This window comes from Leifsonia sp. P73 (genome assembly GCF_051059105.1).
Taxonomy (GTDB): Bacteria; Actinomycetota; Actinomycetes; order Actinomycetales; family Microbacteriaceae; genus Leifsonia.
In genome coordinates, this window is record NZ_CP194931.1 from 3962529 (window position 1) to 4073484 (window position 110956).

The 110956-nt window shown below is 71.8% G+C and carries 108 protein-coding genes and 7 pseudogenes (2 of these 115 only partly in view); 58 read left to right on the forward strand and 57 right to left on the reverse strand.

All coding sequences use genetic code 11. The features are described 5' to 3' along the window. The 3 genes from infB to ACQ86L_RS20365 all read left to right on the forward strand — a co-directional run. Positions 1-927, forward strand: partial view of a translation initiation factor IF-2 gene (infB, locus tag ACQ86L_RS20355; protein ID WP_434317006.1) — the 3' end only. Its footprint begins 1848 nt before the window's first position; 927 of the gene's 2775 nt are visible here — the last part of the coding sequence; its start codon lies off the left edge, out of view; it ends in the stop codon at positions 925-927. A gap of 74 nt (positions 928-1001) precedes the next feature. Then, on the forward strand, positions 1002-1439 hold the full coding sequence (rbfA, locus tag ACQ86L_RS20360; RefSeq protein WP_434317007.1) for a 30S ribosome-binding factor RbfA: 438 nt from the start codon (positions 1002-1004) through the stop codon (positions 1437-1439). Positions 1440-1449: 10 nt separating this feature from the next. Then, positions 1450-1743 carry a YciI family protein gene (locus ACQ86L_RS20365; protein WP_434317008.1) on the forward strand — a complete coding sequence of 98 codons (294 nt, stop codon included), beginning with the start codon at positions 1450-1452 and terminating at the stop codon, positions 1741-1743. A 13-nt stretch (positions 1744-1756) separates the two neighbouring features. Here the strand turns inward: ACQ86L_RS20365 and ACQ86L_RS20370 are convergent, their stop codons facing one another. Continuing rightward, complete coding sequence (locus ACQ86L_RS20370) at positions 1757-2641, reverse strand: A/G-specific adenine glycosylase (RefSeq protein WP_434317009.1); 885 nt, start codon at positions 2639-2641, stop codon at positions 1757-1759. A gap of 39 nt (positions 2642-2680) precedes the next feature. Here ACQ86L_RS20370 and ACQ86L_RS20375 point away from each other — a divergent pair, with 39 nt between their 5' ends. Further along, entirely contained in the window at positions 2681-3262 is a 582-nt protein-coding gene (locus tag ACQ86L_RS20375) for a hypothetical protein (RefSeq protein ID WP_434317010.1), read from the forward strand. Here the strand turns inward: ACQ86L_RS20375 and ACQ86L_RS20380 are convergent. Both ACQ86L_RS20380 and ACQ86L_RS20385 read right to left on the reverse strand, forming a co-directional pair. Beyond that, complete coding sequence (locus ACQ86L_RS20380) at positions 3259-4266, reverse strand: ketopantoate reductase family protein (RefSeq protein ID WP_434317011.1); 1008 nt, start codon at positions 4264-4266, stop codon at positions 3259-3261. The genes ACQ86L_RS20375 and ACQ86L_RS20380 overlap by 4 nt on opposite strands. Positions 4267-4361: 95 nt before the next feature. Then, positions 4362-5846, reverse strand: a complete 1485-nt coding sequence (locus ACQ86L_RS20385) for a DHA2 family efflux MFS transporter permease subunit (RefSeq protein ID WP_434317012.1) — start codon at positions 5844-5846, stop codon at positions 4362-4364. 72 nt (positions 5847-5918) lie between these two features. Here ACQ86L_RS20385 and ACQ86L_RS20390 point away from each other — a divergent pair, with 72 nt between their 5' ends. From ACQ86L_RS20390 to ACQ86L_RS20410, 5 genes are all read left to right on the forward strand, one after another. After that, entirely contained in the window at positions 5919-6557 is a 639-nt protein-coding gene (locus tag ACQ86L_RS20390) for a TetR/AcrR family transcriptional regulator (RefSeq protein WP_434317013.1), read from the forward strand. Continuing rightward, positions 6554-7477, forward strand: a complete 924-nt coding sequence (gene truB, locus ACQ86L_RS20395) for a tRNA pseudouridine(55) synthase TruB (RefSeq protein ID WP_434317014.1) — start codon at positions 6554-6556, stop codon at positions 7475-7477. The genes ACQ86L_RS20390 and truB overlap by 4 nt, the downstream gene beginning before the upstream one ends. Then, a complete protein-coding gene (locus tag ACQ86L_RS20400; RefSeq protein WP_434317015.1) occupies positions 7474-7842 on the forward strand; it encodes a hypothetical protein in 369 nt (122 codons plus the stop codon). The genes truB and ACQ86L_RS20400 overlap by 4 nt, the downstream gene beginning before the upstream one ends. Positions 7843-8353: 511 nt before the next feature. Then, a complete protein-coding gene (locus ACQ86L_RS20405) occupies positions 8354-9295 on the forward strand; it encodes a bifunctional riboflavin kinase/FAD synthetase (RefSeq protein ID WP_434318935.1) in 942 nt (313 codons plus the stop codon). Further along, positions 9292-10530 (forward strand): MFS transporter, encoded by a 1239-nt coding sequence (locus tag ACQ86L_RS20410; RefSeq protein ID WP_434317016.1) that lies wholly within the window; start codon positions 9292-9294, stop codon positions 10528-10530. The genes ACQ86L_RS20405 and ACQ86L_RS20410 overlap by 4 nt, the downstream gene beginning before the upstream one ends. Here the strand turns inward: ACQ86L_RS20410 and ACQ86L_RS20415 are convergent. Next, on the reverse strand, positions 10527-11486 hold the full coding sequence (locus ACQ86L_RS20415; protein ID WP_434317017.1) for an ROK family protein: 960 nt from the start codon (positions 11484-11486) through the stop codon (positions 10527-10529). The two genes, ACQ86L_RS20410 and ACQ86L_RS20415, sit on opposite strands and share 4 nt — an antisense overlap. Positions 11487-11566: 80 nt before the next feature. Here ACQ86L_RS20415 and ACQ86L_RS20420 point away from each other — a divergent pair, with 80 nt between their 5' ends. The 9 genes and pseudogenes from ACQ86L_RS20420 (at position 11567) to ACQ86L_RS20460 (ending at position 19289) form a co-directional block, all read left to right on the forward strand. Continuing rightward, complete coding sequence (locus ACQ86L_RS20420) at positions 11567-12538, forward strand: sugar-binding transcriptional regulator (protein WP_434317018.1); 972 nt, start codon at positions 11567-11569, stop codon at positions 12536-12538. Next, positions 12535-13574: pseudogene (gene deoC, locus ACQ86L_RS20425) on the forward strand (deoxyribose-phosphate aldolase). The gene ACQ86L_RS20420 and the pseudogene deoC overlap by 4 nt, the downstream one beginning before the upstream one ends. Positions 13575-13591: 17 nt before the next feature. Further along, positions 13592-15123: pseudogene (locus ACQ86L_RS20430) on the forward strand (aldehyde dehydrogenase family protein). Beyond that, a complete protein-coding gene (locus tag ACQ86L_RS20435) occupies positions 15120-15980 on the forward strand; it encodes an aldehyde dehydrogenase family protein (protein WP_434317019.1) in 861 nt (286 codons plus the stop codon). Before ACQ86L_RS20430 ends, ACQ86L_RS20435 begins: the two are co-directional and overlap by 4 nt. Positions 15981-16032: 52 nt before the next feature. Further along, positions 16033-16626: an SGNH/GDSL hydrolase family protein gene (locus tag ACQ86L_RS20440; RefSeq protein WP_434317020.1), complete on the forward strand. Its 594-nt coding sequence runs from the start codon at positions 16033-16035 to the stop codon at positions 16624-16626. A gap of 149 nt (positions 16627-16775) precedes the next feature. Next, positions 16776-17411: a hypothetical protein gene (locus ACQ86L_RS20445; protein WP_434317021.1), complete on the forward strand. Its 636-nt coding sequence runs from the start codon at positions 16776-16778 to the stop codon at positions 17409-17411. Continuing rightward, on the forward strand, positions 17408-17962 hold the full coding sequence (locus ACQ86L_RS20450; protein WP_434317022.1) for a hypothetical protein: 555 nt from the start codon (positions 17408-17410) through the stop codon (positions 17960-17962). The genes ACQ86L_RS20445 and ACQ86L_RS20450 overlap by 4 nt, the downstream gene beginning before the upstream one ends. Then, on the forward strand, positions 17959-18918 hold the full coding sequence (locus tag ACQ86L_RS20455) for a hypothetical protein (protein ID WP_434317023.1): 960 nt from the start codon (positions 17959-17961) through the stop codon (positions 18916-18918). The genes ACQ86L_RS20450 and ACQ86L_RS20455 overlap by 4 nt, the downstream gene beginning before the upstream one ends. Then, complete coding sequence (locus ACQ86L_RS20460) at positions 18915-19289, forward strand: SdpI family protein (RefSeq protein WP_434317024.1); 375 nt, start codon at positions 18915-18917, stop codon at positions 19287-19289. Before ACQ86L_RS20455 ends, ACQ86L_RS20460 begins: the two co-directional genes overlap by 4 nt. A gap of 6 nt (positions 19290-19295) precedes the next feature. Here the strand turns inward: ACQ86L_RS20460 and ACQ86L_RS20465 are convergent, their stop codons facing one another. Genes ACQ86L_RS20465 through ACQ86L_RS20475 form a run of 3 tightly spaced genes read right to left on the reverse strand, consistent with a single transcriptional unit; the run spans position 19296 to position 21461 of the window. Beyond that, the gene (locus tag ACQ86L_RS20465) at positions 19296-20657 is read right to left on the reverse strand and encodes a M20/M25/M40 family metallo-hydrolase (protein WP_434317025.1); all 1362 of its coding nucleotides are present in this window, start codon (positions 20655-20657) and stop codon (positions 19296-19298) included. Next, positions 20654-21181: an O-acetyl-ADP-ribose deacetylase gene (locus tag ACQ86L_RS20470; protein ID WP_434317026.1), complete on the reverse strand. Its 528-nt coding sequence runs from the start codon at positions 21179-21181 to the stop codon at positions 20654-20656. The genes ACQ86L_RS20465 and ACQ86L_RS20470 overlap by 4 nt, the downstream gene beginning before the upstream one ends. A gap of 1 nt (position 21182) precedes the next feature. Next, on the reverse strand, positions 21183-21461 hold the full coding sequence (locus ACQ86L_RS20475) for a metal-sensitive transcriptional regulator (RefSeq protein ID WP_345836414.1): 279 nt from the start codon (positions 21459-21461) through the stop codon (positions 21183-21185). 204 nt (positions 21462-21665) lie between these two features. On the opposite strand from ACQ86L_RS20475, the gene ACQ86L_RS20480 reads away from it, so the two are divergent. The 3 genes and pseudogenes from ACQ86L_RS20480 (at position 21666) to ACQ86L_RS20490 (ending at position 24916) form a co-directional block, all read left to right on the forward strand. Next, positions 21666-22094 (forward strand): RbsD/FucU family protein, encoded by a 429-nt coding sequence (locus tag ACQ86L_RS20480; protein WP_434317027.1) that lies wholly within the window; start codon positions 21666-21668, stop codon positions 22092-22094. Positions 22095-22206: 112 nt separating this feature from the next. Beyond that, complete coding sequence (locus tag ACQ86L_RS20485; protein ID WP_345836412.1) at positions 22207-22542, forward strand: DUF6804 family protein; 336 nt, start codon at positions 22207-22209, stop codon at positions 22540-22542. A gap of 170 nt (positions 22543-22712) precedes the next feature. Then, positions 22713-24916 (forward strand): annotated as a pseudogene (locus ACQ86L_RS20490) (DEAD/DEAH box helicase). 3 nt (positions 24917-24919) lie between these two features. Here the strand turns inward: ACQ86L_RS20490 and ACQ86L_RS20495 are convergent. Both ACQ86L_RS20495 and ACQ86L_RS20500 read right to left on the reverse strand, forming a co-directional pair. Further along, positions 24920-25111: a hypothetical protein gene (locus ACQ86L_RS20495; RefSeq protein WP_345836410.1), complete on the reverse strand. Its 192-nt coding sequence runs from the start codon at positions 25109-25111 to the stop codon at positions 24920-24922. A gap of 57 nt (positions 25112-25168) precedes the next feature. Then, positions 25169-25564 carry a DUF3224 domain-containing protein gene (locus tag ACQ86L_RS20500; protein WP_434317028.1) on the reverse strand — a complete coding sequence of 132 codons (396 nt, stop codon included), beginning with the start codon at positions 25562-25564 and terminating at the stop codon, positions 25169-25171. A gap of 75 nt (positions 25565-25639) precedes the next feature. Between ACQ86L_RS20500 and ACQ86L_RS20505 the strand changes: the two genes are divergently transcribed. The 3 genes from ACQ86L_RS20505 to ACQ86L_RS20515 all read left to right on the forward strand — a co-directional run bounded on the left by ACQ86L_RS20505 (position 25640) and on the right by ACQ86L_RS20515 (position 28423). Then, positions 25640-26260: a CYTH domain-containing protein gene (locus ACQ86L_RS20505; protein WP_434317029.1), complete on the forward strand. Its 621-nt coding sequence runs from the start codon at positions 25640-25642 to the stop codon at positions 26258-26260. Between the two features lie 139 nt (positions 26261-26399). Further along, the gene (locus ACQ86L_RS20510) at positions 26400-27428 is read left to right on the forward strand and encodes a 6-phosphofructokinase (RefSeq protein WP_345836407.1); all 1029 of its coding nucleotides are present in this window, start codon (positions 26400-26402) and stop codon (positions 27426-27428) included. Positions 27429-27496: 68 nt separating this feature from the next. After that, on the forward strand, positions 27497-28423 hold the full coding sequence (locus tag ACQ86L_RS20515) for an NADP-dependent oxidoreductase (protein ID WP_434317030.1): 927 nt from the start codon (positions 27497-27499) through the stop codon (positions 28421-28423). Positions 28424-28431: 8 nt separating this feature from the next. On the opposite strand, the gene ACQ86L_RS20520 is transcribed toward ACQ86L_RS20515, so the two are convergent. Beyond that, on the reverse strand, positions 28432-29724 hold the full coding sequence (locus ACQ86L_RS20520; RefSeq protein WP_434317031.1) for an alpha/beta hydrolase: 1293 nt from the start codon (positions 29722-29724) through the stop codon (positions 28432-28434). A 138-nt stretch (positions 29725-29862) separates the two neighbouring features. On the opposite strand from ACQ86L_RS20520, the gene ACQ86L_RS20525 reads away from it, so the two are divergent. Then, on the forward strand, positions 29863-30270 hold the full coding sequence (locus ACQ86L_RS20525) for a hypothetical protein (RefSeq protein ID WP_434317032.1): 408 nt from the start codon (positions 29863-29865) through the stop codon (positions 30268-30270). Here ACQ86L_RS20525 and ACQ86L_RS20530 read toward each other — a convergent pair. Together ACQ86L_RS20530 and ACQ86L_RS20535 are read right to left on the reverse strand one after the other, a co-directional pair. Beyond that, positions 30267-31574 (reverse strand): alpha-hydroxy-acid oxidizing protein, encoded by a 1308-nt coding sequence (locus tag ACQ86L_RS20530; protein WP_434317033.1) that lies wholly within the window; start codon positions 31572-31574, stop codon positions 30267-30269. The genes ACQ86L_RS20525 and ACQ86L_RS20530 overlap by 4 nt on opposite strands. A gap of 91 nt (positions 31575-31665) precedes the next feature. Next, a pseudogene (locus ACQ86L_RS20535) lies at positions 31666-32354 on the reverse strand (LysR substrate-binding domain-containing protein). 53 nt (positions 32355-32407) lie between these two features. Between ACQ86L_RS20535 and ACQ86L_RS20540 the strand changes: the two are divergent. Then, positions 32408-32794, forward strand: a complete 387-nt coding sequence (locus ACQ86L_RS20540; protein WP_434317034.1) for a DUF5997 family protein — start codon at positions 32408-32410, stop codon at positions 32792-32794. A 3-nt stretch (positions 32795-32797) separates the two neighbouring features. On the opposite strand, the gene ACQ86L_RS20545 is transcribed toward ACQ86L_RS20540, so the two are convergent. From ACQ86L_RS20545 to ACQ86L_RS20570, 6 genes are all read right to left on the reverse strand, one after another. Continuing rightward, positions 32798-33211, reverse strand: a complete 414-nt coding sequence (locus ACQ86L_RS20545; RefSeq protein WP_434317035.1) for a DUF1622 domain-containing protein — start codon at positions 33209-33211, stop codon at positions 32798-32800. Between the two features lie 45 nt (positions 33212-33256). Next, positions 33257-35236: an amino acid transporter gene (locus ACQ86L_RS20550; protein WP_434318936.1), complete on the reverse strand. Its 1980-nt coding sequence runs from the start codon at positions 35234-35236 to the stop codon at positions 33257-33259. A 244-nt stretch (positions 35237-35480) separates the two neighbouring features. Beyond that, positions 35481-36998, reverse strand: a complete 1518-nt coding sequence (locus tag ACQ86L_RS20555; RefSeq protein WP_434318937.1) for an SDR family NAD(P)-dependent oxidoreductase — start codon at positions 36996-36998, stop codon at positions 35481-35483. Between the two features lie 30 nt (positions 36999-37028). Further along, positions 37029-37271, reverse strand: coding sequence for a DUF6510 family protein (locus ACQ86L_RS20560; protein WP_434317036.1), 243 nt, complete (start codon positions 37269-37271; stop codon positions 37029-37031). A gap of 18 nt (positions 37272-37289) precedes the next feature. Then, the gene (locus ACQ86L_RS20565) at positions 37290-38042 is read right to left on the reverse strand and encodes a ferredoxin reductase (RefSeq protein ID WP_434317037.1); all 753 of its coding nucleotides are present in this window, start codon (positions 38040-38042) and stop codon (positions 37290-37292) included. Then, positions 38039-38632: a sulfite oxidase-like oxidoreductase gene (locus tag ACQ86L_RS20570; RefSeq protein ID WP_345836396.1), complete on the reverse strand. Its 594-nt coding sequence runs from the start codon at positions 38630-38632 to the stop codon at positions 38039-38041. The genes ACQ86L_RS20565 and ACQ86L_RS20570 overlap by 4 nt, the downstream gene beginning before the upstream one ends. Positions 38633-38693: 61 nt before the next feature. Here ACQ86L_RS20570 and moaA point away from each other — a divergent pair, with 61 nt between their 5' ends. The 3 genes from moaA to ACQ86L_RS20585 are packed head-to-tail and all read left to right on the forward strand — an operon-like array spanning position 38694 to position 40457. Further along, the gene (gene moaA, locus ACQ86L_RS20575) at positions 38694-39776 is read left to right on the forward strand and encodes a GTP 3',8-cyclase MoaA (protein ID WP_434317038.1); all 1083 of its coding nucleotides are present in this window, start codon (positions 38694-38696) and stop codon (positions 39774-39776) included. Further along, positions 39769-40077, forward strand: a complete 309-nt coding sequence (locus ACQ86L_RS20580) for a MoaD/ThiS family protein (RefSeq protein ID WP_434317039.1) — start codon at positions 39769-39771, stop codon at positions 40075-40077. Before moaA ends, ACQ86L_RS20580 begins: the two co-directional genes overlap by 8 nt. A 44-nt stretch (positions 40078-40121) precedes the next feature. Further along, on the forward strand, positions 40122-40457 hold the full coding sequence (locus tag ACQ86L_RS20585; protein ID WP_434317040.1) for a hypothetical protein: 336 nt from the start codon (positions 40122-40124) through the stop codon (positions 40455-40457). 610 nt (positions 40458-41067) lie between these two features. On the opposite strand, the pseudogene ACQ86L_RS20590 reads toward ACQ86L_RS20585, so the two are convergent. The 9 genes and pseudogenes from ACQ86L_RS20590 to ACQ86L_RS20630 all read right to left on the reverse strand — a co-directional run. Then, positions 41068-41490 (reverse strand): annotated as a pseudogene (locus ACQ86L_RS20590) (ATP-binding cassette domain-containing protein); the annotation flags it as partial. Next, positions 41487-42302, reverse strand: a complete 816-nt coding sequence (locus ACQ86L_RS20595; protein WP_434317041.1) for an ABC transporter permease — start codon at positions 42300-42302, stop codon at positions 41487-41489. The pseudogene ACQ86L_RS20590 and the gene ACQ86L_RS20595, both read right to left, overlap by 4 nt. A 49-nt stretch (positions 42303-42351) precedes the next feature. Then, positions 42352-43092, reverse strand: coding sequence for a molybdate ABC transporter substrate-binding protein (modA, locus tag ACQ86L_RS20600; RefSeq protein ID WP_434317042.1), 741 nt, complete (start codon positions 43090-43092; stop codon positions 42352-42354). Between the two features lie 8 nt (positions 43093-43100). Further along, positions 43101-43505 carry a TOBE domain-containing protein gene (locus ACQ86L_RS20605; RefSeq protein ID WP_434317043.1) on the reverse strand — a complete coding sequence of 135 codons (405 nt, stop codon included), beginning with the start codon at positions 43503-43505 and terminating at the stop codon, positions 43101-43103. A 57-nt stretch (positions 43506-43562) separates the two neighbouring features. After that, complete coding sequence (locus tag ACQ86L_RS20610; RefSeq protein ID WP_434317044.1) at positions 43563-43976, reverse strand: molybdenum cofactor biosynthesis protein MoaE; 414 nt, start codon at positions 43974-43976, stop codon at positions 43563-43565. Continuing rightward, on the reverse strand, positions 43973-44983 hold the full coding sequence (moaCB, locus tag ACQ86L_RS20615) for a bifunctional molybdenum cofactor biosynthesis protein MoaC/MoaB (RefSeq protein WP_434317045.1): 1011 nt from the start codon (positions 44981-44983) through the stop codon (positions 43973-43975). Before moaCB ends, ACQ86L_RS20610 begins: the two co-directional genes overlap by 4 nt. After that, positions 44980-46194: a molybdopterin molybdotransferase MoeA gene (locus tag ACQ86L_RS20620; RefSeq protein WP_434317046.1), complete on the reverse strand. Its 1215-nt coding sequence runs from the start codon at positions 46192-46194 to the stop codon at positions 44980-44982. The genes moaCB and ACQ86L_RS20620 overlap by 4 nt, the downstream gene beginning before the upstream one ends. A 40-nt stretch (positions 46195-46234) precedes the next feature. After that, a complete protein-coding gene (locus ACQ86L_RS20625) occupies positions 46235-47404 on the reverse strand; it encodes a ThiF family adenylyltransferase (RefSeq protein ID WP_434317047.1) in 1170 nt (389 codons plus the stop codon). A gap of 4 nt (positions 47405-47408) precedes the next feature. Next, positions 47409-49034, reverse strand: a complete 1626-nt coding sequence (locus tag ACQ86L_RS20630) for a molybdopterin-dependent oxidoreductase (RefSeq protein WP_434317048.1) — start codon at positions 49032-49034, stop codon at positions 47409-47411. Positions 49035-49102: 68 nt separating this feature from the next. Here ACQ86L_RS20630 and ACQ86L_RS20635 point away from each other — a divergent pair. The 3 genes and pseudogenes from ACQ86L_RS20635 to ACQ86L_RS20645 all read left to right on the forward strand — a co-directional run bounded on the left by ACQ86L_RS20635 (position 49103) and on the right by ACQ86L_RS20645 (position 53335). Next, positions 49103-51659, forward strand: a pseudogene (locus ACQ86L_RS20635) (DEAD/DEAH box helicase). Between the two features lie 132 nt (positions 51660-51791). Beyond that, positions 51792-53006 (forward strand): inorganic phosphate transporter, encoded by a 1215-nt coding sequence (locus tag ACQ86L_RS20640; RefSeq protein ID WP_434317049.1) that lies wholly within the window; start codon positions 51792-51794, stop codon positions 53004-53006. Beyond that, positions 53003-53335: a peptidase gene (locus ACQ86L_RS20645; RefSeq protein WP_434317050.1), complete on the forward strand. Its 333-nt coding sequence runs from the start codon at positions 53003-53005 to the stop codon at positions 53333-53335. Before ACQ86L_RS20640 ends, ACQ86L_RS20645 begins: the two co-directional genes overlap by 4 nt. On the opposite strand, the gene ACQ86L_RS20650 is transcribed toward ACQ86L_RS20645, so the two are convergent. The 12 genes from ACQ86L_RS20650 to ACQ86L_RS20705 form a co-directional block, all read right to left on the reverse strand. Then, positions 53313-53930, reverse strand: a complete 618-nt coding sequence (locus ACQ86L_RS20650) for a hypothetical protein (protein ID WP_434317051.1) — start codon at positions 53928-53930, stop codon at positions 53313-53315. The genes ACQ86L_RS20645 and ACQ86L_RS20650 overlap by 23 nt on opposite strands. A 116-nt stretch (positions 53931-54046) precedes the next feature. Next, the gene (locus ACQ86L_RS20655) at positions 54047-54649 is read right to left on the reverse strand and encodes a hypothetical protein (RefSeq protein WP_434317052.1); all 603 of its coding nucleotides are present in this window, start codon (positions 54647-54649) and stop codon (positions 54047-54049) included. A gap of 83 nt (positions 54650-54732) precedes the next feature. After that, positions 54733-56724 (reverse strand): alpha/beta hydrolase, encoded by a 1992-nt coding sequence (locus ACQ86L_RS20660; protein WP_434317053.1) that lies wholly within the window; start codon positions 56722-56724, stop codon positions 54733-54735. Continuing rightward, entirely contained in the window at positions 56714-57010 is a 297-nt protein-coding gene (locus ACQ86L_RS20665) for a hypothetical protein (protein WP_434317054.1), read from the reverse strand. The genes ACQ86L_RS20660 and ACQ86L_RS20665 overlap by 11 nt, the downstream gene beginning before the upstream one ends. Before the next feature lie 17 nt (positions 57011-57027). Next, a complete protein-coding gene (locus ACQ86L_RS20670) occupies positions 57028-57771 on the reverse strand; it encodes a GolD/DthD family dehydrogenase (protein ID WP_434317055.1) in 744 nt (247 codons plus the stop codon). After that, complete coding sequence (locus tag ACQ86L_RS20675; RefSeq protein ID WP_434317056.1) at positions 57768-58223, reverse strand: ribose-5-phosphate isomerase; 456 nt, start codon at positions 58221-58223, stop codon at positions 57768-57770. The genes ACQ86L_RS20670 and ACQ86L_RS20675 overlap by 4 nt, the downstream gene beginning before the upstream one ends. Next, complete coding sequence (locus tag ACQ86L_RS20680) at positions 58220-59986, reverse strand: dihydroxyacetone kinase family protein (RefSeq protein ID WP_434317057.1); 1767 nt, start codon at positions 59984-59986, stop codon at positions 58220-58222. The genes ACQ86L_RS20675 and ACQ86L_RS20680 overlap by 4 nt, the downstream gene beginning before the upstream one ends. After that, positions 59983-60192, reverse strand: a complete 210-nt coding sequence (locus ACQ86L_RS20685) for a hypothetical protein (protein ID WP_434317058.1) — start codon at positions 60190-60192, stop codon at positions 59983-59985. Before ACQ86L_RS20685 ends, ACQ86L_RS20680 begins: the two co-directional genes overlap by 4 nt. Next, positions 60129-61304, reverse strand: coding sequence for an RbtT/DalT/CsbX family MFS transporter (locus ACQ86L_RS20690; protein ID WP_434317059.1), 1176 nt, complete (start codon positions 61302-61304; stop codon positions 60129-60131). Before ACQ86L_RS20690 ends, ACQ86L_RS20685 begins: the two co-directional genes overlap by 64 nt. Positions 61305-61336: 32 nt before the next feature. Then, positions 61337-62455: a zinc-binding dehydrogenase gene (locus tag ACQ86L_RS20695; RefSeq protein ID WP_434317060.1), complete on the reverse strand. Its 1119-nt coding sequence runs from the start codon at positions 62453-62455 to the stop codon at positions 61337-61339. A gap of 64 nt (positions 62456-62519) precedes the next feature. Next, positions 62520-63932, reverse strand: a complete 1413-nt coding sequence (locus ACQ86L_RS20700) for a mannitol dehydrogenase family protein (protein ID WP_434317061.1) — start codon at positions 63930-63932, stop codon at positions 62520-62522. A gap of 74 nt (positions 63933-64006) precedes the next feature. Further along, complete coding sequence (locus tag ACQ86L_RS20705; RefSeq protein WP_434317062.1) at positions 64007-65284, reverse strand: uracil-xanthine permease family protein; 1278 nt, start codon at positions 65282-65284, stop codon at positions 64007-64009. Positions 65285-65385: 101 nt separating this feature from the next. Between ACQ86L_RS20705 and ACQ86L_RS20710 the strand changes: the two genes are divergently transcribed. The 5 genes from ACQ86L_RS20710 (at position 65386) to ACQ86L_RS20730 (ending at position 71138) form a co-directional block, all read left to right on the forward strand. Next, positions 65386-66834, forward strand: coding sequence for an NCS2 family permease (locus tag ACQ86L_RS20710; RefSeq protein WP_434318938.1), 1449 nt, complete (start codon positions 65386-65388; stop codon positions 66832-66834). A 91-nt stretch (positions 66835-66925) separates the two neighbouring features. Beyond that, the gene (locus ACQ86L_RS20715; protein ID WP_434317063.1) at positions 66926-67234 is read left to right on the forward strand and encodes a hypothetical protein; all 309 of its coding nucleotides are present in this window, start codon (positions 66926-66928) and stop codon (positions 67232-67234) included. A 136-nt stretch (positions 67235-67370) separates the two neighbouring features. Next, a complete protein-coding gene (trmB, locus tag ACQ86L_RS20720) occupies positions 67371-67952 on the forward strand; it encodes a tRNA (guanosine(46)-N7)-methyltransferase TrmB (protein WP_434317064.1) in 582 nt (193 codons plus the stop codon). Between the two features lie 24 nt (positions 67953-67976). Further along, positions 67977-69401, forward strand: a complete 1425-nt coding sequence (locus tag ACQ86L_RS20725) for an aldehyde dehydrogenase family protein (RefSeq protein ID WP_434317065.1) — start codon at positions 67977-67979, stop codon at positions 69399-69401. A 180-nt stretch (positions 69402-69581) separates the two neighbouring features. Further along, entirely contained in the window at positions 69582-71138 is a 1557-nt protein-coding gene (locus tag ACQ86L_RS20730) for an aspartate ammonia-lyase (RefSeq protein WP_434318939.1), read from the forward strand. Positions 71139-71214: 76 nt separating this feature from the next. On the opposite strand, the gene ACQ86L_RS20735 is transcribed toward ACQ86L_RS20730, so the two are convergent. The 4 genes from ACQ86L_RS20735 to ACQ86L_RS20750 form a co-directional block, all read right to left on the reverse strand. Next, positions 71215-72117: an alpha/beta fold hydrolase gene (locus ACQ86L_RS20735; RefSeq protein ID WP_434317066.1), complete on the reverse strand. Its 903-nt coding sequence runs from the start codon at positions 72115-72117 to the stop codon at positions 71215-71217. A gap of 64 nt (positions 72118-72181) precedes the next feature. Further along, positions 72182-73057, reverse strand: a complete 876-nt coding sequence (locus tag ACQ86L_RS20740; RefSeq protein WP_434317067.1) for a fumarylacetoacetate hydrolase family protein — start codon at positions 73055-73057, stop codon at positions 72182-72184. Between the two features lie 96 nt (positions 73058-73153). Further along, positions 73154-73918, reverse strand: coding sequence for a glycosyltransferase (locus ACQ86L_RS20745; RefSeq protein WP_434317068.1), 765 nt, complete (start codon positions 73916-73918; stop codon positions 73154-73156). 73 nt (positions 73919-73991) lie between these two features. Beyond that, the gene (locus ACQ86L_RS20750) at positions 73992-75632 is read right to left on the reverse strand and encodes an AlkA N-terminal domain-containing protein (RefSeq protein WP_434317069.1); all 1641 of its coding nucleotides are present in this window, start codon (positions 75630-75632) and stop codon (positions 73992-73994) included. A gap of 79 nt (positions 75633-75711) precedes the next feature. On the opposite strand from ACQ86L_RS20750, the gene ACQ86L_RS20755 reads away from it, so the two are divergent. Both ACQ86L_RS20755 and ACQ86L_RS20760 read left to right on the forward strand, forming a co-directional pair. Continuing rightward, positions 75712-77097, forward strand: a complete 1386-nt coding sequence (locus ACQ86L_RS20755; RefSeq protein WP_434317070.1) for an FAD-binding oxidoreductase — start codon at positions 75712-75714, stop codon at positions 77095-77097. 182 nt (positions 77098-77279) lie between these two features. Then, complete coding sequence (locus ACQ86L_RS20760; protein ID WP_055919382.1) at positions 77280-77654, forward strand: FKBP-type peptidyl-prolyl cis-trans isomerase; 375 nt, start codon at positions 77280-77282, stop codon at positions 77652-77654. 98 nt (positions 77655-77752) lie between these two features. Here the strand turns inward: ACQ86L_RS20760 and ACQ86L_RS20765 are convergent, their stop codons facing one another. Further along, a complete protein-coding gene (locus ACQ86L_RS20765; RefSeq protein WP_434317071.1) occupies positions 77753-78511 on the reverse strand; it encodes an SDR family NAD(P)-dependent oxidoreductase in 759 nt (252 codons plus the stop codon). Positions 78512-78599: 88 nt separating this feature from the next. On the opposite strand from ACQ86L_RS20765, the gene ACQ86L_RS20770 reads away from it, so the two are divergent. The 3 genes from ACQ86L_RS20770 to rpsO all read left to right on the forward strand — a co-directional run bounded on the left by ACQ86L_RS20770 (position 78600) and on the right by rpsO (position 80406). Then, positions 78600-79208, forward strand: a complete 609-nt coding sequence (locus ACQ86L_RS20770; protein WP_434317072.1) for a TetR family transcriptional regulator — start codon at positions 78600-78602, stop codon at positions 79206-79208. A gap of 26 nt (positions 79209-79234) precedes the next feature. Then, positions 79235-79993, forward strand: a complete 759-nt coding sequence (locus ACQ86L_RS20775; protein WP_434317073.1) for a VOC family protein — start codon at positions 79235-79237, stop codon at positions 79991-79993. A 143-nt stretch (positions 79994-80136) separates the two neighbouring features. Further along, complete coding sequence (gene rpsO, locus ACQ86L_RS20780; protein ID WP_055919394.1) at positions 80137-80406, forward strand: 30S ribosomal protein S15; 270 nt, start codon at positions 80137-80139, stop codon at positions 80404-80406. A 135-nt stretch (positions 80407-80541) separates the two neighbouring features. Here the strand turns inward: rpsO and ACQ86L_RS20785 are convergent, their stop codons facing one another. Further along, positions 80542-81720, reverse strand: coding sequence for a low temperature requirement protein A (locus ACQ86L_RS20785; protein WP_434317074.1), 1179 nt, complete (start codon positions 81718-81720; stop codon positions 80542-80544). Between the two features lie 18 nt (positions 81721-81738). Between ACQ86L_RS20785 and ACQ86L_RS20790 the strand changes: the two genes are divergently transcribed. Continuing rightward, complete coding sequence (locus ACQ86L_RS20790; RefSeq protein WP_434317075.1) at positions 81739-82176, forward strand: VanZ family protein; 438 nt, start codon at positions 81739-81741, stop codon at positions 82174-82176. 7 nt (positions 82177-82183) lie between these two features. On the opposite strand, the gene ACQ86L_RS20795 is transcribed toward ACQ86L_RS20790, so the two are convergent. The 3 genes from ACQ86L_RS20795 to ACQ86L_RS20805 all read right to left on the reverse strand — a co-directional run bounded on the left by ACQ86L_RS20795 (position 82184) and on the right by ACQ86L_RS20805 (position 85472). Continuing rightward, positions 82184-82567, reverse strand: coding sequence for a DUF779 domain-containing protein (locus ACQ86L_RS20795; protein WP_434317076.1), 384 nt, complete (start codon positions 82565-82567; stop codon positions 82184-82186). Between the two features lie 4 nt (positions 82568-82571). After that, positions 82572-84152, reverse strand: a complete 1581-nt coding sequence (gene exaC / locus ACQ86L_RS20800) for an acetaldehyde dehydrogenase ExaC (protein WP_434317077.1) — start codon at positions 84150-84152, stop codon at positions 82572-82574. 87 nt (positions 84153-84239) lie between these two features. Further along, positions 84240-85472, reverse strand: coding sequence for a GAF domain-containing protein (locus ACQ86L_RS20805; RefSeq protein ID WP_434317078.1), 1233 nt, complete (start codon positions 85470-85472; stop codon positions 84240-84242). Between the two features lie 53 nt (positions 85473-85525). Between ACQ86L_RS20805 and ACQ86L_RS20810 the strand changes: the two genes are divergently transcribed. Together ACQ86L_RS20810 and ACQ86L_RS20815 are read left to right on the forward strand one after the other, a co-directional pair. Continuing rightward, positions 85526-86320 (forward strand): fructosamine kinase family protein, encoded by a 795-nt coding sequence (locus ACQ86L_RS20810; RefSeq protein WP_434318940.1) that lies wholly within the window; start codon positions 85526-85528, stop codon positions 86318-86320. A 246-nt stretch (positions 86321-86566) separates the two neighbouring features. Further along, on the forward strand, positions 86567-88882 hold the full coding sequence (locus ACQ86L_RS20815; protein WP_434317079.1) for a polyribonucleotide nucleotidyltransferase: 2316 nt from the start codon (positions 86567-86569) through the stop codon (positions 88880-88882). Positions 88883-89029: 147 nt separating this feature from the next. Here ACQ86L_RS20815 and ACQ86L_RS20820 read toward each other — a convergent pair whose 3' ends face one another. After that, positions 89030-89494: an Lrp/AsnC family transcriptional regulator gene (locus ACQ86L_RS20820; protein ID WP_434317080.1), complete on the reverse strand. Its 465-nt coding sequence runs from the start codon at positions 89492-89494 to the stop codon at positions 89030-89032. Between the two features lie 188 nt (positions 89495-89682). Between ACQ86L_RS20820 and pdhA the strand changes: the two genes are divergently transcribed. Genes pdhA through ACQ86L_RS20835 form a run of 3 tightly spaced genes read left to right on the forward strand, consistent with a single transcriptional unit; the run spans position 89683 to position 93181 of the window. Next, positions 89683-90807 (forward strand): pyruvate dehydrogenase (acetyl-transferring) E1 component subunit alpha, encoded by a 1125-nt coding sequence (gene pdhA / locus ACQ86L_RS20825; protein WP_434318941.1) that lies wholly within the window; start codon positions 89683-89685, stop codon positions 90805-90807. Further along, on the forward strand, positions 90804-91814 hold the full coding sequence (locus tag ACQ86L_RS20830) for an alpha-ketoacid dehydrogenase subunit beta (RefSeq protein ID WP_434317081.1): 1011 nt from the start codon (positions 90804-90806) through the stop codon (positions 91812-91814). Before pdhA ends, ACQ86L_RS20830 begins: the two co-directional genes overlap by 4 nt. Then, entirely contained in the window at positions 91814-93181 is a 1368-nt protein-coding gene (locus ACQ86L_RS20835) for a dihydrolipoamide acetyltransferase family protein (RefSeq protein WP_434317082.1), read from the forward strand. Before ACQ86L_RS20830 ends, ACQ86L_RS20835 begins: the two co-directional genes overlap by 1 nt. Before the next feature lie 76 nt (positions 93182-93257). Here ACQ86L_RS20835 and dapD read toward each other — a convergent pair whose 3' ends face one another. Further along, positions 93258-94235 (reverse strand): 2,3,4,5-tetrahydropyridine-2,6-dicarboxylate N-succinyltransferase, encoded by a 978-nt coding sequence (dapD, locus tag ACQ86L_RS20840; protein ID WP_434317083.1) that lies wholly within the window; start codon positions 94233-94235, stop codon positions 93258-93260. A gap of 17 nt (positions 94236-94252) precedes the next feature. Here dapD and dapE point away from each other — a divergent pair, with 17 nt between their 5' ends. From dapE to ACQ86L_RS20855, 3 genes are all read left to right on the forward strand, one after another. After that, positions 94253-95335, forward strand: a complete 1083-nt coding sequence (dapE, locus tag ACQ86L_RS20845) for a succinyl-diaminopimelate desuccinylase (RefSeq protein WP_434317084.1) — start codon at positions 94253-94255, stop codon at positions 95333-95335. Beyond that, positions 95304-96551: a hypothetical protein gene (locus tag ACQ86L_RS20850; RefSeq protein ID WP_434317085.1), complete on the forward strand. Its 1248-nt coding sequence runs from the start codon at positions 95304-95306 to the stop codon at positions 96549-96551. Before dapE ends, ACQ86L_RS20850 begins: the two co-directional genes overlap by 32 nt. 117 nt (positions 96552-96668) lie before the next feature. Then, positions 96669-96842: a DUF3117 domain-containing protein gene (locus ACQ86L_RS20855; protein ID WP_021764147.1), complete on the forward strand. Its 174-nt coding sequence runs from the start codon at positions 96669-96671 to the stop codon at positions 96840-96842. A 75-nt stretch (positions 96843-96917) separates the two neighbouring features. Here ACQ86L_RS20855 and ACQ86L_RS20860 read toward each other — a convergent pair whose 3' ends face one another. After that, a complete protein-coding gene (locus ACQ86L_RS20860) occupies positions 96918-97550 on the reverse strand; it encodes an O-methyltransferase (RefSeq protein WP_434317086.1) in 633 nt (210 codons plus the stop codon). Between the two features lie 81 nt (positions 97551-97631). Between ACQ86L_RS20860 and ACQ86L_RS20865 the strand changes: the two genes are divergently transcribed. From ACQ86L_RS20865 to ACQ86L_RS20875, 3 genes are all read left to right on the forward strand, one after another. After that, positions 97632-98003, forward strand: coding sequence for a Sec-independent protein translocase TatB (locus tag ACQ86L_RS20865; protein ID WP_434317087.1), 372 nt, complete (start codon positions 97632-97634; stop codon positions 98001-98003). 76 nt (positions 98004-98079) lie between these two features. Beyond that, entirely contained in the window at positions 98080-99459 is a 1380-nt protein-coding gene (locus tag ACQ86L_RS20870) for an MFS transporter (RefSeq protein ID WP_434317088.1), read from the forward strand. Next, entirely contained in the window at positions 99446-100915 is a 1470-nt protein-coding gene (locus ACQ86L_RS20875; protein ID WP_434317089.1) for a pyridoxal phosphate-dependent decarboxylase family protein, read from the forward strand. Before ACQ86L_RS20870 ends, ACQ86L_RS20875 begins: the two co-directional genes overlap by 14 nt. Here the strand turns inward: ACQ86L_RS20875 and ACQ86L_RS20880 are convergent. From ACQ86L_RS20880 to ACQ86L_RS20890, 3 genes are read right to left on the reverse strand one after another with little or no spacing between them, the layout of a single operon-like run. Beyond that, positions 100912-102075, reverse strand: coding sequence for an Mrp/NBP35 family ATP-binding protein (locus tag ACQ86L_RS20880; RefSeq protein WP_434317090.1), 1164 nt, complete (start codon positions 102073-102075; stop codon positions 100912-100914). The genes ACQ86L_RS20875 and ACQ86L_RS20880 overlap by 4 nt on opposite strands. Then, entirely contained in the window at positions 102068-102592 is a 525-nt protein-coding gene (locus ACQ86L_RS20885; protein ID WP_345836341.1) for a DUF1003 domain-containing protein, read from the reverse strand. Before ACQ86L_RS20885 ends, ACQ86L_RS20880 begins: the two co-directional genes overlap by 8 nt. Continuing rightward, entirely contained in the window at positions 102579-103892 is a 1314-nt protein-coding gene (locus tag ACQ86L_RS20890) for a magnesium transporter MgtE N-terminal domain-containing protein (RefSeq protein ID WP_434317091.1), read from the reverse strand. Before ACQ86L_RS20890 ends, ACQ86L_RS20885 begins: the two co-directional genes overlap by 14 nt. Before the next feature lie 57 nt (positions 103893-103949). Between ACQ86L_RS20890 and ACQ86L_RS20895 the strand changes: the two genes are divergently transcribed. Further along, positions 103950-104612 carry a general stress protein gene (locus ACQ86L_RS20895; RefSeq protein ID WP_434317092.1) on the forward strand — a complete coding sequence of 221 codons (663 nt, stop codon included), beginning with the start codon at positions 103950-103952 and terminating at the stop codon, positions 104610-104612. Positions 104613-104645: 33 nt separating this feature from the next. Here ACQ86L_RS20895 and ACQ86L_RS20900 read toward each other — a convergent pair. Next, positions 104646-106195, reverse strand: a pseudogene (locus ACQ86L_RS20900) (aminopeptidase P family protein). Positions 106196-106228: 33 nt separating this feature from the next. On the opposite strand from ACQ86L_RS20900, the gene ACQ86L_RS20905 reads away from it, so the two are divergent. Both ACQ86L_RS20905 and ACQ86L_RS20910 read left to right on the forward strand, forming a co-directional pair. Continuing rightward, complete coding sequence (locus ACQ86L_RS20905) at positions 106229-107095, forward strand: PHP domain-containing protein (protein ID WP_434317093.1); 867 nt, start codon at positions 106229-106231, stop codon at positions 107093-107095. Between the two features lie 83 nt (positions 107096-107178). After that, entirely contained in the window at positions 107179-108333 is a 1155-nt protein-coding gene (locus ACQ86L_RS20910) for a hypothetical protein (protein WP_434317094.1), read from the forward strand. A 69-nt stretch (positions 108334-108402) separates the two neighbouring features. Here ACQ86L_RS20910 and ACQ86L_RS20915 read toward each other — a convergent pair whose 3' ends face one another. Next, positions 108403-109896, reverse strand: a complete 1494-nt coding sequence (locus ACQ86L_RS20915) for a DEAD/DEAH box helicase (RefSeq protein ID WP_434317095.1) — start codon at positions 109894-109896, stop codon at positions 108403-108405. 122 nt (positions 109897-110018) lie between these two features. Here ACQ86L_RS20915 and ACQ86L_RS20920 point away from each other — a divergent pair, with 122 nt between their 5' ends. Beyond that, a complete protein-coding gene (locus tag ACQ86L_RS20920; protein WP_434317096.1) occupies positions 110019-110732 on the forward strand; it encodes a ferritin-like fold-containing protein in 714 nt (237 codons plus the stop codon). 9 nt (positions 110733-110741) lie between these two features. Here the strand turns inward: ACQ86L_RS20920 and ACQ86L_RS20925 are convergent, their stop codons facing one another. Continuing rightward, on the reverse strand, positions 110742-110956 hold the 3' portion of the coding sequence (locus tag ACQ86L_RS20925; RefSeq protein WP_434317097.1) for a hypothetical protein. The gene runs 88 nt beyond the window's last position; only the last 215 of its 303 coding nucleotides appear in the window; its start codon lies beyond the right edge, outside the window; its stop codon occupies positions 110742-110744.

Consider the following 110956-nt stretch of genomic DNA (forward strand, 5'->3'; position numbering starts at 1 on the left):
GTGCTCATCCAGTCCGGAACGCTGCGCGTCGGCGACGCGATCGTCGCGGGCACGGCCTACGGCCGCGTGCGTGCGATGGCCGACGAGAACGGCGACGCCGTCTTCGAGGCTGCGCCCTCCCGCCCGGTCCAGGTGCAGGGTCTCTCCAGCGTCCCGCGCGCCGGTGACACCTTCATCGTCACCGAGGAGGACCGCACCGCCCGGCAGATCGCCGAGAAGCGCGAGGCCGCCGAGCGCAACGCGCAGCTGGCGAAGGCCCGCAAGCGCATCTCGCTCGAGGACTTCACCCGTGCTCTGGAAGAGGGCAAGGTCGAGGCGCTCAACCTCATCATCAAGGGCGACGTGTCCGGTGCCGTGGAGGCGCTGGAGGAGTCGCTCATGAAGATCGAGGTCGACGACTCGGTGTCCTTGCGCATCCTGCACCGCGGCGTCGGCGCCATCACCGAGTCGGACATCGACCTGGCGACCATCGACAACGCGATCGTGATCGGCTTCAACGTCCGCCCGGACGTGAAGGCGCGCGAGCGTGCGGCCCGCGAGGGTGTGGACGTCCGCTTCTACTCGGTCATCTACAACGCCATCGAGGACATCGAGAACTCGCTCAAGGGCATGCTCAAGCCCGAGTTCGAAGAGGTCCAGTCGGGTGTGGCCGAGATCCGCGAGGTGTTCCGCTCCTCCAAGTTCGGCAACATCGCCGGTGTCATCGTCCGGTCCGGAACGATCACGCGCAACGCCAAGGCGCGCGTCATCCGCGACGGCGTCGTGGTGGGGGACAACCTCGCCATCGAGTCGCTGCGCCGGTTCAAGGACGACGTCACGGAGGTCCGTACGGACTTCGAGGCCGGTATCGGTCTCGGCAAGTACAACGACATCCAGATCGGCGACGAGATCGAGACCACCGAGATGCGGGAGAAGCCCCGCGCTTAATCGGTAGCCTGTGAGGCCCGGCGGGAGACCGCCGGGCCTTCGGCTTCCGCTCAGAACATCCCTAGGAGGACCCCATGGCCGACCCGGCACGCGCGCGGAAGCTCGCGGACAGAATCCAGGTCATCATCGCCAAGCGGCTGGATCGCGGCCTGCGCGACCCGCGGCTCGGCTTCGTGACGATCACCGACGTGCAGGTGACGGGCGACCTCCAGCACGCCACCGTGTTCTACACGGTGTACGGCACCGACCAGGAGCGCGCGGACACCGCTGCAGCCCTGCAGGCGGCGACCGGCATGCTCCGCAGCGAGGTGGGCAAGAACATCACGGCACGGCTGACGCCGACGCTGGCGTTCCAGCTCGACGCCATCCCGGAGAACGCCGCGCACATCGAGGACCTGCTGCGCCAGGCCCACGACCACGACACCCAGGTGGCGGGGCTCGCCGCCGGCGCCAGCTACGCCGGCGAGGAGGACCCGTACGTGAAGCCGCGCGAGGACGAGGAGGAGGACTAGGCTCGCCGCCATGTACGCCGTCTCGTTCTACGACCCAGACCCCGACACCACCCCGGAGCGGTTCCAGCGCGTCGTGGAGGCCTACCCGCGCCACAAGGCCTACCTGGACGCGTTCGCCGCGGAGACCGGGGACGTGCTGATGATCGGCACCTTCGGCGACCCCGGCACGCAGGGGTCGATGGCGATCTTCCGGTCGCGGGAGGCCGCGGAGCGGTTCCGCGACGGCGATCCGTTCTTCACCGAGGGGCTGGTGTACCGGTCCCGGATCCTGGACTGGAACCCGGCGGTGTTCGCGGAGTCCTGAGCCGTTCGCGAGCTCAGGGCAGCGTGTAGCCGTCGCCCTCCGCGACCGCGAGACCGTCGGCGACCAGCCCACGGAGGGCGCGGTCGCGCTGCTCGGCGTCGGGCCAGACGTCCTCCAGCTCGGCGGCGGTGACCGGGATGTGCGAGCCGCGCAGCTCGGCGAGGAGGCGGCCGCGCACCTGCCGGTCGCTGCCCTCGTACTTCTTCTGCACCGTCTTGCGCGGGCCTGCGTACGCGGGGTAGCCCGCGGCGCGCCACGCGCAGGTCGCAGCCAGGGGGCAGGCCTCGCAGCGCGGCGAGCGGGCGACGCACACGATCGCGCCGAGCTCCATCATCCCGGCGTTGAAGGCGGCGGCCGCGGGGCGGTCGTCGGGCAGGAGCGCGGTCATGGCCGCGAGGTCGCGCCGGGCGCTCGGCGGGGCGGGCTCGCCCTGGCCGTCGACGGCGCGCGCGATGACGCGACGCACGTTGGTGTCGACGACGGGATGGTGCGCACCGTACGCGAACACCGCGACGGCGCGCGCGGTGTAGTCCCCGATCCCCGGGAGCGCGAGCAACGCCTCCACGTCGTCCGGAACGACGCCGCCGTGGCGCTCGGTGATCGCGACGGCCGCGGCGTGCAGCCAGAGCGCGCGGCGCGGATAGCCGAGCGACTGCCAGGCGCGCACGGCCTCCCCGGGCTGGACGGCGGCCAGATCGGCGGGCGTCGGCCAGCGGGTCAGCCACTCCTCCAGACGCGGGACCACGCGCGCCACCGGGGTCTGCTGGAGCATGAACTCGCTGACCAGAGTGCCCCACGCTGTGAAGCCGTCGCGGCGCCAGGGGAGGTCGCGGCGGTTGGCGTGGTACCAGTCCACCACCGCCGTCGCGAACGCGTCGGGTCTGTCCGCGTCTGGCATGTATCGAGGCTACCCGGTGCTGCGGCTTATGCTCGTCCCATGATGCTGCCTCCGACGCCGCGGGTCCTCCTCCTCCGCGAGATCGTGGCGGAGGTGCGCGCGCTCACGCCGGGCGGCCGGGTGGTGGTCGCCGTGGATGGCGGCGGTGGCACCTCGGGCTTCGCCGACGATCTCGCCGTGGTGTTCCGGGAGTCCGGCGTCGACACGCACCGGGCGTCGGTCGGCGACTTCCACCGGTCACGCGCCGAGCGCACGCTGTTCGGACCGGAGACGCCCGAGCGCTTCTACCGCGACGCGTTCGACTACTCGACGCTGCAGCGGGTGCTGCTCGACCCGTTCCGGATGGCGGGCAGCACCGGGTTCCAGACGCGGGCGTTCGACGAGGTGCGGGACGCGCCGGTCGTCGCCCGGTGGGAGACGGCAGGGCCGGACGCCGTGCTGGTGATCGACGGCGAGTTCCTGCTGAGGCCGGAGCTGCGCCGGGAGTGGAACGCGTCGGTCCTGCTGGTGAACACGCCGCAGCGGGCCGTGTACGAGGAGGATGCGCGGCCGGGCGACTTCGCGACCTTCCTGGTGGACGACTCGGACCCGCAGGCGCCGGTGCGCGTCCCCCGGGCCTAGCGGCCCAGCAGCGGGGCGAGCCGGCGCGCGACGTCGGCGGGCGCGATGAACGCCTTCGTGGCCTCCACCTCGTGCACCAGGCCGGTCAGCGCCGCGTTGACCGGCGCCTCCTGCCCGCACGCGCGCGCCTCGGCGACGACCGCGCCGTTCAGGTAGTCGATCTCGCTGAGCTGGCCGCGCCGGATGCTCTGCAGCGTCGAGCCGGGGTTGGGCGTCGCCCCCATCCTGCGTCGCATCAGTAGCGGGACGACCTGCGCCAGCCAGCGCGGGGACGACGCGACGAAGCGCAGGATCCGGTCGTCCAGGCCCTGGATGCTGCCGAAGCGCACGCCGCGCGCGATACCGACGCGGACGGCCTCCTGGAGGCTCGCGGTGATGATCGGGCGCAGCTCGCGGCTGCCGAGGGTCTCCTGGGCGCTGAGGCCGGTGATGGCGGGCATGGCGTTGACCTGGTTGACCATGAGCTTGGTCCACTGGCAGCCGGTGAAGTTCTCGACCGCGAAGCTGGGCATGGCGGCGTCGAGGATGCGGGCGGCCTCCACCGCGCTCTCCGGGGGCTCGCCCTCGCCCGCGCCGAGGTAGGTGTTCGCGGTCGTGGTGACGGTGACGCGGCCGGGGGAGAGGTAGCTGGCGGCGTAGAGGGCGAGCGCGCCGACGCAGTCGGAGCCGGGGAGCAGCTCGGTCGCGACGCGCAGGCCGGCGAGGCCGTTCTGGACCACTACGACCGTGATGCCGTCGAGGAGGGCGGCGTTGTCGCGGATGGCGGCCTCGGCGTCCTGCGCCTTGGTGCAGACGAACACCAGCTCGGGACGGGTCTGGAGCCGTTCGGCGGCGGCGACCCGCGCGGTGTGGGCGCCCCAGCCGCCGTCGAGCCGGAGGCCGTTCGCGCGGATGGCGGCGAGCTGCTCGCCGCGGGCGGTGACCTCCACGAGATGACCGACGCGATCGAGCAGCGCCGCGATCGTGCCGCCGATGGCCCCTGCTCCGATCACGCCGATACGCACGCCCTCCAGCCTAGGCCGCGCGTCGATCCCGAACGAACTGACAGGACACGCCGCCTCGGCCTCGCGCGAGACGGCATGTCCTGTCAGCTAGTTCGTCAGTCGGCGAGGACGGGGGTGGGTTCGGGGGTTGCGTCGGCGGGGAGGGCGGTCTCGTCGGCCGTGTCGGCGGCGTGTGCGGCCGCCAGCTCCGCGGCGCGACGCCGGCTGGGCAGCGCGAGCGAGATGACCGCGGCCAGCGCCAGTGCTCCGGCGCCGACCCAGACGGCCGGGATGGCCGCGCTCACGTAGCCGGTCGGGGTGAGGGTCCCGCCCGCTCCGGTGAACACCGCGGTCAGCACCGCGACGCCGAGCGCGACGCCGATCTCCCGCAGCGTCGAGTTGGCGCCGGAGGCCTTCGCGTGGTCGGCCGGGCGCATGTTCGCCAGCACCGCGGTGGAGCTCGGCGCGAACACCAGGCCCATGCCGACGCCGGCCAGCAGGAACGGCGGCCACATCTGCGAGTACGGCAGGCTGGCCGACAGCGTCCCGGCGATCCAGGCCATCGCCCCGGCGAGGAACACCAGCCCGACGACGATCGGGAGGCGCGTGCCGGTGCGGCCGGAGACCAGCCCGGTGAGCGGCGCGACGACCATCGGTGCCAGCGTCCACGGCATGGTCATCACGCCGGCCTCCAGCGGGGTGTGACCCTGCACGACCTGGAGGAACTGGATGAGGATGAAGATCGCCCCGAAGATCCCGAAGCTGAAGGTCACGCCGACGAGGTTCGCGACGGTGAAGCTGCGGTCGCGGAACAGCCGCAGCGGCAACAGGGGAGCGGCAGTGCGCGACTCCCAGAACACGAACGCGATCAGCAGCGCGCCGCCGGCGATGAGCGAGAACAGCACCTCCGCGCTGTCCCAGCCCGCGTCGTTCCCGCGGACGATGCCGTAGACGAGCCCGAGCACGCCGGGCGCGGCGAGCAGCAGGCCGACGATGTCCGCGCGCACCCGGTCACCGAAGCTGTTCGGGAGGGCGAGGAGCACGAGCGGGACGGCGATGATGCCGAGCGGCACGTTCAGCCAGAAGATGGCCTGCCAGTTCCAGCCCTGCACGACCGCGCCGCCGATGAGCGGGCCGAGGGCCACGCCGAGGCCGGAGATGCCTCCCCAGATGCCGATGGCGGCCGGGCGCAGCTTCTGGCTGACGCTGCCGGCGAGCAGGGTGAGCGAGAGCGGCAGCAGCGCGGCGGCGCCCGCGCCCTGCACGGCACGCGCGGCGATCAGCATCCACGGCTCGGTCGCGAGCGCGCTGGCCGCGCTGGCGAGGGTGAAGACCACGATGCCGCCGAGGAAAACGGAGCGGCGGCCGAGCCGGTCGCCCATCCCGACGGCCATCAGCATGAGCGTCGCGAAGCTGAGCGTGTAGGCGTTGACCACCCACTGCAGCTGCTCGATGGAGGCGCTGAGGTCGCGGGCGATGACCGGGAGGGCGCTGGTGACGACCAGGTTGTCGAGGGTCGCCATGAACATCGGCAGGGAGGCCGCGACGATCGCCAGCCAGACGGGGATCCGGCGGGCTGCGCCGGGACGGGATGAGGTCATGGTCGCTTCCTGGATTGTTAGTAATCGAATGATTACAACGCACTTTAGTAATCGACTGATAACCTGTCAAGCATGACTTCGGCGATCAGTGAACGGATCCCCTCGGCCGAGCGGCGCGAGCAGATCCTCGGCGCGGCGAGCCTCGTGTTCGGGGAGCGCGGCTACTTCGGCGCGACCACGGACCAGATCGCCAAGGCGGCCGGGATCAGCCAGCCCTACGTCGTCCGGATGTTCGGCAGCAAGGAGAACCTCTTCGTGGAGGTTCTGCAGCGCGCCCTCGACAAGCTGATGGCGAGCTTCCAGTCCACGATCGACGAGTGGCGGGCGGACGGCTCGCCCGTGGGGGAGGACGGCGCGGGCGGCGAGCACCACGAGATCGGCCGCCGCCTCGGGCTGGCGTACGTGAACCTGATCGAGGACCGCGGCATCCTGCTCTCGCTCATGCAGGCGTTCGGGATGGGCAACGACGCTGTCGTCGGCGCGCGCGCCCGCGAGGGCTTCCTCGCCATCTACAAGCTGATCCGGGACGAGGTCGGCTTCTCCCCGGACGAGGCGCGCACGTTCCTCGCGGAGGGCATGCTGCTGAACACGCTGCTCGGGCTCAAGCTGCCCGCCGAGTACGGCAAGGACGTCTGCGCCACCGAGATCATCGAGTCCACCTTCCGCACCAAGCTGCAGCTGGTCCTCGACGTCGCCGGCGAGAGCGCATGACCGGCAGCGGTCTGGTCCTGGTCGACAAGCCGGGAGGCTGGACGAGCCACGACGTCGTCGCGCGCGTGCGGAGGCTGGCCGGCACCCGCAAGGTGGGCCACGCGGGCACGCTCGACCCGATGGCGACGGGGCTGCTCATCCTCGGCCTCAACTCCTCCACGCGGCTGCTGACCTACATCGTCGGCGCCGACAAGGAGTACCTGGCGACCATCCGGCTCGGCGCGACCACGACGACCGACGACGCGGAGGGCGACGTGGTCACGGAGGCCGAGCCGGCGGACGTCGCCGCAGTCTCGGACGACGCGATCGCCCGCGGCATCCTGGCGCTCACCGGCGAGATCGAGCAGGTCCCGAGCTCGGTGAGCGCGATCAAGGTGGACGGCAAGCGCGCCTACGCGCGGGTGCGGGCGGGCGAGGAGGTCGTCCTCCAGCCGCGTGCGGTGACCATCGCGGAGTTCCAGCTGCTGGCGGCCCGGCGGCTGCCCGATCCCGCGGCGCCGGTCGCGATCGAGCTCGACGTGCGCGTGGTGTGCTCCTCCGGCACCTACATCCGGTCGCTCGCCCGCGACCTCGGCGCGGGCCTCGGCGTCGGCGGCCACCTCACCGCGCTGCGCCGCACGCGGGTCGGCCCGTTCGACGTGCGGGAGGCCGGCGAACTCGATACGCTCGATCCCGCGGCGGCCCTCATCCCCGCCGCGCGAGCCGCCTCGGAGCTCTTCGAGACGCTCGAGCTGACCGAGCAGCAGGCGATCGACCTGACGCACGGCCGGCGCATCCACATCGCCGATCGGGAGGGACCGGGAGGCGGACCCGTCGCGGCCATCGCCCCCGGCGGCCACCTCGTGGGGCTCATCGAGTTCCGCGGAAAGGAAGCCAGGACCCTCGTGAACTTCCCGACGGACGAGATCGCCTCCGCATGATCGAATGGTTCGTGGCGCTGCAGGTCGGCGTCGCCGTGATCGCCGGCGTGCTCTGCTTGGTGCTCGGGTTCGCCGGCCGTGTGCCGGGCGACCTCACGATGGGCGCCGTCGCGCTGGTCGAGCTGCTGCTGATCGTGCAGCTCGTGATGGCGATCGTCGCCCCGCTGGTCGGCAACCCGCCCACCGGCAGCCTCGCCGAGTTCTACATCTACCTCATCTCGGCGCTGCTGCTGCCGCTCGCCGGCGGGTTCTGGGCGCTGATCGAGCGCAACCGCTGGAGCACTGTCATCCTGGGCGGCGTCTGCCTCGCCATCGCGGTGATGGTGTACCGGATGGGGCAGATCTGGTTCGTGCAGGGAGCGTAAGCGGCTTCCGCGCGCGCGAATAGAATCGTTAGCGATGTCCCACCACACCATGTCCGCCCGTGAGCAGAGCGGTGACGAGTCGCCGAAGCGCCGCATCACCGGCGTCGGCCGCGTCCTCGTGTTCGTCTACGGCGTGCTGGCGCTGGCCGCGACCGGCCGCAGCGTCTTCCAGATCATCGACCGGTTCCACGAGGCGCCGGTCGCGTTCACGCTCTCCGCGCTGTCGGCCGCCGTCTACATCGTCGCGACCATCGCGCTCGTCGCGCCGGGACGGGTCTGGTACCGGGTGGCGTGGATCACGATCACCTTCGAGCTGGTGGGCGTGCTCGTGATCGGGACGCTCAGCCTGTTCGCGCCGGCGACGCTCGGCCTCCACGACATCGACCCGTTCGGGCGGGACGCGACCGTGTGGTCCGTGTACGGCATGGGGTACCTGTTCATCCCGCTGGCCCTGCCGATCCTCGGCCTGCTCTACCTGTCGAAGCTACAAGCCGCGGGACGGAGCGCGTTCGTGAGGGTGTTCGGCTCCGTCGCGGAGATCCCGGACGGCTTCGGGCCGAGCGCGGTGACGATCGGCAAGTTCGACGGGGTGCACACCGGCCACCGCGCGGTCATCGAGCGGCTGCGCGCGGTCGCCGCCGAGCGCGGGCTGACCGCCGCGGTCATCACGTTCGACCGCAACCCGCTGGAGGTGCTCGCGCCGGAGAAGTGCCCGGCTTCGCTGGTCAGCAACCGACAGAAGCTGGAGCTGCTGGCCGAGACCGGGATCGACGCGACGCTCATGGTCGCGTTCGACCGCGCGCTCGCGGACCTGCCTCCAGAGGAGTTCGTCCGCCACATCCTCGTCGACCGGCTGCACGCCGCAGCGGTGCTGGTCGGCAGCGACTTCCGCTTCGGGGCGCGCGGGGCCGGCGACGTGACGATGCTGCGCGAGCTGGGGGAGCGCTACGGCTTCACGGTCGAGCTGATCGACGACGTGCGGCCCGAGCACGGCCGCCGGGTGTCCTCCACCTGGATCCGGGAGCTGCTGGCCGCAGGCGACGTCGGTCACGCCGCCGAGCTGCTCGGCACTGTGCCGACCGTGCGCGGGATCGTCGTGCACGGCGCCGCGCGCGGACGGGAGCTCGGCTTCCCGACCGCGAACCTGTCGCCGGAGTCGGAGGGTCTCATCCCGGCGGACGGCGTCTACGCGGGCTGGCTGACCGACGACGGCACCCGCTATCCCGCCGCCATCTCGGTCGGCAACAACCCGACCTTCGAGGGCGTGCCGCAGAAGCAGGTGGAGGCCTACGTGCTCGACCGCGAGCTCGACCTCTACGGCCACACGGTCGACGTGGCGTTCTCCGAGCGCATCCGCGGCATGGTCGCGTACGCCGGGATCGAGCCGCTGATCGCGCAGATCGCCGCCGACGTGGAGCAGGCGCGCCGCATTCTGACGGCCGAGCGCGCGTGAGCGAGGCCGCTCCCGAAACCGCCTCGCCGGCCGCGGCGGCGCGCCCGCTCTGGCAGGGCCGGACGGTCGCGTTGCTCGGCATCCTGCTGGTCGCGGCGAACCTGCGCACCGCAGTCGCTGCGCTGTCGCCCATCTTCGCGGAGATCCGGGTCGAGTTCCCGGTGTCGAGCGTCGGGGTCGGGCTGCTCGGGATGCTGCCGCCGGTCTTCTTCGCGCTGTTCGGGCTCCTCGCGCCGACGTTCACCCGGCGGGTGTCGCTGGAGGCGGTGCTGCTGATCGCGCTCGGTGTGATGCTGGCGGGGCACCTCCTGCGCGCGACGGCCGGGTCGTTCGTCATGCTCGCGGTCGGGTCGGCGGTCACCTTCGCCGGGATGGGCGTCGGCAACGTGCTGCTGCCGCCGTTGGTGAAGCGCTACTTCTCCGACCGGATCGGCCTGGTGACGGCGCTCTACGCGACGGTGATGTCGGTCAGCACCCTGCTGCCGCCGCTGGTGGCCGTGCCGGTGGCGGACGCCGCCGGCTGGCACGTGTCGGTCGGGATGTGGGCGCTGGTCAGCGTGCTGGCGATCGTGCCGTGGCTGCGCATCCTGATCACCCACCGGCCGGCGCACCCCGCGCACGACGTGGAGGTCGAGGGGGCCGACCATTCGATGGTCCGCCGGATCTGGCGCTCAGGACTGGCCTGGGCGATGGCGGTGGTGTTCGCGGTGTCGAGCCTCAACGCGTACGCGATGTTCGCGTGGCTGCCGCAGCTCGTGCACGATGTCGCGGGGACGCCGCCGGCGGAGGCGGGCGCGCTGCTGTCGATCTACGCCGGGATGGGCATCCCGGCGGGGCTGCTGGTCCCGCTGCTCGCCGCCCGGATGCGGAACGTCTCGCTGCTGATCTATGCCGGCGTCGCGTTCTTCGTCGCGGGCTACGCCGGGCTGGTGTTCGCCCCGGCGACGGCGACCTGGCTGTGGGTGGCGTTCGCCGGCCTCGGCCCGCTGCTGTTCCCGCTGAGCCTGGTGCTGATCAACGTGCGCACGCGCACGCACGCCGGCTCGGTCGCGCTGAGCGGGTTCACGCAGGGCCTCGGCTACACCCTCGGCGCGCTCGGCCCGCTGATGGTCGGCATCCTCCACCAGGTCACCGGCGGCTGGACCGTGCCGCTCATCGTGCTGACCGCGACCGCGCTGGCTGCCGCCGCGGCCGGCGCCGTCGTCGCGCGCCCGGTGCCGCTCGAAGACCGCTAGTCGCGGGGGTTGCCCGGCAGCATCGCGCTGCGGTGGATGAGCGCGGCCGCCCCGATCAGCGGCCCCTCGGAGGAGAGCGCGCTCGGGACGATGCGGACCTTGCGCACGAACGGGAAGTAGTGCGCCTCGATCACCTCGCGCATGTGCGTGAACAGGTCGGGGGTGGAGTGCGAGAAGCCGCCGCCGATCGCGACCAGCTCCAGGTCGAGCAGCGCCGTCGCGGAGGCGATCGCGTGGCCGACGGCGCGGCCGGTGCGGGTGATCGCGGCGACGGCGACCTCGTCGCCCGCGGCGTACGCTGCGGCCAGCTCCTCGCCCGTCTCACCGGTGAAGCCCTGGCGGCGCGCCCAGGCGACGGTGTGCGGGCCGGAGGCGATGGCCTCCAGCGCGTACGGCGCTCCGAAGGTGTCCTCGCCCCTGGTGTCGCCCACCTCCACGTGCCCGATGTGCCCGGCGTTGCCGGTCGGGCCGGTGATGACCCGGCCGTCGACGATGAGGCCGCCGCCGATCCCGGTCGAGATGACCATCCCCATCACGTTGTCGACGCCCTGCGCCGCGCCCACCCAGTGCTCGGCCATCGTGATCGCGACGCCGTCCATCTCCAGCGTCACCGGCACGGCGAGCCCGGCGGAGGCAGCCACGGACCCGATGAAGTCGCGGAGCGGGTAGTCGCGCCAGTCCGGCACGTTCAGGGGCGAGACGAGGCCGCGCCTGCGGTCGATCGGGCCGGCGCAGCCGATGCCGACGCCGACGACCGTCGCGCCGTCCGGGAGCGCGGCCAGCGTGTCGCGCACGACACCGCCGACCGAGGCCTCCAGGTCGCCGATCGTCGCCGTGCGGCCGGTCGGGAGGCGGTGGCGGGAGCCGGGGAGGAGGACGCCGTCCGCGTCCACGAGGGCGGCTTCGACCTTGGTTCCGCCGAAGTCGACGGCGAGTGCGAGGGGAGTGGCAGACACGACCCAACGATAAACGAAACCGGGCCTGCTCATTTGAGCGGAGAACGCGCAACCGTTGCACACCGACCTATGCTGGACGGGTGGCCCTGAACGATACCGACGAGATCCTCGCCGTCAAAGCCGCAGAGCTGTACTACGAAGCCGGGAAGACCCAGGACGAGATCGGCGTCGCCCTCAACGTCTCCCGCTGGAAGGTCGGCCGGCTCCTGGTGGCGGCGCGCGAGCACGGCTTCGTGCGCATCGAGATCGTCCACCCGAGTGCACGGAAGTTCTCGCTGGAGCGCGAGCTGTGCGGCTTCTACGGGCTGGAGGACGCGGTCGTCGTCCCTGCAGCGGAGTCCGACTCCGACTCCCAGGCCCGCGTCGCACAGGCCGCGGCCGACTACCTCACGACCCTGCGCCCGGTCCCGCGCACCCTCGGGGTGAGCTGGGGCCGCACCCTGCACGCTGTCGCCGCGCGGCTGCGCCCGGGCTGGGCGGTCGGTGTGAACCCCGTCCAGATCAACGGCAGCGTGTCGAGCACCCGGCAGGCCACGGCCGCCGCCGACACCGCCGTCGTGATGGCCCGCAAGGCCCAGGGCACGGCGACGCTGCTGCCGAGCCCGGCGATCTTCGAGCACGCGGCCACCCGCCGCGCGATCGAGGCCGACCGGTCCGTGCAGTCCGTGCTGGAGCTCGCCCGCAGCGCGAACGCGTACCTGTTCAGCGCCGGTGTGGTCGACACCAGCTCGGTCCACGTCGACTCCGGCTACCTCTCCGCCGAGGATGTGCTCGCGCTGGCCGCCAAGGGCGCCGTGGGCGACGTCGTCGGCCGCTTCATCAACGAGGAGGGCCAGGTCGCCGATCCCGAGCTCGACGGCCGCACCCTCGGCCTCAGCCTGGACGAGCTCCGCAACGCGGGCACCTCGATCGCCGTCATCGCGGGGGAGGCCAAGCACGGCATCGCGCACGCGGTCGTCGCCAGCGGGCTGTGCACCACCCTGATCACCGACGAGTCGACCGCCAACGACCTCCTCGGCCGTGTGCCGAACACGAGAAAGCAGACGTCATGACCATCGAAACGACACCGCCCGTGCGCACGCTCGCGCCGGCGGCCCGCGCCGTCGAGGTGCTGGGCGGCGACCTCACCGAGGGCTCGCTCCGGCGCTACCTCGGCGGCATCCCCGGCGTGGACGCCGTCGGCCTGGAGCAGCGCGCGGCCGGTCTCGGCACCCGCTCCATCAAGACCACCAGCAAGGCCTGGGCGCTCGACAAGATCATCGAGCTGATCGACCTGACGACGCTGGAGGGCGCGGACACGCCCGGCAAGGTGCGTTCGCTCGTCGCCAAGGCCCTCACGCCCGACCCGAGCGACCTGACCGCCCCCGGCCCGCCGCGGTGTGCGTGTACGGCGACATGGTCCCGTACGCGGTGGAGGCGCTGGGCGCCTCCCACGCCGGCCGCGTCGCCCGCGAGACCGGGCAGCACGGCGGCATCAACGTCGCGGCCGTCGCCACCGCCTTCCCGAGCGGCCGGGCCTCCCTGCCCGTGAAGCTGGCCGACACCGCCGACGCGGTCGCGGCCGGCGCGGACGAGATCGACATGGTCATCGACCGCGGCGCCTTCCTCTCCGGCCGCTACGGCCTCGTGTTCGACGAGATCGTGGCCGTCAAGGAGGCCTGCCGCCGCGACGACGGCAGCTACGCCCACCTCAAGGTCATCCTGGAGACCGGCGAGCTGAACACCTACGACAACGTGCGCCGCGCGTCCTGGCTGAGCATCCTCGCGGGCGCGGACTTCATCAAGACCTCCACCGGCAAGGTGTCGCCCGCCGCGACCCTCCCGGTGACGCTGCTGATGCTGGAGGTCGTGCGCGACTGGCACCGGCTGACCGGCGAGGAGATCGGCGTGAAGCCGGCGGGCGGCATCCGCTCGTCCAAGGACGCCATCAAGTACCTCGTGACGGTCGCGGAGACCGTGGGCGAGCGCTGGCTGCAGCCGCACCTGTTCCGGTTCGGCGCCTCCAGCCTCCTCAACGACGTGCTGCTGCAGCGCCAGAAGCTGAGCACCGGGCACTACTCCGGCGCCGACTACGTGACGATCGACTGAGACGGGACGACAACACCATGAGCTTCCTCGAGTACGCCCCGGCCCCCGAGTCGCGCGCGATCCTCAACCTGCGCGACCAGTACGGGCTCTTCATCGACGGCGAGTTCGTCGACGGGCACGGCACGCCGTTCCAGACCATCTCCCCGGCGACGGAGGAGCGCATCGCGACCATCGCGACCGCCGACTCCGCCGACGTCGACCGCGCCGTCGCCGCCGCCCGCCGCGCCTACGACCGGGTCTGGTCGCGGATGAGCGGCAGCGACCGCGGCAAGTACCTGTTCCGCATCGCCCGCCTCATCCAGGAGCGCTCCCGCGAGCTCGCCGTCGCCGAGAGCCTCGACAACGGCAAGCCGATCAAGGAGAGCCGCGACGTCGACGTTCCCCTGGTCGCCGCCTGGTTCTTCTACTACGCCGGCTGGGCAGACAAGCTGGAGCACGCCGGCCTCGGCCCCGCGCCACGCGCCCTCGGCGTCGCCGCCCAGGTCATCCCGTGGAACTTCCCGCTGCTCATGCTGGCGTGGAAGATCGCCCCGGCCCTCGCGGCCGGCAACACGGTCGTCCTCAAACCCGCGGAGACCACCCCGCTGACCGCGCTGCTGTTCGCCGAGATCGTGCAGCAGGCCGACCTCCCGGCCGGCGTCGTCAACATCGTCACCGGCGCGGGGAGACCGGCCGCGAGCTGGTCGCGCACCCGGACGTCAACAAGGTGGCCTTCACCGGCTCCACCGCCGTCGGCCGCGAGATCGCGCGCTCGGTGGCCGGCACCGACAAGAAGCTCACGCTGGAGCTCGGCGGCAAGGCCGCGAACATCGTGTTCGACGACGCGCCGATCGACCAGGCCATCGAGGGCATCGTCAACGGCATCTTCTTCAACCAGGGCCACGTCTGCTGCGCGGGCAGCCGCCTGCTGGTGCAGGAGAGCGTGCACGACGAGGTCGTGGACCGCCTGAAGCGCCGGCTCTCCACGCTCCGCCTCGGCGACCCGCTCGACAAGAACACCGACATCGGCGCGATCAACAGCGCAGAGCAGCTCCAGCGCATCCGCGAGCTCTCCGACATCGGGGAGGCCGAGGGCGCGGACCGCTGGACCGCCGAGTGCGCCATCCCGGAGAACGGCTTCTGGTTCGCACCCACGATCTTCGACAACGTGTCGACCAGCCACCGGATCGCCCGCGAGGAGATCTTCGGGCCGGTGCTGTCGGTGCTGACGTTCCGCACCCCGGCGGAGGCCATCGCCAAGGCGAACAACACGCCGTACGGCCTCTCCGCAGGCATCTGGACGGACAAGGGCAGCCGCATCCTGGCCGTCGCCGACCAGCTCCGCGCGGGCGTGATCTGGGCGAACACCTTCAACCGGTTCGACCCGGCCAGCCCGTTCGGCGGCTACAAGGAGTCCGGCTACGGCCGCGAGGGCGGCAGGCACGGCCTGGGCGCCTACCTGGTGCCCGGGCGCTCGCTTCCCGCCGGTCGCCCCGCCGTGACGGCCTCCTCCTCCCGGCCTGCCCGGGCCTCCACCCGCACCACGACCCGCAAGGGAGCGACGAAATGAGCCGCCTGGCCGTGCCGAAGACCTACAAGCTCTACATCGGCGGGAAGTTCCCGCGCTCCGAGTCCGGCCGCACGTACGAGGTGGTCTCCGCGAAGGGCGGGTTCCTCGCGAACGCCGCCAAGGCCTCCCGCAAGGACGCCCGCGACGCCGTCGTGGCCGCGCGCGGCGCGCTGTCCGGCTGGGCCGGCGCGACCGCGTACAACCGCGGCCAGGTGCTTTACCGCATCGCCGAGCTGATGGAGGGCCGCCGGGCGCAGTTCGTGGACGAGATCCAGAACGCCGAGGGCGTCTCCGCGGCCGTCGCCGCCGCGCAGGTGGACGAGGCCATCGACCGCTGGGTCTGGTACGCCGGCTGGGCCGACAAGTTCGCCCAGGTGGCGGGCAACGCCAACCCGGTCGCCGGCCCGTACTTCAACATCTCGGTGCCGGAGCCGACCGGCGTGGTCGCGATCGTGGCCCCGCAGGACTCCAGCCTGCTCGGCTTCGTCAGCGCCATCGCCCCCGCGCTGGTCGCCGGCAACACGGTCGTCGTGGTCGCCTCGGAGCGCTTCCCGCTCTCGGCGATCAGCCTGAGCGAAGTGCTGGCGACGAGCGACGTGCCGGGCGGCGTGGTCAACATCCTCACCGGCTCGCCTGCGGAGATCGCGCCCTGGCTGGCCTCCCACGCCGACGTCAACGCGCTCGACCTGGTCGGCGCCGGAGCGCTGGAGTGGGTGGACCTGCAGATCGCCGCGGCGGACACGCTGAAGCGCGTCCTGGCCCCGGAGAACGGCCCGGACGCCGCCGCCCCGTCGCTCGACCGCATCGCCTTCTTCACCGAGACCAAGACGGTCTGGCACACCAAGTCGCTCCTTTAGAGTCGCCTGAGGCGCCCTTCCCGCCTCCCTCCTTGTGAGGGAGGATGGGAGGATGAGCGACGGGTGGGGATCTGGGCACGGAACTCTCGTCCTGGTCGGCGACAGCCTGACCCAGGGCGGCGACTGGGAATCCTGGATGCCCGGCGAGGAGATCGTCAACCTCGGCGTCGCGGGAGACACCTCCGACGACGTGGTCGCCCGCCTGGACGCCGTGGTGGAGGCCCGCCCCGCGCTCGTCGCGCTCCTCATCGGGACCAACGACCTGGCCTGGCGCCGCTCGGTCGAGCATGTCGTCCGCAACGTCGAGACCATCCTGGTCACGCTCCGCAAGGAGCTGCCGGAGGTGCGCATCCTGGTGCAGTCGGTGATGCCGCGCGGCCACGAGTTCGCCGACCAGATCCGCGACATCAACCGGCACCTGTGGCAGTTCGCCCCGACCGTCCACGCCGCGTGGCTCGACCTCTGGCCGGCGCTGGCGCTGGAGGATGGCGAGCTCAACCCGGCGTACACGGACGACCGCCTCCACCTCAACGCGGAGGGGTACCGGGTGTGGCTGGGGGAGCTGGTGCCGGGGCTGGAGCGGGCGCGGCAGCTGCCGCCGAACAGCAGGGCGATCCAGTTGCCGGATCTGGGTGGGGCGGCGTAGGGGCAGCATAGTGCTTCCGTGCTTCCGGGGTTGACCAGAAAAAATATCGGATACTCTGCTATGAAGCGTAGAGCGTGGCGTAACGGTCGACTACGCTTTGTGGTGATTCGCGTGGCAGTTGTCGCGCTTCATCGACAGGGGGTTCTCCTATGCGTCAACGAAGACTCATCGCCGTATTCACCGGTGTGGCACTCATCGGAAGCGCGCTCGTCGCAGCGGCTCCCGCTCCAAAAGAGGCGGCATCGGCCAAAGCAAGTTTCACTCAGGAGGAGTTGATTCGCGGAGTCGTCTTCGCAACCGGTCCCGTCGCCGACGAACTGGGGATCGCCAACCGAAACGTGCGGCTGTCGCCGGAAGGTCAGGCGAACGTCGACGCGCTGGAACGACGCGTCATCGACGCGATGACCGAACGCGACGCCGAGGTGCTCGCCGATGCGACAACGGCTCTCACGAGCGGAGATCCGTATCAGGTCCGTGATGCCCAGATCGCGTTGGGCCAGAGTTTCCAGAGCGCCCTTTCCGAGACCGATCCGGAGCTCGTCGCCGATCCCGGCATCCAGTCGCGCTGCGGGTTGATCGCGGCGTGCATCAGTTTCGCGATCCTCGCGTCTGTGGCCGGTGTCGCGCTCGCAGTCGTCGGCGAGACCGTGATCGCCGTGCACGCGAACGTCATCACCGCGACGAACGTCGGCTGGCGGAGTGTTCCCGGGTCCGCCGATGAGGTGCCCGCCATCGACGCCAGTACCTTCACCGCACATCTCACAACGGCTCTGGCTGGGCGGTGACGAAGCGGGACGTCGGCATTGCGCTGACGACCTTCGCCGTCATGGGCGGGCTCTTCGGAATGGCTTACATCGGATCGCTGCCTCCGACTGTCCTCACGCCGACGCCGGGAGAGGGGATCACCCGTCTGCCTGCTGCTCTGCTCACTCAGGGCTGGGCGTTCTTCACACGTGAAGGGAGGGAAGAGACCATCGCTCCGTGGAGCGAGGGAACGAATGGTGCCTGGCAAGTGATCTCGGCATCGCGATCGACGACGCCGGACCACGCGTTCGGTCTTAAACGGGGCTCGCGGTCACTGGTCGGCGATCTGGACGCGCTCACGGCAGAATCCCTGAACTGGGAGACCTGCGACACCTCCATAGACCTCTGCTTGCGCGGCCAAGCGAAGTCGGCAAGCCAGACTCCGGCCGTGTCGCTCAACGTGACCGGCTCGCACATCTGCGGCCGTGTCGGGCTCGTACGCAGCAAGCCCGTGCCCTTCGCATACGCCCCGGTCACGGACCGTCGCGAAGCGAAGACCGCCGTGTTGCTCGTGGATTGCTCGCGACCGTGAATCGACAGCTCGATCGTGTGGCTCAGTGGGCGTCGTCGGTGGGAACTCGAAGCCCGTTCGGTCTGGTCCTGCAAACGGGTCGTTCGCTCCTTGCCGCGGGCACGCTTCTGACGCTCCTGACCAATGGGCCCGACGTGCTGTTCCACACTCCAGGCGGGGGCGATAACCCGAACTGCGCGCAGGCCGGGAGGTTCGGGCTGTATTGCATATTCGGCGCGGAGAATCTCGAACTCGCTCGCTGGCTCTCGATCGGCGCGTGCGCGCTGGCGATCCTGGGAGTCATGCCCGCGCTCAGCAGCGCACTGTATTGGATCGCCGCGATCAGCCTGTTCGCGAACGCGAAGCCGATCGACGGAGGCGATCAGCTCACAGCGATTCTCGCCTTTCTTCTGATGCTCGCGAGTGTCTTCGATTGGAGACTGTTCGCGTGGCGGCGATCGAACGTCGCCGGCCGCCGTTTCATCGCAGCCAGAGTGATCCTGCTCTTCATTCCGCTCCAAATGGGCTACCTGTATCTGAATTCCGCCGTCGGGAAGTTCAGCGTCCCGATCTGGGCAGACGGTTCCGCCCTCTGGTATTGGGTCCAGCACACCGGGTTCAATGCTGCGCCTTTCACCGCTTCGGTGGCGTGGACCGTTCTCCAGATTCCGGCCGTGTCCGCCATTGCGACCTGGGGCGTGCTCGCCCTCGAGCTCTTCCTCGCGTGGGGGATCGTGGTCGCTCGGCGTCGAAGGACCCGATTCCTGGTGTGTGCGCTCGGTGTCGCATTCCATCTGGGGATCGCGCTCGTGATGGGTCTGATCTCTTTCGCTATCGCCATGATCGCGGGGCTGGTGCTTGCAGTGATCAGGCCCGGCGACCTCGCCGCCTGGGCGACAGCCCTGCGCTCCCGCTCATCGCCGTTCCCGTTCTCAAGTCCACGCGTCTCGACCGTCGCTCAGGAGGTAGAGCAATGACCACAAACGAGCTGGTCGCCGCCATCGCCATCGCGCTGTTCATCCCAACCATCGCGTGGGCGCTCTTCGGGATGGTGCGGGCGGCGTCTCGCACCCTGTCCATCAACTCGGTCATCGGTGTGCGCCTGCCGTCGCTGATGAAGAACGAGGAGTCGTGGTTCGGAGGCCATGCCGCCGCAGCTCCGATCTTCTTCTGGTCGGCCGTGACGACGTCCGTGTTCAGCGTCGCGACCTGCTTCGTCGCCGGGGTGGAGTCCCTGTACGTCGGGTTCCTGGTCGTCTCGGTCGTGAGCCTGATCGTCGGGTCGACCGGCGGCATCGTCGTGGCACACCGTGCGGCGATGGCGATTCCGCCGGACGAGCTGCGGTGAGGCGGACTACCGCCCCCGCAGCACCTCCTCGTAGAACCGGATCCCCCGCAGCCACGTCGCCACGTGGATCCGCTCGTTCCGCGCGTGCAGCGTCCCGCGCTCCTCCGCGCTCATCTCGAACGGCGTGAAGCGGTAGACCGCGTCGCTGATCGCGGTGAAGTGGCGGCCGTCGCTCGCGGCCAGCATGATGTACGGCGTCACCACCGCGTCCGGGTGCACGGCCGCGACGGCTCCCGCCACCACGTCCCACTCCGGACCGGAGGTGGGGGAGACCGGGGACGGCTCCGCCGGGTCGATCGTCTCGATGCGCACGAGCGGGTCGCGGATCGCGCGGCGGAGGTGGGCGACGGTCTCGGCGACGCTCGAACCGACCGCGATGCGCACGTTGAGCACCGCCGTCGCGGTCTCCGGCAGCGCGTTCGCGGCGAGGCTGCCGCTGAGCTGCGTGACCGCGGTCGTCGTGCGGACCATCGCGCGCGTCTCGTCGCTCAGCCGGCCGAGCACGGGGACCAGCGCCGGCTTCAGCCGTCGGGCGCGCGTGAACACCGCGCGGAGCGGGCCGGTCGCGTGGGCGCCGAGCGTCTCCACCATCCGGAGGTTCGTCTCGGTGAGGCGGGCCGGGAACGGCCTGGCGTTCAGCCGCGTGATCGCGCGCGCGAGCCGCACGGTCGCCGCCAGCTTCGGCGGGGTGGAGGCGTGGCCGCCGAGCTGCTCGACCGTCAGCCGCACGCTCGTGATGCCCTTCTCGCTGACGCCGACGACGGCGATGGGCTTGGTCACGCCGGGGAAGACGCCCTCGACCACGGCGCCGCCCTCGTCCAGCACCAGGGCCGGCCGCACGCCGCGCTCGGCGAGGGAGGCCACGATGGCCTGCGCGCCCGAGCCGACCGTCTCCTCGTCGTGGCCGAAGCTGAGGTACACGTCCGCCGCGGGGGTGTGGCCGGCGGCGACCAGCGCCTCCACCGCCTCCAGGATGGCGACGAGCGCGCCCTTGTCGTCCAGCGTGCCGCGGCTCCACAGCACGCGGTCGTCGCCGGATCCGGTGAGCTCCGCGCCGAAGGGCGGGTGCTCCCAGCCCTCGCCGGTGGCGGGGACGACGTCGTAGTGCGCCATCAGGACGGTGGGGGCGCCGTCGCCCGCACCGCGCCAGCGGTAGAGCAGCGCGTGGCCGTGCTGCTCGCGTTCGAGCACTGCGTGCAGGCGCGGGTACAGTTCCGGGAGCGCCGCCACGAACGCGTCGAACGCCGCCCAGTCGGTCTCCTCGACCGCGTTGCGGGAGATGGTCGGGATGCGCAGGAGCGTGCGGAAGCGCTCGACGGCGGCATCGCCGTCGGTGTGGGCGGCGTTGGGGCGGGCGGCGACGCTCACTCGCCGGCCGCCGTGCGGAACGCCGCCAGCGCGTCGTCGTTGAACAGCACGAAGCGCACCAGCTCGACCGAGCCCACCCCGGACGACAGCACAGCGCGCACGGTGCTCACCGCGATCCGCGCCGCGTCCTCCAGCGGCCAGCCGTAGATCCCGGCGGACACGGCGGGGAAGGCGACCGTCGCCGCGCCGAGCTCGCGGGCGACCCGCAGCGACGACCGATAGGCGTTCTGCAGCTCCGGGGTGCGGTCCTCGCGCTGCGCCCAGACCGGGCCGACCGTGTGGATGACCCACTGCGCCGGGAGGTCTCCCGCGGTCGTCGCGACGGCCTGACCGGTCGGGAGGCCGTCCGGCAGGGTGGTGGCGCGCAGCTCGCGGCAGGCGGCCAGGATGGCGGGGCCGCCGCGGCGGTGGATGGCGCCGTCCACGCCCCCGCCGCCGAGGAGGGTGCTGTTGGCCGCGTTGACCACGGCGTCCACGGCCTGGTCGGTGATGTCGCCGCGGACGATCTCGATGGGGTCCGCCACGTCAGCCCCGGTTGTTCGAGAGCTCGTACACCTTCAGGAGCTCGAGGATGGCGTCGTCGCGCTGGTCCCCGCCCTCCTCGAACATCGTGGAGATGTGCGTCTTCAGGTGGTTCTCGACGAGCAGCTTGTTGAGCGAGCCGAGGGACTTCTGGATGGCGAGCGATTGGGTGATGATGTCGACGCAGTAGTCCTCGTTCTCGATCATCTTCTCGAGGCCGCGCAGCTGCCCCTCGAGGATGCGCGTGCGGTGCAGCGCCCTCTTCTTGATGTCTGCGATCACGGGACCAAGGATACCGCGGAAACCGGATACCCCGGCCAGGTATTCGTCGTTGTCCAGCGAGTACCAGAGGCGGTACGCTCCGGCCGGGATTCTGTGCGGCGCGTCGTGGCGCACCCCCTATTGGGGGTATGGGAGGACATACAGCATCGTCTATCCTCGCTCACAGGGGTTGAGAAATATTCGTTTTACAGGAAAGGCCCGACTTTGCTGAAGAACCTCAGCCCGCTGCTGTCAGGCGCGCTCCTGCGCGCGCTTGATTCCATGCAGGATGGCGACACGCTCACGCTTGTCGGCAGCGGCTATCCCGAAGAAGCACTCACCGCGCCCATCGTCCACCTGGGGGAGGACGTCACCACTGAAGCCGCTGCCGAGGCGATCCTCAGTGTGTTCCCGCTCGACACCGCAGACCCGTCACCGATCGTGTTCCTCGACCTCGCAGGAGAGCCCTACGAAGTCCCCGACGTCGCGTTCGCCGTCAACGGCATCGCCTCGGACGCTGAACTGCGTCGCATCCCGATGAGCCGGCTCGACCTCGAGCCGTTCATCGCACTGGCCCGCAGCTCCGCCGTCATCGTCCGTGTGGGATCGGACGCGCCGCCGTGCGCGTTCCTGTTCCGCAGGGGCGCTCTCTGAACAACCTGCACCAGCAGCCGTCCGCGCCCCGGGGATGAGGTCTCGTCCCAGGGGCGCGGACCGTTCCTGGGCGCGACCGGTCGCCTCGTGCCCGGTCGCTTAGAGTTGGACGGTGCCCTACACCCCGCAGCCGCCCGCCTACAACCGCGCCGCCCTGGCGCCCGGCATCCTCGGCGCGCTCGTGCTGCTTTTCGGGCTCGCCTTCGCGGACTGGTACACCTACGTGGAGTACGCGGTCTGCATCCTGGCGCTCATCCTGTGCGTGTTCTCCTGGCAGGCCAAGAGCCGGTGGTGGCTGGCCGGGCTGATCCCGATCGCCGTGCTCTGGAACCCGATCTTCCCGGTGCCAGGACTCACCCCGGCGCTGCCGCTGCTGAGCCTCGCGGCGGCCGCCGTCTTCGTCGCCGCGGGCATCCTGATCAAGATTCCGGCCGACACACGCCGCTGATCCGTCCCGATACGGTAAAATGACGGTTGCACGGCCATCCTGCGCCGTGCGCCCGGCGTTCTGCGATGCTCGGTCGGACCACTCGGTTCCGTTCCCCGCCGCCGCGCCGGCCCTCACGCCATAACGGCGTCGCGTCCTCTGTCAGCGCGCGGCGCCTCCACTGGAGGACCATGTCTCGTTCGGGTCAGCGCACGTCGCAACAGCGCATGTCGGGCCAAGGCGCATCGCAGCGCGCCTCGTCGCGGCCGCAGCAGCAGCAGCGCCGCAACCGCCACGCCAACAACGACGGGCTCATCCCCGTCCTCGCGCGCAAGGTGCGCGAGGTGGAGGCGAAGGCCGCAGACGGCAAGAAGCTCGGCCCGACGAACCGCACCAAGTTCCAGGTCATCGCGTTCCTGATGCGCGAGGAGCGCGCCCGGGCCAAGGCCGATCCGGAGCTGACCGACGCCGCGCGCGCCGAGCAGCTCAAGAGGCTGGACGGCATCGCCACGATCCTGGCCAAGACCGCGGCCCGCGACACCTCGCTCATCTCGCTGCTGGAGAGCGCGGCCCCGCCGACCGCGACGGCGCAGAAGATCCGGCGCGACTGGCTGCTGGAGTCCGGCACCGAGCTCAGCCCGGACGACCTCATCATCACCGTCGAGCGCGTGATCGCGCCCGAGAGCATCATCCCGCCGGAGCTCGCCCAGAAGCAGGTCGTGCCGGCCTCGGTCAAGGCGCGCCAGCTCTCCAACCCGTTCCTCGCGCCCGACTTCAGCAAGGGCGCGGCCGTCGCCCCGCGCCGCGCCGCCGGCTCGACTCGTGGGAGCTGCTCGGCCCGCTGTTCAAGTCGTTCGAGTACGGCGCGGGAGGCCAGGCCGCGAGCATGGAGCTCCCGCCCGCCCCGAAGATCGACCGCTACTCCCCGCAGGGGCTGGAGCTCATGCACCACCAGTCGCGCTTCATCGAGAGTGTGCGCCAGGGTCACCGTCGCTTCCTCCTCGCCGACGAGCCGGGTCTCGGCAAGACGGCGCAGTCCGTCCTCGGCGCCTCCGTCGCCGGCGCCTACCCGCTGCTGGCCGTCGTGCCGAACGTCGTCAAGATGAACTGGGCGCGCGAGGTCGAGCGCTGGACTCCGCACCGCCGCGCCACCGTCATCCACGGCGACGGCGAGGGCCTGGACGCGTTCGCCGACGTCGTCATCGTCAACTACGAGGTGCTCGACCGGCACCTGTCCTGGCTGGGCACGCTCGGCTTCCAGGGCATGGTCGTCGACGAGGCGCACTTCATCAAGAACCTGCACTCGCAGCGCTCGCGGCTCGTGCTCGGCCTGGCCGAAGCGATCCGCGAGAAGGCGGCCGACCCGCTGCTCATCGCGCTCACCGGTACGCCGCTGATCAACGACATCGACGACTTCAAGGCGATCTGGCAGTTCCTCGGCTGGATCGACGGCAACAAGCCGACCGCCGAGCTCATGGAGAGCCTGGAGGAGACGGGCCTCACGCCGGCCGACTTCGGCTTCTACGCCGCCGCCCGCGAGTCCGTCATCGACCTGGGCATCGTCCGCCGCCGCAAGGTGGACGTTGCCGCCGACCTCCCGAGCCGCCGCGTGGTCGACCTGCCGGTGGAGCTGGACGACGACCTCGGCCGCTCGATCATGCAGGCCGAGAAGGAGCTGGCCGCCCGGCTGGTCGCCCGCTTCCACCGCGCAGCCGCCGCGGGCCGTCCCGACTCGTTCGACGGCGACGACGAGGCGCACCGCAAGCACCTCATCCGGCTGGTCGCGCAGTCCGAGCTGGAGGAGGCGAAGTCGGCCAAGACCGGCGACAACGTCTTCACGATGGTCCGCAAGATCGGCCAGGCGAAGGCCGGGCTGGCCTCCGACTACACCGCGCAGCTCGCGCGCTCGGTCGGCAAGGTGGTGTTCTTCGCCAAGCACATCGACGTCATGGACGCGGCGGAGGAGGCCTTCGCCGCCCGCGACCTGAAGACGATCTCGATCCGCGGCGACCAGTCCGCGCTCGCCCGGCAGAAGGAGATCGACGCCTTCAACAACGACCCGGAGGTCGCGGTCGCGGTCTGCTCGCTCACCGCGGCGGGCGTCGGGCTCAACCTCCAGGCCGCGTCGAACGTCGTGCTCGCCGAGCTGTCCTGGACGGCCGCGGAGCAGACCCAGGCGATCGACCGCGTGCACCGCATCGGCCAGGACGAGCCGGTCACGGCGTGGCGGATCATCGCCGCGCAGACCATCGACTCCAAGATCGCGGAGCTGATCGACTCGAAGCAGGGCCTCGCGGCGCGTGCGCTCGACGGCAGCGATGTGGAGATCGGCTCGGCCGACTCGGTGCAGCTGGACGCCCTCATCCACCTGCTGGAGGACGCGCTCGACGCCTAGCCGTCAGGCGATCTCGGCGTCGTCCGGGTCGAGCGGGACCGGGCGCTCGTCGTCCGGCAGGATGCGGTCGTCGGCCTCGTCGTCGTCCACCGGCAGGTCGTCCTCGTCGCGGATGACGTCGCTGGGCTCGTAGTCGCCCTCCTGCGCCTCGAGGAAGTCGTCGTCGTCCTCCCGGCTGCGGTCCGTCTCGCTCATGCCACGAGGGTACCGCGCACGTGGACCTCGCACGAGAGTGGTTCGCGAGCGCCCGGCTCAGCCCAGGTCGAACTCGAAGTAGGCGCCGCGGTCGTCGTGCCGGATGCGCGCCGGGCCGCTGACGCCCGCGAAGTCGTCCGTCCCGGTGCCGGGGACGATGTAGCCGAACGCCGACGGGTCGTCCGGGTGCTGCAGTGCGCCGTGGTGGATCGTGAACGACCCCGACCGGCCGTCCGGCAGCGTCCCGGTGACCCGCTCGGCGGCGAGGTAGCCGCGGCCGCCCTCCTCCGTGCCGGACGAGACGAAATGCGCGACCGACTCGCCGACCAGGCCCTCCGTGTATGTCTTTCGCATCACCACCGCGCCCAGCCAGTCGCCCGGGATGCCGGGCAGGTCCTCCGGGTCCCAGCCGGTGACGTCGAAGCGGGCGGTGACGATGCTGCCGTTGTCCATGCCGGGAGCTTAACGAGTGCGCCCGCGCACAGCTTGCAATTTCGCGACAGCGCCGAAGTGGACTAGACAGGGGACATGGCGCAGCACCATACCCAGCTCGAGATCGAGCGCAAGTACGACGTGGACGGCGACCTCCGCCCACCCCAGCTCGTCGGCATCGGGGCGATCGCCGTCGAGAGCGAGCCCGAGACCGCCGAACTGGTGGCGACCTACTACGACACAACCGAGCTGCGGCTCGCCCGGCAGCGCGTCGCTGTGCGCGCGCGGCGCGGCGGCTCCGACGAGGGCTGGCACGTCAAGCTCCCGCCCACCGAGGAGGGGCGGCCCGAGCTGCACTGGCCGCTCGGCGACGGCGAGGAGCCGCCGGCGGACCTGCGCGAGGTGATCCGCGAACAGCTCGGTGACGGCGTCCTGATCCCCGTCGCCCGCGTGACCAACCGGCGCGACACCACCATCCTCAAGGATGCGGCGGGCTTCGAGCTCGCCGAGCTCTGCGACGACCACGTCCGCAGCGAGAACCTGCGGACCGGCGCGAGCGACGCCTGGCGGGAGTGGGAGGTCGAGCTGCTGAGCGGCGCGCCCGACTCGCGCGAGGGCCGCACCGCGCTGCTCGACGGCATCGAGGCGGAGCTCCTGGCGGCGGGCGCCCGGCCCTCCGCGAGCTCGTCCAAGCTCCAGCGCGCGCTCGGCCTCTGAGCCTCCCGGGCGGCCGGGATTTTGGTGCTCCGGTATACCTCGGGCATGATGCCTCTGATCGGCCCGGGCGCGGCGGGATTTTGGTGCTCCGGTATACCTCGGGCATGATGCTCAGGGGCGCAACGAGAAAGAGAGCAGCATGAAGATCGGCATCCTGACCAGTGGCGGCGACTGTCCCGGACTGAACGCGGTCATCCGCGGCGCGGTCCTCAAGGGCGACCGCGTGTACGGGTCCGAGTTCGCCGGCTTCCGCTACGGCTGGCGCGGCGTGGTCGAGGGCGACATCATGCCGCTCGACCGGCACAGCGTCCGCGGCCTCTCCCGCCAGGGCGGCACCATCCTCGGCTCCAGCCGCACGAACCCGTTCGAGGGCGACAAGGGCGGCCCGGAGAACATCCAGCGGATGATGGACGAGAACGGCATCGACGCGATCATCGCGATCGGCGGCGAGGGCACGCTCACGGCGGCCCGCCGCCTCACCGACGCCGGCCTCAAGATCGTCGGCGTGCCGAAGACCATCGACAACGACCTCGCCGCCACCGACTACTCGTTCGGCTTCGACACCGCGGTGGAGATCGCGACCGAGGCCATCGACCGGCTCCGCACCACCGCCGAGTCGCACCAGCGCTGCATGGTCGTGGAGGTCATGGGCCGCCACGTCGGCTGGATCGCGCTCCACTCGGGCATGGCGGGCGGTGCGCACGCCATCCTCATCCCGGAGCAGCCGAAGTCCATCGAGCAGATCTGCGAGTGGGTCGAGTCGGTGCGCGACCGCGGCCGCGCGCCGGTGATCGTCGTCTCCGAGGGCTTCCACCTGGACACGATGGAGGAGGCGCACTCGCACAAGGGGCTGGACGCGTTCAACCGTCCGCGCCTCGGCGGGATCGGCGAGATGCTGGCCCCGATGATCGAGGAGCGCACCGGCATCGAGTCGCGTGCGTCGGTCCTCGGCCACATGCAGCGCGGCGGCGTGCCGAGCGCCTACGACCGCGTGCTCGCGACCCGGCTCGGCATGGCGGCGGTCGACGCGGCCTACGAGGGCCGCTGGGGCTCGATGGTGTCGTTGCGCGGCACCGATGTCGTGAACGTGTCGATCGCCGACGCGACCGGCGGCCTCAAGACCGTGCCGCCGGCGCGGTACGAGGAGGCGGAGCTGCTCTTCGGCTGAACCGCCGCCCCTCCCTTCCCACGAGGAGCGGGGTTAGGCTCCACCGTATGAGCGGAAGGAGCCCGACGGTGCCCAGATTCATCCAGCTGGAGGAGTTCGGCTCGCGCGAGTTCCTCCACCTCGTCGGGCGGGAGCGGCCGTGGCCGGGGCCGGGCCAGGTGCTGGTGCGCGTGATGGCCGCGGGCCTCAACCCGATGGACTACAAGGCGTACCGCAGCGAGCGGGCGGCCGCGCGGATGGGCGTGACCCTGCCGAGCGGGATGGGCCAGGACTTCGCCGGCTTCGTGGAGGAGCGCGGCGAGGGCGCTGTGCGCTTCGGGCTCGGCCAGGCCGTGTTCGGCACCGCACCGTTCGCCGCGCTCGCGGACTTCGTCGTCGTCGCCGAGGACGGGCAGATCGTCGAGAAGCCCGACCCGCTCACCTTCGAAGTGGCCGGGTCGCTCGGCGTGGTCGGGCGCACGGCGATGGCGACCGCGGCCTCCCTCGACCTCGGCGAGGCCGACACCGTGCTGGTGAGTGCGGCGGCCGGCGGGGTAGGAGTGCTCGCGGCGCAGCTCGCGATCCGGTGCGGCGCCACGGTCGTCGGTACGGCGAGCGAGGAGAACCACGAGTTCCTGGAGACGCTGGGCATCATCCCTGTGGCGTACGGGGAGGGTCTGGCCGACCGGGTGCGGGAGGTCCTGGACGACGGGCAGCGCGTGACGGCGGTCCTCGACAACCACGGTCGGGACACCATCGACGCCGCGATCGAGCTCGGCGTCCCTCCGGAGCGGATCAACACGATCGCCGCGTTCGGTCCGGCCGCCCGCGGCGCGCGCACCGTCGGGGGCCGCACGGCGGGCAACGCCGAGCTGGCCGAGCTCGCCGACCTCCTCGCACAGAACGAACTGGTGCTGCCGATCGACTCGATCTTCCCGATCGAGCGCACCGCCGAAGCGTACGGGCGCCTGGAGACCGGCCACGTGCGCGGCAAGATCGTGATCGTCACCGACTGAGCGCGGCGTCAGCCCGGCTTCTGCAGTCCCAGCGTCGCGAACAGCAAGGGGAGGCCGCCGTTCAGGCCGCCCATCAGCGCGCCCATGCCGTGGCCTCCGGTCGGGAGGTCGATCAACGTGCTGGCGACCCCGGCGCGCTGCGCGGCCCGCAGCTCCGCCTGCGCCACGTGGTGGTAGGCCGGGTCGTCGCGGCACGCGGTGAAGATCATGCTGCCCGGGAACGCCCCCGGCGCGAGCCGGTTGAACGGCTTCGCTCGGTCGTAGGCAGCCTTGTCGCCGTGGAAGAACTCGTTCAGCGTGGCGGCGGGATGCTCGGCGCCGGGGAACTCCTCGCCGGAGATGTCGAGCACGTTCGAGAACAGCTCGGGATGGTCGATGCCGAACGATAGCCCGCACAGTCCGCCGTTGGAGTACCCGGCGATCGACCAGAACCGGTGGTCGTGCGTGATCGGGAGGTGCCGATCTGCCCAGTCCGTGACGTCCCGCGTGATGTACGTCGCCGCGTTGCCGTAGCGCGCGGTGTCCAGGCAGAGGGTGTCCGGCATCCCGGCGCCGAGCTGGTCGGCCACGACGACCACAGGGGCGAGGCCGTGATGCTGGGCGGCGAGCACGTTCAGCACCGAGGCGATCGGCTCCGGGTCCGGGTTGCCGGGCTGGCCCATCATCATCACGACGAGCGGCAGCGCGGGCGGATGCGCCACCAGGGCGGCGGGGGGCAGGTAGACCCCGGCCTCCCTGGCGTGAAAGCCGCTGATCGTCCCCGGGATGTGCGCCGTGCCGGTCTTGCCCTTGAGCGGCATGTCGGCCGGCGCCTTCCAATCCTTCCAGAGCGCGACGTCGTAGGCCGTGCTCTGGTGGGCGAGCGGCTTGGTCTTGATCGGGTTCGGGATCGTGATGGCGAGGACGTTGCCGACCGTGCGGTCGAGACCGTAGTTGAGGTTGATGCCCAGGGCCGCCGCGAGGACGAAGGCGGGCACGGCGACGATCGCCACCGCCGTGCGCCAGCGCGGGGCACGGCCGATGCTGGCCACGCACAGCGCCACCCCGCAGAACACCGCCGCGACCCAGAGGTAGTTCCCGGCGCCGAGGGACTCGCCGAACAGGTTCAGCCAGCGGATGCACACGAGCCAGGTGATGACCGCGCCGAGGAGGCCGATCGCGCCGGCCAGGCCGACGCGGCGCAGCAGCGCGAGCGACGGACGGCGCGCCAGCAGGGCGAGCAGCAGCGCGGCGGCGGCGGCGAACACCAGGATCGGGACGGGGCCGCCGAGCACGTCGATCGAGAGGAGAGCGTCAAACACGGCGCGCCGACGGGATTCCCATACGAGCAATCTATGGCCGACAATCGAACGAACGGTGAACGAGACCCCGGGACCGGGGCGTATTCTCGGGCCGTTCCCCCGAACTGGGGGTGAGCCGTCACGGCGGGAGGAGCGGTCATGATCGACGAGGACACCGCGCGACTGCTTCGCGCCGCCGGCCTGCGCTGGCAGCCGGCGTCGGGGGACACCTTCGCCATCGACCGGCCGGGGATGGCGGGCGAGCGCTTCACTGTGAGCGAGATGACGATCGAGCCGCACCACTTCGACACCGGCACCATCCTCGGCTTCAACGGCACCACCGAGTGGGCGCTCGACTCTCTCGCCGTCGAGGACGCGCTGTGGATCCCGCGCGAGGACCAGCTCCGGGAGCTGCTGGGCGGCTCCTTCCGCCACCTGGCGCGCACGGCCGACGGCTATCGGGTCACCCTGGAGCTGGAGGGCGTCGAGCGCTTCTTCGAGGAGGAGGACGCCGCGTCCGCCTACGCGCAGGCGCTGCTGTCGCTCATCGCCAGGGCAGTCGCCTAGCCGGTACAGGGCGGTGGCGTTGCCAGCACCGAGCGGTCGAGGTCGGCGACCCGGGCGACGCCCGCGAGCCCGAGCGTGATGTCGAGCTCGGCGAGGAGGTTGCGGAGCAGTTCGCTCACGCCGCGCTCGCCGGCCAGCGCCAGCGCGTAGGTGTACGGCCTCCCGACCGCGACGGCCCTGGCGCCGAGGGCGAGCGCGATCACGGCGTCCGCGCCGCCGCGGATCCCGCTGTCGAACAGCACCGGGAGGCGGCCGGCGACCGCGTCCACGACGCCGGGCAGCGCGTCGAGCGCCGCGACCTCGCCGTCGATCTGCCGCCCTCCGTGCGTGGACACCTGCACGGCGTCCACGCCCGCGTCGACGGCTCGGCGGGCGTCGTCCGGGTGCAGCACGCCCTTGAGGACGATCGGCAGGCTCGTGTGCTCGCGCAGGAAGGCCAGGTCGTCCCAGCCGAGCGAGGGATCGGCGAACACGTCGAGGAACGTCTCGACCGCCGCGAGCGGCTCACCGGAGCGCAGGTTCTCGCGCAGGTCGCCGGGATGGTGGCGCAGGATGCTCGCAAAGGAGGCGACCGCCGCCGGGGTGATCGCCGTGCGCTCGCGCGGACCCGCGCCCGCCATCCGCTCGCGCACCAGCCGGCGGAAGACCGGGTCGCTGGTGTACTGGGCGATGCCGAGGCCGCGGCTGAACGGGAGGTAGCCGAGGTCGAGGTCGCGCGGCCGCCAGCCCAGCACATGGGTGTCCAGGGTGACCACGATCGCCTCGCAGCCGCTCGCCTCCGCCCGAGCGACCAGGCTCGCCACCAGGTCGCGCGACGAGCTCCAGTAGAGCTGGAACCAGCGCGCGGCGCCCGGCCGCACGTCCTCCATGGCGGCGGCGACGGCCTCCATCGGCGCCGAGGCCTGGGTGGAGAGCACCGCGGGGATGCCGTGCGCGGCGGCGGCGCGCGCGGCCGCCGCGTCACCGTCGCGGCGGGCCAGCTCCAGGACGCCGATCGGCGCCAGCAGCAGGGGAGTGGGCAGGCGGCGGCCGAACAGCTCGATCGAGAGGTCCCGCGTCGAGACGTCCCGCAGCACCCGCGGCACGATCCGGTGCAGCGCGAACGCCTCGGTGTCGGCCCGGTCGGTGCGCTCCAGGCCCGCGGAGCCCGCGATGTACGCGAAGGCCGCGCGCGACATCCGCCTGCGCGCCGCGCGCTCCAGCGCGGGGAACGCGACCGGGACGGCCGGCCGCCGCCCGCTCACGCCCGCGCGGTACACGACGCTCTGCGCCGTCCGGCCGATGCTCGTCGCGATGCTCGTCATCCGCCCATTCTGCCGAGGACCCCATCTATCTGACACGACACGCCGTCTCGCACGGCGGCGAGACGGCGTGTCCTGTCACTTGGACGCGCGGTCAGCGCTTGGGGCGTGGCCGTTTTCCGGTGGAGCGCTTGGCTGCGGCGGCGCGCTTGGCGTGCTTGGTGGCCCGCGCGGACTGCGTGGCGGCGATCTTCGCCGCCTTGGCGGCCTTCGCGTCCCGGGCGGAGCGCTCGGCCTCCGTCGCCGCCACCTCGGGGTTGCGCGAGCTGTGCGCCGACCGGCCGCGCACGATCCCGATGAAGTCGTCCACGAGGGGATGCTGGCCGTCGCGCGGCCAGGTGAGGGCGACCTGGGAGGTCGGCCCGTCCTCCAGCCGCATCGCGGTGACGTCCTTGCGGCGCAGGGCCTTCGCCACCGAGGCGGGCAGCAGGGCGATGCCGTCGCCCTCGGCCACGCTGCGCATGAACGCCTCGAAGGCTCGCCGGTGACCCGCGGCTCGCCGTCGAGGTCGGCCAGGTGCAGCTTCTCCTCCAGCGTCAGCAGGTGCTCGTGGTGCATCACGACCACGACGTCCTCGGTGTAGAGGGGGATGAGGTGCCGGTCGTCGTCGGCCGGCGCGTCGCGGGCGAACACCATGTCGGCCTCGCCCGCCGCCAGCGCCGCCAGCGGGTCCGCCGACGGCCGAACCACCAGCTCCACGTCGGGCTGCCGCTCGGCGAAGGCGCGCGTCCACTTGCCGATCGTGACACCGAGCGGGAAGGCGAGGGCGAAGCGGGAGGCCATGCAGGCCAGGCTACCGTCCGGCCGGACGGCCCGCGGACGATACCCTTGAAGGCATGAAGCCCCAGACCATGAAGGCGGCCACCGCGGCCAAGAAGCTCGGCATCCTGCTGTCGGCGGCGCCGGAGGAGTTCCGCGACCGCGAGATCAGCCGCACCGAGCTCGACGAGCTGACCGCGAACCCGCCCGCCTGGCTGGTCGCCCTCCGCGCCGACGGCCCGCACCCGCGCGACGTCGTCGCCCACAAGCTCGGCGTGAGCAACTCCGGGCTGGCCCGCGCCGGCGTCACCGAGCCGCTCACCACGGCCGAGATCAAGACGCTCCTGGAGGAGAAGCCGGAGTGGCTGGTCGCCGAGCGCGCCACGCAGGCGCAGGTCCACGCCGAGAACGCGCGCGTGAAGCAGCGCAACGCCGAGCGGGCGGCGCGCGCCGAGCGGGACTGAGTCCTACGGCTGCTCCGGCGTCCCCGCCGAGCCGGCCTTCTTGACGGCGTGCGCCAGCACTTCCGGCCCGGTGACGAGGGCGCGGCGCCAGGGCGCGACGCCGTCGATCTCCACCTGCAGCGAGAAGCTCAGGATGGTGCGGATGAGCACGATGATGCCCAGCACGACCGCGTCGGTGAGCGTGGGGCTGGATGTCACGGTCTTGACGAGGTCGGCGGCCACGAGCAGTTCGAGCCCGAGCAGGATGACGCCGCCGAAGGCCTCCCGCAGCGTGCGGAAGGCATCCGCCCCGCTACGTGAGCGCACCCACACCGAGAGGGCGATCACGAGGGCCACGACGAAGCCGATCGCGAGGGCGGCGACGCCCGCGAACTCGAAGGCGACCCCGACCGCCTCGAAGAACGCGTGGGTGTCCATGCGCACATGGTGCCACAGCGCCGCAGCGGTGGAGAGAGGGCGCGCTCAGGCCACGTGGACGGCCGGCCTCCGTTTGACGTCCTTCTCGGCCTCGCGCAGCACCTCACGGGTCACCGGGGCGACCTCGCCCACACCGGTGATGAGGTAGCGGAACATGTTCGAGATCGGGTTGCCTTCCGTCCACTCGAAGTAGATGGTCGGCACCACCCCGGTGATGTCGCGGATCTCCAGCAGCACGGCGGCGATCGTGTTCGGCACGTTGCCGCTCTTGACCTGCAGCACGCGGTAGCCGTACTTGACGACGCCGTGCACGACCAGGTCCTCCTCGAAGTCGGAGGAGTCGGACTTCATGACCTCCAGGAAGATGGTCCGCGAGCGCTGCGGGATGTGACTGAAGCGGCGCTCGTCCTTGTTCTTCTGCTCGTACTCCTTGGTGGTGTCGACGTCGGGCTCGTGCGAGATGATGCGGATCTCGCCCTCCTCGGCGTCCTCCAGGATGAAGTCGAGCGCCGACACGTCGAAGGTGACGCTCGTCGCGCGCACCTGGAACGACCGCCCGACGCGCGAGACGATCGACACGATCAGGATGCCGAGGATGAACAGCGTCGCGATGCGGAGGCCGTCCGGGCGCTCGATGATGTTGTCGATGGTCGTGTAGACGAAGATCGCGGTGATGATCGCGAAGACGACGGTGCGCTTCGGCTGTTTCTTGCGCCAGGCGGACAGGCTCACCGCGAGCGACGCGGAGGTGATCAGCACCAGCACGCCGGTGGCGTACGCGCCGCCCTGCGCGTCGACGTTCGCGTCGAAGATCACCGTGATCAGGAAGGCGATGGCGGTGAACACCAGCACGAGCGGCCGCACCGCGCGCGCCCACTGCGGCGCCATCCCGTAGCGGGGGAGGTAGCGGGGCACCAGGTTGAGCAGGCCGGCCATCGCCGAGGCGCCGGCGAACCACAGGATGAGGATGGTGCTGATGTCGTAGACGGTCCCGAAGGCGTTGCCGAGGTACTCGTGCGCCAGGTACGCCAGCGCGCGGCCGTTGGCAGGGCCGCCGGCCTGGAAGTCCTTCTGCGGGATCAGCAGCGTGGTCGTGAAGCTCGATGTGATGAGGAACGCGCTCATGATGAGCGCGGCCGTCGTGAGCAGACGGCCGGCGCCGCGGATGCGGCCGGTCGGGTAGTTCGGGTCGTCGTCCGGCTTGCCCTTGATCTGCGGCATGACGGCGACGCCGGTCTCGAAGCCGGAGAGGCCCAGCGCGAGCTTCGGGAACACCAGCAGCGCCACACCGACGATGAGCAGCGGGTTGCCGTGCGAGACGAAGAGGGCGTCCCACCAGTCGGTGACGGCGGTCGGATGCTGGAACACCTGGATGATGGAGGTCGTCACCACGACGACGTTGAGCGCCAGGTACACGCCGACGAGCACGACGGCGATGCCGATCGCCTCCCGGAAGCCCTTGAGGAAGACCGCGCCGAGCAGTGCGAGGAGGACCAGGGTGATGATGACGTTGTTGCCGTGGAACCAGGAGGGCGCGAACGGGTTCTCGATCGCGTGCGCCGTGGCGTCGGCCGCGGACAGTGTGATCGTGATCATGAAGTCCGTCGCGGCGAACCCGAGCAGCACGAGGACGAACAGCTTGCCGGCCCACCAGGGCAGGAACCGCTCCAGCATCGCGATCGACCCGGAGCCGCGGAAGCTCTCGCGCGCCACCCTGCGGTAGACCGGGAGGGCGCCGAGCAGGGTCAGGGCGACGAGCACGAGCGTCGCGAACGGCGAGACCAGCCCGGCCGCGAGGGCCGCGATGGCGGGCTGGTAGCCCAGCGTCGAGAAGTAGTCGACACCGGTGAGGCACATGACCTGCCACCACGAGTGCGTGCGCTCGGGGTTCTGGCCGTGCGGGCCCTGCTGGGTGCCGCGCTCGTCCACCATGCCGCGCAGCAGCCAGTGCTTGAACCGGCCGCCGTGCGCGGCCGCCGCGATCGGGTGCGCCTGCCCCGGGATCGGGACGGGCTCCTTGGGCATGACCCGGCGTGGTGCGCTACCGCTGAGCCCGGCCGGGACGGACGGTGATGAGGGTTCGTCCGCGGCGTCGGGCCCTGCGCCCTGCGCCTTGTCACCGGACGGGGTGGTGCTCGACATCGACTGCCCTTCGTTCGCCTTCGTGCTCACTGTACGTTCTGCACGCGAGCGCCCGGAAGACCTTCGGGAAGGTCCCTGGCGGCCTCCCCGCGATGCCTGGGCAAGTATAGTCAGCGCGGCGCGGGCGTCACCAGGCCGACGACCGGTAGTCCTTCAGGAACACCCCGTGCAGGTCCTCCCCGGCCTCGCCGCGCACGATCGGGTCGTAGACCCGCGCGGCGCCGTCGACCAGGTCGAGCGGGGCGTGGAAGCCCTCCTCGGCGAGGCGGACCTTCGTGTAGTGCGGGCGCTCGTCGGTGATCCAGCCGGTGTCGACGCTCGTCATCAGGATGTTGTCCGTCTCGAACAGCTCCAGCGAGCTCGTGCGGGTCAGCATGTTGAGCGCGGCCTTCGCCATGTTCGTGTGCGGGTGGCCTGCGCCCTTGTAGCGGCGGCCGAAGACGCCCTCCATCGCCGAGACGTTCACCACGTAGGAGCGGCCCGCGGCGGCGAGCGACGGGCGGAGGCGGTCGATCAGGATGAACGGGGCCGTGGTGTTGCAGAGCTGCACCTCCAGCAGCTCCAGCGGGTCGATGCCGCCCACGGCCCTGGTCCAGGTGTTGACGCGCTGGACGTCGGGCACGAGGCCGCCCGCGTCGATCGCGGTGCCGTCGTGGTGGCGCTCCAGCGACGACGAGCCGGCGGCCATGGCGGCGGAGGCGAGGTCGTTCGCGGTGAGCGCCGCGGCGCCGACCAGCTCGGCGACCGTGCCGTGCACGTTCGCCGACGACAGCAGCGGGTGGGCGGCGACGGAGGCCTCCAGGGCCTGCGGGTGCGGGTCGGCCGTGTGGCCGAACGTCTCCAGCTCCGGGAGCGGGCCGTCGGGCAGCGGGTGCGACTCGGCCTCGGCGAGCAGCGAGTACGCACCGGGGGAGCGGCGCACGGTCTGCGCGGCGTTGTTGATGAGCACGTGCAGCGGGCCGCGGGAGGCGACCGAGTCGGCCAGGCCGATCACCTGGGCCGGGTCGCGGAGGTCGATCCCGACCACGCGGAGCCGGTGCAGCCAGTCCTTCGCGTCGGGGAGCTGCGAGAACCGGCGCACGGCGTCGCGGGGGAAGCGCGTGGTGATGGTGAGGTCCGCGCCGTCGCGCAGCAGGCGCAGCGCGATGTGCATCCCGATCTTGGCGCGGCCTCCGGTGAGCAGCGCGCGCTTGCCGGTCAGGTCGGTGCGCGCGGTGCGCTTGGCGTGGCTGAACGCGGCGCAGGACGGGCAGAGCTGGTGGTAGAACCAGTCCACCTCCGTGTAGTGCTGCTTGCAGATGTAACAGGCCTGCGAGTTGATCAGGGTGCCGGCGGTCGCGGAGCCGGTGGTGGGGGAGGTCAGGTCGCGGCCGCGGGTCTCGTCGTCGATGCGGTCGGGGGCGCCGGTGGCGGTCGCCGCGATCACGGCGCGGTCGGCGGCGAGCTCGGCCTCCCGCAGCTCGCGCCGCCTGGCCTGCTTGACGGCCTTGAACATGTGCGCGGTCGCGCGGCGGACCGAGACGAAGTCGGGGTGCTCCTGGTCGAGCTCGTGGAGCTGCGCGAGGACGCGGAGGGTGGTCGCGAGGTCGTCGGGGTCGAGGCTCGCAGGTGATTCTGGCACCGGACGATTGTACGGGGAGGGGATGACCGCCCGCTGAGGGGCGCCTGCGCCCGCTCAGACCTCGAGTTCGAGCCAGTCCAGCCCCCGCAGGTCGAGGCACAGCTTGCCGTCGCGCTCGGTGGCCATCGCGATGACGTCGCTGCAGACCCGGCAGCGCAGCACCATCCCGTGGTCGTCGGGCCAGAGGTGCGCCTGCGCGATCACCGACACGTTCCCGCAGTGCGCGCACTTGCCGCGCGCCACGGTCACGTCGACCGCGAAGACCTCCGAGAGGAGTCCCGGCCGCGGCGTTGCCATCCAGGTAGTCCATGTCGCTCACGCGGCGCCTCCGATCCCGCCGTAGCGTTCGGTGCGGATGCGGTCGGGATCGTGCCCGGCGTCGACCAGCCAGCCCGAGACGGCCTCGACGAACGGGGTGGACCCGCACAGGTAGAACCGCGGTGCGTCCGCGGCGGGCAGGACGAGCGCGCCGAGTCCCTCCGCCGTCAGTCGTCCCGCCGCGACCGGCCAGCCGGAGGGCGCCTCGCGCGTGTAGACGTAGTCGACCTGAAGCGGCGCGGAGGCCTCGCCGAGCGCCATCAGCTCGTCGCGGTAGTAGACCGACATCGGCGTGCGGGCGGAGTACAGCAGCCGGAAGGGCGCAGTGCTCGCCGCGGCGGCGTGCGCACGGGCCATCGACATCAGCGGCACGACGCCGGAGCCTCCCGCGATCAGCTGCACCGGCCCGTCGTCGCCCGCCCGCCAGACGAACCAGCCGCCGACCGGGCCGCGCACCTCCAGCTCGTCGCCGACCGAGAGGCCGTGCACGAGGTACGGCGAGACCTCGCCGTCCGGCAGCTCCTCCACCGTCAGCTCGAACTCGTCCGGCGCCAGGCCGCCCGCGCCGGAGGCCGACGCGATCGAGTACGAACGCACGGCCTGGTAGCCGTCCGGCGCGGTGAGCCGCACGTCCACGTGCTGACCGGCGAGGTGCCCGGCCAGCCCTGGGATGCGCAGCCGGATCGTGCGGGCCGTCGCGGTCTCCTCGTGCGCGGCCACGACCTCCGCCACCCGCCACGCGGTGCTCACCAGTAGCGCTCTTCCTTCCAGGGGTCCCCGTAGAGGTTGTAGCCGTTCTGCTCCCAGAAGCCGGGCTGGTCCTGCGGAAGCATCTCCAGCCCGCTGACCCACTTGGCGCTCTTCCAGAAGTACAGGTGCGGCACCAGCAGGCGCGCGGGGCCGCCGTGCTCCGGCGGGAGGTCGGCGCCGTCGAACGTGTGCGCCACCCAGGCCTTGCCGTCGAGCAGGTCCTTCAGCGGAACGTTCGTCGTGTAACCGCCGTAGGAGTGCGCCATCGTGTACTCGTAGTCGGTGTCGACCTTCTCGAACAGCGTGTCGAGCGCGACGCCGCGCCACGACGTCCCGAGCTTCGACCAGCTCGTGACGCAGTGGATGTCGGTGGCCACGTCGGCCTGCGGGAGGGCCAGGAACTCGTCCCAGCTCCAGCGGTGCACCACGCCCTTCTCGGTCGTGATGGTGAACGCCCAGTCCTCCTTCGCCACGCGCGGGGTCGGCCCGGCGGACAGGACCGGGAAACCCTCCGTGACGTACTGCCCCGGTGGGAGGCGCGGGTCCTCGGTTCTGCGCCGGCCGAGGAAGCCGGACGAGATGATTCCCATGCGGGGAGCTTATTCCCGTCGCGGTGCGCCGGTCTATGGCCGGTCGGTCTAGGGTGAGGTCATGGCCGCGGTCAATCTCGGACTCCCGCGCAGCGCGTCGCTGCGTGATGAGGCGACCGCGGCCGCGCCCAGCCTCGCCGGACGCCCTGACGTCGCAGGCCTCGTGGACCGGTTCGGTCGCGTCGCCCGCGACCTGCGCGTCTCGGTGACCGAGAAGTGCTCGCTGCGCTGCACCTATTGCATGCCGGCGGAGGGCCTGCCCGCCATCCCGCGCGAGGACCTGCTGACCCCTGCCGAGATCGCCCGGCTGGTGGGGATCGGCGTGCGCGACCTGGGCATCCGCGAGGTGCGCTTCACGGGAGGCGAGCCGCTGATGCGCGCCGACCTCGCCGAGATCATCGGGCTCTCCGCCGCGGCGGCGCCCGGCATCGACCTCAGCATCACGACGAACGGCATCGGCCTCGACCACCGCCTGCGCGAGCTCGTCGCCGCCGGGCTGACCCGGGTGAACATCTCGCTGGACACCGTCGACCGCGAGCACTTCGCCGCGCTCACCCGCCGCGACCGGCTGCCCGCCGTGTTCGCCGGGATCGCCGCCGCGCACGCCGCCGGGCTGACGCCGCTCAAGCTGAACGCCGTGATGATGCGCCAGACCCTCGCCGGCGCCCCCGACCTCCTCGCCTGGGCGCTGGAGCACGGCTGCCGGCTGCGCTTCATCGAGCAGATGCCGCTCGACGCCGACCACACTTGGCTGCGCGACAACATGGTCTCCGCCGAGGAGTTGCTCGCCGTCCTCCGCACCCGGTTCGACCTGGTGGAGGCCGGGCGTCCCGACGACCCGTCGTCCCCGGCCGAGGAGTGGCTGGTCGACGGCGGTCCCGCCACGGTCGGCATCATCGCCTCGGTGACCCGCTCGTTCTGCTCGGCCTGCGACCGCACCAGGATCACCGCCGAGGGGACCGTGCGCTCGTGCCTGTTCGGCGACGACGAGACCGACCTGCGCTCTCTGCTGCGCGGCGGAGCGGACGACGCCGAGCTGGCCCGCTGGTGGCGTGGCGCGATGTGGGGCAAGCAGTCCGGGCACGGGATGGACGCCGCGGGCTTCGTGCCGCCGCTGCGGAGCATGGGGGCGATCGGTGGCTGAGCGCAGCGTCCTCGTCCGCTACTTCGCCGCCGCCGAGGAGGCCGCCGGACGCGAGGAGGAGCGGGTCTCCCTCGAGGCCCCGACCGTGGGCGCCCTCCGCGAGCTGCTGGACGCGCGCTACGGCGAGGCCATGCGGCTGGTGCTGCGCAACGGGTCCTTCCTGGTCGACGGCGTCGTGTCGCGCGACCCCGACGCCGCGATCGCCGAGCGCGTCGACGTGCTGCCCCTTTCGCCGGCGGTTGACGCCGACATTCGGCACGAATGTGTCGAATGGCAGCGGCAAACGCGACATTCGTGCTGAATCTTCGGCGGGCCCTCCGCTAGGCTGCGGCGAAGGGGGACACCATGAGCGTGCATCTGCGGGACCTGGAGGCCGTACGGCGACGGCAGGGGAGGTTCGCCGCGCTCGTGGTCGCGGCCGTGCTCGCCGCGATCGGGACGTGGCTGACGCTGCCGTTCGGCGTCGTGCTGCTGACCCGCGGGGCGGCGTTCGGCCTGGCGCTGGTGGTCGCGGGGGTCGTGCTGCTGGCGGCGTGCGTTGTCGCCATCGTCGGAGCGTCGCGGGCGCGGGTGACGCCGGAGAGCCTCCCGGGCAAGCCGAACCCGGCGTTCGACGAGCCGCGGCCGTCGGCGAACCCCGATGGCGGCTATTCCACCGCGGGGATGAAGCTCGGCTCCTAAGCGGGGAGATCCGCACCTCCGCGGGCGGAACCGTCAGGGTCACCCGCGCGCCGGCGGTGATCCGGAGTTCCGCGACCACCGCGGCGGGGACCAGCGCGGTGAGCCGGTCGGTGCGCACGCGCACGAGGTCGTCGCGCGGTTCCAGGGCCGTCACGGTCGCGGCGATGCCGCCTGCGCCCTCCATCGGAGCGCCGACCCGCACGGCGACCGTCGAGGGCCGCACCACCACCGTCACCGGGCGACCCTCGGCGATCGGCGTCGTCGGCGTGCCGTCGAGGGCCCATCCGTCGTCGGTCACCAGGCCCGTGGCCGTGCGCCGTCCGGTGAGCAGGCTGAGGCCCGTCAGCTCGGCGGTGAACGGGTGCCGCGGCTGGGTCAGCACGTCGCGCGCCGCGCCCTCCTCGACCACCCGGCCGCCGCCGAGGACCGCGATCCGGTCGGCGAGCAGGTAGGCGTCGAGCGCGTCGTGCGTCACGACGACCGCCGTGCGGTCGGCGAGCACCTCGGCCAGCATCCCGCGGAGCTCGCCCGCCACGCTCACGTCGAGCGAGGCGAGCGGCTCGTCCAGCAGGATCAGGTCGGGCTCGGCGGCGAGGGCGCGTGCGATGGCGACGCGCTGCGCCTGCCCGCCGGAGAGCTCGTCCGGCCGGCGTTCGGCCAGCGCGCGGACGCCGGTGCGCTCCAGCCACTCGTCGGCCTTCGCGCGCGCCTCCGGCCGGGAGGCACCCGACGACCGCGAGGCGAACTCGACGTTCCGGCGCACGGTCAGGTGCGGGAAGAGCAGGGCGTCCTGGGCGAGCAGTGCGATCCCGCGGCGGTGCGGAGGCAGCCAGGCAGCCGGGAGGTCGAACAGCGTCTCGTCCGCGAGCGTGGCGCGTCCCGCGTCCGGCCGGATCAGGCCCGCCAGCACCCCGAGCACCGTGGACTTGCCCGCGCCGTTCGGCCCGAGCAGGGCCAGCGTCTCGCCCGTGCCGAGCCGCAGCTCCACCTCGACGTCGCGCTCGGCGACCGTCGCCGCGAAGTCGAGGCTCACGAGGCCGCCCCGGGAACCGGCCGCGGCTTGCGGCGCAGCGGCTCGCCCGCGCCGTGGGCCACCGCGACGACCGCGATGGCGACCGCGATCAGCACCAGCGACAGCGCGACGGCAGTGTCGGGGTCGGTCTCCCGCTGCAGGTAGATCTCCAGCGGCAGCGTGCGCGTCGTCCCCTGCAGGCTCCCGGCGAAGGTCAGCGTCGCCCCGAACTCGCCGAGGGCGCGCGCGAACGACAGGATGGAGCCCGAGACGATCGCGGGGAACACGAGGGGCAGCGTCACGCGGAACAGCACGGTCGACGGCCGCGCGCCGAGCGTGGCCGCGACGGCCTCGTACCGCCGGCCGGTGGTGCGCAGCGCGCCCTCCAGGCTCAGCACCAGGAACGGCAGCGCCACGAACGTCTGCGCGATCACCACGGCCGGCGTCGAGAACGCGATCGGGATCGCCCCGTCCAGCAGCCCGCGCCGGCCGTACAGCGCGAGCAGGGCCAGCCCGCCCACGACCGGAGGCAGCACGAGCGGCAGCAGCACGATGGCGCGCACCAGCGCGCGCCCGCGGAACGGCACCCGCGCCAGCACGATCGCCATCGGGATGCCGAGCACCAGGCACCCGATCGTGGCCGCGACCGAGGTGCGCAGGCTGAGCAGCAGCGCGTCCACCGAGGAGGGCGACGTGATCAGCGCGACGAACTGCGTCCAGTCCACCCGCGTGATCATCGCGAGGATCGGGAGCAGGACGAACAGCGCACCGAGCGCGGCGACGACGAGCACCCAGCCCGGAATCCCCGTGCCGACGGCCGCGCGCCGCCTCACGGCTTCCCGAAGCCGGCGGCCTCGAGCACCTTCCTGCCCTCCGGGCCGGTCACGTACGCGACGAAGGCCGCGCCCCCGTGACGTTCTGCCCCTGCGTGACCGCAGCGATCGGGTAGGTGTTGACCACGTCCTTCGCTTCGGGGAACGGTACGGAGTCGACGCTCTTCCCCGCGCCCTTCACGTCCGTCACGTAGACGATGCCGGCGTCGGCCTCCCCGGACGACACCTTGCCGAGCACGTCCGTCACCGACGACTCCTGGCTGACCGGCGTGAGCGTGACGCCGGTGTCGGCCTCCACCTTCGCCGTGGCCGCGCCGCACGGGACCTGCGGCGCGCAGACGACGACCTTCAGACCGGGCTTCACGAGGTCGGCCCACCCCGTGACGTGGGCCGGATTCCCGGGAGGCACGGCGATCGCGAGCACGTTCGTCGCGAAGTCGACGGGGTCGCCGGAGACGACGCCGCCGGAGACGGCCTTGTCCATGTTCTTCTGGTCCGCCGAGGCGAACACGTCGGCCGGGGCGCCGGCGGTGAGCTGGGTGACCAGGTCGGACGAGCCGCCGAAGCTGAAGCGGACGGAGCTCCCCGGGTTGGCCTTCTCGAAGTCCGTGCCGAGCTCGGTGAACGCCTTGGTGAGGGAGGCCGCGGCGAAGACCGTGACGGTGCCGGTGACGGCGTGCTTCGTCGGCGTCTGCGTCGCGGTGTCCGACCCCGCGCCTGCGGAGCATCCCGTGACGGCGAGCAGCACCGCCGCCAGCGCGGCCCCGGCGATCCCGATCCGTGTGCGCATGCGGCTCCTCATTCGGTGGGCCCCGCCGTCTCCACGATGACGTTCGTGGCCTTGACGACCGCGACGGCGACAGAGCCCAGCTCCAGGCCGAGCTCGCGGACGGCCTCGCTGCTGATCAGCGAGACGACGCGGTGCGGGCCGCACTGCAGCTCGACCTGCGCCATGACCTTGTCCATGACGATGTCCGTCACGATCCCGACGAAGCGGTTGCGCGCCGACCGGCCGACGCCGGACCGGTCGGCGGGCAGCACGGCGTTCTGCTTGGCGAGCTGCGCCAGCTCCAGGCCGTCCACGACGGTGCGGCCGCCGTCGTCCTTGGCGCTGGAGAGCACCCCGGCGTCGATCCAGCGACGAACGGTGTCGTCGCTCACTCCGAGGAAGCTCGCTGCGTCCCTTACCCGTATCTGCGGCACGAAAGCCACTCTAGAACGGCAGGAGCGTGGAAATCGACCCCCGGCGGCGTCGGGGACTCAGAGTCCGACCCACTCCGACGCGCCGTCGCCGAAGTGCTGGCGCTTCCAGATCGGCACTTTGGCTTTGATCCGCTCCACCAGCTCCGCGCACGCGGCGAACGCCTCCGCCCGGTGCGGGGCCGCGACCGCGGCGATGAGCGCGAGGTCGCCGATGGTCAGCGAGCCCACCCGGTGCACGGCGGCGACGCGCAGCCCGGTGCGCTCGGCGACCTCCTCGCAGCAGCGCCGCAGGAAGTCGGCGGCGTCGGGATGGGCGCGGTAGTCGAGCGAGACGACCGAGCGGCCGCCGTCGTGGTCGCGCACGATGCCCTGGAACGACACGACGGCGCCGGCCTCCCGGCGCCAGACGAACTCGTCCAGCGTGGACGGGTCGAGCGGTCGGTCCGAGACGTCGGCGAAGACGGCGGTCATCGGCGCGCTCCGTCGTGGCCGCGGTCGGTGTCGCCGCCGAGCTGATCGAGGAGGTGCGCCAGCACGTCGTCCAGGACGGCGAGCCCGTCGGCGACCCCGCCGCGGGAGCCGGGGAGGTTGACGACCAGCGTGCGCCCGGCGACGCCCGCCCGGCCGCGGCTCAGCGCGGCGAGCGGAGTGGAGGCCGCGCCCCTGGCCCGCAGCGCGTCGGCGAGCCCGGGCAGCTCCCGGTCGAGCACGGCGGCGGTGGCCTCCGGCGTGCGGTCGCCGGGGGCGACCCCGGTGCCGCCCGTGGTGAGGACGACGGCGGGGCGCTCGGCGACGGCGGCCGTCAGCGCGGGCGCGATGTCCGCGTCCGCAACCACGCGCACCTCCGCGTGGAGGCCGTGGGCGTCGAGCCACGACGCGATGACCGGGCCGGTGGTGTCGTCGGCCGTGCCCGCGGCTGCGCGGGTCGAGGCGACGATGACGACGGCGGCGCTGGAGTGTGCGGGCGCCGACGGAGAGGGGCGCTCGGCCGGGCTCTCCTCGCCCTCCCGCCGCCAGTCGCCGCGCTTCCCGCCGCTCTTGGCCACCAGCCGCACGTCCGTCAGGCTCGCCGCCGGGTCCACGGCCTTCACCATGTCGTGCAGCGTCAGCCCCGCGACGGCCACCGCGGTCAGCGCCTCCATCTCGACGCCGGTGCGCCCGTGCGTGCGCGCGACCGCCTCGATCGCGATCGAGCCCGCCGCCTCGTCGAGCGCGAAGTCGACGCGCAGCGAGTTCAGCGGCAGCGGGTGGCAGAGCGGGATGAGGTCGCTCGTGCGCTTGCCTCCCGCGATCCCGGCGATGCGCGCGGTCGCGAGCACGTCGGCCTTCGGGAGGTCGTCCGCGGCGACCAGGCGCACTACGTCCGGCGTCGTCACCAGCCGGCCGCGGGCGACGGCCTCCCGGTCGGTCTCCGGCTTCGCGCCGACGTCGACCATGCGGGCGCGACCGTCGGCGTCCAGGTGGGTGAGCTCGCTCATAGGGTCCAGACTGTCACGTCCGCGCCCGACTCGACCGCCTCCGCCTCCGCGGGCAGGTCGATCAGCACGTCCGCGGTGGCCATCGCCGCGACGAGGTGGGAGCTGGGACCGGAGACCGGCGCGACGCCGTCCTCGCCGACCCGTCCGCGCAGAAACTGGCGCTTGCCCGGCACCGACCGCACCGACTCGGCCAGCCGCACCCGCCGGACCGGCAGGGCCGGCAGCCCGGCCGCGTCGCGCAGCGGTCCGCGCAGGAACACGGCGAACGACACCTGCGTGCTCACCGGGTTGCCGGGGAAGCACAGCACGGGCACGCCGTCCACCACCGCCGTCGCCTGCGGGCCACCCGGTTGCATCGCCACCGTGGTGACCTCCGCGCCGCGCGGCAGCAGCACCTCCCGCACCACCTCGTAGGCGCCCTTCGAGATGCCGCCGGAGGTGACGACCAGGTCGGAGGCGGCGACCGCGGCGTCGAACACGCGGGCGAAGGCCGCCGGGTCGTCGCTGCTGCTCGCCCGCAGCGACACGACCGCGCCTGACTCCTCGACCAGCGCGGCGAGGGCCACGCCGTTCGCGTCGAAGACCTGCCCGAAGCGCACGCCCCGGCCGGGCGCCGCGAGCTCCGAGCCGGTGGTCAGGACGGCGACGCGCAGCCGCGCCCGCACCGCCACGGAGCTGACGCCCGCGGCCGCGAGCGCCGCCAGGTGCCGCGCGGCCAGCCGGGTGCCGGCCGTGACGAGCACATCGCCGCGTTTCAGGTCGCTGCCGCGCTCGCGCACGTACTCGCCGTGCGTGCGGGAGCGCCGGATCTCGACCACGGCGCCGGCCAGGTCGTCGTCCCGGCCGAGGACGAGCTCGGTGTCCTCCACCGGCACGATCGCGTCCGCGCCGTTGGGCACGGGCGCCCCGGTCATGATCCGGATGGCGGTGCCGGGCGTCAGCGTCAGCGGCACCTCGTGGCCGGCCGGGACGTCCCCGGTCACCTCCAGCGCGACGGGCACGCGGGCGACGTCGGCGGCGCGCACCGCGTAGCCGTCCATCTGCGAGTTGCGGAACAGCGGGAGGTCGACCTCCGACCGGACGTCGGCCGCGGCGACGCGCCCGGCGGCGTGGGCGAGCAGGACGGTCTCCACGTCCGGCTCAGCGGAGAGCGGCTCCAGCAGGCGGTTGACGTGCTCGACGTGCTCCTCGACGCTGCGCGGTGGGGTCATGCGTTCAGTATCCCGCGCGTCCCGCAGCCAGGCGAGGCCCTCAGTACCGCGGCAGCGACGGGTCGACCTGACGCGACCAGGCGTCCAGCCCGCCCTCCAGCACCACGCCGGGAGCGCCCACCGCCGCCAGCAGCCTCCGCGCGGTCTCCGCCCGGACACCGAGGTGGCAGATGATCACGAACGGGTCGTCGCCCAGCCGCTCGGCCACGCCCGCCGCGTCCCGCACCACGACGTCGAGCGGCACCAGCAGGGATCCGGGCAGCCCGGCGATGTCGGCCTCCCACGGCTCGCGCACGTCGAGGAGGATGTGCGGCTGCCCGGCGGCCAGCCGGGCCGCCAGGTCGGTGGGGGAGACGGTGGTGGCCGCCGCCGGAGCAACCGCAGTCGGGGCCACTCCGCAGAACAGCTCGTAGTCGATCAGCTCCGTCACCGGCGCAGCCGCCGGGTCCGCCGCGTACGGCAGCTCGCGGAACGTCCCCCGCAGGCCGTCGTGCACCAGCACCCGCCCGAGCAGGAGGTCGCCCTGCCCGGTCACGACCTTGGTCGCCTCGCTCGCCATCAGCGACCCGATCACGCCGCACACGCTGGGCAGCACGCCCGCCTCTGCGCAGCTCGGCACGCTGCCGGGCTCCGGCGGCACGGGGAACAGGTCGCGGTAGTGCGGCCCGTTCGCCGCCCAGCTCAGGCCGACCTGGCCGCCGAACCGGTGCACAGCGCCCCACACCACCGGCAGGCCGGCCAGCAGCGCCGCGTCGTCCACGAGGTACCGGGTCGGGAAGTTGTCGCTGCCGTCGAGCACGAGGTCGAAGCCGTCGAGGATGCTCAGCGCGTTCGCCGAGGTGAGCCGTTCTGCGAAGACGCGCACGTCGATGCCGGCGTCGATGGCGCGGATCGCGTCGGCGGCCGACGCGGTCTTCTGCCGGCCGAGGTCGCGCTCGCGGTGGATCGTCTGGCGCGGCAGGTTGCTGAGCTCCACGCTGTCGTCGTCGACGATCCCGATCGTCCCGAACCCGGCCCCCGCCAGCAGCGGCAGCACCGCGGAACCCAGACCGCCGGCGCCGACCACCAGCACGCGCGCGGCGCGCAGGCGGCGCTGGGCGGCCTCTCCGAAGCCCGGGAGCTGGACGGTCCTGGCGTAGCGCGCGCGCTGCTCCGGCGGCAGCGCGGGGCCGGGCGCGACGAGCGGAGCGGGACGATCGGGGGAGGGCATGGCGCTAGCCAACCACGGTCACGCCGATGGTGTGCAATCCGGTCGCGCCGTCCGGCACGACGTCCTGCACCTTCGAGGTCTGCACCGTCCCGTGCGCGTCGGTGGCGCGCACCTTGATGGTGTGCGAGCCGGGCGTCGCGTCCCACGCGTACTTCCACTGCCGCCAGGTGTCCGCCGAGATGGCGTCCGCGAGCGTGGCCTCCTGCCAGGCGCCGCCGTCGACCTGCACGTGCACGGCGCTCACGCCGACGTGCTGCGACCAGGCGATTCCCGCGACCGCGACCGTTCCCGCCTTCACCTGGTGCCCGTCCGCCGGCACGTCGATGCGCGACTCCAGCTTGACCGGGCCGCGCTCCGACCAGCCGCGGTCGGTCCAGTACGAGGTCGCCTTGTCGAAGCGCGTGACGTTCAGCTCGACCACCCACTTGGTCGCGGACACGTAGCCGTACAGCCCTGGGACGACCATCCGCACCGGATACCCGTGCTCCAGCGGCAGCGGCTGGCCGTTCATCCCGACCGCCAGGATGGCGTTGCGGTCGTCGGTCAGCGCCTCCAGCGGCGTCCCGGCGGTCCAGCCGTCCTGGCTTCGGGAGAGCACCATGTCGGCGTCGGCGGACGGCTTCGCCCGGGCGAGCAGGTGCCGGATGGGGTAGCCGAGCCAGGTCGCGTTGCTGATCAGGTCGCCGCCGACCTCGTTGGAGACGCAGGTGAGCGTCGTGATGGACTCCTCCAGCGGCAGGGCGAGAAGCTCGGCGAACGTCAGCTCGACCTCCTTCTCGACCATGCCGGTGATCCGCAGCCGCCAGGCCGACGGGTCGATGCCGGGGATCTGCAGCGCCGTGTCGATGCGGTAGAAGTCGGCGTTCGGCGTGATGATCGGCGACAGCCCCGCGATGTCGAACGACGCGCCTGCGGGAACCGGCGGGGCGGTGACGGCGGGCTTCGGGAGGTGGAAGGCGGCCCGCGCGGCGGAGGCGGCGCGGTAGCCGGTCGCGATGGCCTGGCCCACGATCGTGGCCACGATGCCGGCGGCGGCGGTCGCCGCGGTCGCCGTGACGAAGTGCCGCCGGCTGACCTCGCCCTCCGGCGCGATCCGGGTCGGCCGGGTGCCGCGCAGCAGGTCGGCCAGCCAGCCCAGGATCAGGATGGCGACCAGGGCCGCGAGCGCCGACGGCACGACGTTCACCACCGAGGACCCGGCCCGGGTGAACGCGGCGAACACGCCCAGTGCTCCGCCGATCCCGATCAGGATGCGGCCGAACGGAGGCCGCCGCAGCTCGACCCAGCCCGCCAGCGCGCCGCCGATGAGCAGCGCGACGGCGAGGGAGGAGATGAGGAACGCCTTGTCGCCGGTGCCGAACACGCCGATCACGGCGTTCTTCAGCCAGGCGGGGGTGAGATCGATGACGAGCGCGCCGACGACCAGGATCGGGCTGCCGTCCTGCACGAAGAACGCGCTCAGCAGCTCGGCCGAGCCGACACCGGCCACGACGCTCGCGGCGCCCACGGCGGTGGAGGGCCAGAACGCGGCCCGCACAGGCCCCGCGGACCGCGACGGCACGGCACCTCCCGTACCCTCGGCCCGCGACCCCTCGGGCCGGGCCGGACCCGCAGACACAGGCGATCCCATAGCGGAAGGATAAGCGCGCGATCCGGTGGATATGCCGAGCATCGCGGCCTGTGACAGGCTTGGACCCTATGGCCTTCCTGCGCGTCGACGACCTCCCCGGCTGGGCCGGCCCTTCCTCGGTGAGCGAGGACGCCGTCTACGAGGCGTTCGTCGCCTGGGCGGAGTCCACCGGCATCACCCTCTACCCGGCGCAGGACGAGTCGCTGATCGAGATCGTCGGCGGCTCGAACCTCATCCTGTCGACGCCGACCGGGACCGGGAAGTCGCTCGTCGCGGTCGGCGCGCACTTCGCGGCGCTGGCCCGCGGCGAGCGCAGCTTCTACACCGCTCCGATCAAGGCGCTGGTGTCCGAGAAGTTCTTCGCCCTCGTCGACGTCTTCGGCGCGGAGAACGTCGGGATGATGACCGGCGACTCCGCGGTCAACGCGGACGCGCCGATCATCTGCTGCACCGCGGAGATCCTCGCCAACCTGGCCCTGCGCCAGGGAGCGGACACCCCGGTCGGTCAGGTCGTCATGGACGAGTTCCACTTCTACGCCGACCCGGACCGCGGCTGGGCCTGGCAGGTGCCGCTGCTCGTGCTGAACCGGGCCCAGTTCGTGCTCATGTCCGCCACCCTCGGCGACGTGACGGCGCTCGCCGCGGACGTGAGCCGTCGCACCGGCCGGGAGACCGCGTCGGTCACCGGCGTCGAGCGCCCGGTGCCGCTGCACTACTACTACGAGCTGACGCCCATCCACGACACGGTGGAGGACCTCCTGCACACCGGCCAGGCGCCGATCTACATCGTGCACTTCTCGCAGCTCGCCGCCCTGGAGCGCGCCCAAGCCCTCTCCAGCGCCAAGATCGCCACCCGCGAGCAGCGCGACGCCATCGCCGAGCTGATCGGGGAGTTCCGGTTCACGACCTCCTTCGGCCGCACGCTCTCCCGGCTGCTGCGCCAGGGCATCGGCGTGCACCACGCCGGGATGCTGCCCAAGTACCGCCGGCTGGTCGAGCAGCTCGCGCAGCGCGGCATGCTGCGGGTGATCTGCGGCACCGACACGCTCGGCGTCGGCATCAACGTGCCGATCCGCACCGTGCTGCTGACCGCGCTGACCAAGTTCGACGGCACCCGGATGCGCCAGCTCAACGCGCGCGAGTTCCACCAGATCGCCGGCCGGGCCGGCCGAGCGGGCTACGACACCGCGGGCACCGTCGTCGTGCAGGCCCCCGAGCACGAGAGCGAGAACGCCAAAGCGCTGGAGAAGGCCGGCGACGACCCGAAGAAGCGCCGCAAGATCGTAAGGAAGAAGGCGCCGGAGGGCTTCGTCTCCTGGGGCGAGCCGTCCTTCCGCAAGCTCGTGGAGGCCGACCCGGAGACGCTCACGTCCTCCATGCAGATCACGAGCGCCATGCTCATCAACGTCATCGGGCGCGGTGGCGACGTCTTCGGGCATGTGCGCGACCTGGTCTTCGACAACCACGAGCCGTGGAAGCGCCAGCTCGCGCTCGCCCGCCGGGCGCTCGGGCTGTACCGCTCGCTGCTGACCGCCGGGGTCGTGGAGGTCGTGGACGGCGAGATCCGCCTGACCGTCGACCTCCAGCCTAACTTCGCCCTCAACCAGCCGCTGTCGCCGTTCGCGCTCGCCGCGTTCGAGCTCTTCGACGCCGAGTCGCCGACCTACGCGCTCGACATCGTCTCGGTCGTGGAGGCCACCCTCGACGACCCGCGGCCGGTGCTCTCCGCCCAGCAGTTCCAGGCGCGCGGCGAAGCCGTCGCCGCGATGAAGGCCGAGGGGGTCGAGTACGACGAGCGGATGGAGGCGCTGGAGACCGTCACGCACCCCAAGCCGCACGACGAGTTGCTGCACGAGGCGTTCGTCACCTACGCCTCCAGCCAGCTCCTGGGTGGCGGACTTCGAGCTGAGCCCCAAGTCCGTGGTGCGCGACCTCTACGAGCGCGCGATGACCTTCGGCGAGTTCATCGCCTTCTACAAGCTCGCCCGCTCGGAGGGCGTCGTGCTGCGCTACCTCTCCGACGCCTACCGCGCGCTGAACCAGACCGTGCCGCTCGACCTCCGCACCGAGGAGCTGCGCGACCTCGTGGAGTGGCTGGGTGAGCTGGTCCGTCAGGTGGACTCCAGCCTCCTGGACGAGTGGGAGGAGCTGGTGCACCCCGACGCCGCGAAGCACGCGGCCGAGAGCGGCGAGCTGGCCCCGCCCGCGCCGCGGAACGTCACCACCAACCGGCGCGCCTTCTTCGTGCTCGTGCGCAACGAGCTCTTCCGGCGCGTGCAGCTCGCGGCGCTCGACAAGGTCCAGGAGCTCGGCGCGCTCGAGAACGAGGCGGCGGCGCTCGCCGAGGCCGCCACGCCGTCGTTCACCGAGCTGCAGTGGGACGAGGCGCTGGAGGGCTACTACGCCGAACACGATGAGATCGTCACGGACGCGTCGGCGCGGGCCGCGAGCATGATCGTCGTGGACGAGACGCCCGCCGCCGCGGAGGGCGTCTGGCGGGTGCGGCAGATCCTCGCCGACCCGGCGGGCGACCACGACTGGGGGATCGCGGCGGAGGTGCTGCTGGCGGACTCCGCACGCACCGGCGTCGCGGTCGTCCGCGTGACGGCGGTCGACCGGCTGTGACGACGCCGTGACGGTTTGACGCACGCGAGACGGCCGTGAAAACATGTCTCCGGTGTCTGAACGGCGCCAGGCACTCCGCATGAACGTCCGGTGAACTCGCCGGCCGTCCGTCGACACACGAGAAAGAAGCCGGTGGATCTCACCCTCATCATCGTGCTGGTCATCGCGCTGGCCCTGTTCTTCGATTTCACCAACGGGTTCCACGACACCGCGAACGCTATGGCGACGCCGATCGCGACCGGCGCCATGCGGCCCAAGGTCGCTGTCGCGCTCGCCGCGGTCCTGAACCTCGTCGGCGCGTTCCTCTCGACGGAGGTCGCCAAGACCATCTCGGGCGGCATCATCAACGAGGGCTCGGGCGGCGTCCTGATCTCGCCGGAGCTGATCTTCGCCGGGTTGGTCGGCGCGATCGTCTGGAACATGGTGACCTGGCTCTACGGCCTCCCGTCGTCCTCCAGCCACGCCCTGTTCGGCGGCCTGATCGGTGCGGCGATCGTCGGCGCCGGGTTCGCGTCCGTGAACTTCCCGGTGGTCCTGCAGAAGGTCGTCCTCCCCGCCGTCATCGCGCCGTTCACCGCCGGTGTGGTCGCCTGGGCGGCGACCAAGCTCGCGTACTGGATCACCCGGCGCTACGACGGCCGTCCGGACGGCCGCGGCGGCTTCCGCTACGGCCAGATCTTCTCCTCGTCGCTCGTCGCCCTGTCGCACGGCACCAACGACGCGCAGAAGACGATGGGCGTCATCACCCTGCTGCTGATCTCCGCCAACCTGCTCCCCGCTGGGAGCGGCCCGCCGCTCTGGGTCGTCGTCGCGTGCGCGCTCGCCATCGCGGTCGGCACCTACTCCGGCGGCTGGCGCATCATCCGCACGCTCGGCCGCGGCCTCACCGAGGTGAAGCCCGCGCAGGGCTTCGCCGCGGAGACGAGCACGGCCGCGACCATCCTGGCCTCCAGCCACCTCGGCTTCGCGCTCTCCACGACCCAGGTCGCCTCCGGCTCGGTGATCGGCTCCGGCCTCGGCCGCCGCGGCGCGTCGGTGCGCTGGGGCACGGCCGGCCGGATCGCCATCGGCTGGGTGCTGACCCTCCCGGCGGCCGGCGTGGTCGGCGCCATCGCCGCCCTCGTCGGCCTGCTCGGCCCGATCGGCATCCTGATCGACACGGTGGTCGCCGCCCTGGTGATCACGTTCATCTTCTGGCGTTCGCGCCGCAACCGGGTCTCCAGCGCCAACGCGGTCGAGCCGGGCCCGGTCCAGGGTCAGAGCGACGTCGCCGAGTCCGGCCGGGTCGTGAAGATCCGGAAGGTGAAGCCGCTCAAGCGCGAGCGCACCGGAAGGAACCCCGCATGAGCGCCGTCCTGCAGTTCCTGACGGTGTTCGTCGCGTCGCTGGTCGGCGCGTGCGTGGTCGTCGGTTTCTACTCCCTGGGCACCCGCCTGCTCGCGGTGGCCGGACGCGCGCTGTTCGTGGAGCCGGCGGAGTTCACCGACGCCATCACGGTGATCACCCCGGAGCAGGCCGCCAAGGCCCAGCGGAAGGCCGAGAAGGCCCAGCGCAAGAGCCCGGTGAGCGAGGGGCGGAAGCGCGCGGCGCTGACCGGCGCGTATGCGTGCTTCGCGCTGTGCGGGGCGGCTGTGCTGTACGGGCTGTACCTGATCATCCCGTACTTCCACGGGTGAGTTCCGTCGCCCAGAATCGGTCGTCGGCAACGTCCGCGGTGTCATCCGCCCGCGCAGCAGGCGTCGGCTTCGGCTCGCGCAGCCGACGCAGGGTCTTTTCACGCGCCCAGGTGTCGATGGAGGGGTGGGTGGAGCACTCGGACGAGACGTCGATGGCCACGAGGTCGCTGGTCGCGGTGAGTCCGTAGAACACTCCGTCGGACCTCGTGGCGCGGATCGCGATATCCATCCAGCCGGAGGAGAGTTTCGAGTCGACCGTCCGGAGAACGGTGAAGCCTTCGCTCTCCCAGTACGCGGTGAGCTTGTCCGCGATCGGGTGCGGGTCGTACTCGAAGGCATCATGCGTCACCATGTTGTCGACCTGGTGGGCGGTCTTCGACCCGACAGTCCCACACGGCGGCAGGCTCACTTCTTCCGCGGCCGGGTCCCAGGGCCTCCCATTCTGGATCGGGCCGCGGAACCATCCGTCGGTGACGCCGGTGGCGGCGATGGCGGCGTTGGTGAGGTCGGCCCATTGGGTCAGGAGTTCATCGATCGTCTTCTGCGGGGTGCCCGGGCTTTGCGGGGCAGGATCACTCACAGCGGGAACAGACATACACCCTCCTAAAACCGATACCGTCACGGCTGCGACGGCCGCCGCAGCGCGCATTCTCACCGTTCGACCCACGAAGCCGCGCGATCTCCGGTCGATCCTGTAGGCCTGGGCACGTATCAGAATCCCCAGAACCGATCGTCGTCGGTTACGGCGTCGGCAGCCGGGGACGGCGACGGCTCGCTCGGCGTGGGCTGCGGAGACTTCCATCTGTCCTCGACGCGCTTTTCAGCCCAGGTGTGGATGGAGGGGTGTGTGGAGCACTCGGAGGAGACGTCTATGCCCACGATCTTGCTGGTGGCGCGAAGCCCGTAGACGACACCGTCCGACCGTGTGGCGCGGATCGAGATGTCCATGTCGCCGACCGGGGAGGTCCAGTCAACTGTTCGCACTACGGTGAATCCTTGGCTTTCCCAGTACGCGGTGAGCTTGTCCGCGATCGGGTGCGGGTCAGCCTGGAACGCGACGTGTGTCACGCTATTGCTCACCTGGTGCGCTGTCTTCGACCCGACGGTCCCGCACGGCGGCAAGCCCACGTCCTCAACGGTCGGGTCCCACGGGTTTTTATTCAGAAGGGGTCCGCGATACCAGCCGTCCGTGACACCGGTGGCGTCGATGGCAGCGTTGGTGAGGTCAGCCCACTGGGTCAGCAGTTCGGTGATCGTCTTCTGCGGGGTCCCCGGTCTTTGGGGAGCGGGATCACTCAGCGCGGGAACAGACATACAACCTCCTAGAAGCAGGGCAGTGAGGGCCACTGGGCCGTACGGTTTCACAATTCGACTCACGGACCAACCTGACCTGCGGTTCATCGAGTTGGCCTCAGTCCGCCGACGACGCTCTCGGACAGGCCCACAGTCGTGAAGCCCGTGTTCCGCAAGGCCTCCGTGTACTTGTCGAGATACCCGGAGCCTTCCGGCGCGATCCCGTTGAGGGGGTTGAGGCCGTCGATGTGCTCGCCCACTGTGCTGTGGCCTTTGGTCTGCTTGAGCACTTCGCCGCTGGGCAGCACGGCGCCTTCGGAGGAGAACGACTGCGCACCGCCCATCGATTGCGGCTGATTCAGCCCCGTCAGGGGCATTGCCACCGCCGTGCCCAGGTTGGTGAGTGTCTCGGGGTTCGGTTCCGCGCGGCCGCCCATCGCCGAACCGAACGGCGCGAGGAAATCCAACTCCGCCGCGGTCGTGAAGATCGAGGGTCGTCCGCCCGCCTTCTTCACGTGAAGGTCCGACAGCGAGGACACCACCTGGGTGTCGATGCCCGCCGATCCGAGCATCGTGAAGGAGTCCACGGTGTGCTTGACGTGCGTCAACGCGTCCGCTGCCATCGTCGTGCCATACGAGTGCGCCACCACAGACACGTACGGGAACGGCACCGACGGGTGCGCGGCCCGGGTGGCGTGCGTCCCGTCCAGCTCGTTCGCGAACCGCCAGGAGCCGTCTTGTGCCAACGCCGGAGTGTTCACACTCACCAAATCCGGAGTGTCGTACCCCAGCCATCCCACCACGGCATGCGAACGATCGGGATCATTCCAATATTGTTCCTCGTACAGGTTCTTCGCGGCGCGCGACCAGCTTTCGGTCGCATCCGCCGCGTCGGAGTTCATCCCGGGCGCCGCCCAGGTCACCGTGTCCGCCGTATCCAGGTCGCCGTACCCGACCGCGACCATCGGCACCGACGCGCCCAGGTTGAAACACACCAACGACACCGACGAATCGGAAAGAACCTCTGTGAGCGCGTCGAGCATCTTCTGCTGTTCCGGAGTATGCCCCGGACTGTCCTTGAGCCTCAGATAGACGTCCAGATTGCATCGATGCCTCACCGCGTACGGCAACCCCGCCAAGTTGCCGAGGACACCGGGTGCCGCCGTCTGGAACGCCTCCCTCGCCTCTTCGCCCAGCCCCGACCACCATTTCGCGACCTTGTCCGGCGACGGCGGATGCTTCCAGAACTCCTGCACCAGGTCCGGGTCCTCCGCGACGAGCACCGCCAGCTCCTCCGGAGTCAGCCGCGTCAGCGTGTCCAGCAGCGACGCGTTCACACTCGCCGAGACGGGGATGCCGGAGAGCTTGCCGACGATCGACGCGAAGGCCTTCAGCTCCGGCTGCGGCGTCGGTGCCAGGGCGCCGTGCAACGCGTCGTCCAGCTTCCTGGCGAAGGTCCTCTCGGCCGAGTCGTACTCCTGCTTCGCCCGCTCGGCCCGCTGCTTCGCGTCGTCCAGCCGTTCCTGCGCGTCTCGGATCGTCAACCGCGCCGTCGCCAGCTTCTCGCTCGCGTCCTGCTCCTGGCGGCGAGCACGCGTCAAATCCACTTGCGCGGGCGCCGACGAGCCCGGCGGCGGCTTCTCGCGCGAGTTGTACGCCTTCTCCAGCGCGTGCAACGCCGACAGCAGCGCGGCCTGCTCGGCGCCCAGCGTCACCACCAGTGCCTCCGCCGTCTCCAGGTCCGCCAGCGCGTCCTCGGCGTCCTGCAACGCTCGATCCGCCTCGCGCTGCGTGTACTCCAGCGCCATCGACCACGCGGTCGCCGCCACGGCGCCCTCGTTGTGCTGCTCGGCCGCCTTCAGCGCCCCGGTCGTGAGCGCACGCAACCGGTCGGAGAACACCTCCGCAGCCAGCCCCGACCACGACGCCGCCCCCAGATTCGTGTCCAGCACCTTCCGTGCCGCCTTCGACTGCCCCTCCAGCCGGCCGGACCACTTCCGGAGGTGGACGACCAGCGCCTCCACCAGCTTCGGATCGCCCGGCGTCGGATCCGCGTCGAACCCGACCGGTGACCAGTCCGCCCACCTAGAACCCATAGAAGCCGTCCCGATCCTTCCGCAACGCCTCGGCGTCCTCGGCGTCCCGACGCTCATAGGCATCCGCCGCCTGGGAGAGCGCCCCACCCAACCCGGCGACCAACTCGTCGACCGTCGACTGGCCCCGGACCCAATACCCCTCGAACCGGCTCACCGCGCCACGGGCCACCGACGAACCGAAACCATCGGACTCATCCGCCGACGGACGACGACCGGTGGCCGCCCCCTTCAGCGCCTTCGCACCGGCTCGCAACCGACCAGCGTCGACACTGACCGTTCTCGCCATCTTTTGCCTCCCCAGGGTCAGATCGAGGCGTAGCCGCCGTCGATCAGGATGTTCTCGCCGGTGACCATCCCCGCCTCGTCGGAGGCCAGGTAGCCGATCAGCGCGGCGACCTCCTCCGGCTGGGCGAAGCGACGCGCCGGGATGCGCCGGCGCAGCTCGTCGCCCTTCGGTCCCTTCCACGCCTCGCGGCCGAGCGGGGTCTCCACCACGGTCGGCGAGACGGCGTTGACGGTGACGCCGTGCGGCGCCCACTCCAGCGACAGCACGCGGGTCATCCCGAGCAGCCCCGCCTTGCTCGCGCAGTAGGCGACGTGCTCGTCCAGACCCACGACGCTCGCCTGCGACGCCAGGTTGACGATGCGGCCGAAGCCGGCCGGCACCATCCGCGCGCCCACGGCCTGCGCCATCCGGAAGCTCGCCGTGAGGTTGACCGCCAGCGTGCTGTCCCAGTCGGCGGCCGTCGTCGCGAGCGCGGGGGAGAGGCGGGCGATGCCGGCGGAGTTGACGAGGATGTGCGGGACGCCGGCCTCCGACTGGATGCGCGCGACGGCGGCCTCCGCCGCTCCCGGCTCGGTCAGGTCGGTGACGACCGGCAGGTGTCCCGATCCCGGCAGCCCGGCGAGCGCGTCGGCGACCCGCACGTCCCGGTCGACTCCCGCCACCGTGGCGCCGCGCTCGGCGAACCAGCCGGCGACGGCGAGACCGATGCCGCTCGCGGCGCCGGTGACGATCGCGACGCGTCCCTCGAACGCCCCGCTCATCGCTCCAGCTCCCCGATCAGCTCGACCTTGCGCGCCGAGGGACTGGCGGTGTCGAACCGGTAGGTCAGCCACTCCTTGACGAGTCGACGGGCCAGCTCCGTGCCGATCACCCGCTGCCCGAGGCAGAGCACCTGGGCGTTGTTGGAGAGCACCGCCCGCTCGACCGAGTAGGAGTCGTGGGCGGTGACGGCGCGGATGCCCGGGATCTTGTTCGCCGCGATGGCGACGCCGAGCCCGGTGCCGCACACCAGCAGCGCGCGGTCGGCTTCGCCCGAGGCGACCAGCTCGGCGGCGGCCGCCGCGACCGCCGGGTAGGCGGTGTGGCCGTCGGCGTCCACCCCGACATCGACGAGCGAGGCGACGAGCGGATGGGCCTCCAGTTCGTCGCGGAGGGTCTCCTTGAGCGTGAAGCCGGCGTCATCGCTGCCGATCACGACCCGCAGTGCGGTCATGGTGTGGTCCTTTCGGTCCGGTGCTGGTTCGTCTGGTGGTCGTCGGCCGGGCGCGCCAGCCGCTCGCCCAGCGCGGTCACGATCAGGGCGAGGGAGGTTGCGCCCGCGTCCGGCGTGCCCACCGACTTGTCGGCGAGCGGTCGCGCGCGGCCCCGCTTCGGGCGCAGCGCGGAGGTCGCGGTCGCCGCGCGAGAGGCATCCTGCGCCGCCTCCCGCCACGCGTCCGCCAGCGGCGCGCCCGCGGCGAGCCGGTCGGCCAGCGCATCGCGGAACGGCAGCAGCGCGTCCACCAGCGTCTTGTCGCCGGGCTCCGCACGCCCGAGGTCGAGGATCGCCGCGGTGAAGGCGGCGACGGCGGTGCCGGCGCTGTCCTCGGCGAACACGGTCGTCGTGTCGTCGAACGTAGCGCCGGCGGCCTCCAGCGCCGCGCCCCAGAGCACGCCGGAAGTGCCCCCGGCCAGCTCGGCCCAAGCACGGCCGCCGGCGGCGAGCACCGCGCCGGCTCCGGCGCCGCGCTCGACCGCGCGGTCGATCGCGGCCGCTGCCGCCTCGGCGCCTCGCAGCATCCCGCGGCCGTGGTCGCCGTCGCCGGCCACCGCGTCGATCGCGCCGAGCTCGTCCTCCCGTTCGCGCAGCAGCTCGCGCACAAGCTTGGCCGCGTCGGCGACGCGCGCCGCCAGGCCGACCGCGGCGATGGAGGGCTCCACGAACGCCTGCGTGTCGTCCACGACCGCGTCGTCCGTCTCTGCGGCCGACGCCAGGGTGGCCACGAGCGGCGCGGCCTGCTTCCGGTACGCCGGGGCGTACGCGTCCGCCCGCCAGAGCGCCTCCAGCTCGTCGTCCAGCCACAGGAGGGTCAGCGAGCAGCCGCCCATGTCGAGGCTCGTGACCAGCTCGCCGACCTCGGGCTCCACGACCTCCAGCCCAGCGGCCTCCAGCAGCGGGAGGACGCGCGCCCAGAGCAGGAACAGCTCCTCGTACTTGGTCGTCCCGAGCCCGTTGAGGATCGCGGCGACCCGCCCGGGGCCGCTTCGCGGGGCGGCCTCCAGCACGCCGGCCACGAGCAGTTCCGCCAGGCCGGTCGCGGTGGGCATCGCGACGTCCCGGATTCCCTGCTCGCCGTGGATGCCGAGGCCGAGCCCGAGCATCCCCGGCTCGACCTGGAAGAGCGGCTCCCGCGCGCCGGGCATGGTGCAGCCCGAGAACGCGACGCCGAGCGTGCGCGTCGCCGCGTTGGCCGCCCGGCCCGCGCGCTCCACGGCGTCGAGGTCGAGCCCGGCGGCCGCGGCGGCGCCGAGCGCCTTGAACACCGTGAAGTCGCCCGCGATCCCACGGCGGTCGTCCTCGGCGGGAGCCGACGCCACGTCGTCGGTCACCACCACGATCCGGGTGTCGATGCCCTCCGCGCGCAGCCGGTCGGCGGCGATCCCGAAGTTCATCACGTCGCCGGCGTAGTTGCCGAACGTCAGCACGACACCGCGGCCGCGGTGCGCCGCCTTCGCGACGGAGTACACGTGCGCCGCGGACGGCGAGGTGAAGATGTTGCCCACGACGGCGCCCGTGGCGAACCCGGGGCCGACCAGCCCGGCGAAGGCCGGGTAGTGGCCAGAGCCGCCGCCGACCACGACGGCGACGGCCGGCTCGCCGGCGGCCCGCGCGACCACGCCGCCGGGGACGCGGCGCAACCGGTCCCCGTAGAGCGCGACGAAGCCGTCGAGCTGGTCCTCCGCGAAGTCAGCGGGGACATCGGCGATGCGGGTCATCGGACGCTCTCCAGCTCCGGCTCGGCCGTCGGCTCGTCCTCGGCATGCTGGTTCACCTTCAGGAAGCCGATCATCACGAACGCGCAGGCGTACAGCGCGACGAACGCCCACACCACGCCGACCGCGCCCGCGAGCGGGAACACTAGGGCGACCACCCCGCTGCCGAGGAAGGTCGCCCCGCCGGCCGCGGTCGTGTACATGGCCATCGCCGCGCCCTTCTGCTTCGGCGCGAGCGCCGGCATGATCGCCCCCATCGGGACGAAGCCGGCGAGCATGATGCCGAAGACGGTTCCCGCGATCGTCGCGACGACGAAGCCCCAGTCGCTGCCGGCCGGCACCAGTGCGGCACGTACCACCACAGCAGGAGGCCGATGGACGAGCCGACGATGCCGAACCAGCGGACCGTGCGGCCCCAGCCCATCCGGTCGCCGATCGCGCCGAACACCGCGTTGAAGGCGATGTTGCCCGCGAAGATCACCACCGTCATGATCAGCCAACGGCTCTGCCCCCAGCCGAGCTGGTCGGCCATGACCGCGGGCAGGACGATGAACATCCCGAACTCCGGCGCGGTGTTGATCAGGCGGATGAGGAAGCCCATCAGCACCTTCGGGTTGCGGGCGGTCAGCACGATCCCCGACGTCAGCACACGGGCGGCCGAGTCGGTCGCCGGAGCGAGCCGCCGCTTGCCGTGCGGCTCCCGGACGCCGAAGTGCGCGATGGCCCAGCCGACGAGCACGAGCGCCGCCGAGGCGACCATCGTGTTCGTCTCGCCGCCCGCGCCGCCGCCGAACGCCGGGATCGCGAAGACCGCGAAGAGTGAGCCGAGCGTGGGCAGGCCGCCGGTGAACATCACGTAGAACCAGCCCACCGCGGTGCCGTTGCGCTTCTTCGGCACGATCTGGTTGATCCAGACCAGGAACGCGAACGCGAAGAACGGGAAGCCGAAGCCGCGCAGGAAGTAGCTGACGAACAGCAGCGGGACGCTCTCGACCGAGAGCGAGAACAGGAAGGCGCCCTCGAACACGATCCACAGGATCATGCCGAGCGTCATCACCCGCCGCGGGCCCCACAGGTCGGCGAGCGCGCCGGACAGGTAGGACGCGATCAGCACGGCCAGGCTGTACATGGCGATGATCTGCGCGACGATCGCGAACTTGTCCTCGCCGAGCGCGTGCGTCATGTGCGGTGAGAGGAAGTTGGACTCGACCCCGTTGCCCGTCATGAAGACGAGGACGCCGAGGAACCCCCAGCGCAAGGGATGCGGGATGCCGATCCGGTCGAGGAAGGTCTCGCGGGCGGCTGGTGCTGTGGTGGTCATCAGGAACTCCGGTGATCGTCTGGTCGGCTGCCTCAGGGCAGGATGGTGACCTTGATGGACGCGCCTGCGGTGTCGCCGACCAGGTCGAGGGCGCTCTGGAACTTCTCGAGCGGGAACTGGTGCGTGCAGATCTCGTCCATCGGCAGCACACCGGACTCCAGGAGCTTGATCGCGGCGGGCCAGCAGCCGGGACCGAGGTGGGCGCCCCGGACGTCGAGCTCCTTGTCGTCGCTGATGATCGACCAGTCCACGGTCACGTCGGAGCCGAAGACCGAGTACTCGACGTAGGTGCCGAGCTTGCGGAGGAGGTTGAGACCCTGGCCGACCGCCGAGGGGTGGCCGGTCGCCTCGATGTAGACGTCGGCGCCGTAGCCGTCGGTCAGCTCTTTCACCCGGGCGACGGCGTCCTCGGTCGTGATGTTGATCGTGAGGTCCGCGCCGCATTTCCTGGCGAGCTCCAGCTTGTCGTCGCTCATGTCGAGCGCGATGACCTTGAGCGGGTTCTTCTGGCGGATGCCCGCGATGGCGCCGAGTCCGATCGGGCCCGCCCCCGCGATCACGACCACGTCGCCGAACGTCACGTCGGCGCGCTCGACCGCGTGCAGGGCGCAGGAGAGCGGCTCGGCGTAGGCCGCGTGCTGCGGCGCGAGGGCGGAGGACACCGGATGCGTCAGCGCACGCGCAGGGACGAGCGCGTACTCGGCCATCGCGCCGTCGAACTCCGTGAAGCCGAACATGGCGTGCGGGGCGCACATCCAGTACTGGCCGCGCTCGCAGTAGCGGCAGTCGCCGCAGGGGACGATCTGCTCGCACGCCACGCGGTCGCCGAGCGCCAGCCCGCGGCGGGCGAGCGCCGCCGGGTCGCCCGCGACGACGCGCCCGACGAACTCGTGGCCAGGGATGCGTCCGGTCTGCGCCCAGGCCGGCCGGTTCTCGTCGCCCCAGAACTTGGCGGCGCCGTGGTAGCACTTGAGGTCGGACGCGCACACGCCGACGGCCTCCACGCGCAGCAGCAGCTCGCCGGCGCCGGGCTGCGGCACCGGCACGGTCTCGAGCCGGTAGTCCTCCGGGCCGTGGACGACGACGGCCGTCATGGTCTCGGGGAGCGCAGCGGCGGCACGCTGCCCGGTCGGGGACGGTGATGCGGACATGGTTCTCCTCGGGATCGGTTGGTGAGGTGTGTTCGTGCCGGGACCGGCGGAGCGCCGGCTCCGGTCAGCGGAGTGCGCGGAGCGCCGCGCGCGCCCCCTCGGAGCGGAGCCTCCGGAGCGCGGCGAGGTAGTCGGCCGTGAAGACCGGGTCGTCGGCGAGGTCGCCGAAGAGTTCGTGCTGGCGGAGGAACGCCGCCTCGTGGGTGCGCCGCCGCGCCGCCGCGATAACGGCTTCCCGGTGGCGGTCGACCACGTCGATCGGCGCGCCCTGCTCGTCGACGCCCTCGGCGTAGCGCGCCCAGCTCGCGACGATCGCGGCGGCGAGTGGAGTGCGGGCTCCGGTGGCGCGGCGCTCATGCACGACGGGGAGCAGCCAGGTGGGGATGCGGTCGGACGAGTCCGCGCACAGCCGGGCGACCGTATCGGCCACCTCCGGGTTCGCGAACCGCTCGATCAGGCTCTCCGTGTAGGCAGCCAGGTCGACGCCGGGCACGGGGCGCAGCGTCGGCATCGCCTCCTCGTGCATGTAGCGCCGCAGGAGCGTGGCGATGTCGGGGTCGCGCGCGGCGTCCGCGACGAACTCGTACCCGAGCAGCCGGCCGAAGTAGCAGAGGCCCTGGTGGCTCGCGTTCAGCAGCCGGAGCTTCATGAGCTCGTACGGCTCGACGTCCGCCACGAGCTGGGCGCCTGCGCGCTCCCAGGGAGGCCGGCCCTCCCGGAAGTCGTCTTCGATCACCCACTGGAAGAACGGCTCGGCGACCACCGGCCAGGGATCGTCCGTTCCGAAGCGGCGCGCGATCTCGGCCCGGTCGGCGTCGGTCGTCGCCGGCGTGATCCGGTCGACCATCGAGGAGGGGAAGGCGACCTCGGCGTCGATCCAGTGGGCGAGCTCGGGATCGGTCTGCCGGGCGAAGCCCGTCACGGCGGCGCGCGCGACGGCGCCGTTGTCCTGGATGTTGTCGCAGGACAGCACGGTGAACGGCGCGCGGCCGAGCTCACGGCGACGGCGCAGCGCCGCCACGATCAGGTCGAACGCCGGAGCGGACGCCCCCGGCACGAACGCCCGGGACTCCCGGTCGACCGGGTAGCCGCCCTCGGTGATCGTGAGCGAGAGGATGCGGATGGCCGGGTCGGCGAGCCGTTCGACGGCCGCCCGCCGGTCGTCCGGCGCGTGCACGAATTCCAGGATCGAGCCGACGTCCCTCGCGTCCCAGTGCCCGTCGGCGTGCTTCTCGACCAGGGTGTAACGGCCGTCGCGGACGCCCAGAGCGTCCCGCATCCCTGCGTCGGAGGGGAGCACGCCGACGCCGAGGATGCCCCAGTCGCGGGCGAGGCCCTGTTCGAGCAGCCGGTCGATCGCCCGGGCCTGGTGGGAGCGGTGGAAGCCTCCCACGCCGAGGTGCGCGATGCCGCACTCGACGCCGGAGCGGTCGTAGCCGGGGTGTGGATGCTCTGCACAGGTTCCTCTCGCTGACATTGTGCAGCTTAGGACAGATGACAGAGAGTGTGCAATACCAGATGCGACACGCCGCCCCGGCGGCGCTCGCCGGGCTACGCGGTGCCGCGCACGCGGGCGATCGAGTTCATGACGTGGTACACGACGATCGCGGCGATGGCGCCGAGCGCGATCCCGTTGAACGTGAGCTGGCCGAAGTTGAGCGTGAAGTCGCCGATGCCGATGATGAGCGCGGTCGCCGCCGTGAACTGGTTGACCGGCTTGGAGAAGTCGACCTTGTTGTCCAGCCAGATCTTCACGCCGATCACGCCGATGAGGCCGTACAGTGCGGTCGTCACGCCGCCGAGGACCCCGGCGGGGATGGTGTTGATGACGGCGCCGACCTTGGGGGAGAGGCCGAGGAGCACCGCGACGATGCCGGCGACCCAGTACGCGGCCGTGGAGTAGACGCGGGTCGCGGCCATGACGCCGATGTTCTCGCCGTAGGTGGTCGTGCCGGAGCCGCCGAAGAAGCCGGCGATCGTCGTCGCCAGGCCGTCAGCGAACAGCGCGCGGCCGGTGAGCTTGTTGACCGAGGGGTCGGTCAGCTGCGCGACACCGCGGATGTGCCCCACGTTCTCGGCGATCAGCACGAGCACGACGGGGAGGAACGCGGGCAGGATGCCCCAGGTCGACGCCGCGTCGGTGAACGGGTCGGCCGGGAACGTGAACTGCGGGAGGCCGATCCAGGCCGCCTTGTCGACCTTGCTGAAGTCGACCTGGCCGGCGAGCGCGGCGAAGACGTAGCCGACGACGACGCCGAGGAAGATCGAGAGTCGGCCGAGCATCCCCGTGAACAGCACGGTGCAGAGGATGACGGCCGCCAGGGTGACCAGCGCTGTGACCGGCGCCTGCATGAAGTTGTTCTTCGCGGCGGGCGCCAGGTTGAACCCGATCAGCGCCACGATCGCGCCGGCGACGATCGGCGGCATCAGCCCGTCGATCCACTTGGTGCCGGTCGCCACCACGATCATGCCGACGACGGCGAGCAGGAGGCCGGTGACGACGATGCCGAACAGCGCGGACGGCATCCCGTGCGCCTTCGTCGCCGCGACGATCGGCACGATGAACGCGAACGAGGAGCCCAGGTAGCTGGGCAGCTTGTTGCGCGTGATCAGCAGGAACAGCATCGTGCCGACGCCGGAGAACAGGAGTGTGGTGCTCGGTGGGAAGCCGGTGAGCAGCGGCACCAGGAACGTCGCGCCGAACATCGCGACGACGTGCTGGGCGCCGAGCCCGATCGTCCGCGGCCAGGTCAGCCGCTCGCCGGGGAGCACGACCTCCCGGGCTCCGACCTTCTTTCCGTCGCCGTGCAGCTTCCAGGGCAGAGCCATGCGTGTCCTTATCGTGTCGCGAGGGGAATTAGGCTGGTACGGCGCTGTGACATCGCTTCGAATGCGCCTCGAACCAAACCCCACCGATACTACGGGAGACCATCATTTCCGCTTCGACTTCCACGCCCAAGCCGACCGTCACGGGTCGCCTGGACCGGTTCTTCGAGATCACGTCGCGCGGCACCACGTGGGCCACGGAGATCCGCGGCGGCCTGCTGACCTTCGTGACGATGGCGTACATCGTCATCCTCAACCCGATCATCCTGAGCTCGACGCCGGACGTGGCGGGGCACTCGCTGGGCTTCGACCAGGTCGGGGCCGTCACCGCCCTGAGCGCCGGTGTCATGACCGTGCTGTTCGGCCTGGTCGCCCGGCTGCCGTTCGCGTTCGCGGCCGGCCTCGGCATCAACTCCTTCCTCGCGGTGAACGTCGTCAAGGTCCTCACCTGGCAGGAGGCGATGGGCCTCGTCGTCATCAACGGCCTGATCATCGTGCTGCTCGCCGCCACGGGCCTGCGCCGCCTGATCTTCAACGCGGTGCCGCCGCAGCTCAAGACGGCGATCACCGTCGGCATCGGCCTCTTCATCGCCTTCATCGGCTTCGTGGACAGCGGCTTCGTGCGCAGCACCAAAGCGGCCTCGCCGCCCGTGCAGCTCGGGGAGGCCGGCTCCATCGCCACGCTGCCCACCCTGGTGTTCCTGATCGCCCTGGTGATCATGGGCGTGCTCATGGCGCGCAGGGTGAAGGGCGCGCTGCTCATCGGCATCGTCGCGGCGACGGTCGTCGCGATCGTCATCGAGGCGATCTTCCACCTCGGCTCGTCGGCGAAGAACCCGGACGGCTGGAACCTCTCCGTCCCGCAGCTGCCGACCTCCTTCGTGTCCGTGCCGGACCTCAGCCTCGTCGGCCAGTTCGACCTGTTCGGCTCGTTCGCGCGCATCGGCGGCCTCGCGGCCATCATGCTCGTCTTCACGCTGGTCTTCACGAACTTCTTCGACGCGATGGGCTCGATGACGGGCCTGGCCCGCAGCGCCGGCCTCGCGAACGAGGACGGCACCTTCCCGCGCCTGCAGTCCGCGCTCATCGTCGAGGGCGTCGGTGCGGTCGTCGGCGGTGGCACCTCGGCGTCGTCCAACACGGTGTTCGTGGAGTCGGCCTCCGGCATCGGCGAGGGCGCGAAGACCGGCTTCGCGAGCGTCATCACCGGCGTGCTGTTCCTGCTGGCCATGTTCTTCACGCCGCTCACGAGCGTCGTCCCGAGCGAGGTCGCCGCGGCGGCGCTGGTCATCGTCGGCGCCCTGATGGTGGTGCAGATCCGCCACATCGACTTCCACGAGTTCTCCAGCACGCTGCCGGTGTTCCTCACGATCATCGTCATGCCGCTGACCTACTCGATCGCGAACGGCATCGGCGTCGGCTTCATCTCCTGGGTGCTGGTGCGCTCGCTGTCCGGCAAGGCACGCGAGATCAGCCCGCTGCTCTGGATCGTCGCGGCCGGCTTCCTGGTGTACTTCGCGCGCGGGCCGATCGAGGCGATGCTCCCGCACTGAGACGGCTGAGCCGCACATCCCGGGTAACCCCTGACGACAACCGGGGGTTACCCGGATGTGCGCGGGCCGCGCGGATCGGTTGACTGGATGCATGACATCCACCAGCACCTCACCGAACCCGTACCAGGCCGCTCCGGCCCGCACGCTCAGCGTCACGAGCTTCGCGCTCGGCCTCGCGTCCATCGTCTTCAGCTGGACCTTCCTCGCCCCGATCGCCGGCCTCGTGCTCGGCGTGCTCGCGCTCAGCCGGGAGCCGCAGGGCCGCACCTTCGCGATCTGGGGGATCGTGCTCAACGCCGTCATGCTCGCCGGCATCCTGATCGGGCTCCTGATCGCCGTGGTCGGCGTGGGCTTCGGGCTGGCGTTCCTGCCGTGGCACGTCGTGGGGGCGCACCTCTGACCTGCGCCGCCCGTGCGGCCTGCGAGAATGGAGGGATGGAACCGTCCCCCTCGTCAGGCCGCACAGCTTCGTCATCCGCGGCAGGAAGACCGAGGCGCAGCGGCGGGCGATCGACGAGTTCTGGCCGGTCTTCGGCGTGGAGTTCGACGGCTCACCGCTCGACCTCGACGCGATCTTCGGGCGCTCGGCGCAGCGTGTGGTCGAGATCGGCTTCGGCAACGGCGAGAACCTCCTCGCCCTGGCCGCGCGGCACCCCGAGAAGGACTTCCTCGGCGTGGAGGTGCACGGCGCCGGCGTCGGGCGCGTGCTGGCCGCCGCGCACGAGCAGGGGCTGACGAACGTCCGGGTCGTCCGGCACGACGCGGTGGAGGTCTTCGAGCAGGGTCTCGGCGGCGCGAGCGTGGACGAGGTGCTCATCTTCTTCCCCGACCCGTGGCCGAAGGCGCGGCACCACCGGCGCCGCCTGGTGCAGCCCGACGTCGTCCGGCTCATCGTCGCCGCGCTGAAGCCGACCGGCGTGCTGCGCCTCGCGACCGACTGGGAGCCGTACGCCGAGCACATGATCGAGGTGCTGGACGCCGAGCCCGCCCTGGTGAACGTCGCCGGCGCCAGCGGCTTCATCCCGCGGCCCGACGACCGGCCGGTCACCAAGTTCGAGCGGCGCGGCGAACGGCTCGGGCACGCGATCTTCGACCTGGAGTACCGGCCGCGCGCGTGACGCCGCGCGTGTGATGATGGGCGCATGACTTCGGAGTCCACGCTCACCTCCGGCAGCGTCGCCGGCGACAGCATCCCGCACACCGTCGCGACCCTGCGCGCCACGTTCGACAAAGGCCGCACCAAGCCGCTGTCCTGGCGGCTCGCCCAGCTCGCCGCCCTCCGCCGGATGCTCACCGAGCGCGCCGCCGAGTTCGAGGACGCCCTGCTGGAGGACCTCGCCAAGAACCCGACCGAGTCGCAGATCGCCGAGGTCGGGTTCGTCGTCGGCGAGATCGACCACATGCGCCGCCACCTCCGGCGCTGGCTGCGGCCCCGCCGCGTCGCCGTCCCCGGCGCCCTGATGCCCGCGAAGGCCCGGGTCGTGCTGGAGCCGGTCGGCGTCGTGCTCGTGATCGCCCCCTGGAACTACCCGGTGCAGCTGCTGCTGGCGCCGCTCGTCGGCGCGCTGGCCGCCGGCGACGCCGTCGTGCTGAAGCCGAGCGAGCTCGCGCCCGCCACCTCGGCCGCGATGGCGCGGCTCATCCCGCAGTACCTCGACCGGTCGGCCGTCGCCGTCGTGGAGGGCGGGGTCGCGGAGACCACCGAGCTGCTCGCCCAGCGCTGGGACCACATCTTCTTCACCGGCAACGGCCGCGTCGGCCGCATCGTCGCCGCGGCGGCGGCCGAGCACCTGACCCCGGTGACGCTGGAGCTGGGCGGCAAGTCCCCGGTGTACGTGGACGACTCCGTCGACCTGGCCGCTGCGGCGCGCCGGATCGCCTGGGGGAAGTTCATGAACGCGGGCCAGACCTGCGTCGCGCCTGACTACATCCTGGCCACCAAGGCCGTCTCCCAGCGGCTCGCCGCCGAGCTCGCGAACGCCGTGCGCTCGCTCTACGGCGACGACCCGGCCGACAGCCCCGACTACGGGCGGATCGTGGACGACCGCCACTTCGAACGGCTCACCGGGCTGCTCGGCTCGGGGACGGCCGCGGTCGGCGGCGGGTCGGATGCGGCCTCCCGCTACCTCGCCCCGACCGTGCTGGTGGACGTGCCGCGCGACTCCGCGGTCATGGACGAGGAGGTGTTCGGCCCTGTGCTGCCGATCGTCGCCGTCGACGGGCTGGACGACGCCATCGCGTTCATCCGCTCGGGCGACAAGCCGCTGGCGCTCTACGTCTTCACCGAGCGGCGCGACGTGCGCCGGCGCATCCTCACCGAGACGAGCTCCGGGGCGGTCGGCTTCGGCGTGCCGGCCGCCCACCTCGCCGTCGGCGGCCTCCCCTTCGGCGGTGTGGGGGAGAGCGGCTCCGGCGCCTACCACGGCCGCCGGTCGCTGGAGACCTTCAGCCACGAGAAGGCCGTGCTGACGAAGGCGCTCATACCCGACACCCTGCAGCTCATCTACCCGCCGTACACCGAGGGCAAGGACCGGTTCGCGCGCGGACTGCTGCGCAAACTGGGCTGAGCGGAGGCCGGCTCGACAGGCTGTCGAACGGTGTCCGGGATACCGGACGATGTGTCCATCTCCCGTGCAGTCACCAGGGGTAGGCTCGGCTGTGCCGGGCGCCACGAACGGCCGGCGCACCCCCGAAAAGCCAACGCACAACGAGAGGCAATGGAGCCAAGCGTGGATTCCACAGCAACGATGGACGAACCGAAGACTCACCCCATCCCCGTCATCGACACCACGGTGGTCGACGCGTCCGAGAACGTGTCCGACGTCCCGACCCCCAGCGCCGAGGGCCGGCCCACCCGCGTCGAGACCGACTCGCTCGGCAGCCGGGAGATCCCGGCCGACGCCTACTGGGGCATCCACACCTCGCGAGCCCTCGAGAACTTCCCGATCGCGAAGCGGCCCATCTCCGTCTACCCGGACCTGATCGTCGCCCTCGCCGCCGTCAAGCAGGCCGCGGCGCGCGCCAACCTGGAGATCGGCGTGCTGGAGAAGCACAAGGCCGACCTCATCGACCGGGCCTGCCAGCTCATCATCGACGGCAAGTACCACGACCAGTTCGTGGTGGGCGTCATGCAGGGCGGCGCGGGCACGTCCACGAACATGAACGCGAACGAGGTCATCGCGAACGTCGCGCTCGAACTCGAAGGCCGCCCCAAGGGCGACTACGCGTACATGAGCCCGATCGACGACGTGAACCGCAGCCAGAGCACCAACGACACGTACCCGACCGCGATCAAGATCGCGCTCACGTTCGCGCTGGGCCACCTGCTGGACGAGCTCGCCCTGCTGCGCGACTCCTTCGCCGACAAGGGCAAGGAGTTCCGCCACATCCTCAAGGTCGGCCGCACCCAGCTCCAGGACGCCGTGCCGATGACGCTCGGCCAGGAGTTCCACGGGTTCGCCACCACCCTCACCGAGGACCACGCCCGGCTCACCGAGACCAAGTGGCTGCTCGCCGAGATCAACCTGGGCGCGACCGCCATCGGCACCGGCATCACCGCCGACCCCGGCTACGCGGCCGCGGCGGTCAAGCACCTCAACCTGATCACCGGCCTCAACCTGGAGACCGCGCCCGACCTGATCGAGTCGACCTCCGACGCCGGCGCCTTCATGTCGTTCTCCGGCTCGCTCAAGCGCAGCGCCATCAAGCTGTCGAAGATCTGCAACGACCTGCGCCTGCTGTCGTCGGGCCCGCAGGCCGGCCTCGGCGAGATCAACCTCCCGCCGCGCCAGGCCGGGTCCTCGATCATGCCGGGCAAGGTCAACCCGGTCATCCCGGAGGTCGTCAACCAGGTCGCGTTCTCCGTGGCCGGCGCCGACGTCACCGTGACGATGGCGGCGGAGGGCGGCCAGCTCCAGCTCAACGCGTTCGAGCCGGTCATCGCGCACTCGCTGCTGCAGAGCATCACCTGGATGGCGCAGGCCTTCCACACGCTGCGCGTCAACTGCGTCGACGGCATCACCGCCAACGAGGAGCGCCTCGGCGCGATGGTGGGCTCGTCGGTCGGCGTCATCACCGCGCTCACCCCGCACATCGGCTACGCCGCCGCGGCCGCGCTCGCGAAGTCCGCGCTGCTGACCGGCCACAACGTCGCCGACCTGGTGGTGGAGGCCAAGCTGATGAGCCGCGAGGAGGTCACCCGCCTGCTGTCCCCGGCCCGCCTGAGCGGCCTGGAGGCGATCACCACCTCCATCCCGATCGTGGAGGCCGAGGCCATCGAGGCCGCCGAGAAGGCCCGCGAGTAGCAATCCGCCCTCCCTCGAAGGGCACGTAGACGCCCCTAAAACGCTGTTTTAGGGGCGTTTTCGTGCCCCTCGGCAGTCAGTGGGCCGAGCGGAAGAGGGCGATCATGTCGCGGCCGAGCTGGTTGGGGGCGGTCTCGCACGGGCTGTGGCCGGTGCGGTAGACGGCGAGCCGGGCGCCGAGGGCCTTCGCGTTCGCGGCGTGAAGGTGGGTGGGCCACAGGTCGTGGTCTCCCGTCGCCACCAGCACAGGGAGGCCGATCGCAGCGATGCGCTCGCGTACGTCGGGCACGTGCTTCATCAGCCCGATGATGTCGTCCACGCTCGACCGCCGGGTGAGCGCGAACCGGGAGCGGACGAACGCCAGGCGCGTCGGGCCGACCTTGTTCTTGTTGGTGACGATGCCCCAGATCATCAGCCCGGCGCCCTGGCGGCCGCCCAGGAACCAGCTCAGCCAGCCGATGACGCGGACACCGCGGAAGGCCTGGCCCGGCTCCGGCGGCGAGGTCAGCAGCGTCAGCGTGCGGAACAGCTCCGGGTGCCGAACGAGCGCGAGCTCGGCGAGGATGCCGGCGAACGAGTAGCCGAGCACGTGCGCGGGGCCGCCGTCGCGCAGGAACGCCACGAAGTCGGCCACCAGCAGGTCGTAGGTGTAACGGCCTCCCGCCGGAGGCCCGGCCGACGCCGACTCGTACTGGCCGGCCAGGTCGTAGCTCTGGACGTAGTAGCCGGCCGCCACCAGGATCGGCGCGAGGAGGTAGAAGTCCTCCTTGGAGCCGGTTGCGCCGGGCACGAGCACGACGCGCGGGTCGGCGGGGTCGCCGAGCGCCACCACGGCGAGCTCGCCGCTGGGCGCGCGGAAGGTCGAGAACGTCGCGCCGAGGGGTGCGACCGACCAGTCGATGTCCGGCAGGACCGCGTCGAGACGGGCCGCCTCGTCGTCTCCGCCCGAGACCCCGGGCCGCCGCTCGCCGATCGACATGCACTCACGCCAGCCGACGGCGCCGACTAATGCTTGCAATGCGTGTAATACCTGGGCGCGGCCCTCAGGTGACGCGGCAGTACGTCGTCAGGTAGCCGATCCCGCCGATGGAGACTGTCACCGTCGAGCGGTCGCGCAGGAACACCGGGGGAGTGCGCGAGCAGCCGGCGCCGCCCGGGCTGCCGGTGGAGATGAGCGTGCCCGGCTGGATCGTGGCCGACCGCGACAGGAACTCGATGATCTCGGCGACCGAGCGGACCATGTCGGCCGTGGAGGCGTCCTGGAGGATCGCGCCGTCCACGTTCGTGGTGAGCCAGAGGTCCTGCGGGTCGGCGACCTCGTCGGCCGTCACGACCACCGGGCCGTTGGGGGTGAAGCCGTCGAACGACTTGCAGCGCGACCACTGCGCCTCGGAGAACTGGAGGTCGCGCGCGGTGATGTCGTTGACCACGGTGTAACCCCACACGTAGTCGAGGGCGTCGCGCACCGAGACGTTGCGCGCGGGCTTGCCGATGATGACGCCGAGCTCGGCCTCGTAGTCGACCTGCGTCGTGAGGTCCTCCGGCCAGCTCGTGGTGCCGCCGTGGCCGGCGAGCGAGTTGGGCCAGAGCGAGAAGACGGTGGCCGCCTTCTCGCTGCGCAGCTTCAGCTCGGAGGCGTGCGCGGCGTAGTTGGCGCCGATCGCGATCACCTGCGGCGGGCGCAGCACGGCGGAGGCGTGGCGCAGCTCGTGCACGGGGACGAGCGGGGCGCCGGCGGCGACGGCCTCGTCCACGAGGGAGCGCACCTCCGCCAGGCTCGCGTCGCCACGCTCGATGAGGTCTTGGAGGTCGCGGGGCGCGTCCGCGACGAGCTCGTCGAGGAAGAGGGCGCCGTCTCCGATGACGGCCGCCAGGCGCGGGTGCGAGTCCGGGGTGGTGCTGAGGTGCGAGAATCTCACACTGTCCAACCTATCGGTCGGGAGCCCGCCGACACGAACCGGGACGGGCGCGGAGAACGCCCACAACGCGCAGAACCCGGGCCTTCTCTGCGCTGCTCAGGCCATCGCGCCCGGGGCCTCCTCGGTGTGCTCGGCCTCCCATCGCCGCCGCGCCGCCCTGCGCCGCCACGGCGTCTCCTCGGGCAGGTGCATGCGCAGCGTGCCGAACGCCCAGCGGATGCGCCGCCCGAAGCCGCGCCAGGTCGAGAACGGCCGCGACGAGATGCCGACCAGCAGCCGCTCGTCGTAGCGCACCACCACGCCGGGGTCGAGGTGGATGGCGAGGTCCAGGTCGTCGTGCACCTCGCGCAGGTCGCGGTGCACGCGCCCGCGGACCTCCTGCCAGACCTCCCGGCGCATCGCGAAGTTGGAGCCGAAGATCGGCGGGTGCCCGAGCCAGATCTCCATCGACCAGAAGTAGCCGCCGATGTAGAGGAGCTGGCCGAGGCCCGCGACGAACGTGTTGCCGTCGTAGAAGACGCCGGGGCCGGTCAGCACGCCGATCGCCGGGTCGTCCACGAACTCGGCCTCGATGTGCAGCAGCCAGTCGACCGGAGGCCGCGAGTCGGCGTCCAGGCGCGCGACGATGTCCGTGGTGACGGCGTCGTAGCCGGTGGAGGCCGCGGGGAAGATGCCGCGCACCGGTTGCTCCAGCACGCGCGCCCCGCCGGCGCGGGCGACGGCCGCGGTGTCGTCGGAGCTGCCGTTGTCCACGACGATGATCTCGTCCGCCGGGCGGAGCTGCGCGGCGAGGTCGGAGAGGCAGCGGGCGAGCATCCCGGCGTCGTCGAGAGCGGGGATCACGACGGTGATCGAGGGCACGAGAGCGCTCCCTCCTCGACCGAAATCCACGTATTGATGGCCGGGCCGTCACGGTGGCCCTGTGACGGCGATCCTACGCTTCGCGCGTGCCCGTGGGGCTGCGACTCGGCCGCATCGCCCGCTGCGCCCCCTTCTGCTCCCGCGCTTCCCGCTGCGCCTCGTGCGCGCTCTCCCACAGGTGCATCCCGGCGTAGGAGCGCCACGGCGACCAGAGCTCCCCGCGCGCGGCGAGCTCGCGCGGGTCCGCCGGGAGGCCGAGCCGCGCCGCCCCCTGCCGCAGCGCCAGGTCGCCGGTGAGCAGCACGTCCGGGCTGCCGAGCACGCGCAGGGCGACGTAGCCGGCGGTCCACGGGCCGATGCCGGGGAGCGCGACCAGCCGGGCCTCCAGCTCGGAACGGGACTCGCCGACGTCGATCGCGAGCGAGCCGTCCGCCAGCGCCGCGGCGGCGCCCACGATCGCGTCGATGCGCTTGCCCGGGCCGCGCAGCACCTCCCTGCCGTGCTCGGCGATCGCCTCCGCGGTCGGGAACAGCCTCGTGAAGCCGCCGATCGCCACGGGCTCGCCGAGCGCAGCGGTGAGGCGGGCGAGCGCGGTTCGCGCGGCCGGCACGGACACCTGCTGCCCGATCAGGGCACGGAACAGGATCTCCTCCGGGTCGACCGCTCCGGGCACCCGCATCCCCGGCGCCGCAGCCACGGACGGCGCGAGCACCGGATCGGCCGCCAGCGCGGTGTCGATGGCCTCCGCGTCGGCGTCCAGGTCGAGGAGGCGCCGGACCCGTGCCACCAGCGGGGCGAGGTCGGCCATGTCCGCGAGGCTCGCCTCGCACTCGATCGCGGGGGACTCGGCGTCGCCCGCGAGGGTGAGGCGGATGGCGGCGGGACCGTGCGGGAGGCGGAGGGCGCGGCTGTAAGATGGCGCGATTCCGGAGCCGTCCGCCCCCGCCACCGCGGCCTCCATGCCCTCGATCGCCCGCGCCCCGAGGAACGCCAGCACCCGCCCGCCGTCGAACGGCGCGCGTGCGGGCAGCCGCAGCGTCAGTGACGCGCCCGCCGTCGCGCCCGTCACCATCGGCCCGTGTGCGATCCCGGGCCGGCGTCGCGCGGACGCCCGGATCGCGCCGGGCGTGACGTGGTAGATCTCCGCCATCGTCTCGTTGAACTGCCGCACGCTGGAGAAGCCCGCGGCGAACGCCACGTCGGTGACCGGCATGTCGGTGCCCGCCAGCAGCAGCCGCGCGGTCTGCGCCCGGTGTGCGCGCGCGAGCGCGAGGGGACCGGCCCCCAGCTCGGCGGTGAGCACGCGGCCGAGGTGGCGCGGCGTGTAGCCGAGGCGGTGGGCGAGTCCCGGCACGCCCTCCCGCTCGACGGTGCCGTCCGCGATCAGGCGCATGGCGCGCGCGGCGAGGTCGTCGCGCACGTTCCACTCCGGCGAGCCGGGCACGGCGTCGGGGAGGCAGCGCTTGCAGGCCCGCAGCCCGGCCTCGTGCGCGGCGGCGGCGGTGAGGTAGAAGGTCACGTTGTCGGCCTTGGGCGTCACGGCGGGGCAGCTCGGCCGGCAGTAGATGCCGGTGGAGTGCACCCCGGTGATGAACTGGCCGTCGAAGCGGGCGTCCCTGGCGCTCATCGCCCGGTAGCGCTGCGCGAATACCGGGTCGGCGAGCCGGTCGCCTGCCGTGTCGTGGACGCCCGGCTTCGTCGTGGTGCTGCTCATGCCTCCCAGCGTGGCACGGGCCACCGACATCCGATAGCGGAAATCGGACATGGGTGCGACCGGCGCTAGCATGACGGTCATGGATGTCATCGACTGGCTCACGGCGGCGCTCGGCGAGGACGCGGACGACGTGCTGTCGGTCGACCCGGACCACCTGGACGCCGCGCGCGGCGACCACTCCGGCTGGGTCGCCGACGGCCTCCCGCTCGCCATCGTGAACGCCCGCACGGTCGAGCACGTCCAGGCGACGATGCGCGCGGCCTCCGAGTTCCGGGTGCCGGTCGTCCCGCGCGGCGCGGGCACGGGCCTGGCGGGAGGCGCGAACGCGACCGCCGGCTCCCTCGTGCTGAGCGTGGCGCGCATGGATCGCATCCGGGAGATCTCCACCGAGGATCAGCTCGCGGTCGTCGAGCCCGGCGTCGTCAACGGCGACCTCAACGCCGCGCTGGAGCCGTTCGGGCTGTTCTTCGCCCCCGACCCGGCGAGCAAGGCGATCTCCACGGTCGGCGGGAACATCGCGACCAACGCGGGCGGCCTGCTGTGCGCCAAGTACGGCGTGACGCGGGAGGCCGTCCTCGGCCTCGACGTCGTGCTCGCCGACGGGCGCTTCGTGCGGACCGGCCACCGCACCGTCAAAGGCGTCACCGGCTACGACCTCACCTCGCTGCTGGTCGGCTCGGAGGGCACGCTCGGCGTGATCGTCGGCGCGACGGTCCGCGTCCTCCCGATCCCGCAGGGCGAGCCCGTGACGCTCGGCGCCCTGTTCGCGGACGTGCGCGCGGCCTCCGACGCCGCCGCGCGGGTGACGGCCGCGCACCTGCGCCCGGCGATCATGGAACTGCTCGACGGCCCGGCGCTGGAGCGCATCTCAGCCCACCTCGGCGAGCAGGCCATCCGGGAGGCCCTGGGCGCGACCGGGGGAGCGGCGTACCTCCTCGTCCAGTTCGACGGCCCCGTCGCCGCCGCGGACGCCGCGTTGGCGAGCACCCTGATCGCGGAGACCGGGGGCACGGTGCGCGTCGCCGCCGACGCCGGGGAGGGCGAGCGGCTGCTGGCGATCCGCCGGGCGTTCCATCCGGCGCTCGCGGCGAGCGGGACGGTGCTGATCGAGGACGTCGCGGTGCCGCGGTCCCGGATGCCGGAGATGTTCGCGGCCATCGAGCGGATCGGCGAGCGGCACGGCATCGCCATCCCGACCGTGGCGCACGCGGGCGACGGCAACCTGCACCCGAACTTCATCACCGAGGGCGACGAGGTCGGCCCGGAGGTCTGGGAGGCTGCGGGCGAGCTGTTCCGCACCGCGGTCGCGCTCGGCGGCACGCTCACCGGCGAGCACGGCGTCGGAGTGCTGAAGCGGCGCTGGCTGGCGGAGGAGCTGGGGCCGGACTCCTACGAGCTGCAGGTGAAGCTCAAGTCGGTCTTCGACCCGCTCGGCATCCTGAACCCGGGCAAAGTGTTCGGCTAGCGGGGGTGGGAGTCATCCATCTCGGGAACGACCGACGAACAAGCGCTTAAAGACTCGACGCCCGGTGGTGCGGCAATGCCTGCAACGCTCCCGGGTCGTCGAGTTATGGCTATAGCCTGCCCCAGGCTCGCCCGGATTGCAAGACTTTTGACGCGAACGCCCTGCACCGGTTGGATGGGTGCATGGCAGAGAACACCAATGAGAAGCCCGAGGTCGACGCTCCCGAGGGCCCGGCCCCCACGACCCTCGAGATCGTGGACATCGTCGAGGGCTCCGGCCCGGAGGCGACTCCCGGCTCCAAGGTCGACGTGCACTACCTGGGCGTCGAGTACGAGTCGGGCGAGGAGTTCGACTCCTCGTGGAGCCGCGGGCAGTCCATCAACTTCCCGCTCAACAACCTGATCAAGGGCTGGCAGGACGGCATCCCCGGCATGAAGGTCGGCGGCCGTCGCAAGCTCACCGTCCCGCCGGCGCTCGCCTACGGCCCGGCCGGCGGCGGTCACCCGCTCTCGGGCAAGACCCTGATCTTCGTGATCGACCTGCTCGGCGTGAGCTGACCTCCACCCCGCGCTCGAAGGGCACGTAGGCGCCCCTGAAACACTGTTTTAGGGGCGTTTACGTGCCCTTCGGCGTTCGGCGCGTCAGGGGGCACTTCTCAGATCGCCGACCAGCCGCCGTCGGAGGCGAGGACGACGCCCGAGATGTTGGCGGAGTCGTCGCTCAGCAGCCACGTGATGGCGGCCGCGAGCTGCTCGGGGTGCGCCACCGGCGGCACGTTGGTCTGCATGATCGGGCCGAGGCGCTCGCCCGCGAGCTGCGACTTGAAGGTGCCGTCCACGTTCGTGATGACGCCGCCCGGCGCGACCGCGTTGGTCCGCACGCCGTTCGGCGCGTAGAAGACGCTCGTGCTCTTGGTGAGGCCGATGACGGCGTGCTTGGAGGCCGTGTAGGCCGCGCCCGCCGCCGAGCCGCGCAGCCCGGCCTCCGAGGACACGTTGACGATCGAGCCGCTGCCGGCCGCCACCATGAGCGGGAGGACCGCGCGGCTGAGGCGCATGATCGCGGTGACGTTGACGAGGAACACGCGGTCCCAGGTCGCGTCGTCGACCTCCGCCGCCGGGAGGAAGCCGTCCATGATGCCGGCGATGTTGGCGAGCGCGTCGACCTTCCCGCCCGCGGCCTCCAGGACCGCCGCGATGGTCTCCTCGCTGGAGACGTCGCCCGCGACGGTGACGATGTCCAGCTCGGGGTTCTCCTCCACGAGAGCCGCCAGGCGTTCGGCGGAGATGTCGCTGCCGACCACGCGCGCGCCCTCGGACGCGAGGCGGAGTGCGGTCGCCTTGCCGATGCCGGAGCCCGCCCCGGTCACGATGGCGGTCTTTCCGGCGAAGCGGCCGGTTCCGTTGCTGCTCATACTGCTGTACTCCTTGAGTCGATGACATCGTCGGCGCTCGAGTTCGGGCGTCGATGCATTTATAACACCGAGTGCCATAATGGAGACTATGAATTCGCCCGAAGCCGGATCCGTTCCGCGGAGACGCGGCAGGCCCGCCGACGTCGACCCCGACCGGGTCGCGCTGCTGGCCCTCCGGCACTTCGCGGAGCACGGCTACGAGACGACCACGATGGATGACATCGCCGCGCTCGCCGGCATCGGGCGGCGGACGCTGTTCCGCTACTTCCCGTCGAAGCCCGACCTGGTCTGGGGCGGCCTGGAGCCGGTGGTCGACCGGATGCACGCGGTCCTGGACACGGCCCCGGCGGACGAACGGCCACGCGACGTGATCGCCCGCGCCATCACCGAGTCGCTCGACCTCGGACCGGAAGGCGTCGAGGCGACCCGGTTCCGCCTCCGGCTGATGGCCTCCGACCCGGCGCTGATCGGGTTCGGGCTGACCCGGCTGGGCGCGAACCGCGACATCCTCGCGGAGTTCATCGCGCGTCGGCTCCAGGTGCCGGCGGAGGCGCTGCGGGCGCAGGTGCTCGCCGACGCGATCAGCTCGGCGAACTTCTCCGCGCTGCTCTGGTGGGCGTCCCGCGGCGAGGGCGACGACCCGGCCTCCGTCGCGGTGGAGGCGCTGGACGAGGTGCTGCGGGGGCTGCCCGGCTGACGCGGCGCGCGAGTAGCCTGTGCGGCATGCCGATCGTCACCGAGTACCCGTCCGGCACGCCCGTCTGGGCCGACCTCCAGACCGCTGACCCGGCCGCCGCCGCCGCGTTCTACCGCTCGCTGTTCGGGTGGGACGTCCCCGACGCCGACCCGGCCCACGGCGGCTACGCGGTCGCGTCGCTCCGCAGCACGCCCGTCGCCGCGATCGGCCCGTTCCCGCCGGGGATGGAGCGCCCGGTCTGGACGGTGTACTTCGCCGTGGATGACCTCGACGCGTCCGCGGCCGCCGCGACGGCGACCGGGGGAGTGGTCCTGCTCCCGCCGGGCGAGCTCATGCCCGGGCTGCGGATGGCCATCGTCGCCGATCCCGCCGGCGCCGTGCACGGCCTCTGGCAGCGCGACCAGGACTCCCCGTGGCTGCGCGACGAGCCCGGCGCCGTCGACTGGCTGGAGCTCGTCGCACCCGACTACGAGAGCACGTTCCCGTTCTACGAGGACGTGCTCGGCGTCGCGGTGAGCGAGATGCGGGTGAACGACGAGCCGTACGGGCTCCTCGACGTCGGAGAGGCGAACGTGGCGGGCGCGACGACCGCGGCTCCGGGGGTGCAGGCGCACTGGCTCGTCTACTTCGGCGTCGCCGACCTGGACGCCGCCGTGCTGCGACTGACGGAGCTCGGCGGGAGTGTCCTCGAGGCCCCGGTCGCCGCCGCGGGCGTCGGCCGCTGGGCGATCGTGACCGACGCCCAGGGCGCCGGTTTCGGGCTGCTCGAACCGGAGGCGCGGTGAGGCCGGGAGGACCCGCTCGCGCGGACTCTGCGCGTATCCCGGTCTGCTAAACTCTTCAGGTTGCCGTCTGAACGGCCGCGGAGAAAGAGAGCCCAGGCATTCGGCCCCGGGCACCGCGCAACGAGAGAAAGGGGATCCCCTCTATGGCACTGGATGCAGAGACCAAGAAGGCGATCATCGACGAGTACGCGACCCACCCCGGTGACACCGGATCCCCCGAGGTTCAGGTCGCCATCCTGACCAAGCGGATCAAGGACCTCACCGAGCACCTCAAGGAGCACAAGCACGACCACCACTCGCGTCGTGGCCTGCTCCTCCTGGTCGGTCAGCGTCGCCGCCTGCTCGGCTACCTGTCGGACATCGACATCAACCGCTACCGTGCGCTCATCGAGCGCCTCGGTCTGCGTCGATAAGTCAGGACGTCGATCGACAACGCGATCTTCTTGCGAACGGGCCGTCACCTCCGGGTGGCGGCCCGTTCCGCATTCGTGCCGAATGTCGAGTTTGCGCCCGCCAAACGCGACATTCGGCACGAATGTGGCGCGGATTCAGGCGCGGCGCGCTGCCAGCGCGCGGTCGATGAGCGTCGCCGCGACCAGCCCGGCCGCGGCGATCGCGACCACGATCACCACGCCCGTGAGCCCGATCCACGGCGACACCAGCGGCGCCAGCAGCACCAGCAGGATCGCGATCCCCGTCTTCAGCGGACGGATGACGACCTCCGGCACCAGCGGAGCGTGCAGCACGTAGAGCATCAGCAGGAACACCGCCACCGGGACCGCGATCGCGTACTCGACCGCCGTGTCCGACACCTCGGCGTGCGCCGCTCCGCGCTGGACCGCGACCTCCAGCCCGGCCCCGAGCGCGGCGAGCGACGCGAACACGAAGTAGTGGCCGTAGCCCCAGAAGAACGACCGCTCACGCTTCGACGCCAGGCCCTCCGCCGCGGGCTCCAGGAAGTACAGCCACCAGAGCGCGAAGAGCAGCACCAGCCCGGCCGCCGCGATGACGACCAGCGCGGGGGAGACGCCGTGCGCGGCGAGCGAGCTCTGCACCCCGATCGCGGAGGCCGACACCGACTCACCGAGCACGATGATCGTGAACAGCCCGTACCGCTCGGCGATGTGGTGCGGATGCCAGGAGGTCATCCCGGGCCGCTCCGCCCACACCGGCACCAGCAGCTCCAGCAACGCCGCGAGCAGGAACGTCCACAGCTTCAACTCGACCGGCAGGAACCCCCAGGCGACCCAGAGCACCTGCACCGCCGCGATCCCGATCGCGTACCGGGTGGCGGTCGCCCGCCCGTCCGGATGCTCGATCGCCGCGCGGACCCACTGGCCCACCATCGCGAGCCGCATGATGACGTAGCCGATGATTATGGCGGTGAACTCCTGACGCTCGAAGGCCGCAGGCACACCCGCCGCCAGCACCAGCACGCCGCCCATCTGCAGCATCGTCATCAGCCGGTACGGCACGTCGTCGGTGTCGTACGCGGAGGCGAACCAGGTGAAGTTCATCCAGGCCCACCAGATGGCGAAGAACACCATCAGATAGGGCCCGAGGCTCGTCAGCGCGTGTCCCTGCTCGCCCGCGTGCGCGAGCTGCGCCGACACCTGGGCGACCGCGACGACGAACGTCAGATCGAAGAGCAGCTCGAGCGGGCTGGAGACGCGATGCTCCTCATCGGTCGAGCGCCCGGACATCGGGATGCGGAAGGCGATGCTCATGTGCGCAAGCATAGGAGGATGCTCCGCCGGGTCCTGTTCATCCTCACCGCCGCCTACCTCCTGGTGGTGGCGTGGATAACGCTCGACCCGTTCCCGGCCGACCCGCACCGCAACACCCTGCTGGAGGGGCTGCTGGCGACGTTCGCCTCCACGACCCTGCTCGCCTGGATCGACTTCGACGTGGTGGAGTTCACCGCGAACGTCCTGCTGTTCGTGCCGGTGGGCGTCCTGTTCGCGGTGCGGCTGGGCCGCGGACGGTGGTGGCTGGCGTTCGCGCTCGGCGTCGCGATGACGCTGACGATCGAGTTCGTGCAGCTCTTCCTGCCCGCCCGGGTCAGCGACGCGCGCGACCTGCTCGCCAACACGCTCGGGACGCTGATCGGCATCGGGATCGTGGCGGTGTTCGCGGGAGGGCGCCGGTCGCGCCCCGATGCGACGCCCTCCCGCAGTCTGTGACGGGCCGTCAGCCCAGCCCGAACGCCGCCAGCTCCGCCTCGTCGAGCATCCGCGAGCGGATCAGGAAGCGCTTGCCTTCCGGCGCCTCCACCGAGAACCCGCTGCCGCGCCCGTCCACGAGGTCGATGGTGAGATGCGTGTACTTCCAGTACTCGAACTGGGAGGCCGACATGAACACGCGCACCGGGTCGATCCCGTCGACCTCCAGCGCGCCGAGCAGCACGTCCGACGCGCCGACCCGGAACATGCCGACCGGGTAGCACATCGGCGACGAGCCGTCGCAGCAGCCGCCGGACTGGTGGAACATGAGCGGGCCGTGGCTCGCCGCCAGCCGCCGCAGCATCGCCGCGGCGGCCGGCGTGAGGTCCACGCGTGAGGCGACGGTCTCCATCGGCCTAGAAGAACCCCATCGGGCCGTCGGCGTACGACACCAGCAGGTTCTTGGTCTGCTGGTAGTGGTCCAGCATCATCCGGTGGTTCTCCCGGCCGATGCCCGACTGCTTGTAGCCGCCGAACGCCGCGTGCGCCGGGTACTGGTGGTAGGTGTTCGACCAGACCCGGCCGGCCTCGATCGCGCGACCGGCCCGGTAGAGCTGCGAGCCGTCGCGGCTCCAGACGCCTGCGCCGAGGCCGTACAGGGTGTCGTTCGCGGTGCCGATCGCGTCGTCGAAGTCGCTGAAGCTGGTCAGCGCGAGCACCGGCCCGAAGATCTCCTCCTGGAAGATCCGCATCGAGTTGACGCCCTCGAACACCGTCGGCTGCACGTAGAAGCCGCCCGCCAGGTCGCCGCCGAGGTCGGCGCGCTCGCCGCCGGTCAGCAGCTTCGCGCCCTCCTGCCGGCCGATGTCCATGTACGAGAGGATCTTCTCCAACTGGTCGTTGGAGGCCTGCGCGCCGATCATCGTGGAGACGTCGAGCGGGTTGCCCTGGGTGATGCGCTTCACCCGCTCCAGGCCGTCGGCCACGAAGCCGTCGTAGATCGACTTCTGCACCAGCGCACGGGACGGGCAGGTGCACACCTCGCCCTGGTTGAGCGCGAAGAAGGAGAAGCCCTCCAGCGCCTTGTCGTAGAAGGAGTCCTTCTGCGCCGCGACGTCCTCGAAGAAGATGTTCGGGCTCTTGCCACCGAGCTCCAGCGTCACCGGGATCAGGTTCTCGCTGGCGTACTGCATGATGAGCCGGCCGGTCGTCGTCTCGCCGGTGAAGGCGACCTTGCGGATCCGTGGGTGCGAGGCGAGCGGCGCCCCGGCCTCGAAGCCGAAGCCGTTGACGATGTTGAGCACGCCGTCCGGCAGCAGGTCGCGGATCAGGTCGAGCCAGACGTGGATGGACGCCGGCGTCTGCTCCGCGGGCTTGAGCACGACGCAGTTTCCCGCCGCGAGGGCGGGCGCCAGCTTCCACGTCGCCATCAGGATGGGGAAGTTCCACGGGATGATCTGCCCGACGACACCGAGCGGCTCGTGGAAGTGGTACGCGACCGTGTCGTTGTCGAGCTGGCTGATGCCGCCCTCCTGCGCCCGGATCGCGCCGGCGAAGTAGCGGAAGTGGTCGATCGCGAGCGGGATGTCGGCGGCAAGCGTCTCGCGCACGGGCTTGCCGTTCTCCCAGGTCTCGGCGACGGCGAGCAGTTCGAGGTTGGCCTCCATGCGGTCGGCGATGCGCGTCAGGAGCAGCGCGCGCTCGGCGACGGAAGTCCGGCTCCAGTCGGGGAACGCCGCCCACGCCGCGTCGACAGCGCGGTCGACGTCGGCGGCGGTGCCGCGCGCGATCTCGGTGAACGGCCGTCCGGTGACCGGGGTGATGTCCTCGAAGTACTGCCCGCTCGCCGGGGCGACGTACCGGCCGCCGATGAAGTGGTCGTAGCGCGTCGCGTAGCCCACCACGGAGCCGGCGGTTCCGGGCTGGGCGTAGACGCTCGGCTTCTCGGTCGTGACGGCCTCCGCCACGCCGTCGGTCTGTTCCGGGCTCAGAGTCATGCGAGTCTCCCTTGACTGTCGCGTGCGCCCATCGCACGCCTCTGGTCCCGGAGGTTACGCAGCGGGAGGTTGCATCCCGTTGCGCGGTCAGGACTCCAGCGCGAGCAGCCGCGCGACCACCTGGGCGCGGCGCGGCGAGTGCGGCGGCAGCGCCTGCAGTGCCGCACGCCAGATGTCCTCGTCGGCGGAGCCGCGCTCGGTCTCGCCCCACGCGATCAGGAGGTCGGCCGAGCCCGACTCGAGCAGGGCCTCCCGGAGCCGGGCGATGACGTCCTCGCGCAGTTCCTCGATGCCGGGCGCGGCCGAGCCGGGCAGCGGCCCGCCGCCGTACGACGCGATCGCCGCCCGGTGAGCGCCGCGGCGCTGGAGGTCGACCACTGCGCCGAGATCCGTCTCCAGCGGCGCCGCCAGCCGGTACGGCCGGGCCAGCGGGCCGAGCTCCGGCGCGATCGCGGCGATGGCCTTCCGCAGCCGGACGATCTCCGCGCGGAGGGTGACGGTGGAGGCCGGGTCGCCGTAGACCAGCTCGGCCAGGCGCTCGGCCGACAGCCCGTCGCGATGCCAGGCCAGCAGGGTGAGCAGCTCGCTGTGCCGCGCGCTCAGGGTCCCGGCGCGGCCGTCGGCGCCGGCGAGCTCCCCGGTGTCGCGACCGAGCACGCGCAGCGCCGCGATGGCCGGCCGGGGCCGCTCGCGGCGCGGGCCTCCTGGCGCCCGCGCGTCCCGCAGGCGCGCGATCAGCAGCTCCCGCTCCACCGCGGCCGCCGTCGCCTCCAGCAGCGGCAGCACGTGCGGCTCCGCCACCTGGTCGCCGCCCGTCACATCGATCACGCCGATGATGTCGCCGGACTCCGGGTCGCGCACCGGCACAGCGGTGCAGCTCCACGGCTTCACCTCCTGGGCGAAGTGCTCGGCCCCGCGGATCTGCACGCCGCCGCCGATCGCGAGCGCCGTCCCCGGTGCGGAGGTGCCGACGTCGCCCTCCGCCCACGCGGCCCCCGGGACGAACAGCATCGACTCCGCGCGCCGGCGCAGCACCGGGTCGCCCTCCACCCAGAGCAGCCTCCCGCGCGCGTCGCCGACCGCCACGACCACGCGGCTGTCCGGCTCGGCGTCGCGCACCAGGAGCTGCCGGATCACCGGGAGGGCCGCGGCGATGGGATGCGACCGCCTGGCGTCCTCCAGCCCCGGGCCGTCGAGGACGACCGGTGCGGCGACGGCGGGGTCGAGGTGCGCCTGCTCGGCACGACGCCAGGAGGCGTCCACCACGGGGCGCAGCCCGGGATGGAGGGTGCCCTCCAGAGCGTCGACGGCGTCGTCCATGCGCAGCATCGTACGCGGTGCGGCGGCTGAGTACGGTGGATCACGTGCGCACGATCGTGAAGGAACGCCCCGACGCGCCCGCCGCGTTCTTCGAGGCGGAGGCCGCCGGCCTGCGCTGGCTCGCCGAGGCCGAGCGCGACGGCGGCGCCCGCGTCGTGCGGGTGGTGGGCGCGTCGCCCGGGCGCATCGAGCTGGAGGAGGTGGCCGGGGCCCGCCCCGACCGCTCCGCCGCGCGCGCGTTCGGCGCCGCGCTCGCCGTGACGCACTCCGCCGGCGCCGCCGCCTTCGGCGCCCCGCCGGACGGCTGGGACGGCCCCCTCTTCATCGGCCGACGGCCGCTCCCGGTGGCGCACGAGACGAGCTGGGGCCGCTTCTACGCCCGCGACCGCGTCCGGCCCTACCTCGATCCGGCAGAGGCGGCCGGCAACCTGACCGCGCAGCAGCGGGAGGTGGTGGAGGCCGCCCTCGCCCGCGTGGAGGCCGGCGACTTCGACGACGGCGAGCCGCCCGCGCGCCTCCACGGCGACCTCTGGACGGGCAACGTGCTCTGGTCGCCGGGCGGCGCCGTCCTCATCGACCCCGCGGCGCACGGCGGCCACCGGGAGACCGACCTGGCCATGCTCGCCCTGTTCGGCGCGCCGCACCTGGACGACATCCTCGCCGGGTACGACGCCGCCCGGCCGCTGAGCGCGGGCTGGCGGGAGCGCGTCCCGCTGCACCAGCTCCACCCGCTCGCCGTGCACGCCGCCGGGCACGGGCCGTCCTACGGCGTCGCCCTGGCCGACGCCGCGCGGGCGACGCTCGCGCTCCGATCCCGCCGAATCCGGCCTCCCGAGCATCACGACTGATAGGATTCTCCTGGTCGGCCGAATGCCGATCACTGGAGCAGGCTGGCAGGAGCTGGTCCTCGGTGGTGGTATCCGGATGCGTCGCCACGACGTAACCGTGTATTTCTACTGATGGCCAGACGGGCTCAGCCCACGCACCCGCATGGGATGCCGCGTACACGATAAGACGTGTCGAACTGCCTGCTCGCTCCATTGTGGAGTCGCGCCCAGACGGGGCTGCGACGTTAAACAAAGGAGAAAGACCTCTTGGAAGGTCCCGAAATCAAGTTCGCCGAAGCAGTCCTCGACAATGGACGCTTCGGCACCCGCACCGTCCGGTTCGAGACCGGACGCCTCGCCCAGCAGGCGCAGGGCGCTGTCGCCGCCTACCTCGACGAGGAGACCATGCTGCTGAGCGCGACGAGCGCCAGCAAGCACCCGAAGGACAACTTCGACTTCTTCCCGCTGACCGTCGACGTCGAGGAGCGCTCGTACGCCGCCGGCAAGATCCCCGGCTCGTTCTTCCGTCGTGAGGGCCGCCCCTCCACCGAGGCGATCCTCGTCTGCCGCCTGATCGACCGCCCGCTGCGCCCGTCGTTCGTCGACGGCCTCCGCAACGAGGTCCAGATCGTCATCACCGTCCTGAGCATCGCCCCGGACGAGTTCTACGACGCCCTGGCCATCAACGCGGCCAGCGCCTCGACCCAGATCTCCGGTCTGCCGTTCTCCGGCCCGATCGCCGGCGTGCGCCTCGCGCTCATCCCCGGCAACGGCCAGCACGAAGACCAGTGGATCGCCTTCCCGAAGGCCTCGCAGCTCGAGGAGGCCGTCTTCGACCTCGTCGTCGCCGGCCGCGTCCTCACCAATGAGGACGGCACCGAGGGCGACGTCGCGATCATGATGGTCGAGGCGGAGGCCACCGAGGGCAGCTGGAACCTCATCCAGGGCGGCGCCGTCAAGCCGAGCGAGGAGGTCGTCGCCCAGGGTCTGGAGGCCGCCAAGCCGTTCATCCGCGAGCTGGTCGCCGCGCAGACGGTGCTCGCCTCGCAGTCCGCGAAGGCGATCGCCGACTACCCGGTGTTCCTGCCCTACTCGAAGGAGACCTACGACAACGTCGCGGGCCTCGCCTACGACGAGCTGGTGAACGTCTACCAGATCGCCGACAAGGTCGAGCGCCAGAACGCCGACGACGCCCTCAAGGAGCGCGTCAAGGTCGCCCTCACCGAGAAGGTGGAGGCCGGCGTGCTCGACGCGGAGGTGCTCACGCAGCTCTCCGCGGCGTACAAGTCGGTGTCCAAGGTGGTCATGCGCGGCCGCGTGCTGCGCGAGGGCATCCGCATCGACGGCCGTGGCCTGACCGACATCCGTCCGCTCGACGCCGAGGTGCAGGTCATCCCGCGCGTCCACGGCTCGGCGATCTTCCAGCGCGGCGAGACCCAGATCCTGGGCGTCACCACGCTGAACATGCTCAAGATGGAGCAGCAGATCGACTCGCTGTCGCCTGTCACCAAGAAGCGGTACCTGCACCACTACAACTTCCCGCCCTACTCGACCGGTGAGACCGGCCGCGTCGGGTCGCCGAAGCGTCGCGAGATCGGGCACGGCTTCCTGGCCGAGCGCGCGCTCGTGCCGGTGCTGCCGACCCGCGAGGAGTTCCCGTACGCGATCCGTCAGGTCTCCGAGGCGCTGAGCTCCAACGGCTCGACCTCGATGGGCTCGGTCTGCGCGTCCACCCTGTCGCTGCTGAACGCCGGTGTGCCGCTGCGCGCCCCGGTCGCCGGCATCGCGATGGGCCTGATCTCCGACGTCGTCGACGGCGAGACCCGCTACGCGGCGCTCACCGACATCCTGGGCGCGGAGGACGCGCTCGGCGACATGGACTTCAAGGTCGCCGGAACCAGCGAGTTCGTCACCGCGATCCAGCTCGACACCAAGCTCGACGGCATCCCGTCGTCGGTGCTGGCGGGCGCGCTCAAGCAGGCCAAGGATGCTCGCACGACCATCCTCAGCGTGCTGAACGCCGCGATCGACGCCCCGGACGAGATGGCCCCGACCGCGCCGCGCGTGATCTCGGTCCAGATCCCGGTCGACAAGATCGGCGAGCTGATCGGCCCGAAGGGCAAGACGATCAACGCGATCCAGGACGAGACCGGCGCCGAGATCTCCATCGAGGAGGACGGCACCGTCTACATCGGCGCCACCGACGGCCCGTCGGCCGAGGCGGCCCGCGCCCAGGTCAACGCGATCGCGAACCCGACGAACCCGGAGGTCGGCGAGCAGTTCCTCGGAACCGTCGTCAAGATCGCCGCGTTCGGCGCGTTCATCTCGCTGCTCCCGGGCAAGGACGGCCTGCTGCACATCTCCGAGGTGCGCAAGCTCGCCGGCGGCAAGCGCGTCGAGAACGTCGAGGACGTCCTCGGCGTCGGTCAGAAGATCCTGGTGGAGATCACCAAGATCGACGACCGCGGCAAGCTGTCGCTCGCCCCGGTGCTCGCGGAGGACGCGGACACCCAGGGCCGCGACGCCGCCTCCGAGGGCCCTGCGGCCCCCGCCGAGGGCGCCGTGGAGCCCGTCGAGGGCTGAGCTCCCGCCCTACACGAAGGCCGCGCCGACTCCGTCGGCGCGGCCTTCGCCGTCCCCGGCACCCCCAGCAATCTCTTCCGGACTTATGTACGCGACACGCCGATGCAGGGCGTGCACAACTCCGGAAGAGATGGTTGCGGTGGGTGCTTAGGCGCCGCGGGTGAGGAGGGGGCGCAGGCGGTAGGGGATGAGCTCGCCCATGTCGAGGGAGGTCTCGGCGCGCTCGACGCCGTCGGTGGACTGGATGGCGCCGGTGATGCGGAAGAGATCCTCGGCGTCGGTGCACACGACGCGCAGCAGCAGGTCGGACGGCCCGGACAGGCCGTGCGCCTGCACGATCTCCGGGATGCCGGCCAGATGCTCCACGATCGCGGCCAGCTTCTGCTGCTGCACGTGCACCGTCACGAAGGCCGCCAGCGGATACCCGGCGGCGGTCGGCGAGATGCGCCGCTCGAACGACAGGAAGGCGCCGTTCCGTTCCAGCTCGGCCACCCGCGCCTGCACCGTGTTGCGACTCAGGCCGAGCCGGTCGGCGAGGGAGACGTTGGTCGATCGCGGGTCGTCGGCGAGGGCGACGAGGATGCGTCTGTCGGTGCTGTCGAACGTGCGCATAGTGTGAAAACTAGCATCTCGACGCGACCCGCGACAGTGCACTCTGCACGGTCGACACGCCGTCAGTTGTGCGCGCTGATCATGGCGCGTAGCCTTTCGAGTAATTCCGGCAAGGAGGCCGGAAGCCGGTCATGCCTGCCACAAGCGGGCGGCCGGACGCGAGAGTGAAGGTTGCGTGAACCGTGACGATCGACAATCAACCCGACACCCGACTGGACGACGTCCACCTTCCGGCCGGCGCCGACACGGTCCGGCTGCTGACTCCTGAAGGCGGGCGCCTCAGCGACGTCCGCTTCGACGCCTGGGTCTCCGACATCGGCGCCGAGCAGCTCCTCGATCTCTACGAGGACATGGTCGTCATCCGCCGCATCGACTCCGAGGCGACCGCCCTGCAGCGTCAGGGCGAGCTGGGCCTCTGGCCTCCGCTGCTCGGTCAGGAGGCGTCACAGATCGGCTCCGGCCGCGCGCTGCGCCGCGACGACTTCGTCTTCTCCAGCTACCGCGAGCACGGCGTGGCCTACTGCCGCGGCGCCGGCCTCGTCGATCTGCTGCGCGTGTGGCGCGGCACCACCCAGTCCGGCTGGAACCCCTACGACATCAACATGGCGACGCCGCAGGTCATCATCGGCGCCCAGACACTGCACGCCACCGGCTACGCCATCGGCATCCAGGCCGACGGCACCGACGCGGCGGCGGTCGCCTACTTCGGCGACGGCGCGACCTCCGAGGGCGACGTCAACGAGGCGCTGATCTTCGCCGCGACCTACGCGGCGCCGGTCATCTTCTTCTGCCAGAACAACCAGTACGCGATCTCCGAGCCGGTCGGGCTCCAGGCGCAGCGCCCGATCGCCGAGCGCGCCCCCGGCTTCGGCGTGCCGAGCGTCCGCGTGGACGGCAACGACGTCCTCGCGGTCATGGCCGTGACCCGTTCGGCCCTCGACCGCGCCCGCAGCGGAGGCGGACCGACCTTCATCGAGGCCGTCACCTACCGGATGGGCCCGCACACCACCGCCGACGACCCGAGCCGCTACCGCGACCCGGCCGAGGTGGACGAGTGGCGCTCCAAAGACCCGATCGCGCGCGTGGAGGCGTACCTCGCGTCCGAGGGCCTGCTGACCCCGGAGCGGCTGACCGCCATCCAGGAGCACGCCGACCACGTCGCCGCCGAGATGCGCCAGGGCGTCGTCGCGCTGCAGGACCCGGACCCGATGACCGTGTTCGACAACGTGTACGCCGAGCCGCACACCGGCCTCGCCCGGGAGCGGGACCACTACTCGCGCTACCTGCGCACGTTCGTAGGCGGTGACCGATGACCGCACTGACCATGGCCAAGGCCATCAACGCCGGCCTCCGCCGTTCGCTCGCCGAGGACGACAGGGTCGTGCTCATGGGCGAGGACATCGGCACCCTCGGCGGTGTGTTCCGCGTGACGGACGGCCTCCAGACCGAGTTCGGCCCGCGCCGCGTCATGGACTCGCCGCTGGCCGAGTCCGGCATCCTGGGCACCGCCGTCGGGATGGCGTACCGCGGGCTGCGTCCCGTGGTGGAGATCCAGTTCGACGGCTTCATCTACCCGGCGTTCGACCAGATCGTCAGCCAGGTGGCGCGCATGCACTACCGCACAGCCGGCGCCGTGCGGATGCCGATCACGATCCGCGTCCCGTTCGCGGGCGGCATCGGCGCCGCGGAGCACCACTCCGACTCGCCGGAGGCCTACTTCGCGCACGCCGCCGGCCTGCGGGTCGTCAGCCCGTCGACCCCGCAGGACGCCTACACGCTCATCCGCCAGGCGATCGCCTCCGACGACCCGGTGCTGTTCTTCGAGCCCAAGCGCCGCTACCACGCCAAGGGCGAGGTGGACGAGGAGGCCGCGCTCCAGGACGCCCGTCCGATGGGAACCGCGCGCGTGCTCACCCAGGGCGGCGATGTCACGCTGGTGACCTACGGCGGCCTGGTGCAGCTGGCCGCGGACGCGGCCCTCGCGGCGGAGGACGAGGGCGTCTCGGTGGAGGTCATCGACCTCCGCTCGCTGTCGCCGCTCGACCTCGACACCGTGGCGGCGTCGGTGCGCAAGACCGGCCGCCTGGTCGTCACGCACGAGGCCGCGCTGTCCGGCGGTCTCGGCGCGGAGATCTCCGCCTCCATCACTGAGCGCTGCTTCTACCACCTGGAGCACGCGCCGGTGCGCGTCACCGGCCACGACATCCCGTACCCGCCCGCGAAGCTGGAGGCCGCGCACCTGCCCGACCTCGACCGCATCCTGGACGGCATCGACCGCGCCATGGACCGCCCGAACTCGCTGAGCGGAGTGGAGGACTGATGGCGGTCAAGGAGTTCGCGCTCCCGGACCTGGGCGAGGGACTCACCGAGTCGGAACTGGTGAGCTGGCACGTCGCGGTGGGGGACACCGTGCATCTCAACCAGATCATCGCCGAGGTGGAGACCGCCAAGGCGCTGGTCGAGCTGCCCGCCCCGTACGCGGGGACGGTGTCCCGGCTGTACGTCGAGCCCGGCGTGACGGTGGCGGTGGGGGAGCCGCTGCTGGCGTTCGAGGTGGAGGGCGCGGGCGGCTCAGAGCCGGTGGTGCCGGTGGCTGAACCGACCGAGGACGCGCCGTCGGGTGACGCGCCGGTCAGGGAGCCGGTGCTCGTGGGTTACGGCGCGCGACCGGATGCCACGGGGAGGCCCGCTCGGCGTGCCCGTCCGGGGCTGGCGTCGCAGCCGGCGGCGTCGGCGGCTGTCGCCGCAGCGCCGGTCGTCGCACCGCCTGCCGCCGCACCGCCTGCACGGCCCGCGGCTCCCGGGACCGACACCGCGGTGCGCGAGCGCCCGCGCGCGACCCCGCCCGTCCGCAAGCTGGCCAGGGAACGCGGCATCGACCTCGCCGCCGTCACCGGCACCGGCGACCGCGGGCTGGTGACGCGCGCCGACCTCGACGCGTACGCCACTCGGCCGTCAGCGCCGCAGGCGACCGCCGAGGCCGCACCCGGCGAGCTCCGCATCCCGATCAAGGGCGTCCGCAAGGCGACCGCCGACGCGATGGTGCGCAGCGCGTTCGGTGCTCCGCAGGCGACGGTGTTCCTCACGGTCGACGTCACGCCGACGAGCGAGCTGATCGAGCGCCTGCGCGCCCGGCCCGACCTCGCCGACGCCCGTCCCGGCCTCCTCGCCGTCGTCGCGAAGGCGCTGTGCCTGGCGGCGCGGCGCACGCCGGAGGTCAACTCCAGGTGGGACGAGGCGGCTCAGGAGATCGTGCAGACCCGCGCGATCAACCTCGGCATCGCGGCGGCGACCCCGCGCGGACTGCTGGTGCCGGTCATCCGCGACGCCGACGGCCACTCGCTGGCCGAGCTGTCCGGTGCGATCCGCGAGCTCGCGGTGACCGCTCGCTCGGGCAAGACGCCGCCGTCCGCGCTGACCGGCGGCACGATCACGATCACCAACGTGGGCGTGTTCGGCGTCGACGCGGGCACGCCGATCCTGACGCCGGGGGAGGCCGCGATCCTGGCCGTCGGAGCCGTGCGGCGTCAGCCGTGGGAGCACCGCGGCGAGATCGCCCTGCGCGACGTGCTCACGCTCGCGCTGACCTTCGACCACCGGATCGTGGACGGCGAGCAGGGCTCCCGCTTCCTCGCCGACATCGGCCGCATCCTGGCCGACCCCGCCTCCGTCCTCACCCTCGTCTAGCCAGCAATCTCTTCCGGACTTGTGTACGCGCACACACGGCGTGTCGCGTACACAAGTCCGGAATTGATGGAGGGGGTCAGGCGTGGAGGGTGGGGTTGAGTTCGACGCCGGTGCCGGAGCGGCGGAGGACCTCCACGGCGCCGGTGAGGGAGTTGCGGCGGAAGAGCAGGCCGGGGACGCCGGAGAGCTCGACGGCTTTGACGGTCTGCGGCCGGCCGTCCGCGGTGGCGGGGCTGTCGACCACGACCACCTTCGTGCCGGCGGTGACGTAGAGCCCGGCCTCCACCACGGTGTCGTCGCCGATCGAGATGCCGATGCCGGAGTTCGCGCCGAGCAGCGCGCGCTGGCCGATCGCGACGCGCTGGGTGCCGCCGCCGGAGAGGGTGCCCATGATCGAGGCGCCGCCGCCGATGTCGGAGCCGTCGCCGACCACCACGCCCTGCGAGATGCGGCCCTCCACCATCGAGGAGCCGAGCGTGCCCGCGTTGAAGTTGACGAAGCCCTCGTGCATGACGGTGGTCCCGGGCGCGAGGTGGGCGCCGAGGCGCACGCGGGAGGCGTCCGCGATGCGCACCCGGTCGGGCGTCACGTAGTCGAGCAGGCGCGGGAACTTGTCGATGCCGGTCACGTGGATGCCCGCACGCTGCAGCGTCGGCCGCAGGCGGTCCAGGTCGGCCGGGAGGACCGGCCCGGCGTTGGTCCACGCGACGATCGGGAGGTGCGCGAAGATCCCGTCGAGGTTCACCGTGTTGGGGCGCGCGAGCAGGTGGGACAGCAGGTGCAGGCGCAGGTAGGCGTCCGGCGTGGAGGCCGGGGCGGCCTCGACGTCGATCTCCACCGTCACGATGTCGATGCGGACGTTGCGGCGCGGGTCCTCGCCGGCGAGCTCCTCGAACTCGGCAGGGGCGATCCAGCGTTCGCGTCCGGCCGGGAGGCGGCCCAGGCGCGGCTCGGGGAACCAGGTGTCGAGCACGGTGCCGTCGCCGGCGATCGTGGCCAGCCCGTACCCCCAGGCGGAACGGGCGGCGGACTCGTCAGGAAAGTCGGAAGGCATGCCCCTAGATTAGTAGCGTGCCTCTCGACCTCAGCGCCACGTCCATCGACCTCACCCGGCAGATCTGCGACATCGAGTCGGTGTCCGGGAACGAGCGAACGCTCGCCGACGCGATCGTGGAGGCGCTGTCCCCGCTGCCGCACCTCGAGATCATCCGCGACGGCGACACCGTCGTCGCGCGCACGAACCTGGGACGCGAGCGCCGTGCGCTGATCGCCGGCCACATCGACACCGTGCCGCTCAACGACAACCTCCCCACCCGGTTCGAGGTGGACGGCGGGGTCCGCTATCTCTGGGGCCGCGGCACGGTCGACATGAAGGCCGGCGTCGCGGTGCAGCTCAAGCTCGCCGCCGAGCTCACCGACCCCGCGATCGACGTGACCTGGATGTGGTACGACCACGAGGAGGTCAACGCCGAGCTGAACGGCCTCGGCCGCCTCGCCCGCAACCGGCCGGATCTGTTCGTCGGGGACTTCGCCATCCTGGGCGAGCCGAGCAACGGCGTCGTGGAGGGCGGCTGCAACGGCAACCTCCGCGTCGAGGTCCGGGCGTACGGCCTCCGCGCGCACTCGGCCCGCGGCTGGGTCGGCGAGAACGCCATCCACAAGATCGCGCCCGTCCTCGACCTGCTGGCCGGCTACACCGCCCGCGAGGTGGAGGTCGACGGCCTGGTGTACCGCGAGGGCCTGAACGCGGTGGGTGTCTCGGGCGGCGTCGCAGGCAACATCATCCCCGACGAGGCGATGGTGCACGTCAACTACCGGTTCGCCCCCTCCCGCAGCTCGGAGGAGGCCATCGCCTACATGCACGAGCTGTTCGACGGCTACGAGATCACCGTGGTGGACCGCGCCGACGGCGCCCGCCCGGGACTGGACGCCCCGCTCGCGCAGGAGTTCGTCGCCGCGGTCGGCGGCGTCGCCAAGCCCAAGTACGGCTGGACCGACGTCGCCCGGTTCAGCGCGCTCGGCATCCCCGCGGTCAACTACGGCCCTGGCGACCCGCTGAAGGCGCACGCCGACGACGAGCGCGTCGATGTCGAGCAGATCGTCGCGGTGGAGGCTGGTCTCCGTGCCTGGCTCAGCGGTCCCGGCGCCCGCTGAGGCCCGGGAGGCGGCGCTGACGCCGGGCGGCCCCTGGTGGTCGCGCTGGTGGGTGCGCGTCCTCGGCGTCTTCCTCGCCAGCCGGGCGGTCACCACCGTCATCCTGCTGATCTTCGCCGCCAACCAGGGCAGGAACCCGTGGACCGGCGCGCACCCCGACTACTTCTCGTTCGCGACGATCTGGGACGGCCTCTGGTACAACATCGTCGCGGTCAGCGGCTACCCGGCGTCGCTGCCGTCGAGCGACGGCCTCCATGTGACCGAGAACGCCTGGGCGTTCCTGCCCGGCTACCCGGGGGTCGTGAACGCGGTGATGTTCCTCACCCGGCTGCCGTGGGCGCCCGCCGCTGTGCTGGTGTCCGTGGCGTGCGCGGCCGGGGCCGCGCTGGTGTTCTACCGGCTGATGCTGCGCGTGGGCCTGGGCGCGTCCACGAGCATGTTCGCGGTGGTGCTGTTGTGCTTCTCGCCGGTCTCGCCGCTGTTCCAGCTCGCCTACGCCGAGTCGCTCTACCTGCTGCTGCTCGCCGCCGCGCTGCTGCTCCTGGTCGAGCGGAGGTACGGCTGGCTCTTCCCCGTGGTGCTCGCGATGGCGTTCACGCGGCCGAGCGGACTGGCCTTCGCGCTGGCGGTCGGCCTCCACGTCGTCCACCGCTGGCTGCACAGGCGCGAGGACCCGTTCCCGGTGCGGCAGCGCGTGCTGAGCGTGTCGCTCGCCGTGTTCAGCGCCGTGGGCGGGATCGCCTGGCCGGCCATCGCCGCGGTCGCCACCGGATCGTGGACCGCCTACACCGACACCGAGCTCGCCTGGCGCGCGCCCTACATCGGCTACACGCACCTCGTGCCGTTCACGCCGTGGTTCCAGGGTGCGAACTGGTGGGCGAGCGTGATGCTGGGCGTGCCGGGCTGGATCGGCGTGATCGCGCTCCTGCTGCTCGTCGCCGTCTACGCTGTGCTGCTGTTCTCGCCCGCGGTGCGCCGGCTCGGCGTCGACCTCCGGTTCTGGATCGCGGCCTATTCGCTCTACCTGTTCGCGGTGTTCTTCCCGCAGTCGAGCACGTTCCGCCTGCTCATGCCGCTGTTCCCGCTGCTGGGCGTCGTCGCCATGCCGAGAAGCCGGGTGTACCGGGTCGGGATGGTCGTGCTGTTCGTGGCGCTGCAGGTCGGCTGGATCGCGATCTGCTGGGGTGTGGACGGGGCCGACTGGTCGCCGCCGTGATCCGGCACCCGTGGCGGCGTGTCGCCCGCGGCCCATTGCGCGCGGGGTAGACCGGCGATTTCCCCGTCAGCCGTGGATGACGGATAATGGACACGACATCCACGAAAGGGGAGCTGCATGGCGGCCATGAAGCCGAGGACCGGGGACGGGCCAATGGAGGCTGTGAAGGAGGGACGGCTCATCATCGTGCGGGTACCGCTCGAAGGTGGGGGACGTCTGGTCGTCTCCGTCAACGATGCGGAGGCCAAGGAGCTTCACGACGCTCTCGCGAGCGTCGTGAGCGCATCCTGACGACGTACCCGACTGAACGAGATACCCGAGAAGGGGCCCCGAGCGATCGGGGCCCCTTCCTCGTTGCCGGGTGTTCTAGGGCGTCAGCTTGGTGATCTGCAGCAGCCCGTCGCCCGCCGGCGACAGCGCGCTGATCACGGCACCGGAGGCCGCCGTCTCGGTGATGAGCGTGCGGAAGCCGGTCGACAGCGGGTCGCGCGCCGCGGGGTCGGCGACCCGACCGCGCCAGAGCGCACGGGCGACGAGGACGGTCCCGCCCGGACGCACCAGCCGGAGGCCGTGCTCGACGTACTCGATCACCGACTGCGGGTCGGCGTCGATGAAGACGATGTCGTAGGAGTTCTCGTTCATCCGGGGGAGGACGTCCAGCGCGTGCCCGGTGATGAGCCGGACGCGGTTGGCCGCGATGCCCGCCTCGGTGAAGAACGTGCGCGCGTGCTGCTGGTGGTCGACCTCGACGTCGATGCTGGTGAGCTGGGCCTCCGGGCCGCCGTGCAGCAGCCAGAGCCCCGACACGCCGACGCCGGTGCCGATCTCCACGATGTTCTCCGCCTTGGTCGCGGCGACCACGACGGCCGCCTGCGCGCCCGTGCTCGGCGCGATCGGGTCGACGCCGAGCTCCAGGGACTGCTGGCGGGCGCGGGCGATCACCTCGCTCTCGACGATGACGTCGTCGGCGAATCTCCAGTTGGAGTCTTTGTCAGACACGTGTCTCCCGTCGGTGGCCTCGGTCCAGAATAGGCCCAGCCGATCCAGCATTCGTGCAGCCGCGCGCGATACTCTTCATGTGTGTTCGGCCTGACCTTCGAGAAGCTACTCATCGTGGCTGTGATCGCCGCGTTCCTCATCGGGCCGGAACGGCTTCCGCTCTACGCGGGCAAGCTCCGGCAGTTCGTGCGCACGGTGCGCGACTTCGCCGACGGCGCCAAGGACCGCATGAAAGAGGAGATGGGGCCGGAGTTCGACGACGTCGACTGGAAGAAGCTCGACCCGCGTCAGTACGACCCGCGCCGCATCATCCGTGAGGCGCTGCTGGACGACACTCCGGCGCCCTCCGCGATCAAGCCGGTGACCCCGTCTGCACTGGGCCAGTCGGGATCGGGCCAGCGCGCGAGCCTCGCGCCGGGGACGGTGCCGCCGTTCGACCCCGAGTCGACCTGAGCGCTCGTACAGGATCGGCCGCGCGTCGCTGACGCGCCGCGCCCCGATGCAGCCCCGCATCCCCTACGATGCGGGAATGATCGCAACGCAGCAGTCGCTGACCCGGGCGACTGTCGCCCGTTACGCCGTCGGCTCGCTCGGCACCGGAGGCTTCGCGACGCTCCCCGGGCTGGTCCTCGTGTACTACCTCACCGACAGCCTGGGCGTGGCCGCCCTCGCCGCCGGGCTCGTCGTCACGGTCGCCAAGGTGTGGGACGTGATCATCGATCCGGTGATCGGCGCCCGCAGCGACCGGATGCTGGCCGCGCACGGGTCGAGGCGGCCGATGATGGTGCTCGGTGCGGTGGCGCTGCCGGTGTTCTTCCTGCTCACCTTCGCCGTCCCGGCCGGCACCGCCGCCGTCCCCGCGGCCGTGTGGGTGTTCGTGGCGTTCCTGCTGACAGCGACCGCGTTCAGCCTGTTCCAGGTGCCGTACATCGCCCTCCCGGCCGAGCTGGCCTCCGGCTACGACGAGCGCACCCGGCTGCTGACCTGGCGCGTGGTGGTGCTGACCTTCGCGATCCTGCTGTTCGGCGCCGGCGGCCCCGCGCTGCGGTCGCTCGGCGGCGGGAACGACTTCGCCGGCTACTTCCTGATGGCGCTCGTCGCGGGCGTCGTCATCGGCGGCGGCATGCTCGTGTCCGCGTTCGTCGCGCCGCGGCAGCTGCCCGCGGAGGTGCTGCCGCCGCGGGAGGGCGTGCTCACGACGCTGCGCACGAACTACGCGGCGGGGATCGGCGCCCTGCGCGACAGCCAGCCGTTCCGGGCGCTGCTGCTGACGTTCCTGCTGCAGGGGCTGGCGACCGGGATGATGCTCGCCGGCGCGAACTACGTCGCGACCTGGGTGCTGCACTCGGAGGACGCGGTGACGTTCCTGTTCATCGCGCTGATCGGCCCTGCGCTGGTCGTGACGCCGCTGTGGGGCGTCGTGGCGCGGCGGATCGGCAAGGAGCGCGGCTTCCGGGCGGCGAGCGTGCTGTTCGGGGCGGCGGCGCTGTCGATGGTGCTGCTGGTCTGGTTCCCCGGGGCGTGGGTGTACCTGCCTGTCGCGGTCGCGGGCGCCGCCTACGCGGGTATGCAGTCGCTGCCGATGGCGATGCTGCCGGATGTCATCTCGCACGACGCGCGCCGCAACGGTCCCGGCCGTGCGGGGACGTTCGGCGGGATGTGGACCGCGGGCGAGACGACGGGGATGGCGCTCGGCGCGACCGTGCTCACCATCGTGCTCGCGCTGACCGGGTACATCGCCCGCTCGGCGTCGGACGCCGCGGCGGCCGGGGGTGCGACGCAGCCCGCGGAGGCCGTGGTCGGGATCGTGCTGAGCTTCAGCCTCATCCCCGCGGCGATCATCGCGGCGAGCCTGGCGCCGCTGGCGCGGTACCGGCTGCGGAAGGGAGACGTCGATGACCTCGTTTGACCGGAACGCCATCCTGAGCCGGCTCGCGTCCCTGCGTGCCGCGGACGCGCCGACGCACGGCGGCCACGTGCTGAGCTACGTGTACGACTCCGGGATCGCCGAGCTCGACGAGCTGGCCGCCGCCGCGGTGCGGATGGTGCAGCCGGTGAACGGGCTCGACCCGACCACCTTCACCTCGGTGGCGGTGATGGAGCGCGAGGTGCTCGGGTTCGCGCGCGAGCTGCTGCACGGCGGCGACGACGTGGTCGGGTCGGTGACGTCCGGCGGCACCGAGTCCTGCCTGCTGGCCGTGAAGACCGCGCGGGAGGCGTGGCGGGCGCGCGGCGGATCCGGCGTGCCGCGGATCGTCGCGCCGGTGACGGTGCACGCGGCGTTCCACAAGGCGGCGGAGTACTTCGGGCTGGAGCTGGACCTGGTGCCGGTCGACGCGGACACCGGGCGGCTGGACCCGGCGCGGCTGACCGAACGGCTGGGGCCGGACGTCGCGCTCGCGGTCGTCTCCGCGCCGTCGTACCCCTACGGGTCGCTCGACCCGGTCGAGGAGGTTGCGGGGGCGTGCGACGAGGCCGGTGTGGACCTCCACGTCGACGCGTGCATCGGCGGCTGGATCCTGCCGTTCTGGCGCGAGCCGGACGGGTCGGCGCTGCCCGCGTGGGACTTCCGCGTGCCCGGGGTCACCAGCCTGTCGGCCGACCTCCACAAGTTCGGCTACGCGCCGAAGGGTGCGAGCGTCCTGCTGCAGCGGGGGCGCGACCGGCAGCGGCTGCAGTACTTCGCGACGACCGGCTGGCCGGGCTACCCGGTCGTGAACCCGACGCTGCTCGGCTCCAAGTCCGCCGGCGCACTCGCGGCGTCGTGGGCGATCATCCAGGCGCTCGGGGCGCGCGGCTTCGCGTCGCTCGCGGAGGCGTGCCTGCGGGCGACGCGCACGCTCGCCGACATCGTGGGCGACATCGAGGGGTTGCGGGTGGTGGGGGAGCCGACGGGGCCGCTGCTGGCGGTCACGACCGACGACGCCGTGCCGGAGGACCGCAGGGTCGACCCGCATCACTGGGCCGACCGGGCGCGCACGCGCGGCTGGCACCTCCAGCTCCAGCCGGGGCTGACACAGCCGGACGGGACGCGGCTGCCGCCCACGACGCACCTGACGATCACCCCGGTCACCCGGGACCGCGTGGACGAGCTGGAGGCCGCGCTGCGGGCCTCCGCGGACGACGTGCGCGGCAGGCCGCCCGTGGACGCCGCCGCCGCGCTGTCCGCGCTGCCGCCGCTCGGCGACCGGCCGCTCGACTCGGACACGGCCGCCGGGGTGCTGCGCGCCGTCGGGATCGCGGGCGACGCCCCCGGCCTCCCGGACGAGCAGGCGCCGCTCCTGGCGCTGATCGAGGCGCTGCCACGCCCCCTCACCGAGCGCCTCCTCATCGAGCTCCTGGCCCGCCTGGCCGAACCCGTCTAACGGGTGGACAGGGGGAGCTTGCGGCGCGGGAGGTCGCGGGGGCGTACGGCGAGGCCGGCGGCGACGGCGCGGATCGCGGCGGCGGCCGGGTCCTGCGGGTCGGTGACCACGATCGGCGCTCCGGTGTCGCCTCCGGTGCGTAGCGGAACGCTGAGCGGGACGCTGGCGAGCAGCGGCACCGGGACGTCCTGACCCTCCGAGAGCCGCCGCGCGACCTCCGCGCCGCCGCCGGAGCCGAACAGCTCCAGCACGCTGCCGTCCGGCTGCACGAGCCCGGCCATGTTCTCGATGACGCCCACGATCCGCTGGCCGGTCTGGCGCGCCACGACGCCGCTGCGCTCGGCGACGTCGGCCGCCGCCGGCTGCGGTGTGGTGATCACGAGCACCTCCGCCTGCGGCAGGAGCTGGCCGACCGAGATCGCGACGTCCCCGGTGCCGGGCGGGAGGTCGAGGAGCAGCACGTCCAGGTCGCCGAAGAACACATCCCCCAGGAACTGCTGGATCGTCCGGTGCAGCATCGGCCCGCGCCAGGCGACCGCCGCCGACGAGGAGTCCACGAACATCCCGATCGAGATGACCTTCACGCCGTACGCGACCGGCGGCAGGATCATGTCGTCCACGCGCGTCGGCCGCACCGCGACCCCCTCGGCGTCGGTCAGGCCGAGCAGCCCGGGGATCGAGAAGCCGTGCACGTCCGCGTCCACCAGGCCGACCCGGAGGCCGCGCTCGGCGAGCGCCACAGCCAGGTTGGCGGTGACAGTGGACTTGCCCACCCCGCCCTTGCCGCTGGTCACCGCGTAGACGCGGGTCAGCGAGTCGGGCCCGAACTGCTGAGCGCGCGCCGCGCGTCCGCCGCGCAGCTTCTCCGTGAGGGCCGCCCGCTCGGCGGGCGTCATCACCGAGACGTCGACCGTCACGCCGTTGACGCCGGGCACAGACGCGGTCGCGGCCCGGACGTCCCGCTCGATCTTGTCCGCGGCCGGGCACCCGACGATCGTCAGCTTCACGCGCACGGTGGCGTGCCCGTCCGGGTCGACCGTCACACCGCCGATCATGTCCAGCTCGGTCACGGGCTTGCGGATCTCCGGGTCGAGCACGCCGGAGAGGGCGCGCTCGACCAGCTCGGCGACACCCGCACCGGAGGGTCCGGCCTCAGGCACGCGCACGTCCGTTCTCGGCAGGCTCGCCCTTGTCCAGGTCCTCCAGGAGCGCGCGCAGCTCGGCGCGGATGAAGTCCTTCGTCGCCATGTCCCTGACCGCCAGGCGCAGGGCCACGACCTCGCGCGCCAGGTACTCGGTGTCGGCCAGGTTGCGCTCGGCGCGCTGCCGGTCCTGCTCGATCTGCACGCGGTCGCGGTCGTCCTGCCGGTTCTGCGCCAACAGGATCAGCGGAGCGGCATACGACGCCTGCAGCGACAGCACCAGGGTCAGCGCGATGAAGCCGAGGGCCGCCGAGTCGAACCGCCAGGCGGTCGGCAGGAGCGTGTTCCACAGCATCCACGCCGCGACGAAGACCGTCAGCCCGAGAATGAACCACGGCGTGCCCATCGCACGCGCGATCCACTCGGTGAACCGGCCGAAGGTGTCCCGCTGCTCCAGCGGGTCGCGCCGGGGGATCACCGACGTGCGGAGGCCCTTCGGGGCGTCCAGGCTGGTGTCCTGCCTAACTCGTGCCATTTCCGCCCCTCCTTCCGTTCACGATGCGGATACTGCCGGTCTCCTCGGACGGGGCCTTGACGGGCTCGTCCTCGTCCTGACTTCGCCAGTCGTCCGGGAGCAGGTAGTCGAGGACATCGTCGATGGTCACCACCCCGACGAGCCGGTGCTTCTCGTCCACGACGGGCACGGAGACGAGGTTGTAGCTGGCGAGGATGCGCGACACCTCGGCGGCGGAGGTGTCGGCGGTGACCGGCTCCAGGCTCGGGTCGAGCAGGGTGCCGAGGCGCACGTGCGGCGGGTAGCGCAGCATCCGCTGGAAGTGCACGATGCCGAGGAAGCGCCCGGTCGGCGCCTCGTACGGCGGCAGGGTCACGCAGACGGCCGCGCCGAGCGCCGGGGCGAGCTCGTGGCGGCGGATGAGGGCGAGGCCCTCGGCGACCGTGGCGTCGGCCGAGACGATGATCGGCTCGGTCGTCATCAGGCCGCCCGCCGTCTCCGGCGCGTAGCTCAGCAGCATGCGGACGTCGTCGGCCTCCTCGGGCTCCATGAGCTCCAGGAGGTGCTCGCCGCGCTCCTCGGAGAGCTGGGCGATGAGGTCGGCGGCGTCGTCGGGCTGCATCTGGTCGAGCACGTCGGCCGCGCGGTCGTCGTCGAGCTTCGCGAGGATCTGCACCTGCTCGCTCTCCGGCATCTCCTCCAGGACGTCGGCGAGCCGGTCGTCGGGGAGCTCCTCCGCGACTTCGAGCATGCGCTGCTGCGGGAGGTCGAGGAGCGTGTTCGCCAGGTCGGCCGGCTTCAGCTCGGAGTACGCCGCGATGAGCTGCTCGGCGGACTGCGCCTCGCCGCGGGCCTGCTTCTCGCGGACCTCGTTCCAGGCGGCGAACGTGGTCTGGCCCTTGCCGAACGGCGACGCGCCCGACTTCGGCCGCCGGACGAAGAGCTGGCTGACGGCCCACTCGCCGGTCGCGGACTCCTGGATGGCGACGTCCTCGATGGTCGCCTCGCCGGTGCCGTCGGTGAAGACGACCTTGCGGCCGAGGAGCTCGGCGATGACCCGGACCTCCCCGCCGCGCTGCTCGAACCGGCGGACGTTGATGAGCCCGTTGGTGATGATCTGGCCGGTGGAGATGCTGGTCACGCGCCCGATCGACAGGAACACGCGCCGCTTGCCCGGGATCTCCACGATGAGGCCGACCACGCTGGGCGGATCGTCCTTGCGGTACACCACCAGGACGTCGCGGACCTTCCCGACCCGGTCGCCGACCGGGTCGAACACGCTGGTGCCGGCCAACCGGGCGACGAAGATACGGGTGCTCACGTCTTATAACTTAAGCCCTCGCAGCCGAGCGGACGGTGAGGATGGGACAATGACGGGATGACCACACCCAGCCCGCTCGGCGGACGCAACCGGATGCTCTTCCCGACCATGCCCCGGGGAGAGGTCGTGGCGACCTACGAGACGTACGTCGACGCTCAGCAGGCGGTCGACGTGCTGGCCCGCGCGGACTTCCCCGTCGACAAGGTCTCCATCGTCGGCAGCGACCTCAAGAGCGTCGAGCGCGTGACCGGCAAGCTCACCTGGGGGCGCGTCGCGCTCGCCGGAGCGGCCTCCGGGGCCTGGCTGGGCATCTTCTTCGGGCTGCTGCTGCTCATCTTCTCTCCGACCGTCAGCTACGCGTTCGTCATCGCGGCCGTGCTCATCGGCGCCGGGTTCGGGGTGCTGTTCGGCATCGTGTCGTACGCGATCAACCGGCGCCGCCGCGACTACACGTCGGTGATGCAGGTGATCGCCACCAGCTACTCGGTGCTGGTGGACGCGGAGCTCGTCAATCGCGCGCGCAACCTGCTCGGCGGCGTGGCCGACGTCCAGGCCGCGCCGAGCGCCTGGGCTCCGCCCGCGCACCCGTCCGACCCGCCGCCCGCGCCTCCCGTGCAGCCTTCGCCGCCGGCGCCGCCCGCGGACGACCAGCCCCCGCGCCTCCCGCCGTCTGACCCGATCGAGGGGCACGTCGTTGTCACTTTTCTCGCGGAAAAGTGACAACGACGTGCCCCTCGGCGGTGGATATCGGCGTCAGGACAGGCGGCGGACCCAGGCCTCCACGTCGTCCGCGGTGCGGGGAGGGCGATCGAGAGGTTCTCGGCACCGTCGGCCGTGACCAGGATGTTGTCCTCGATGCGCACGCCGATGCCGCGGAAGCGCTCCGGCACGGTGAGGTCGTCCGGCTGGAAGTACAGGCCGGGCTCGATCGTGAAGGTCATGCCGGGCTCCAGCTCGCCGTCGAGGTAGAGCTCACGTCGGGCCTGCGCGCAGTCGTGCACGTCGAGTCCCAGGTGGTGGCTGGTGCCGTGCACCATGTAGCGGCGGTGGTGCTGGTTGTCGGCCTCCAACGCCTCCTCGGCGGAGACCGGCAGCAGCCCCCATTCGGCGGTGCGGCGCGCGATGACGGCCATCGCGGCCGCGTGGATCTCGCGGAAGCGGATGCCGGGGCGGACGATCGCGAACGCGGCGTCCGCGGCCTCCCGCACCGTCTCGTAGACGAGCCGCTGGGTCTCGGTGAAGGCGCCGTCGATCGGGAGGGTGCGCGTGATGTCGGCGGTGTAGAGGCTGTCGACCTCCACGCCCGCGTCGATCAGGATCAGGTCGCCGGGGACGACCGGGCCGTCGTTGCGGGTCCAGTGCAGGATGCACGCGTGCGGGCCGCTGGCGGCGATGGTGTCGTAGCCGACCGCGTTGCCGTCCAGCCGGGCGCGCGCGTTGAAGACGCCCTCCACGATCCGCTCGCCGCGCGGGTGGGAGACGATGCGGGAAAGATCGGCGACCACGTCGTCGAAGCCGGCGGCGGTCGCGGCGATCGCGCTGCGCAGCTCGGCGACCTCGTAGGCGTCCTTGACGAGGCGCAGCTCGGAGAGGTCGCGGGCGAGGCGGTCGTCCTCAGCATGGTCCTCCGGGTCGAACGCCGTGTCACCGACCTCGGCTCCGGCCTCGGCCGCGAGCATCAGGCGGGCGGCGTCCACGCGGTCGGTCAGCTCGGGGTCCGCCCCGCGCAGCACGAGGGTGGCGCCATCGACCGCGTCGAGCACGGCCTCCACCTCGGCGATGCCGCGGGTCGGGAGGGCGAGGTCGCCGGCGACCTGGGCGAGCGACGGTCGCGGCCCGATCCAGAACTCGCCGATCTCCGGGTTCGCGTAGAACTCGTCGGAGTCGCGGCCGGCGCGCTCGCGGAAGTAGAGGGTGGCGACGTGGCCGCCGTCGTGCGGCTCCAGCACGAGCACGCTGCCCGGCTCGGCGTCGGAGCCCCAGCCGGTCAGGTGCGTGAACGCGGAGTGCGCGCGGAACGGGTAGTCGGTGTCGTTGGAGCGCTGCTTGAGACGCCCGGCCGGGATGATGAGCCGCTGCCCGGGGAAGAGCTCGGAGACGCGGGCGCGGCGGGCGGCGGCGTAGGCGGCCTGCGCGCGGGCGGCGGGGACGATCTCCGGACGCTCGGCCCAGTTGCTGCCGATGTATTCGCGGAAGTTCTCCGATACGGGGGTGGTGGAGCGGTTCGCGGTGGCGCGCGGTGCGGAGTCGCTTGTGGCTGGGCCCGTGGCGGGCGCGGGCGCGGTGGTGTTCTCGGACGACATGCCGACCATTCTTCCACTCCTAGGATGGTGGGCATGGCTGATGAGCGACGGTTCCGCGGTCCCGTCGACCTCCACACGCACTCCAGCGTGTCGGACGGCACGGAGACCCCCGCCGAGCTCGTGCGCGCCGCCGCGGCCGCCGGGCTGGGCACGATCGCCATCACCGACCACGACTCGACCGCCGGATGGGCCTCGGCCGCCGCCGCCGGCGCGGAGGCCGGCGTCACGGTCATCCCCGGCATGGAGCTGTCCACGCGAGTGGAGTTCGCCAGCGTGCACATGCTCGGCTACCTGTTCGACCCGGCGGACGAGGCGCTCGTCGCCGAGACGCGCCGCATCCGCGACGGCCGCATGCGCCGAGCGGAGGACATGGTGCGCCGCATCGCCGAGGACTACGAGATCACCTGGGCCGACGTGCTCGACCAGGCGACGGAGGGTGCGACTGTCGGGCGCCCGCACATCGCCGACGCGCTCGTCGCCCGCGGGCTGGCCGCCGACCGCAGCGCCGCCTTCGCCGGCATCCTGCACTGGCGCAGCGGGTACTTCCAGCCGCACTACGCGCCGGACCCGACGACCGGCATCCGGCTGATCCGGGGCGCCGGGGGAGTGCCCGTGCTGGCGCACCCGGCGACCAGCAGCCGCGGGGTGATCCCCGAGGACCGGCTGCGCCGCCTCGTCCGCGCCGGGCTGTTCGGGCTGGAGCTCGACCACCGCGAGAACCGGGCGGAAGGGGTCGCGGTGCTGCGCGGCTACGCGGCCAAGTACGGCCTCCAGATCACCGGCTCCAGCGACTACCACGGGGCGGGCAAGCCCAACCGGCTCGGCGAGAACACCACCGATCCGGCCGTCGTGGACCTGATGATCGAAGAAGCGACAGGCGCGGCGCCTTTCTACGGATGAGCGCGAGCACCCGTTAGCCTGGTCCGCGGGGATCGGGAAGCGAGGTACGTGTGTCTCGACGGCTCTGGACGTCTTCTGTCGCGGTGGCGGCGCTCATCGGCGCGCTCACGGTGGCGGGCGGCGCGGCTCCCGCGAGCGCGGACACCTACCCCTCCTGGGACGACGTGCAGGCGGCCAAGGCCAACGCCGCAGCGGCCCAAGGGGAGGTCGACCGCATCAACGGCCTCCTGGCCTCGCTGCAGACCGCGGCCAATGCGGCGGGCGACCTGGCGGTGAAGCGCCTCGGCGAGTACGGCAAGGCCGAGGCCGCCCTCAAGGAGGCCACGGCCAAGGCGCAGGACATCGCCCAGCAGGCCCAGGCGGCCGCGGCGCGGTCGGACGAGCTGAAGGCGGAGAGCGGCAAGTTCGCGGCACAGCTCACCCGGTCGGGGACCTCGGACGTGTCGATCCGGCTGTTCCTCGGCGGCTCGGGCGCGCCGGGCGGGACCGCCGCGGCGACCACCGGCACGCAGCCGTCGCTGCTGTACCAGCTCGGCGCGGTGTCCAAGCTCGCCGACCAGGCCTCCGGGCTGTTCGCCCAGGCCGCCGCGCAGAAGAACGTCGCCGCCGCCCTCAGCGCGCAGGCCACCGCTGCGCAGAAGATCCGCGACCAGCTCGACAAGGATGCGCAGAAGGCCCTGCAGGTCGCCACGGCGGCCAAGGCCGACGCCGACGCGCAACTCGCCGAGCAGAAGAAGCATGCGACCACGCTGTACGCGCAGCTCGCGTCCCTGCAGAACACCGCCGCCACCGTCGAGCAGCAGTACGCCGCAGGGGTCGCCGCCGCGCAGGCCGCAGCCGCCGCAGCCGCCGCAGCCGCCGCTCAATCCGCGGCCAACAGCGGTGGCAGCGCGGACGGCTTCGCTCCGCCGCCCGGGATGAACGTCGACCCCGCAGCAGCACAGTCCTACGCGTCGAGCCGGCTCTCCGCGTTCGGCTGGGGCCAGGACCAGATGGGCTGCCTGATCTCGTTGTGGAACCACGAGTCCGGCTGGCGCGCCGACGCGTACAACACCTCCAGCGGCGCTTACGGCATCCCGCAGTCGCTGCCGGCCAGCAAGATGGCCTCGGCCGGACCGGACTGGATGACGAACCAGAACACCCAGGTCAACTGGGGCCTCGACTACATCAACCGCTCGTACGGCTCGCCCTGCGCCGCGTGGAACTTCGAGATGAGCCACACCCCGAACTGGTACTGATCGCGCCTCGCTGACAGAACACGCCGCCTGCCGTGATCGGCAGGCGGCGTGTTCTGTCAGCTGGATGCGTCAGCTCGCGGGCGTGGCGGGGGAGCCGCCGCGCGAGCGGCGGCGACGCCGGCGCGGGGCGCTGTTGCCGTCGCGGTGCTGCGAGCCGCCGCCGTCGTGCGTGCCGGCCGCGGGGGCCTTGGCGTCGTCGCCCGCGGGGGTGGCGTCGGCCGGCGCGGCCGAGCCCTGCGCTCCGGCGCCCTGCGCGGTCGCGCCCTCGCCCGAACGGGTGCGGCGGCGACGGTTGCGCGAGCGGCCCTCGCCCTGCGCGCCGGGGCCGGTGGAGTCGTGGCGGGCGTCGTCCCGGGTCTCCGGGGCCTTGACGGCCGGGGTCGACTTCAGCCGGCCCTTCGCGCCCTCCGGGATGTCGAGGTCGCTGTAGAGGTGCGGCGACGACGAGTAGGTCTCGGTCGGATCCGGCTGGCCGAACTCCAGGGCGCGGTTGATGAGGGCCCACTTGTGCAGGTCCTCCCAGTCCACGAAGGTCACGGCGATCCCGGTCTTGCCCGCACGGCCGGTGCGCCCGGCGCGGTGCAGGTAGGTCTTCTCGTCGTCCGGGATGGTGTGGTTGATGACGTGGGTGACGTCGTCCACGTCGATGCCGCGCGCGGCGACGTCCGTGGCGATCAGCACGTCCTTCTTGCCGGCCTTGAAGGCCGCCATCGCACGCTCGCGCTGCTCCTGGTTGAGGTCGCCGTGCACGGCCGCGGTGTTGAAGCCGCGGTCGCCGAGTTCCTCGACCAGCTTGGCCGCCGCGCGCTTGGTGCGCGTGAAGATCACGGTCTTGCCGCGGCCCTCGGCCTGGAGGATGCGGGCGACGACCTCGTCCTTGTCGAGCGAGTGCGCCCGGTAGATGAGGTGCTTGATGTTCGCCTGGATCTGGCCCTCGTCGGGGTCGCTGGCGCGGATGTGGATCGGACGGGTCATGAAGCGGCGGGCCAGCGCGACGATCGGGCCGGGCATGGTCGCCGAGAACAGCATGGTGTGACGGGTCGCCGGAGTCTGCGCGAAGAGCTTCTCGATGTCGGAGAGGAAGCCGAGGTCGAGCATCTTGTCGGCCTCGTCCAGCACCATCTCCTTGACGTGCGAGAGGTTGAGGAGGCGCTGGCCCGCGAGGTCGAGCAGGCGGCCCGGCGTGCCGACGACGATCTGCGCGCCGGCCTTGAGCTGGGCGATCTGGCCCTCGTAGGCCTTGCCGCCGTAGATCGCGGTGACGGCGGTCGCGCGGTTGGAGGCGGCCTGCTCCAGGTCCTCGAAGACCTGCACCGCGAGCTCGCGGGTCGGGACGACGACGAGCGCCTGGACGCCCGGCTCCGGGTCGAGCCCGAGGCGCTGGATGATCGGGAGGCCGAAGCCGAAGGTCTTGCCGGTGCCCGTCTTGGCCTGGCCGATGATGTCCTGGCCGGCGAGCGCGAGCGGGATGGTCTGGGACTGGATGGGGAACGGCTCGATGATGCCCTTGGAGGCGAGGGCGTCCACCATGTCCTGGTCGATGTTGAGTTCAGAGAAAGTCACGTAAAGGTGCCTGTCGGTTCGAAAAGTGAGTCCACGCCCTGTTCTCGTCGCAGGCGCAGGGCCGTCGTTCCTGTGCCGACGGCAGCACAAGCCTACTGGACCTCCCCGTTACACTGCTGTACGTGTCAACGTGGTTCACCAGACGCCGGCCCGTGGTCGAGCTGCCCCGCCTCAGCCAGAGGACGCCTCCGGCGACGGTCCGCGTCGACCTGCACGAGGTGATGCCCGACCTGCTGCCCTACCTGGGCCAGGCGGCGTACCTGCAGCTCGAGCAGTTCCAGACGCTCTCCCGGGTCGCCGCCGACACCGACGCGCTCGCGGCCAAGGAGGTCGTCTCGGGCGCCGCGGGGCTGGCGCTGTCCAAGCACCAGGGCATCGTCGCGGAGATCCGCCGGCGCGGCGACGAGCCCGCGGAGGTCATGCGGCCGTTCGCCGAGGAGATCGAGGGCTTCCGTGCCCTGCTGGTGGGCTCCGACTGGCGCGAGACGCTGCTGGCCGCGCTGATGACGGGCGGCCTGCTGGACGACTTCTTCATCCGGCTCGCCGGCGGGCTGCCGGGCGACGTCGGCCCGCGGATCGCGCAGCTTCTCGGCTCGGACTCCGGTCAGGAGGGCCTGCTGGAGGTCCTGCGCGGCGAGATCGCCGGGGACCCGCAGCTCGGGTCCCGGCTGGCGATGTGGGGCCGCAGGCTGGTCGGCGACACGCTGCTCGTGGCGCGCTCGGCCCTGCACCTGTCCGGGAACCGTGCGGCCGACGAGGAGCGCATCGAGCCGATCTTCACCGAGCTGATCGCCGCGCACACGCGCCGGATGGACGCCCTGGGCCTGACGGCCTGAGCCGCCGCCTCAGCGGGCGACGGCGCCGCGGGTGAGGGTGTGCAGCAGCTTGTCGTCGTGGGCGCTGCGCAGGCGGCCGATCACGAGGTCGGCCACGACCACGACCACGCCGGTGCCCACGAGCGTGATCCACCAGATCCAGCCGCCGTCCCACTTCAGGCCGGCCCAGGTGAGGGCGACCCAGAGGACGCACGCGACGCTCACGCCCAGCGCGGGCATGAGCA

What these genes read in the sequence shown, in the direction of transcription:
- ACQ86L_RS20460 (WP_434317024.1), top strand. Translation starts at nt 18,915, where the DNA reads ATGACCACAAACGAGCTGGTCGCCGCCATCGCCATCGCGCTGTTCATC.
- ACQ86L_RS20390 (WP_434317013.1), top strand. Translation starts at nt 5,919, where the DNA reads ATGACTTCGGCGATCAGTGAACGGATCCCCTCGGCCGAGCGGCGCGAG.
- ACQ86L_RS20560 (WP_434317036.1), bottom strand. Translation starts at nt 37,271, where the DNA reads ATGGCAACGCCGCGGCCGGGACTCCTCTCGGAGGTCTTCGCGGTCGAC.
- ACQ86L_RS20760 (WP_055919382.1), top strand. Translation starts at nt 77,280, where the DNA reads ATGGCAGAGAACACCAATGAGAAGCCCGAGGTCGACGCTCCCGAGGGC.
- ACQ86L_RS20365 (WP_434317008.1), top strand. Translation starts at nt 1,450, where the DNA reads ATGTACGCCGTCTCGTTCTACGACCCAGACCCCGACACCACCCCGGAG.
- ACQ86L_RS20870 (WP_434317088.1), top strand. Translation starts at nt 98,080, where the DNA reads ATGATCGCAACGCAGCAGTCGCTGACCCGGGCGACTGTCGCCCGTTAC.
- ACQ86L_RS20570 (WP_345836396.1), bottom strand. Translation starts at nt 38,632, where the DNA reads ATGGGAATCATCTCGTCCGGCTTCCTCGGCCGGCGCAGAACCGAGGAC.
- truB (WP_434317014.1), top strand. Translation starts at nt 6,554, where the DNA reads ATGACCGGCAGCGGTCTGGTCCTGGTCGACAAGCCGGGAGGCTGGACG.
- ACQ86L_RS20540 (WP_434317034.1), top strand. Translation starts at nt 32,408, where the DNA reads ATGAAGCCCCAGACCATGAAGGCGGCCACCGCGGCCAAGAAGCTCGGC.
- ACQ86L_RS20695 (WP_434317060.1), bottom strand. Translation starts at nt 62,455, where the DNA reads ATGTCCGCATCACCGTCCCCGACCGGGCAGCGTGCCGCCGCTGCGCTC.
- ACQ86L_RS20700 (WP_434317061.1), bottom strand. Translation starts at nt 63,932, where the DNA reads ATGTCAGCGAGAGGAACCTGTGCAGAGCATCCACACCCCGGCTACGAC.
- ACQ86L_RS20500 (WP_434317028.1), bottom strand. Translation starts at nt 25,564, where the DNA reads ATGGACAACGGCAGCATCGTCACCGCCCGCTTCGACGTCACCGGCTGG.
- rbfA (WP_434317007.1), top strand. Translation starts at nt 1,002, where the DNA reads ATGGCCGACCCGGCACGCGCGCGGAAGCTCGCGGACAGAATCCAGGTC.
- ACQ86L_RS20665 (WP_434317054.1), bottom strand. Translation starts at nt 57,010, where the DNA reads ATGGCGAGAACGGTCAGTGTCGACGCTGGTCGGTTGCGAGCCGGTGCG.
- ACQ86L_RS20785 (WP_434317074.1), bottom strand. Translation starts at nt 81,720, where the DNA reads ATGAGCATCGCCTTCCGCATCCCGATGTCCGGGCGCTCGACCGATGAG.
- ACQ86L_RS20385 (WP_434317012.1), bottom strand. Translation starts at nt 5,846, where the DNA reads ATGACCTCATCCCGTCCCGGCGCAGCCCGCCGGATCCCCGTCTGGCTG.
- ACQ86L_RS20730 (WP_434318939.1), top strand. Translation starts at nt 69,582, where the DNA reads ATGGACGAACCGAAGACTCACCCCATCCCCGTCATCGACACCACGGTG.
- ACQ86L_RS20620 (WP_434317046.1), bottom strand. Translation starts at nt 46,194, where the DNA reads ATGACCCCACCGCGCAGCGTCGAGGAGCACGTCGAGCACGTCAACCGC.
- ACQ86L_RS20585 (WP_434317040.1), top strand. Translation starts at nt 40,122, where the DNA reads ATGAGCGTGCATCTGCGGGACCTGGAGGCCGTACGGCGACGGCAGGGG.
- ACQ86L_RS20905 (WP_434317093.1), top strand. Translation starts at nt 106,229, where the DNA reads ATGGCTGATGAGCGACGGTTCCGCGGTCCCGTCGACCTCCACACGCAC.
- dapD (WP_434317083.1), bottom strand. Translation starts at nt 94,235, where the DNA reads ATGCCTTCCGACTTTCCTGACGAGTCCGCCGCCCGTTCCGCCTGGGGG.
- ACQ86L_RS20370 (WP_434317009.1), bottom strand. Translation starts at nt 2,641, where the DNA reads ATGCCAGACGCGGACAGACCCGACGCGTTCGCGACGGCGGTGGTGGAC.
- ACQ86L_RS20795 (WP_434317076.1), bottom strand. Translation starts at nt 82,567, where the DNA reads ATGGAGACCGTCGCCTCACGCGTGGACCTCACGCCGGCCGCCGCGGCG.
- ACQ86L_RS20770 (WP_434317072.1), top strand. Translation starts at nt 78,600, where the DNA reads ATGAATTCGCCCGAAGCCGGATCCGTTCCGCGGAGACGCGGCAGGCCC.
- exaC (WP_434317077.1), bottom strand. Translation starts at nt 84,152, where the DNA reads ATGACTCTGAGCCCGGAACAGACCGACGGCGTGGCGGAGGCCGTCACG.
- moaA (WP_434317038.1), top strand. Translation starts at nt 38,694, where the DNA reads ATGGCCGCGGTCAATCTCGGACTCCCGCGCAGCGCGTCGCTGCGTGAT.
- ACQ86L_RS20820 (WP_434317080.1), bottom strand. Translation starts at nt 89,494, where the DNA reads ATGCGCACGTTCGACAGCACCGACAGACGCATCCTCGTCGCCCTCGCC.
- ACQ86L_RS20625 (WP_434317047.1), bottom strand. Translation starts at nt 47,404, where the DNA reads ATGCCCTCCCCCGATCGTCCCGCTCCGCTCGTCGCGCCCGGCCCCGCG.
- ACQ86L_RS20375 (WP_434317010.1), top strand. Translation starts at nt 2,681, where the DNA reads ATGATGCTGCCTCCGACGCCGCGGGTCCTCCTCCTCCGCGAGATCGTG.
- ACQ86L_RS20660 (WP_434317053.1), bottom strand. Translation starts at nt 56,724, where the DNA reads ATGGGTTCTAGGTGGGCGGACTGGTCACCGGTCGGGTTCGACGCGGAT.
- ACQ86L_RS20435 (WP_434317019.1), top strand. Translation starts at nt 15,120, where the DNA reads ATGAGCCGCCTGGCCGTGCCGAAGACCTACAAGCTCTACATCGGCGGG.
- ACQ86L_RS20725 (WP_434317065.1), top strand. Translation starts at nt 67,977, where the DNA reads ATGACTTCGGAGTCCACGCTCACCTCCGGCAGCGTCGCCGGCGACAGC.
- ACQ86L_RS20525 (WP_434317032.1), top strand. Translation starts at nt 29,863, where the DNA reads ATGATCGACGAGGACACCGCGCGACTGCTTCGCGCCGCCGGCCTGCGC.
- rpsO (WP_055919394.1), top strand. Translation starts at nt 80,137, where the DNA reads ATGGCACTGGATGCAGAGACCAAGAAGGCGATCATCGACGAGTACGCG.
- ACQ86L_RS20545 (WP_434317035.1), bottom strand. Translation starts at nt 33,211, where the DNA reads ATGGACACCCACGCGTTCTTCGAGGCGGTCGGGGTCGCCTTCGAGTTC.
- ACQ86L_RS20755 (WP_434317070.1), top strand. Translation starts at nt 75,712, where the DNA reads ATGGATGTCATCGACTGGCTCACGGCGGCGCTCGGCGAGGACGCGGAC.
- ACQ86L_RS20495 (WP_345836410.1), bottom strand. Translation starts at nt 25,111, where the DNA reads ATGAGCGAGACGGACCGCAGCCGGGAGGACGACGACGACTTCCTCGAG.
- ACQ86L_RS20510 (WP_345836407.1), top strand. Translation starts at nt 26,400, where the DNA reads ATGAAGATCGGCATCCTGACCAGTGGCGGCGACTGTCCCGGACTGAAC.
- ACQ86L_RS20895 (WP_434317092.1), top strand. Translation starts at nt 103,950, where the DNA reads ATGACCACACCCAGCCCGCTCGGCGGACGCAACCGGATGCTCTTCCCG.
- ACQ86L_RS20680 (WP_434317057.1), bottom strand. Translation starts at nt 59,986, where the DNA reads ATGACCCGCATCGCCGATGTCCCCGCTGACTTCGCGGAGGACCAGCTC.
- ACQ86L_RS20830 (WP_434317081.1), top strand. Translation starts at nt 90,804, where the DNA reads ATGACCGCACTGACCATGGCCAAGGCCATCAACGCCGGCCTCCGCCGT.
- ACQ86L_RS20690 (WP_434317059.1), bottom strand. Translation starts at nt 61,304, where the DNA reads ATGACCACCACAGCACCAGCCGCCCGCGAGACCTTCCTCGACCGGATC.
- ACQ86L_RS20765 (WP_434317071.1), bottom strand. Translation starts at nt 78,511, where the DNA reads ATGAGCAGCAACGGAACCGGCCGCTTCGCCGGAAAGACCGCCATCGTG.
- ACQ86L_RS20875 (WP_434317089.1), top strand. Translation starts at nt 99,446, where the DNA reads ATGACCTCGTTTGACCGGAACGCCATCCTGAGCCGGCTCGCGTCCCTG.
- ACQ86L_RS20885 (WP_345836341.1), bottom strand. Translation starts at nt 102,592, where the DNA reads ATGGCACGAGTTAGGCAGGACACCAGCCTGGACGCCCCGAAGGGCCTC.
- ACQ86L_RS20655 (WP_434317052.1), bottom strand. Translation starts at nt 54,649, where the DNA reads ATGTCTGTTCCCGCGCTGAGTGATCCCGCTCCCCAAAGACCGGGGACC.
- ACQ86L_RS20835 (WP_434317082.1), top strand. Translation starts at nt 91,814, where the DNA reads ATGGCGGTCAAGGAGTTCGCGCTCCCGGACCTGGGCGAGGGACTCACC.
- modA (WP_434317042.1), bottom strand. Translation starts at nt 43,092, where the DNA reads ATGCGCACACGGATCGGGATCGCCGGGGCCGCGCTGGCGGCGGTGCTG.
- ACQ86L_RS20750 (WP_434317069.1), bottom strand. Translation starts at nt 75,632, where the DNA reads ATGAGCAGCACCACGACGAAGCCGGGCGTCCACGACACGGCAGGCGAC.
- ACQ86L_RS20630 (WP_434317048.1), bottom strand. Translation starts at nt 49,034, where the DNA reads ATGGGATCGCCTGTGTCTGCGGGTCCGGCCCGGCCCGAGGGGTCGCGG.
- ACQ86L_RS20445 (WP_434317021.1), top strand. Translation starts at nt 16,776, where the DNA reads ATGCGTCAACGAAGACTCATCGCCGTATTCACCGGTGTGGCACTCATC.
- ACQ86L_RS20505 (WP_434317029.1), top strand. Translation starts at nt 25,640, where the DNA reads ATGGCGCAGCACCATACCCAGCTCGAGATCGAGCGCAAGTACGACGTG.
- ACQ86L_RS20715 (WP_434317063.1), top strand. Translation starts at nt 66,926, where the DNA reads ATGACATCCACCAGCACCTCACCGAACCCGTACCAGGCCGCTCCGGCC.
- ACQ86L_RS20650 (WP_434317051.1), bottom strand. Translation starts at nt 53,930, where the DNA reads ATGTCTGTTCCCGCTGTGAGTGATCCTGCCCCGCAAAGCCCGGGCACC.
- ACQ86L_RS20735 (WP_434317066.1), bottom strand. Translation starts at nt 72,117, where the DNA reads ATGTCGATCGGCGAGCGGCGGCCCGGGGTCTCGGGCGGAGACGACGAG.
- ACQ86L_RS20550 (WP_434318936.1), bottom strand. Translation starts at nt 35,236, where the DNA reads ATGCCCAAGGAGCCCGTCCCGATCCCGGGGCAGGCGCACCCGATCGCG.
- ACQ86L_RS20685 (WP_434317058.1), bottom strand. Translation starts at nt 60,192, where the DNA reads ATGGCCATGTACACGACCGCGGCCGGCGGGGCGACCTTCCTCGGCAGC.
- ACQ86L_RS20705 (WP_434317062.1), bottom strand. Translation starts at nt 65,284, where the DNA reads ATGGCTCTGCCCTGGAAGCTGCACGGCGACGGAAAGAAGGTCGGAGCC.
- ACQ86L_RS20855 (WP_021764147.1), top strand. Translation starts at nt 96,669, where the DNA reads ATGGCGGCCATGAAGCCGAGGACCGGGGACGGGCCAATGGAGGCTGTG.
- ACQ86L_RS20530 (WP_434317033.1), bottom strand. Translation starts at nt 31,574, where the DNA reads ATGACGAGCATCGCGACGAGCATCGGCCGGACGGCGCAGAGCGTCGTG.
- ACQ86L_RS20645 (WP_434317050.1), top strand. Translation starts at nt 53,003, where the DNA reads ATGAGCGCCGTCCTGCAGTTCCTGACGGTGTTCGTCGCGTCGCTGGTC.
- ACQ86L_RS20790 (WP_434317075.1), top strand. Translation starts at nt 81,739, where the DNA reads ATGCTCCGCCGGGTCCTGTTCATCCTCACCGCCGCCTACCTCCTGGTG.
- ACQ86L_RS20670 (WP_434317055.1), bottom strand. Translation starts at nt 57,771, where the DNA reads ATGAGCGGGGCGTTCGAGGGACGCGTCGCGATCGTCACCGGCGCCGCG.
- ACQ86L_RS20805 (WP_434317078.1), bottom strand. Translation starts at nt 85,472, where the DNA reads ATGGACGACGCCGTCGACGCTCTGGAGGGCACCCTCCATCCCGGGCTG.
- ACQ86L_RS20400 (WP_434317015.1), top strand. Translation starts at nt 7,474, where the DNA reads ATGATCGAATGGTTCGTGGCGCTGCAGGTCGGCGTCGCCGTGATCGCC.
- ACQ86L_RS20440 (WP_434317020.1), top strand. Translation starts at nt 16,033, where the DNA reads ATGAGCGACGGGTGGGGATCTGGGCACGGAACTCTCGTCCTGGTCGGC.
- ACQ86L_RS20775 (WP_434317073.1), top strand. Translation starts at nt 79,235, where the DNA reads ATGCCGATCGTCACCGAGTACCCGTCCGGCACGCCCGTCTGGGCCGAC.
- ACQ86L_RS20610 (WP_434317044.1), bottom strand. Translation starts at nt 43,976, where the DNA reads ATGACCGCCGTCTTCGCCGACGTCTCGGACCGACCGCTCGACCCGTCC.
- ACQ86L_RS20675 (WP_434317056.1), bottom strand. Translation starts at nt 58,223, where the DNA reads ATGACCGCACTGCGGGTCGTGATCGGCAGCGATGACGCCGGCTTCACG.
- moaCB (WP_434317045.1), bottom strand. Translation starts at nt 44,983, where the DNA reads ATGAGCGAGCTCACCCACCTGGACGCCGACGGTCGCGCCCGCATGGTC.